The sequence below is a fragment of the Streptomyces sp. NPDC001714 genome, from assembly GCF_042892755.1.
In the GTDB taxonomy this organism is placed as follows: domain Bacteria; phylum Actinomycetota; class Actinomycetes; order Streptomycetales; family Streptomycetaceae; genus Streptomyces.
This window is the reverse complement of the sequence record NZ_JBIAUL010000003.1, coordinates 288,865-402,949: the sequence shown is the minus strand read 5'-3', so window position 1 is coordinate 402,949 and position 114,085 is coordinate 288,865. Positions and strand designations below refer to the sequence as shown.

Here is a 114,085-nt window from a genome sequence, read left to right as displayed (position 1 = left end):
GGCCGTCCGCTCTACGAGGAGCTGGGGTTCAAGGTCACGGGACGTTCGGAGATGCTCCACGGGCCCTTCACGCCGGGCGGGCCCGAGCCGCGGGTGGTGACCCGAGCGGCCACCGCGGAGGACCTCGGTTCCATCCTCCGGCTGGACGAGGAGGTGTTCGGCGCCGACCGCACCCTGCTCATCACTCGGCTGCCCGCGTTCTCGGACCTGCTGCGCGTCGCCGTGGACGACGGCCGGATCGTCGGGTACGCGGCAGCCTGGCCCAACATGGACACGCATGTCGTCGGACCGCTGATCGCCCGTGACACGGAGACGGCGAAGTCCCTGATCGTCTCGCTCGCCGCCCACACCGACCGCCCGCTCCGTACCGACATCGACGTCCGGCACGAGGAACTGCTGGCATGGGCGAAGGCGCGCGGGCTGGCCTCCGTCGCCATGAACTCCGTCATGGTCTACGGCCTCACGGAGTTGCCCGGGGACTGGACACGGCGGTTCGCGCCGCTGACGGTCGCGGCAGGCTGAGAAGCCTTCGGACACGGGGAACGCCGGCCCCCCCTCGGGAGCCGGCGTTCCCCGTCGAGCGAGGTGCCGTCAGGCGAGTGCCTCTACGGCGGCGGAGGCGAAGCCGTGGTCCTGGTCGGGCGCACCGCCGCCGACACCGATCGCCCCGATGAGCCGGCCGTCACGCCGGACGGGGACACCGCCCGCGATGAACAGCAGCGGCCTGTCGAGCGCCGTGGGCAGGGTGTGGAAGAGGCCACCGGGCTGGACTGCGTCGACGAGGTCGGCGGTGGGGGCGTTCAGCTGGAGCGCCGTGTAGGCCTTGCGGGTGCTGGTCTCGCCGGAGATCAGCACGGCGCGGTCGTCCCGCCGGAAGGCCAGCAGATGGCCCCCGGCGTCCAGGACGGTGACGCTGACGGTGACTCCGGCGGCCTCGGCGGCGCGGCCGGCCTCGGCGATCAGGAGCTCGGCGTCCTGGGTGGTGAGCGGGGCGACGGTGGTGGTGCTCATGGTTCTCCTTGGATGGTGCTGACGTGCGGTGAGAAATGCGGGCGGTCAGTGGTGGACCGACGCCCGCCGTCCGGCGGTTGTGCCGCCGGCGACCACCGCGCTCAGGGCGCTGTCGCGGCGCTCGAGCGCGGCCGACAGGAAGGCGAGGACGAGGGCGGCCGCGGCGAGGGCGGCGCCGACCCAGTTGGGGGAGGTGTAGCCGAGGCCGGCGGCGATCACCATGCCGCCGAGCCAGGCGGACAGGGCGTTGCCGAGGTTGAAGGCGCCGATGTTCACGGCCGAGGCCAGGGTGGGAGCGCCGTGTGCCTGGTCCAGCACGCGCTTCTGGAGCGGCGGGACGGTGGCGAAGCCCAGGGCGCCGATCAGGGCGACGGTCACGGCGGCCGCGATCTTGTTGTGCGCGGTGACCGTGAAGAGGGCGAGGACGACGGCCAGGGCACCCAGGGACACGTACAGCATGGGCATCAGGGCGCGGTCGGCGAACTTGCCGCCGACCAGGTTGCCGCCGACCATGCCGAGGCCGAAGAGGACCAGCAGCCAGGTGACGGAGCCGTCGGCGAAACCGGTGACGTGGGTCATCATCGGCGCGATGTAGGTGATGGCCGCGAAGACCCCGCCGAAGCCGAGGACCGTCATCGCCATGGCGAGCAGGACCTGGGTGTTCTTGAAGGCGGCCAGCTCGTGTCGCAGGTGCACGCCCTGCGGCTTGGGCAGCTCGGGGACCAGCTTGGCGATACCGGCCAGGCCGACGACGCCGAGGGCGGCGACGATGCCGAAGGTGACGCGCCAGCCGGCGTGCTGCCCCACGAAGGTGCCCAGCGGAACGCCGATGACATTGGCGACGGTGAGGCCGGTGAACATCATCGCGATGGCCCCTGCCTTCTTGCTCGGGGCGACCAGCTCGGCCGCCACGACCGAGCCGATGCCGAAGAAGGCGCCGTGGGCGAGGGAGGCGACCACCCGGCCGATCAGCATGACGGCGAAGACGGGGGCCACGGCGGTGAGCAGGTTGCCGGCGATGAAGAAGCCCATCAGCAGCATCAGCATCCGCTTGCGGGGAACCCTCGTGCCCAGCACGGTCATCAGCGGGGCGCCGATCACCACACCGAGCGCGTAACCGGTGACGAGCAGGCCGGCGGTCGGGATGGAGACCCCGAAGTCACCCGCGACCTCGGGCAGCAAGCCCATGATCCCGAACTCGGTCGTTCCGATTCCGAAGGCCCCGATCGCGAGGGCCAGAAGCGCGAGAGGCATGGAGGTACGACCTTCCCAGACGATTGCAGGTGCGCTTTGCGTGCGTCCACAATAATTGCAGACGCGGGCTATGTGCAAGCGGGGGATATTGCGGGCCTGCTCTATCCTGGATCCAGCCGCTCCGGGACGGAGGAAAACGCCAATGACAGCGACGGACCCCTCGCTCACCGCCCTCGCCCAGGGCTGGTGCGCCCTCTCCCTGCTCCACGGGAGGATCGAGGCGCACATCGAACGCGCCCTTCAGGCCAAGCACGACCTGAGCGTGCGCGAGTACTCCCTGCTCGACGTGCTCAGCCGGCAGCACGACGGCGAAGGGGGCCATCTGCAGATGAAGCAGGTCGCCGACGCGGTCGTACTCAGCCAGAGCGCCACCACACGGCTGGTCACGCGCCTGGAGGACCGCGGTCTCCTGGAGCGCTATCTCTGCCCGACCGACCGACGCGGCATCTACACCAACGTCACCGAAGCAGGGCTGCGGCTGCTGGAAGAGGCTCGTCCCACCAACGACACGGCACTGCGCGAGGCCCTCGACGAGGCGGCCAGGAATCCGGAACTGGCCCCCCTGGTCCGGGCCGTGGAGTCGCTGCACGTGCCCGCATAGGCTGCGGGTATGGGAGACCTTGACATACGTACCGCAGTCGCCGACGACGTCCCGGCCATCGTCGGCATGCTCGCCGACGACCCGCTGGGCGCCCGGCGGGAGACACCGGACGACCTGGCGCCCTATCTGACCGCCCTGGAACGGCTCAGTGCCGATCCCAACCAGCGGTTGGTCGTCGCCGTCCGCGAGGGTCGCGTCGTCGGCACGCTCCAGCTCACGATCATCCCCGGACTGTCGAGGCGAGGCGCCACCCGGTCGATCATCGAAGGCGTACGTATCCACGCCGACGAGCGCGGCAGCGGGCTGGGCACCCGGTTCATCGAGTGGGCGATCGACGAATCCCGCCGCCAGGACTGCCAGTTGGTCCAGCTGACCTCGGACGCCTCGCGGGTCGACGCCCATCGCTTCTACGAGCGGCTCGGTTTCACCGCCTCGCACACAGGCTTCAAGCTCGACATCTGAACCCCGGCTGCTGAGAGCCGAGCGGAGCATGCGAGCGGGGGTGGTGTTTCACGTGAAACACCACCTTCCTTCTCGTCCGCTAACCGATCCCCCGCCATCCCTCGGGGTCCACGCCACCCGGCACGGGAGCTGTCTCGTCGTACGGCTGACGGGTGAACACGAACGACCCGAGGTCCAGGTGACTCACGGTGCCGTCCGGGCGCCGTACGGGCCGTAGCAGCTCCCCTGCGTAGTAGCCCTCCAGACCGGTCCAGGTGCCGTCGCCGTTGGAGTGGAAACGGGCTCGGCGGCCGGCGCCGGTCAGCGGCCCCAGGGAGACAAGCCCGTCGGCCGCCACCCGCAGGACGAAGGCATGGGTGCCCCAGTACCACGGGCCTGCCAGCTCCAGCACGGACGGCTCGACCTGGGGCAGAGGGCGCCATGGCTCGGGGATGCGCGGCTCGGCCTCCGCGACGATACGGACGAGGTCGGCACCGGTGGCGGACAGCAGTGGGCCGGAGGTGCAGTTCGCCAGCACCACGGCCGCCACGTCGTCGTCCACGCTGATGGTGAGGTTGGCGAGGAAGCCGGGCAGCGAGCCGGAGTGTCCGACGAGCAGCCTCCCGTCACGGCGCTGGATCTGCAGACCGAGGCCGTAGGTGGCGCCGTCCAGTACGTCGGCGGGCTCGGCGGGGGCTGCCGGGGTGCGCATCTCCCGCACCGACTCGGCGCTCAGCACCCGGTCGTCCCCGGCCGCCAGGAACACGGCGAAGCGGGCCAGGTCGCCGGTGGTCGACCAGAGCTGCCCGGCCGGTGCCATCCGGCCGAGGTCCTCCAGCGGCTCCGGGAGCAGGGCGTCGGCCCAGGGGTGCACCGCCCAGCCACCCGCGTGCGGCGCCTGCGGCTGGGCGGTCGTGCGATCGAGGCCCAGAGGCTCGAGGACCTCGAGCCGCAGTACTTCCTGCCAGGGGGCATCTCGGAGTTCCTCGACCAGCGCACCGAGCAGGGTGTAACCGGGGTTGGAGTAGTGGTGGCGGCGGCCGACGGGATGCAGGAAGGGCTGCTCACCGAGGACGTCGTTGAGCTCCGGCCGTAGCGAGCCCGGGGTGCGCTCCCACCAGGGTGCCGGGGACTCGGCCGCCAACCCACCGGTGTGCGCGAGGAGTTCGGCGATGGTCGCCTCCCCCGCGCCGGTGCCCGGCAGATGCTTCTCCAACGGGTCGCCGAGGTCGAGCAGCCCCTCGTCACGCAGCCTGAGCACCAGAAGGGCCGTGAACGTCTTGGTGATCGAGCCGATCCGGTACTGCACGTTCTCGTCCGGCCCATGCCCGTCCACCGAGGTCCGCGCCCCGTGCCAGACGGCCCGCCCGCCTCGCACGACCGCCGCCACCAGTGACGGCGCCCGGCCTTCGGACTGAGCCACGGCGATCCGATGCAGCAGCGCCCGCCGGGTGGCGGGGAGCAGCTCTTCCTGGAATGTCGTCATGCGCCCAGTCCACCCGGTGGGCGGACCGGCGTCGAGTCCATTTCGCCGGCACGGATCAAGTCGGTGCCGTCCCGGCTCGGATCAGGTCTGCGCCATGTCCACGAAACGGGAGTAGTGACCCTGGAAGGCCACGGTGATCGTCGCCGTCGGGCCGTTTCGGTGCTTGCCGACGATGATGTCCGCCTCGCCCGCGCGCGGCGACTCCTTCTCGTAGGCGTCCTCGCGGTGGAGCAGGATGACCATGTCGGCATCCTGCTCGATGGAGCCGGACTCACGCAGGTCGGACACCATGGGCTTCTTGTCCGTACGCTGCTCGGGACCACGGTTGAGCTGCGACAGCGCGATCACCGGGACCTCCAGCTCCTTCGCCAGCAGCTTGAGGTTTCGCGACATGTCCGACACCTCCTGCTGGCGGCTCTCGGAGCGCTTGCCGCCGGACTGCATCAGCTGGAGATAGTCGATGATCACGAGCTTGATGTCGTTGCGCTGCTTGAGACGACGGCACTTGGCGCGGATCTCCATCATCGACAGGTTCGGGGAGTCGTCGATGTAGAGCGGCGCGGCCGAGACGTCCGGCATCCGGCGGGCCAGCCGGGTCCAGTCCTCGTCGGTCATCGTGCCGGACCGCATGTGGTGCAGGGCGACCCGGGCCTCGGCGGACAGCAGACGCATCGCGATCTCGTTGCGGCCCATTTCGAGGGAGAAGATGACGCTGGGCAGGTTGTTCTTGATCGACGCGGCCCGCGCGAAGTCCAGGGCGAGGGTCGACTTGCCCATGGCGGGACGGGCGGCGATGACGATCATCTGGCCGGGGTGCAGGCCGTTGGTGAGCGAGTCCAGGTCGGTGAAGCCGGTGGGGACGCCGGTCATCTCGCCGGTGCGGGAGCCGATCGCCTCGATCTCGTCGAGGGCGCCCTCCATGATGTCGCCGAGCGGCAGATAGTCCTCGCTGGTCCGCTGCTCGGTGACGGCGTAGATCTCGGCCTGGGCGCTGTTGACGATCTCGTCGATGTCGCCGTCGGCCGCGTATCCCATCTGCGTGATGCGGGTGCCGGCCTCGACCAGGCGGCGCAGTACCGCCCGCTCGTGGACGATCTCCGCGTAGTACTCGGCGTTCGCCGCCGTCGGCACCGTCTGGACGAGGGTGTGCAGATAGGAGGCGCCGCCGACCTTGTTGATCTCGCCGCGTCTGGTGAGCTCGGCGGCGATGGTGATGGGGTCGGCCGGCTCGCCCTTCGCATAGACGTCGAGGATCGCCTGGTAGATCGTTTCGTGTGCGGGCTTGTAGAAGTCGTGGCCCTTGAGGACTTCGACGACGTCGGCGATGGCGTCCTTGGAGAGCAGCATGCCGCCGAGCACGGACTGCTCGGCGTCCAGGTCCTGCGGGGGAACCCGCTCGAAGGTGGTGCCCCCGCCGTCCCAGTCCCCGCTCTCCCGGCCCCGGTCGTGCCGGTCGTCCCGGCCGCGACCGCCCTCGTCACGTCGACGGGAGGCGGGCAGACGATCACCCGGACCGGCGTCGGCCCACGGATCGTCCAAGGGCTCGGAAATGCTCACCGAGCCACCTCCTCCCGTCCGCACCGCGGACCTCACCGTGCCCTCTTTTCTACGGCACGGCACTGACAACTAGGACGCCCCATTCCGGTTCTGGACGCGTCGGTTTTGTGAGGTTTCCGAGGCCGTGACAAGGAGCGGGTGCCGGACCACGGTAGGCCCGCGGGCACCGTCAGCCAATCTGGTTATCCACAGGCCATGTGGACGACCGCCCGTATGCTGTGGAGAACCCGCCAAAACCTGTGCACGACACGGTGGACAGCCCTGTGAACAAGCCCTCGATCCCTGTCCACAACCGCCTCCGAGCTGCGGTTTCCCCATCCACCGGCTGTGCAGAAGAAAAACTTTCCCAGTCGGACCAAGATCGCTTCGAACAACGCGCGACGGCGCGGACCACGCAACCATCGGTAAGGGTCACTACTTATTTGCATCACTTACCTGTGGACGATTAGATTAGCGCCCATGTCACAGGCTCCCGCGATCCCCAAGGCCACCCGCCGGGGGCACGACCGAGAGATCGTCGCACTGGCCGTGCCGGCCTTCGGCGCACTCGTCGCCGAGCCCCTTTTCGTCATGGCCGACAGCGCGATCGTGGGCCATCTCGGCACCGCGCAACTCGCCGGTCTCGGCATCGCCTCGGCCCTCCTCACCACCGCCGTGAGCGTCTTCGTCTTCCTCGCCTACGCCACCACGTCGGCCGTCGCCCGCCGGGTCGGCGCAGGCGATCTCCAGGCGGCCGTCCGCCAGGGCATGGACGGCATCTGGCTGGCACTGCTGCTCGGTGCCGCGGTCATCGCGGTCGTCCTGCCCTTCGCCCCCGGCATCGTGGGCGTATTCGGCGCCTCGACCACCGCCGCTCCCTACGCGACCACCTACCTGAGGATCTCCTCCCTCGGCATCCCGGCCATGCTGGTCGTCCTCGCCGCCACGGGCGTCCTGCGCGGCCTCCAGGACACCCGAACGCCGCTGTACGTCGCTGTGGCGGGGTTCATCGCCAACGCCGGGCTCAACGCGGCGCTTGTGTACGGTGCCGGACTCGGCATCGCCGGCTCCGCCTGGGGCACGGTCATCGCTCAGTGCGGGATGGCGGCGGTCTACCTGGTCGTCGTCGTGCGCGGCGCTCGCAGGCACGGGGCGTCGCTGCGCCCCGACGCCGCCGGGATACGGGCCTCCGCGCAAGCCGGCGTACCCCTGCTGGTCCGAACGCTCTCACTGCGGGCCATCCTCATGATCGCCACCGCCGTGGCGGCCCGGCTGGGAGATGCCGACATCGCCGCCCACCAGATCGTGCTGTCCCTGTGGAGCCTGCTGGCCTTCGCCCTGGACGCGATCGCGATCGCCGGGCAGTCGGTCATCGGCCGCTATCTCGGGGCGGGTGACGCCGTCGGCGCCCGCGAAGCCTGCCGGCGCATGGTGCAGTGGGGCATCGCCACCGGAGTGATCCTGGGCCTGCTCGTGATCGCCGCCCGGCCGCTCTTCCTCCCATTGTTCACCGGCGACCCCACCGTGAAGAACACCGCACTGCCCGCGCTGCTCATCGTGGCGCTCTCGCAGCCCGTCTCCGGCGTGGTCTTCGTCCTCGACGGCGTGCTGATGGGTGCCGGAGACGGGCCGTATCTCGCCGGGGCCATGGTCCTCACCCTCGCGGTCTTCACGCCGGTGGCGCTGCTCATCCCTGCCCTCGGCGGCGGGCTCACGGCGCTCTGGGGAGCCATGACGCTGATGATGACCGTACGGATGCTGACCCTCTGGCTGCGCGCCCGCTCCGGCCGGTGGATCGTGACCGGCGCGACGCGCTGACCGGTGACCACTGTCGGCGGTTTCACGTGAAACATCGCGGGCTGCCACGTTTCACGTGAAACACCCGCGGTTCCACGCCATCGCCGACCGAGAGACCGACCAAGACCGCCGAGGCAGCGGCAAGACAAAGGGGCCGCACCCTTCACGGGTACGGCCCCTTTCAGCTACTGCTCAAGCCGAGCGCAGCGTCAGCCCGCGACAACCTCGATGTTGACCTTGGCGGCAACCTCGGGGTGCAGACGCACGGACGTCTCGTGGGCGCCCAGCGTCTTGATCGCCGAACCGACCTCGATGCGACGCTTGTCGACCTCGGGGCCACCGGCAGCCTTGATCGCCGAAGCGATGTCGGCCTGGGTGACGGAACCGAAGAGGCGGCCGGCGTCGCCGGCACGGACGGCCAGACGGACCTTGACGCCCTCGAGCTGGGCCTTCACCTGGTTGGCCTGCTCGATGGTCTGGATCTCGTGGATCTTGCGAGCACGACGGATCTGCTCGACGTCCTTCTCGCCACCCTTGGTCCAGCGGATCGCGAACTTCCGCGGGATCAGGTAGTTGCGTGCGTAGCCGTCCTTGACGTCGACGACGTCGCCGGCGGCGCCGAGGCCAGAGACCTCGTGGGTCAGGATGATCTTCATGAGTCGGTCACCCTTTCCTTAGCGCGCAGTGGAGGTGTAGGGCAGCAGCGCCATCTCACGGCTGTTCTTGACGGCCGTGGCGACGTCACGCTGGTGCTGCGTGCAGTTGCCGGTCACGCGGCGGGCACGGATCTTGCCGCGGTCGGAAATGAACTTCCGCAGCATGTTCGTGTCCTTGTAGTCCACGTACGTGACCTTGTCCTTGCAGAAAGCGCAGACCTTCTTCTTAGGCTTGCGCACAGGCGGCTTCGCCATGGTGTTTCTCCTGTGTGATCAAGAAGTGGGGATGCGAGCCCTTGTCCCTTAGAAGGGGGGCTCGTCCGAGTAGCCGCCACCGCCGCCGGAGCCGGAGCCGGAGCCGCCGCCCCAGCCGCCGCCACCGCTCTGGTTGCCGCCACTGGCGGGAGCGCTGGAAGCCCAGGGGTCGTCGTTGGGGGCACCGCCCTGGTTGCCGCCACCGGGGCCACCGCCCCAGCCGCCGCCACCCTGGCCGCCACCGCCGCCGTAACCGCCCTGTCCACCGCGGCCGCCACCACCTGCGGTCTTGGTGACCTTGGCCGTGGCGCTCCGCAGGCTGGCGCCGACTTCCTCGACGTCCAGCTCGTAGACCGTGCGCTTGACACCCTCACGGTCCTCGTAGGACCGCTGCTTCAGCCGGCCCTGCACGATGACGCGCATGCCTCGCTGGAGCGACTCCGCGACGTTCTCCGCCGCCTGACGCCAGACCGAGCAGGTCAGGAACAGGCTCTCGCCGTCCTTCCACTCGTTCGTCTGCCGGTCGAAGGTGCGGGGAGTGGACGCGACACGGAACTTCGCGACCGCCGCACCGGAGGGGGTGAAGCGCAGCTCGGGGTCGTCGACAAGATTGCCGACGACCGTGATGACGGTCTCGCCTGCCATGGGGGAACCTCTCGGCGGGTTTGCTGCTGGCTGCTTGTGCTGCTACTCGAAATCCCGAGATCGGCTGAGCGGAGAGCTCAGTGGGTCTCGGGGCGGAGGACCTTGGTCCGGAGGACCGACTCGTTCAGGTTCATCTGGCGGTCGAGCTCCTTGACGACCGCAGGCTCGGCCTGCAGGTCGATGACCGAGTAGATGCCCTCGGGCTTCTTCTTGATCTCGTACGAGAGACGACGACGGCCCCAGGTGTCGACCTTCTCGACCTTTCCGTTGCCCTCACGGACGACGGAGAGGAAGTTCTCGATCAGGGGGGAGACAGCGCGCTCCTCCAGATCGGGGTCGAGGATGACCATCACCTCGTAGTGACGCATGTGGAACCCACCTCCTTTGGACTCAGCGGCCACGGTCGTTCCGTGGCAGGAGGGTTGTGATGCGTGCGCAACGGTAGCGGCCGCCACTGACATTCGGGGGTTCCCGCTGGGATCCCGGTCAGGGCGTGGGCAGACACCGGTGCAGACGGTACAGAGTACCCGCACACCCGCTTCCGGTTGAAATCCGGCCGCCGGGACCCTCAATCTGTACACATCGGGTGTGTACGGCGCTACGATGCGCCGCCTTCCGCAGGAGGTGCCCTATGGCACAGGCATTGCGACCCAACACCGCCGGATCCCTGTTCGCCACCGACGGCAAGACCCATCCGCTCCAGGACTCGCTGATGGCAGCGACGCTGGCGCTCGGGCTGATCGCGTTCATCACGTCCTTCTTCCCCAGCCTGCACCTGCTCAGCTCCTGGACCGGCCTGATCGGTCTCTTCACCGGTCTGTACGGGCAGTGGATCTCGATCACCACGCGCGAGCGCTTCGGTCTGATCCTGGGTCTCGGTGCCTCGGGCATCGGCTTCTTCATCGGCATGGCGAACGGCGGCCTTTTCGGCTGAGTCCGGCACCCCCAGACCACCGCGGAACGCCCCGGCGGGACAGGAGCCGGGGCGTAGGTGGCGTACGCCCAGTCAGGCTGTGGGCAAGGCGCAGTAGGCTTCGGCGCGAGAGCCGGAGCCCCTGTACCCATGGGGACACACCAGCCCGAGGAGCGCCCCGACATGAGCCTGACCCTGAGGACCATCAGCCGCGAACAGCATCTGGCGTACATCCAGAGCCTGCCGGCGGCTAGCCACATGCAGGTCCCGGCCTGGGCCGATGTCAAGGCGGAGTGGCGTTCGGAGAACCTCGGCTGGTTCGACGAGCGCACCGGCGAGATGGTCGGTGCGGGCCTGGTGCTGTACCGCCAGCTGCCCAAGATCAAGCGCTACCTCGCGTATCTCCCCGAGGGCCCCGTCATCAACTGGTTCGCGCCGAACCTCGACGAGTGGCTCCAGCCGATGCTGGCCCACCTCAAGCAGCAGGGCGCGTTCTCGGTGAAGATGGGTCCGCCGGTGATCATCCGGCGCTGGGAGTCCAACTCCATCAAGCAGGGCATCCAGAACCCGGACGTGAAGCGGCTGCGCGACATCGAGGCCGACTTCATCGAGCCGCGTGCCTTCGAGGTGGCCGACAAGCTGCGCCGGATGGGCTGGCAGCAGGGCGAGGACGGCGGCGCCGGCTTCGGCGACGTGCAGCCCCGCTACGTCTTCCAGGTGCCGCTGGCGAACCGTTCGCTGGAAGAGGTCCACAGGAACTTCAACCAGCTGTGGCGGCGCAACATCAAGAAGGCCGAGAAGGCCGGCGTCGAGGTCGTCCAGGGCGGTTACCAGGACCTGGCGGAGTGGCAGCGGCTGTACGAGATCACGGCCGTGCGCGACCACTTCCGGCCGCGCCCGCTGTCGTACTTCCAGCGCATGTGGACGGCCCTCAACACCGAGGACCCCAACCGGATGCGGCTGTACTTCGCCCGGCACAACGGGGTCAACCTGTCCGCGGCGACCATGCTGATCGTCGGCGGGCACGTCTGGTACTCCTACGGCGCCTCCGACAACATCGGCCGCGAGGTGCGGCCCTCGAACGCCATGCAGTGGCGGATGCTGCGCGACGCCTACGCGCTCGGCGCCACCGTCTACGACCTGCGCGGCATCTCCGACTCGCTGGACGAGACGGACCACCTCTTCGGGCTGATCCAGTTCAAGGTGGGCACCGGGGGACAGGCCGCCGAATACCTCGGCGAATGGGACTTCCCGCTGAACAAGCTGCTCCACAAGGCGCTCGACATCTACATGTCGCGCCGCTGACGTCACGCTCCGTGCTTCTATAGCCCTGACACATCGCAGTCCTCTGGCACTCCCCAGCCACCCAGAAAGGTTCCAGGTCCGGCCATGGCGCTCACGCTCTACGTCGACACCGCGCGCTGGCGGGCGCACCACAAGCACGTGCAGGAGCAGTTCCCGGGTCTGGTCCCGGTCTGCAAGGGCAACGGCTACGGTTTCGGGCATGAGCGCCTGGCAGAAGAGGCCACGCGGCTCGGCTCGGACATCCTCGCCGTCGGCACGACGTACGAGGCCGCGCGGATCAAGGACTGGTTCGGCGGTGACCTGCTGGTCCTGACCCCGTACCGGCGCGGCGAGGAGCCGGTGCCGCTGCCCGACCGGGTCATCCGCTCGGTGTCGTCCATCGACGGCGTGTACGGCCTGGTGGGTGCCCGGGTGGTCATCGAGGTGATGTCCACGATGAAGCGCCACGGCATCAGCGAGCAGGACCTGCCGCAGTTGCACTCGGCCATAGAGAACGTCCGCCTGGAGGGCTTCGCCATCCACCTGCCGCTGGACCGCACCGACGGCTCTGACGCCGTCGAGGAGGTCATCGGCTGGATGGACCGGCTGCGCGCGGCACGGCTGCCGCTGCACACGATGTTCGTCAGCCACCTCAAGGCCGACGAACTCGCCCGGCTGCAGCAGCAGTTCCCGCAGACCCGGTTCCGGGCCCGGATCGGCACCCGGCTGTGGCTGGGGGACCATGACGCCACCGAGTACCGCGGGGCGGTTCTGGACGTCACCCGCGTCACCAAGGGCGACCGGTTCGGCTACCGGCAGCAGAAGGCGGCCTCGGACGGCTTCCTCGTGGTCGTGGCGGGCGGTACGTCGCACGGGGTGGGTCTGGAGGCCCCCAAGGCCCTGCACGGCGTCATGCCGCGCGCCAAGGGCGTCGCGCGGGCCGGCCTGGCCACGGTGAACCGGAACCTTTCTCCGTTCGTCTGGGGCGGCAAGCAGCGCTGGTTCGCGGAGCCGCCGCACATGCAGGTGTCGATTCTGTTCGTGCCCTCGGACGCCCCGGAGCCGAAGGTCGGCGAGGAACTGGTGGCCCATCTGCGGCACACCACCACCCAGTTCGACCGGATCGTCGACCGCTGACCGGCCAAAGGGTGGAGAAGCGCACCGCCTGACGTTCGCAGGACAGGGAAAAGGGCCGCACACGGACTCCGTGTGCGGCCCTTTTCCCGTTCAGGACCTGGGGTGTTCGCTCAGAGCGAACCATCCTCGGATGATCGGCTTCCCCATTCCACCTGAGGCCCCTCGAAGTGGACGGCATGGCGCGGGGGATGGGCCGCGGCGCCGAGCACGAAGACGTCCTCCGCGCCGTCCAGCACCCCGCCGGAGGGATCGTCGTCCCCGGTGCGGCGCACCACGTCCCGCTCGGGCATGAGGATGTCGCGGACGACCATGCCGCACAGGTAGAGCGTGCCCAGCAGGTGCACCGCGATGGCCCAGTGGTAGCCGTCGGTCGGCAGGCCCTTGTGGGCGTCTCCGCTGGTCGTGTACGCGAGGTACATCCAGATCCCCAGGAAGTACGCCACCTCGCACGCCTGCCAGATCAGGAAGTCCCGCCACTTGGGCCGGGCGAGGACGGCCAGCGGCACGAGCCACAGCACGTACTGCGGCGAGTAGACCTTGTTGGTGAGGATGAAGGCCGCCACCACCAGGAAGGCCAGCTGGGCGAAGCGCGGCCGGCGCGGGGCCGTGAGGGCCAGGGCGGCGATGCCCACGAAGCAGAGCAGCACCAGGACCGTGGCCGCGGTGTTCACGAAGCCGGTGCTGGGCGGGGTGGTCGTGTTCTGCGCCCAGATCAGCCAGAAGGAACCGAAGTCGACGCCCCGCTCCTGGCTGAACGTGTAGAACTTCGACCAGCCGTCGAAGGCGAAGATCATCACCGGCAGGTTCACGACGAGCCAGGCGGCCACCGCACCGCCCGTGGCGACGAAGAACTCCCGCCATTTGCCCGCGCGCCAGCACAGCAGGAACAGCGGCCCCAGCAGGAACACCGGATACAGCTTGGCGGCCGTGGCAAGCCCCAGGAGGACGCCGAAGGCGAGGGGACGGCTCCGGGACCACATCAGCATCGCCGCGGCCGTCAGAGCGACCGCCAGGAGGTCCCAGTTGATGGTGGCGGTCAGGGCGAAGGCGGGTGCCAGGGCGACCAGCAGGCCGTCCCAGGGGCGCCGGCGGTGCGTACGGACCACGCACACCGCGATGACCGCGGCGCACAGCATCAGCATCCCGGCGTTGACGAACCAGTACACCTGCTCCTGGAGCATGATGCTGCCGCTGCCGGGCGTGAGCCATGCGGCCACCTCCATGAACACACCGGTCAGCACCGGGTATTCGAGGTAGTCCATGTCGCCCGGGAGCTTGTCGAAGTACGGCACCAGACCGTCGGCGAAACCGCGCCCCTGGTAGAGGTGCGGAATGTCCGAGTAGCAGGCGTGGGTGTACTGGGAGCTCGCGCCGAAGAACCAGCCGCTGTCGTAGCAGGGCAGCTTCTGCACCATGCCGAGGGCGAACATCCCGACCGCCACGATGACGACCACCCGTAGCGGCGTCCACCACGACGTGCCGAGCAGGGCACGCCGCCCGATGGGACCGCCGATCAGCTCACTCCCGGCCGCGGCGACCTCGTCTTCCCTGGTCGGCCGCACCGGCTCCGGCTCACGCACGCCCGCGGGCGTCGTCTCTGCACTGGGCATGGGGCCCATCCTGCCGTACCTCTCTAGGAATACGCCGAGGGCCGCCGCACCTCGCCGGGTGCGGCGGCCCATGTTTCACGTGAAACAGACTTCGGCAGGCGAAATGGTCACCAGCCGGTCAGACCGGGCGGCTAGCCGGTTGATCCACCGAAGAGGTTTCCTCCGCCGTTGGCATTGCCTCTGGTGGTGCCTTCGCCGGTCGTCTCGGTAGCGGACGGCGAGGACGTCGTCCCCGACGTGCTGCCGCCGGTGTTGCCGCCGTCGGTCGAGCAGTTCCAGGAGAACTGGCAGGTCTCCGTCACCGTGGGCGACGGGGAGGTGGCCGTCTCGCTGGGCGTCGCGCTCGGCGTCTCGGTGGGCGTCTCGCTCGGCGTGATGCTGATGGTCGGTGTCGGGGAAGGAGCCCCCGCCTCGTCGGCGATGTCACCGATCTTGGTCGCCTCCGGGAAGCCCAGGTCGTTCTTGCCCTTCAGCGCGGCCGTCATGTACTCGGTCCACACCGAGGTCGGGATGTCACCACCGTGAATGGACTCCACGCCGGCGGTGCCGTTCATGGAGAGCAGTTCGGCGTCCTTCGGGTTCTCGCGGAACATCGCCACCGACGTGGCCAGCTGCTGGGTGTAGCCGACGAACCAGGCCGACTTGTTGCTGTCGGTGGTACCGGTCTTGCCCGCCGCCGTACGGCCCAGAGCCTTGGCGTTGGTACCCGTACCGTTCTGGATGACGTTCTCCAGCGTGTCCGTCACGTTGTTCGCGATGTCCTCGGGCATCGCCGTCGTGGCCTTCGGCTTGCCGAAGCCCTGCAGGTCCTGACCGTCCTGCTTGACCTCGGTCACCGAGTACGGGTCCGTGTGCTTGCCGGACGCGGCGAAGGTCGCGTAGGCGTCGGCCATGCGGATCGCGCTCGGGGTGGACGTACCGATGGCGAACGACGGGTTCAGGTCCTGCGACATGCTGTCGGGCAGGATTCCGGACGCCTTCGCCACATCCCGCACCTTCGTCATACCGACGTCCACGCCGAGTTGCACGAACGGCGTGTTGATCGACTGCTCCATCGCCTTGCGCAGGGTGATGTAGCCCCAGGCGTGGTCGCTCTCGTTCCTCTGGTGGAAGACCGAGCCGTCCTTGTTGAGGACAAAGGAGCCGTCGTTGTTCCTGACCTTGAGGTTGTCGTTGCCGTTGTACTTGCTCAGCGGCGACACCCCGACCCCGTCGGTCTTGTACGTCCCGTACTCCATGGCCGCGGCCAACACGAACGGCTTCCACGTCGAACCCACGGGGACACCCGAGGTGTCGGCGTTGTTGGTGAAGTGGTTGTTCTCGTAGCCGGCACCGCCGTACAGGGCGACGATCGCACCGTCGTTGGGCACCACCGACGCGGCACCGAACTGGACGTACTTGTCCTTCTCACGGTTCTTCGGGTCCAGACGTGCCTTCTGGACCTTCTGCACGGCCGCCGTCAGCGCGTTGACCTTGTCCTTCTGGAAGGTCGTGTAGATCTGGAAGCCGCCCTGGTCGAACTGTGCCTCCGTGATGTTGGAGTGCGCGAGGACGTACTTCTTGGCCGTATCGGCGAGATAGCTGATCTGCCCGGTCATGCCCTTGACCGCCTTGCGGCCCTGGGGCATCGGGTACTTCTTGATGGCCGTCTGGTACTGGACGTCGGTGAGGTGCTGGTCCTTGTGCATCTCTTCGAGGATCCAGGCCCAGCGGTCGTGCGAGCGCTTGTAGTTGGCATCCCTGGATGCCGCTGGGTCGATGTCCGTGTTGCCCGCGGGGTCGTAGTACGTCGCGCCCTTGAGGAGGGCCGCCAGGACCCCGCACTGGCTCGGGCTGAGGTCCTTCGCGTCCACCCCGTAGTAGGTCTGGGCGGCGGCCTGGATGCCGTACGCGCCACGACCGAAGTACGAGGTGTTCAGGTAGCCCTGGAGGATCTCCGGCTTGGTGAACTTGGTGCCCACCTTGATGGAGATGAACATCTCCTTGAACTTGCGGGTGAGCGTCTGGTCCTGGCTGAGGTAGGTGTTCTTGACGAACTGCTGGGTGATCGTCGAACCACCCTGCGTCTCACCGCCCTGCGCCATGTTGACGAGAGCGCGGGCGATGCCCTTGAAGTCGACGCCCGGGTCCGAGTAGAAGCTCTTGTTCTCCGCCGAGATCACCGCGTACTGCATCGCCTCGGGGATCTGGTCGATGGTGACGTTCTGCCGGTTGATGCCGGTGCCCGTCGCGACCATCTGCTTGCCGTCGGCCCAGTAATAGACGTTGTTCTGGGACTTGGCCGCCTGGTTCTCGTCCGGGACGCCGACCATGGCATATCCGACGCCGACCAGAGCGACCAGACTGCCGAAGAAGGTGATGCACAACCCGGAGACGAGCTTCCAGGAGGGGACCCAGCGGCGCCAGCCGAATCTGTTCGCCCGGGGGTAGTCGATCAGGCGCTTCTTGCCGGGCGCCGTCGACGCCCGGCCTCTGCCACGTCCGGGCCCGGCAGGACCACCGGGACCGCGACCTCCGTTGTCGGCCGCTCTGCGGCGACTGTTTCCCGTACTTCTCTGCGCCGCGCGGCGTGCCTCGGCACGGCCACTGTACGGACGCTCCTCGCCTCCCGAGCCCGAGTCCGACCCATAGGAACTGGACCCATAGGAGTCGGAAAGAGACCCGGTGGCGCCTCGCGGTGCCGCACGGCGGCCGGAGGACGGTCCGGACTGGCCGCGTCGGGCCGCGGCACGTCCGCCTCCCTGCGGCGGCGGCGGTTTGCGACGGTGCTCGCTCATCGAACGATTACTCCTCGGGCAGGCGCACCCGTGGGCGCCTGGAACGGCGGCTGATTTCCGGTCCCCCCGACATACGGATGTGGTCGGTCCTGCATTCACCCGTACGGCACCGAGGACATCGACGCCCCCCAGGCGTCACTTGGTTCCCGGTGGTGTGCATGCCGCACAGACTACGCACCACCAAAACCCACCGAGCCCCGAAGTTCACCCCAAATCAGGCAAGTTGCCTCCAACGAATCGGTGATGTGATCCCGTTCACCGTCGTTCCTCTTGTCGCACGGGGAAAGCCGATCTATCGTCGGGATGTATCGAGTCGATACATCAGAGCGAGATAAGCGAGCCGTGGACCAGAGGAGGCGACCATGAGCCGGCGCTCCGGCATCCTTGAGTTCGCCGTCCTCGGCCTGCTCCGCGAGTCCCCCATGCACGGCTATGAGCTGCGGAAACGGCTCAACACCTCACTCGGCGTCTTCCGTGCGTTCAGCTACGGAACCCTTTACCCCTGCCTCAAGACGCTGGTCGCCAACGGCTGGTTGATCGAGGAGCCGGGGAGCACCGCCGAGGACGCTCTCGCCGCGCCCCTCGCCGGCCGCCGCGCCAAGATCGTCTACCGGTTGACGGCCGAAGGTAAGGAGCATTTCGAGGAGCTCCTGTCCCAGACCGGCCCCGACGCGTACGAGGACGAGCACTTCGCGGCGCGGTTCGCCTTCTTCGGGCAGACCTCCCGTGATGTGCGGATGCGCGTACTGGAGGGCCGCCGCAGCCGGCTGGAGGAGCGCCTGGAGAAGATGCGCGCCTCGCTGGCACGCACCCGGGAGCGTCTCGACGACTACACGCTTGAGCTCCAGCGCCACGGGATGGAGTCCGTGGAGCGCGAAGTGCGCTGGCTGAACGAGCTCATCGAGAGCGAGCGGGCGGGGCGGGACCTGAAGGGTTCCGCCTCCGAGGGGTCCGCTCAGCAGAACACCACCAATGGAGCGCCGGGCGCCCTGCCCCGGTCCGGAGATTCCCTCCGGCCGGATGCGTCCGACGACACCGCCACGTGAGACCCGTTCAGGGCCTCACTCGTACACACAGGGAGCAACCGGAATGGGTTCGGTTCGCGTAGCCGTCGTCGGCGTGGGCAACTGCGCCGCATCGCTGGTGCAGGGCGTCGAGTACTACAAGGACGCCGACCCGGCGTCCAAGGTCCCCGGCCTGATGCACGTGCAGTTCGGTGACTACCACGTCAAGGACGTGGAGTTCGTCGCCGCGTTCGACGTGGACGCCAAGAAGGTCGGCCTCGACCTGGCGGACGCCATCGGCGCCTCCGAGAACAACACCATCAAGATCTGCGACGTGCCCCACACCGGTGTCACCGTCCAGCGCGGTCACACCCTCGACGGTCTCGGCAAGTACTACCGCCAGACCATCGAGGAGTCCGAGGCCGAGCCGGTCGACGTCGTCCAGATCCTCAAGGACAAGCAGGTCGACGTCCTCGTCTGCTACCTGCCCGTCGGTTCCGAGGACGCGGCGAAGTTCTACGCCCAGTGCGCCATCGACGCCAAGGTCGCCTTCGTCAACGCCCTCCCGGTCTTCATCGCCGGCACCAAGGAATGGGCGGACAAGTTCACCGAGGCCGGCGTGCCGATCGTCGGTGACGACATCAAGTCGCAGGTCGGCGCCACCATCACGCACCGCGTCATGGCGAAGCTGTTCGAGGACCGGGGCGTCATCCTGGACCGCACCATGCAGCTGAACGTCGGCGGCAACATGGACTTCAAGAACATGCTCGAGCGTGAGCGCCTGGAGTCCAAGAAGATCTCCAAGACGCAGGCCGTCACCTCCCAGATCCCCGACCGGGACCTCGGCGAGAAGAACGTGCACATCGGCCCCTCCGACTACGTCGCCTGGCTCGACGACCGCAAGTGGGCTTACGTCCGTCTGGAGGGCCGCGCCTTCGGTGACGTCCCGCTGAACCTGGAGTACAAGCTCGAGGTCTGGGACTCCCCGAACTCCGCCGGTGTCATCATCGACGCCCTGCGCGCCGCGAAGATCGCCAAGGACCGCGGTATCGGCGGCCCGATCCTCTCCGCGTCGAGCTACTTCATGAAGTCCCCGCCGGTCCAGTACTTCGACGACGAGGCCCGCGAGAACGTCGAGAAGTTCATCCGCGGCGACGTCGAGCGCTGATCCGGAACATCGCCGGGCGCTGAAGCTCCACGGCTCAAGCTCGCAAAAATCGCTCCTGCCAGGGCTCCGAGGGTCCCCGGGTCATCCGATCCGGGGACCCTTCTCCTGCGTACGGCCCCATATGTGAGGCTGTGCCCCATGCCCGTCCTCCGCGACCTGCGTGTCCTGCTGCGCCTGCGGAACTTCCGCCGTCTCCTCGTCATACGCCTGCTCTCCCAGGGGGCCGACGGCGTCTACCAGGTCGCCCTGGCCGCCTACGTCGTCTTCTCCCCGGAGAAGCAGACCTCACCGGCCGCGATCGCCTCGGCCATGGCCGTCCTGCTCCTCCCGTACTCCCTCGTGGGCCCCTTCGCCGGCGTCCTGCTGGACCGCTGGCGCCGCCGCCAGATCTTCCTCTACGGCAATCTGCTGCGCGCGCTGCTGGCCGCGGCCACCGGCGTCCTCATGGTGAGCCATGTGCCCGACTGGCTCTTCTACGCCTCCGCCCTGTGTGTCACGGCCGTCAACCGCTTCGTCCTCTCCGGTCTGTCCGCCGCACTGCCACGGGTCGTCGACACCGACCGGCTGGTGCTCGCCAACTCCCTCTCCCCGACCGCCGGCACCCTCGCCGCGACCGCCGGCGGCGGCCTCGCCTTCGCCATACGGCTGGTGGCCTCGGATTCCGATGCCGCGGTGGTGCTGCTGGGCGCCACGCTGTACCTGGGCGCGGCCCTCGCCTCTCTGACCATGGCTCCCGATCTCCTCGGCCCGGACCGGCATCCAGCCCAGCCGAGCCTGGGAACGGCCGTGATCACCACCGCCCGCGACCTGCTGGAGGCGGTGCGGCATCTCGCCGCACCGCGACGCCGTGAGGCGGCCTGGGCACTGGTCAGCATGACGGCGATGCGCTTCTGCTACGGCGCGCTGCTCGTCCTGGTGCTGATGCTGTGCCGGTACGCGCTCTCCTCCGACCCGGACGACGGACTCGGGTTGCTGGGACTGGCCCTGGGCATCTCCGGCGCCGGTTTCTTCGCAGCCGCCGTGGTGACGCCATGGACCGCGGCGCGGCTCGGCCCCGGCCGCTGGATCGCCGTGTGCGCCGTGGCCGCCGCCGTGCTGGAGCCCGCCCTCGGCCTCCCGTTCACGACCGCCCCCATGCTCGTCTCCGTCTTCGTCCTCGGACTCATCACCCAGGGCGCGAAGATCGCCACGGACACCCTCGTGCAGTCGTCCGTCGACGACGCCTTCCGCGGCCGGATCTTCTCCGTCTACGACGTGCTCTTCAACGTCGCCTTTGTCGGGGCCGCCGCTGTCGCCGCGCTGATGCTCCCGCCGGACGGCCGCTCCGCGACCCTCGTCATCACGGTCGCCCTCGTCTACGCAACGGTTGCTGCGGTCATGGTCCGCTTCGAGTCGACCGCCGACCACAGCAGGATCAGGCAACCCCGCAGCGGGCAGTGATGAGGGGCGATGTTTCACGTGAAACATCGCCCCTCATTGCGTCACAGCGAAGTCATGTTTCACGTGAAACATCGCCCCGCCATGCGTGTTCACTCTTGCTCGGCCCACCACTCCTTGAGCGCGGTCACCGCGGCGTCGTGCCCCATTGGCCCGTTCTCCAGGCGAAGCTCCAGCATGTGCTTGTAGGCCTTGCCGACCTCCGGGCCGGGGCGGATACCCAGGATCTCCATGATCTGGTTGCCGTCGAGGTCCGGGCGGATCGCGTCGAGCTCCTCCTTCTCCTGGAGTTCGGCGATGCGCTGCTCCAAGCCGTCGTAGGCGCGGGACAGCGCCGCAGCTCTCCGCTTGTTGCGGGTGGTGCAGTCGGACCGGGTGAGCTTGTGCAGACGGTCCAGGAGCGGGCCCGCGTCGCGGACGTAACGGCGGACCGCCGAGTCCGTCCACTCCCCGGTGCCGTAGCCGTGGAAGCGCAGATGAAGTTCGACCAGCTGCGAGACGTCCTTCACCAGTTCATTGGAGTACTTCAACGCCGTCATGCGCTTCTTGGTCATCTTCGCTCCGACCACCTCATGGTGGTGGAACGAGACCCGGCCGTCGTCCTCGAAGCGGCGGGTGCGCGGCTTGCCGATGTCGTGCAGCAGGGCGGCGAGCCGGAGGGTGAGGTCGGGACCGTTGTCCTCCAGCGCCATGGCCTGTTCCAGGACGATCAGCGTGTGGTCGTAGACGTCCTTGTGCCGGTGGTGCTCGTCGCTCTCCAGGCGCAGGGCGGGCAGCTCGGGCAGGACATGGTCGGCGAGTCCGGTGTCGACGAGCAGGGTCAGCCCCTTGCGGGGGTGGGCCGAGAGGATCAGCTTGTTCAGCTCGTCCCGGACCCGCTCGGCCGAGACGATCTCCAGACGGCCGGCCATGTCCTTCATCGCCGCGACGACCTCGGGGGCCACCTCGAAGTCGAGCTGCGCGGCGAAGCGGGCGGCCCGCATCATCCGCAGCGGGTCGTCCGAGAAAGAGTCCTCGGGCGCCCCCGGGGTCCGCAGCACACGCAGTGCGAGGTCTTCGAGACCGCCGCGAGGGTCGATGAACTCCTTCTCCGGCAGCGCCACCGCCATCGCGTTGACCGAGAAGTCGCGGCGGACGAGGTCCTCCTCGATGGAGTCCCCGTACGACACCTCGGGCTTGCGCGAGGTGCGGTCGTAGGCCTCGGAGCGGTAGGTGGTGACCTCGATCTGATAGCCCTGCTTCTGGGCGCCAACCGTGCCGAAGGCGATCCCGACCTCCCAGACGGCGTCCGCCCAGGGGCGGACGATCTTCAGTACGTCCTCGGGGCGGGCGTCGGTCGTGAAGTCCAGATCGTTGCCGAGCCGGCCCAGCAGCGCGTCCCGCACCGAGCCGCCGACCAGGGCAAGGGAGAACCCGGCCTCCTGGAATCGGCGGGCAAGGTCGTCGGCGACGGGCGCCACCCGCAGCAGTTCGCTCACCGCGCGCTGCTGCGCCTGGCTCAGGACAGTCGGAGTGTCTTCATTGGCGTTCGGCACAACAGAACAGGGTACGTGCCCCAGACGGTCCGAAGCGCCTCCATATTCCGGCAGCGCCCCATGTAAAGCGCTCCTGTGGAGGGGGTGGGACATCTCACTCCGTAACCGCACAAGCGCTGTGTTCGCCGCTTAACAGAGTCTCCCGACGATACTGGATATAGGGGACGGGCTGATCCTCTTTCCCGATCTTGTGAGGCAGACCGCGGCACTTCCGTTCAGCGCACCTCGTTACCATGCGTGGACGCACATTCCGACGACCACTGACGACGAGGGACGGACGAGCGCGTGGCCGAGGCGGCAGACTTCCAGGGGACGCCCTCACCTGCCCGCCGCTGGCTGCGGCGCACCGGGGCACTGCTCGCGGGTGCACCCCTGCTGGCCGGACTGATGCAGCTGCCCACGGCGGCGCCGGCGCAGGCGGCCGGCTCGGACACCGTGTCCGTCGCCCTGGACTCGCTGAGCCCCAGCGCCCCCAGCGACGGGGACACGCTGACGGTCTCCGGCACGGTGACCAACAACGGCAAGCAGGCCGTCACGGACGCGCACGTGGACCTGCGGATGGGTTCCCTGCTCAGCACGCGTTCCGAGATCGACACGGCCGCCCGGCACTCCGACGACCTCCAGTCGGGCCTGGGCACCGAGGTCGGCGGCAAGTACACCGAGGACTTCGACTCGCTCAGTCCGGGGATCGCCGAGCACTTCACCATCTCCGTGCCGGTCGACAAGCTGGACCTCGGCCAGGACGGCGTGTACCAGTTCGGCGTCTCGCTGTCCGGCAAGACCTCCGCGCAGCAGTGGGACCAGGTCCTCGGCATCCAGCGGACGTTCCTCCCGTGGCAGTCCTCCGAGGCCGACACGAAGACGAGGACGACGTATCTCTGGCCGCTGATCTCCACCGTCCACGTGACGGCGAAGACGGGCGCCGGAGAGTTGCAGACGCCCGTCTTCCAGAACGACGACCTCGCCAAGGAGATCTCGCCAGGCGGTCGGCTGGCCCAGATGCTGGCGCTCGGCAAGGATCTCGACGTCACCTGGGTGATCGACCCGGATCTGCTGGCCTCCGTGGACGCGATGACCCGCAACTACCGGATCCAGGGCGCCGGCGACACCACCACGGCCGGCACCCATCAGGCGGTGGCCAAGGAGTTCCTGGCCGGCCTGCAGGACGCGGTGGCGGACAAGGAGGTGGTGGCCCTCCCCTTCGCCGACCCGGACCTGGCGTCCCTCGCCCACAACGGCACCAGCGTGACCGGCTCGCTGAGCCACCTCAAGGACGCCACCGACGTCGCCACCATCACCGTGAAGACCGTGCTCCATGTCACACCGAGCACCGACTTCGCGTGGCCCGTGAACGGCGCCGTCGACCCCTCGATCATCAAGGTCGCCACCTCCGCGGGTGCCGACAAGGTGATCGCCCGCAGCGACAGCCTCCAGGAGACCGGCGGGCTCACCTACACCCCCTCGGCGGCACGTCCGATCGGCGGCGGCACGACGGCGGTGGTCGCCGACGCACGGCTGTCCACGGCGTTCGAGGGCGATCTGACGAACGCCGACTCGGCCACGCTCGCGGTGCAGAAGTTCCTCGCCCAGAGCCTCGCGCTGAACACCCAGACCGGCAAGCAGCGCAGTATCGTCGTCGCCCCGCAGCGGATGCCGACGGTAAGCCAGGCCCAGGCGATGGCGACGGCGATCACCGCACTGCAGGACAGCAACTGGTCGCAGTCCCAGGACCTCGAGGCCGCCGCCAAGGCCAAGCCCGACCCCGGCGCGACCACGAAGATCCCCTCGTCGTCCGCGTACCCGTCCTCGCTGCGCAAGCGGGAGCTGCCCCGGACGGCCTTCGAGCAGATCGCCCGCACCCAGGACAAGCTCGACAACTTCCAGGTGATCCTCACCGACGAGTCCCGGGTGGTGACCCCCTTCGGCCGGGCCATAAACCGCGAGATGTCGACGTCGTGGCGGGGCCGCGGGAGTGAGGCGGACAGCTTCCGCACGAGCGTGGAGTCCTGGCTCGACGACCTCATCGGTCAGGTCAAGCTGATCGACAAGTCCGAGACCAAGCTCTCCGGCCGCAGCGCCACCATCCCGGTGACCGTCCAGAACAACCTGGTCCAGGGTGTCGACCACCTCGTGCTGCGCCTCACCTCGACCATGCCGACCCGACTGGAGATCGGCGGCAAGCCCTACTACGAGCAGCCCGTCGAGGTCTCCGGCGGCCACAGCCAGTCCGTGAAGTTCTCCACCTCGGCCAATGCCAACGGCCGGGTCGAGGTCACCGCCCAGCTCTACACCGAGGACGGCCAGGAGTACGGCGCGCCCGTCAGGTTCGACGTGAAGGTCACCGAGGTCACGCCGACGGTGATGCTGGTCATCGGCGGCGGCGTGCTGCTGCTGGTGCTCGCCGGCTTCCGGATGTACACCCAGCGCAAGCGGGCGGCCGCTCGCCGGGCCGAGGAGGGCGACGGCCCCGACGAGGCGGACGAGGCCACCCCGGACGCTCCCGACGCCCCGGAGGCCCCAGGCACCCCGGACGCTCCCGACGCCCCGGAGGCCCCAGGCACCCCGGAGGCCCCCGGCACCTCGGAGGCCAGGAGCCCAGAGGAAACCGAGGGCACCGACGGGCCTGGGAACCCCGCTGCCCGTGCGGATCGTCTCCGGGAGGAGTCCGTCGCCCGGTCCCGGGAAGACGACCCGGAGCAGCCGAGTGACCCGACACCGGACACCGCACCGGAAAGCGCCGACCCGTCCGAGACGGGTGAGAGAGTGGACCGTTGAGCGATGTCGTGGCCGGTGGGCCCGGGACGATGAGGTAGGGGTAACCATGAACGCGCCGTACGACGGTGAAAGCGGCCAGGGCGCGGCCGGTTCGGGCTACCCCGAGCCGCCGCCGGAGCCCGGCCAGGTCCCGCCGCAGCACGCGGCTGACATGTACCTCCAGGACGCCTACGACCAGGACCCCTACCGGGCACGCGACCTCTCCGCGCAGGACCCGGTCGCGGAGGCGCTCTACGACCGTGCCGCGCACCCCCCGCCGGCTCCGGGCAGCTACCCGCAGCAGCCGCTGTACGGGCAGCCCGCCCAGTCGCCGTACGCCCCCGACCCGCACGTGTGGGCCCAGACCCCGGCACCGGAGCCGGACGGCCCGAGCCAGTACCTGCCGTACGGCGACAACCCGCGCACGACCCAGTTCGTGGGCGTGGACGACCTGGTCTCGCACTCCGGTGAGGAGCGCCACGAGCCGGACGCCTTCGCTCATCTCTTCCGCGACCAGCAGCAGAGCGGCTACCGGGACCAGCAGCAGAACGGCTACCAGGGTCCGCAGCAGGGCGGCGGTCAGCTGCCGTCGGAGCCCCCGTCGGTGCCGGGTCCGGCGGCCGCCCCGGGAGGGTCCGCGCAGGTGCCGCCGTACCAGGCACAGGTGGCGTCGACAGCTCCTACGGTTGCGGCCGACCAGACCCTGAACCTGGGCGCCGTACCCGCAGCGGTCCCGGCGCCCGCCCCCGCGAAGAAGGGCGGGAAGGCCGCGGGCCTGCTCAAGTCGAGCGCCGTGATGGCGGCGGGCACGATGGTCTCCCGCCTCACCGGCTTCGTCCGCTCCGCGCTGATCGTCTCCGCGCTGGGCGTGGGTCTGCTCGGCGACACCTTCCAGGTCGCCTACCAGCTGCCTACGATGATCTACATCCTGACGGTCGGCGGCGGCCTCAACTCCGTCTTCGTCCCGCAACTGGTGCGGGCCATGAAGGAGGACGAGGACGGCGGCGAGGCCTTCGCGAACCGTCTGCTGACCCTCGTCATGGTGGCGCTGGGCCTGCTCACCGCGGCCACCATCGCGGCCGCTCCGTTCCTGATCCGCCTGTTGTCCGACTCGGTGGCCAGCGACCCGGCGGCCAACCAGGTCGGCATCACCTTCGTCCGCTACTTCCTGCCCTCGATCTTCTTCATGGGCATTCACGTGGTGATGGGTCAGATCCTCAACGCCCGCGGCAAGTTCGGCGCGATGATGTGGACCCCGGTCCTCAACAACATCGTCATCATCGTCACCCTCGGCCTGTTCATCTGGGTGTACGGCACCGCCGCGCACTCCGGCATGAAGGTCACGACCATCCCGCCGGAGGGCCAGCGGCTGCTAGGCCTCGGCGTGCTGCTCGGCCTCGTGGTCCAGGCCCTGGCGATGATCCCCTACCTGCGCGAGACCGGGTTCCGGCTGCGGCTGCGCTTCGACTGGCGGGGCCACGGCCTCGGCAAGGCCGCGACCCTCGCCAAGTGGACCGTGCTGTTCGTCCTCGCCAACCAGGCGGGCGCACTGGTGGTCTCCCAGCTGTCGACGTCGGCCGGCAAGCGGTCCCCGGTCGACGGCACAGGCTTCACCGCCTACGCCAACGCCCAGCTGATCTGGGGCCTGCCGCAGGCCATCATCACGGTCTCCCTGATGGCGGCCCTCCTGCCGCGGATCGCCCGCTCCGCCGCCGAGAACGACACGGGCGCCGTCCGCGACGACATCTCCCAGGGCCTCAGGACGACCGCCGTCGCGATCGTCCCCATCTCCTTCGGCTTCCTGGCCCTCGGCATCCCGATGTGCACCCTGATCTTCGGCTCCGCTGGCACCAGCCAGTCCACCAACATGGGCTACATGCTGATGGCCTTCGCCCTCGGCCTGATCCCCTACTCGGTGCAGTACGTCGTCCTGCGTGCCTTCTACGCCTACGAAGACACCCGCACGCCGTTCTACAACACGGTCATCGTCGCCGCGGTCAACGCGGGTGCCTCGGTCACCTGTTACCTGCTGCTCCCGGCCCGCTGGGCGGTGGCCGGCATGGCCGCCTCCTACGGTCTGGCGTACGCGATCGGCGTCGGAGTCGCCTGGCGGCGGCTGCGCAAGCGGCTCGGCGGCGACCTGGACGGTTCCAGGGTCACCCGCACCTATGCCAGGCTCTGCATCGCCTCCGTACCGGCCGCGCTGCTCAGTGGTGCGGCCTGCTACGGCATCGGCCACACTCTGGGGCAGGGCGTGATCGGTTCCTTCGCCGCGCTGCTGGTCGGCGGGGCGGTCCTGCTCGGCGTCTTCTACGTCGCCGCGCGCCGCATGCGCATCGAGGAGCTCAACTCCCTCGTGGGTATGGTGCGCGGGCGTCTGGGTCGCTGAGGCGGGGGTAAGCGCACAACCATCGTTCGCCGCCGCGTGTCGTGCATAGCGGGGGACTGTGGGCACAATTGGTTTCGGCGTCGGACAGCGTGCAACGGATGGGGAGGCAGGAACGACGGTGGCGGAACGGAGCACGGCTGCCGTCGACGTGGCAGACAACAGCGGTGACGAGCCGCTGACCGCCAAGGCGGACCAGTCCACGGCCGACGGGGTGGCCAAGAACCCGGAGCGGGACACGGACAGCGACAAGGCACAGGGAAACGGCATGGCCGCGGGTGCTGAGAAGCAGGCCGCACCCCCCGAACTGCACAGCGGGCACAAGCTCGCCAGACGCTACCGTCTTGAGGAGTGCGTCACCCGTCTGGACGGATTCAGCAGTTGGCGTGCGGTCGACGAGAAACTTCGCCGGGCCGTCGGCGTCCACATCCTGCCCGCCGACCATCCGCGGACCCGTGCGGTGCTGGCCGCCGCCCGCTCCGCCGCGCTGCTCGGTGACCCTCGCTTCGTGCAGGTCCTGGACGCCGTCGAGGAGAACGACCTCGTCTACGTCGTCCACGAGTGGCTCCCGGACGCCACCGAACTGACCGCGCTGCTCGCGGCCGGACCGCTGGAGCCGCACGACGCCTACCAGATGGTCAGTCAGATCGCCTCCGCCATGGCGGCCGCGCACCGCGAGGGGCTGGCCCATCTCCGCCTGAACCCGAACGCCGTACTGCGGACCTCCACCGGACAGTGGCGCATCCGCGGCCTCGCGGTGAACGCGGCGCTGCGTGGTATCAGTTCCGACACCCCTCAGCGCACCGACACCGAGGCGATCGGCGCCCTGCTCTACGCGGCTCTGACCCAGCGCTGGCCGTACGAGAGCGACGCCTACGGTCTGGCCGGCCTGCCCAAGGATGTCGGTCTGATCGCACCCGACCAGGTACGTGCCGGTGTCCACCGCGGCCTGTCCGAGCTCGCCATGCGGGCTCTGGTCAACGACGGCGCCACCGCCTCCCGCCACGAGTCCGCGTGCACCACGCCGGAGGAGCTGGTGAAGGCGATCGGCGAGATGCCCCGCATCCGTCCGCCGGAGCCGGCGTTCACCGCACCACCCGAGTACCAGCGCACCACGTACCAGCAGGGCACCTATGGCCGTCCCACGCCGCCCGGCGTGACGCAGCCGCTCCAGGCCCCGCCGCCGCTCCAGAGCCGCACCGGCAAGGCGCTGAAGTGGGCCGTCTCGGCCCTCCTCATCGCCGCCCTGGGCCTGGGCAGCTGGCAGCTCGCGGACGCCCTGATGCACCAGGGCGACAAGTCCGGCGACGACACCACCAACACCCAGACGACGGACGGCGGCGACAAGAACGGCGCCAGCCCCGCGCCCGCCGCCGCGATAAAGATCCAGGACGCCCAGGAGTATGTCGCCGACGGCGGTGCCCAGCATCCGAGCGACGTGAAGCTGACCTACGACGGGAGCACCTCGACGTACTGGAAGACCAAGAGCTTCACGGACGGTCCCGAGCTGGCCCCCTACAAGGCCGGTGTGGGCATCGTCTACGACCTCGGCTCCGTCAAGGAACTCGCCACGGGGACCGTTTCCCTTCGCTACGCTGGCGATCACACAACGGTTGACCTGTACGCGGCCGACTCGCTGACCCCGGGGTCGATCAGCTCGATGACAAAGATCGGCAGCATCACCACCACCGGAAACACCGCCACGGTGAAGGTCAGCAAGAAGGTGAAGAGTCAGTACGTCCTCGTGTGGCTCACCGCCATGCCGTACTCGGGCAACGACTCGGCCGCGTATGCCGGCCCCGGCTACAAGCAGGCCATCACCGAAGTGAAGTTCACTGGCTGACGTCTCACCGGCGGCACCGAAGGCGGAGGGGGCAGATGGCGGAAGGCGCCGGATACGGCGAAGTGAGCGACCAGGATCTGCTCGCCCGCCATGTGGAAGGCGACCCCGATGCCTTCGGTGAGATCGTGCGGCGGCACCGGGACCGGCTCTGGGCGGTCGCCCTGCGAACCCTGGGGGACCGCGAGGAGGCCGCTGACGCCGTCCAGGACGCCCTGGTCTCCGCCTACAGGGCCGCCCACACCTTCCGAGGCCAGTCGGCCGTCACAACGTGGCTGCACCGGATCACGGTCAACGCCTGCCTCGACCGCGCCCGCAAGGCGGCCTCCCGCAAGACCGCCCCCGTCGACGACACCGAGCGGCTGGAGCAACTGCTGGAGCCGCATGAATCGGCCTCCGCTCCGGCCGAGCGGAACGATCTGCACCGCCAGCTCCTGGAAGCCCTCGGCACCCTGCCCCACGACCAGCGGGCCGCCCTCGTCCTGGTCGACATGCAGGGCTATCCGGTCGCCGAGGCGGCAAGGATCCTCGATGTGCCCACGGGGACGGTGAAGAGCCGCTGCGCTCGCGGCAGAGCCAGACTCCTGCCGTTGCTCACCCATCTACGGCCGGAAAACACCGGTGACGAGAACGACCCGGACCCGGCACGGAACCGGGCGGAGGGGACATCCGTCCCACCCGCAGCGGGGTCTCAGGACGGAGGCCCACAGGACACCGGGCCGAGTGATTCAGCCGCAGTGAAGGGCGGAGGTGGGCGAGCGTGACGTCGACGACAGACACGACCGGGCACCCGGACGTCGCGGAGATCTCCGACCTCACCGAGGGTCTGCTCCCGCCCACCCGAACAGACGAAGTACGACAGCACCTGGACGGCTGCGAGCTCTGCACCGACGTCCACGCCTCGCTGGAGGAGATCCGGGGTCTGCTGGGCGCACTGCCGGATCCGCCGCGCATGCCGGCCGACGTCGCGAACCGGATCGACGCCGCACTCGCCGCGGAGGCTCTACTCAACACGACGGCACCCGTGGCTCATGTTTCACGTGAAACATCGCCCCGCGAGATGTCGTCCCCGGGAGACCGCCCCGCCGGGCGGCCGAGTGCCTCCGTCGGTCCCGGCCGCAAGGACCGCGGGCGCAACCGCGCCCGACGCCGCCGGACCGTCGTCCTCGGCGCTGTGTTCACCGCCGCCGTTCTCGGCGCCGGCACGTTCCTCCTCCAGTCTCTCGGCGGCGACGGGACCACGACGGCTCAGAGCAAGCCGACGAACTCCGCCGGGACCTTCTCCGAGAGCACCCTTCCGGGCCAGGTGAAGGACCTCCTCGGTACGACGACGAACCCCCAGCGGGGCTCCCAGAAGCCCTTCAGTGTCGAGTCCCAGACCACCGGCCAGCCGAGCACGACGCAAAGCCCGAAGATCAAGCTCCAGCCCGCGACACAGGTGCCCGTATGCGTGCGCCAGGGCATCAACCAGACCGGCGTTGCCCTCGGCGCGAAAAAGGGGAAGTACGAGGGGAAGGACGCCTACCTCGTCGTACTCCCCGACTCCTCCGATGCCTCCCGGGTGACGGCATACGTCGTCGACGCCTCCTGCGACAGCAAGGGGTCCGCCTCCCCCGGCAAGGTCCTCCTGACGGAGTCCCTGGCCCGTCCCTGAGCCTCCCGCCTCCATGGCCTCAGAGGGGGAACGCATCGTCTCGCCCCACAGTGGAAATCCGTACGGTGTGGGATGCCCGTGTGCCCGGACACACCGGGAATGCGCGCCCCTTAGGATCCGTTGGGTGGGGTGAGAGCTTCTGACGGGAGCTCCCACCGGTCGAATGACGTAGACCAGAGACGAGGAATCAAGCCGTGAGCGACGTCCGTAACGTGATCATCATCGGCTCCGGGCCCGCCGGCTACACGGCGGCGCTCTACACCGCGCGCGCGTCGCTGAAGCCCCTGGTGTTCGAGGGGGCCGTCACCGCGGGCGGTGCCCTCATGAACACCACTGAGGTGGAGAACTTCCCGGGCTTCCGCGACGGCATCATGGGCCCCGAGCTCATGGACAACATGCGGGCGCAGGCCGAGCGCTTCGGCGCCGAGTTGATCCCGGACGATGTCGTCTCCGTCGACCTGACCGGTGAGATCAAGACCGTCACCGACACCGCCGGCACGGTCCACAAGGCGAAGGCCGTCATCGTCACCACGGGCTCCCAGCACCGCAAGCTCGGACTGCCGAACGAGGACGCCCTCTCCGGACGCGGCGTCTCCTGGTGCGCCACCTGTGACGGGTTCTTCTTCAAGGACCAGGACATCGCCGTCATCGGCGGTGGTGACACCGCGATGGAGGAGGCCACCTTCCTCTCCCGGTTCGCCAAGTCCGTGACCATCGTCCACCGCCGGGACACCCTGCGCGCCTCCAAGGCGATGCAGGAGCGCGCCTTCGCCGACCCTAAGATCAAGTTCGCTTGGGACAGCGAGATCGCCGAAGTCCAGGGCGAGCAGAAGCTGGCTGGTCTGAAGCTGCGCAACGTCAAGACCGGTGAGCTCTCCGACCTGCCGGTGACCGGCCTGTTCATCGCGATCGGCCACGACCCGCGCACCGAGCTCTTCAAGGGCCAGCTGGACCTCGACGAGGAGGGCTATCTCAAGGTCGCCTCGCCCTCGACGCACACCAACCTGACGGGGGTGTTCGCCGCCGGCGACGTGGTGGACCACACCTACCGCCAGGCGATCACCGCGGCCGGTACCGGCTGCTCCGCCGCTCTCGACGCCGAGCGTTTCCTCTCCGCCCTCGCGGACGAGGAGAAGGCCGAGCCCGAGAAGACCTCCGTCTGATCTTTCCCCTTCCGCCCCACCGCACGATCAAGTAAAGGAGCCCGCCGTGGCCGGCACCCTGAAGGCAGTAACCGACGAGACGTTCGACGAGGACGTCCTCAAGAGCGACAAGCCCGTCCTGGTGGACTTCTGGGCCGAGTGGTGCGGCCCGTGCCGCCAGATCGCCCCGTCGCTTGAGGCGATCGCCGCCGAGCACGGTGAGAAGATCGAGATCGTCAAGCTGAACATCGACGAGAACCCGAACACGGCGGCCAAGTACGGCGTCATGTCGATCCCGACCCTGAACGTGTACCAGGGTGGCGAGGTCGCCAAGACCATCGTCGGCGCCAAGCCGAAGGCAGCGCTTCTCCGCGACCTTGAGGACTTCATCGCCGAGTGACGTTTCACGTGAAACACGAATGGGCCAACCCCTGAGGGTTGGCCCATTCGCTTTGAGGCACTCACAGCGGCCGCAGCGCTGGTTCCTTCTGTACGGCCCCCAGAAGCCGGTCGAGCGCCAGCTCCACGTCTTCCTTCCAGGAGAGCGTCGTCCGCAGCTCCAGCCGCAGCCGGGGGTGCGAGGGGTGCTGCCGGACCGTCTTGAAGCCCACGGCCAGCAGATGCTCGGCAGGCAGCAGACAGGCCGGCTCCTTGTAGCGGGCGTCGCCGAACGCCTCGATCGCCTTGAAGCCCCGCCGCAGCAGATCCTTGGCGACCGTCTGCACCATCACACGTCCGAGCCCCTGCCCCTGATAGCCGGGCATGATGAAGCCGGTCATGAGCTGCACGGCGTCCGACGAGACCGGGCTCGTCGGGAACGCCGTGGAACGCGGGACGTAAGCGGGCGGGGCGTAGAGCACAAAGCCCACCGGCACGTCGTCGACATAGACCACTCGGCCGCACGATCCCCAGTCGAGCAGGACGGCGGAGATCCAGGATTCCTTCTCCAGCGCGGACGTACCCGCTCTCACCGCTGCTTCGCTGCTGACGGGGTCCAGTTCCCAGAAGACACACGAGCGACAGCGCTGGGGAAGGTCCTGAAGGTTGTCCAGCGTGAGCGGTACGAGCCGACGCCCCATGAAGGCTGTTCCTCGCTTCCTTCGCCCGCTGCCTCGCGAGCGGCTGTCAGAGCGCTACGTTCCCTGAGCAGACTGCCGAAGAATCCGACGGTCGCGCCCAGTCCCAGACCCGCGCTCACCAGTCCGGTGCGGCTCATCGATCGCATGGCCCCCGCCTCTCTCAGAGGTGCTGCCAGCTGTCAGGTGGATGCGCCATACCGAACGCATCGTATCCACACAGCGTTTCCATCGATACCGCCTGAAAGCAAAGAGCGGACCGTTTTCCGGTACACACCGGACACGATCCGCTCTCTGGGTGACTGGGCGACGACCGGACGGGGAACACCCGGGACGATCAGTCCTCCGGCTCCGAGGAGGCCGAGGAGTCACCATCGTGGAGGCCCTGGTGGAGGACCGGTCCCTCACCGGGGGCGAGCGAGCTGAGGATCCGCTCAAGGTCTTCCATCGAAGCGAACTCGACGGTGATCTTGCCCTTCTTCTGGCCCAGGTCGACCTTCACCCGCGTCTCGAAGCGGTCCGAGAGCCGTGTCGCAAGGTCGCTCAGCGCCGGGGAGACCCGGGCGCCGGCCCGCGGTCCCTTGGCACGTGTCGCCGTCTGGGGCCGTGAGCCCATGAGGGTCACGATCTCCTCGACGGCCCGTACCGACAGTCCCTCCGCGACGATCCGGTGGGCCAGCCGGTCCTGCTCCTCCGAGTCGTCGACGGAGAGCAGCGCCCGGGCGTGGCCGGCCGACAGGACTCCGGCGGCCACCCGGCGCTGGACTGCCGGGGAGAGCTTCAGCAGCCGCAGGGTGTTCGAGACCTGGGGGCGGGAGCGACCGATGCGGTCGGCCAGCTGGTCGTGCGTGCAGTTGAAGTCCTTCAGCAGCTGGTCGTAGGCGGCGGCCTCTTCCAGCGGGTTCAGCTGCGCGCGGTGCAGGTTCTCCAGCAACGCGTCCAGGAGCAGCTTCTCGTCGTCCGTCGCCCGGACGATCGCCGGGATCGCCTCCAGGCCGGCCTCGCGGCAGGCCCGCCAGCGCCGCTCGCCCATGATGAGCTCGTAGCGGGAGGGGCCCAGCTGCCGTACGACGACAGGCTGGAGGAGACCCACTTCCTGGATGGAGGTGACCAACTCCTGCAGAGCGTCCTCGTCGAAGACCTCACGCGGCTGGCGCGGGTTCGGCGTGATGTCGTCGAGAGGGATCTCCGCGAAGTGGGCTCCTATCGGAGGAGCGGGTGTCTCCGCACCTCCTCCGACCCCGAACACCGAGGGCTCCTCGGTGTCCTGTGAAACAGCCGGCAGCGTCGTCACCTTCGCCGCGGCGACCCCACGGTCGGTCGTCAGTACCGGAGCCGCGGCGGGGGACGGGACTACCGTTCCCCCCACGGCCGTCTGGGCCGGGGTCTTCTCGGTCGGGGCAGCTGGGATCAGTGCACCGAGACCACGACCCAGCCCCCTCCGTCGCTCGCTCACTGGATCCCCTCCACCATGTTCGGGTTGGTCTGAGCGCCGATATGGGCCTGCGTCGGGTCGTAGCTGACCCCAATGCCCTTCAGCGCGATTTCTCGGGCCGCCTCAAGGTAGGAGAGGGCACCGCTCGATCCAGGATCGTAGGTCAGTACCGTCTGCCCGTAGCTCGGCGCCTCGGAGATACGGACCGAGCGGGGAATGCTCGTCCGCAGCACCTCGTCACCGAAGTGGCTGCGCACCTCGTCCGCGACCTGGGAGGCGAGACGCGTCCGGCCGTCGTACATGGTGAGCAGGATGGTCGACACGTGCAGGTCGGGGTTGAGGTGCCCCCGCACCAGGTCGACGTTGCGCAGCAGCTGGCCCAGGCCCTCCAGCGCGTAGTACTCGCACTGGATCGGGATGAGCACCTCGGCGCCCGCGACGAGCGCGTTGACCGTCAGCAGGCCGAGTGAGGGCGGGCAGTCGATGAGGATGTAGTCCAACGGCTGCTCGTACGCCTGGATCGCCCGCTGAAGACGGCTCTCCCGCGCCACCAGGGACACCAGCTCGATCTCCGCACCGGCGAGATCGATCGTGGCGGGGGCGCAGAAGAGGCCTTCGACGTCCACTACCGGCTGGACAACCTCAGCCAGCGGCTTGCTCTCGACCAACACGTCGTAGATGGAAGGAACTTCGGCGTGATGGTCGATCCCCAGCGCTGTGGACGCATTGCCCTGTGGGTCGAGGTCGATCACCAGGACGCGGCTGCCGTGCAGGGCCAGGGACGCGGCAAGGTTGACGGTGGTCGTCGTCTTGCCCACGCCGCCCTTCTGGTTGGCGACCACCATGACTCTGGTCTGCTCCGGACGCGGCAGTCCTTCACCGGCGCGGCCCAGAGCCTCCACCGCGAGTTGGGCAGCACGACCGATGGGAGTGTCGTCCATCGGAGGCGGTGTTTCACGTGAAACATCCGCCCCCATCGACTCGGTACGGGGACCGGGGACCGGATCGGTCATCGGTCCCGCGATGTTGGCGTCGGACCGCAAGGATTCACTCTCCTCGACTTCAGGCTCGCAATGAACAGAGCCTCCCATGTCTTCGGGGTCGTGAACCAGTGAGGCCTGGTGTTCTGTGGAGAAATCCACCTCTGTGGACATCTCCGCGCCCCGCAGGGAGGACGGAGTGTCACCAGCGGCCCCCTCTCTGAGGGATCCGAGGGGCTTTCGGTCGCGCGGTTCGGCCGCAGCGCGGCCCCGGCCGATGATGCCGTGTAGCAGTGAGCGACGTTTCACGTGAAACACGATGCACAGCGAGCAGCACCGAAAAGCCGCGACACTCCGTCATGCGTAGGTTTGGCAGCTTGTGTGGAGTACGTCTGGTCGTCAGGACGGATCAGCGGCGCCTACGTGCCCTCCCCGTCCGAGCCGCCTTCGCCCGCTTGGCCGCAAAGCGCACGCCGCCCGGGCTCTCCCCGACCTCCACACGGACGACGGTCGACGGCGGATCCACCACGCCTTCACCCACATGCAGGATGGACGTGGACACCGCACCGAGCTTGGTCAGCGCGGTGGCCGCGGCCTTCAGCTCCTCCTCCGCCGTGTCCCCCTTGAGGGCGAGCATCTCGCCGTAGGGACGCAGCAGCGGAACGCCCCAGGTCGCCAGTCGGTCCAGCGGGGCCACGGCACGAGCCGTCACCACATGCACAGGAGGCAGCTTGCCCATGACCTCCTCGGCCCGGCCACGCACCACGGTCACATGGTCCAGGCCGAGCAGCTCGACGACCTCGGTCAGGAAGTTGGTCCGCCGCAGCAGCGGCTCCAGCAGGGTGATGTTGAGGTCCTCCCGGACCAGCGCCAGCGGAATGCCCGGAAGACCGGCTCCGGACCCCACGTCGCACACCGTCACCCCCTCGGGGACCGCCTCTGAGAGCACCGCGCAGTTCAGCAGATGCCGCTCCCACAGGCGGGGCACTTCCCGTGGGCCGATCAGACCACGCTGCACGCCTGCCTCGGCGAGCAGCTCCGCGTAGCGGACCGCATCGGCGAAGCGCTCGCCGAACACTTCCCGCGCCTGTTCGGGCGCCGGGGGGAGCTCCGCAGCCTCCGTCACGGGGACCGTCCTTCCGTACAGCGCCGGCGCTCCGCGCACCGGCCACCAGAACTACCAGGCTGACAAAGTTCGGCCCCGCCTGCTCAACAGACGGGGCCGGTAAAACGGGGGGACCGCTCAGGCAGGCAGCACGACGACGAACCGCTGCGGCTCCTCGCCCTCGGACTCGCTGCGCAGCCCGGCGGACTTGACCGCGTCGTGCACGACCTTGCGCTCGAACGGGGTCATCGGCTTGAGCTTCACCGGCTCACCGGTGCTCTTCACCTCGGCGGCGGCCTTGGCACCCAGCTCAGAGAGCTCGGCACGCTTCTTGGCGCGATAGCCCGCGATGTCGAGCATCAGCCGGCTGCGGTCACCGGTCTCCCGGTGCACGGCCAGGCGGGTCAGCTCCTGGAGCGCCTCCAGCACCTCCCCGTCGCGGCCGACCAGCTTCTGCAGGTCACGGCCGCCCGAGTCGCTGATGATCGACACGGAGGCGCGGTCGGCCTCGACATCCATGTCGATATCACCGTCGAGGTCGGCGATGTCCAGCAGACCTTCGAGATAGTCCGCCGCGATCTCGCCCTCCTGCTCCAGGCGGGTCAGGGTGTCTGCACCCTCGGCAGCGGCGGAGGTGGTGCCTTCCGTCACGGGATGGGCTCCTTCTTACTTCTTGGACGGGGACTTGGGGCGCTGCGGACCGCCCTTGCGCTGACCGGACTGGGCCCTGCTGCGGCCGTTGGAGCCGCCCTTCGGGGCCTGCTGGGCGGCCGGCTTGGCATCCTGCGGCTCGTCGGACTTCTCCAGCGAGGTCGTCTTGTCCTCCGAAGCCGACGGGTCCGAGGAAGCCGAGATGGAGTCACCGGCCGTCTTCGTCGCGCCGGACTGCCGCTGGGCCTTGGTCTGACGCTTGGGCTGCTGACGCCTGGGGGTGCCGGTGGCCGTGACACCGTCCTCGGTCTGCGCGACGGCCTGGGCCTCGCCCTTCACCACGGTGCCGTCGGCCTGGGCCGCGAGGCCGGCCTTGGTCAGCGCGTTGATGAACGAACGCTCGAACTCGTTGCGGTCCCGGCCCTTGGCGACGATCGCCTTGATGATGGTCTTCTCGCTGCGCCGACGGGTCTTGCCGTGGTGCGTGACGTGCTTGGTCAGGCGCTCCAGGTACGCGGCCTGGGCCTTGGAACCCGGGGTCGGGTTGTTGTGGATCACGTACATCTGCTGGCCCATGGTCCACACGTTGGTGGTCAGCCAGTAGACGAGGACACCGACCGGGAAGTTGATACCGAAGACGGCGAACATGACCGGGAAGACGTACATCAGCATCTTCTGCTGCTGCATGAACGGCGTCTTCACGGTGGTGTCGACGTTCTTCGTCATCAGCTGGCGCTGCGTGTAGAACTGCGACGCCGACATCAGGACGATCATGATCGCGGTGACGACCCGGACGTCCGTGAGGGAGGCACCGAGCGCCTCCACCTTCGAGGAGCTGTCCGTGAACTTCGCGGCGAGCGGTGCCCCGAAGATGTGGGCCTTACGGGCGCTGGCCAGCAGCGACTCGTTGATGACACCGATCGTCGAGCCCGTCGCGATGCCGTTGAGCACGTGGTACAGGGCGAAGAAGAACGGGGACTGCGCCAGGATGGGAAGGCACGAGGAGAGCGGGTTGGTACCCGACTCCTTGTACAGCTTCATCATCTCTTCGGACTGACGCTGCTTGTCGTTCTTGTAGCGCTCCTGGATCTTCTTCATCTCGGGCTGGAGCGTCTGCATGGCCCGGGTCGCCTTGATCTGCTTCACGAAGAGCGGGATCAGGCAGATGCGGATCAGGATCACCAGGGACACGATGGACAAGCCCCAGGCCCAGCCCGTGTCGGGACCGAAGATCTTCCCGTACACCGAGTGGAACTGGACGATGACCCATGAGACGGGTGTCGTGATGAAGCTGAACAGGCTGGCAATCGTGTCCACTAATCATGCTCCTTGGGCATGGGACGAAGTCTCTGCGGCCGGGCTCGAAGGAAGCTCGGAAGGAGGCTTCTCCTCGGTGGCCGGTTCGGCGGCGGAGGGCCCGCCCCTGCGTGCACGCCAGGCGTCACGCAGCATTTCGTGCCACCGCGGGCGCTTGCGCGGCGGAACATGGTCCACACCGCCGAGCGACCACGGATTGCACCGCAGGATGCGCCAGGCCGTGAGTGCCGTGCCCTTGATCGCACCGTGCCGGTCGATGGCCGTGTAGCCGTAGTGGGAGCACGACGGGTAGTACTTGCACACCGGCCCCAGCAGCGGACTGATCGTCCACTGGTACAGCTTGATCAGAGCCAGCAGCGGGTACTTCATCGCGCGCCCCCTCCCAGCAGCCGCTCGACGGCGGCATCCAGGTCTCGGGCCAGCTGTGCATGGTCGGCGTCGCCCGCTCCGGGCAGCGCTCGTACGACTACCAGGCTACCGGGGGGAAACAGGGCGACTCGCTCACGCATCAGATGACGCAGTCTGCGCTTCACTGTGTTGCGCACAACGGCACCACCCACGGCCTTGCTCACGACGAAACCCGCACGCGTCGGGGGAGCGCTCTCCCCAGGCGCGTGCGGGTCCGTGGCACCGCTACGAAGGTGGACGACGAGGGTCGGGCGACCTGCCCGGCGACCCCGTCGTACCGCGGTCGCGAAGTCCTCGCGCCGCCTCAGCCGATGCTCGGTAGGCAGCACGACGTCATGACCTGATCGGGATCAGGCGGACAGGCTGGCGCGACCCTTGGCACGACGGTTCGCGAGAATCGCGCGGCCGGCGCGGGTGCGCATCCGCAGGCGGAAGCCGTGGGTCTTCGCGCGACGACGGTTGTTCGGCTGGAAGGTGCGCTTGCTCACTCGGGGGCTCCAGAAATCAAATCGGTGTGGCGGGTGCCGTCCTGGCTGTCACCGTGCGCCCACGAGTAGCTCGCATCACGCCCGAGTGCACCGCTTCCCGATCACCTTCAGCGATCTGTGCCCATCGGAGGCAGGCGGCAGCAGCCATCGACAACTCGACCTGGTTACGGTACGCGGGGCTACGCCATTCGGTCAAACCAGCAGTGACGGAGAGACACTATCCACAGGCTGGGGACAACAACTTGAACCGCAGCCGCCACGCTGACTACCGTGGCTGAACTCCGATTCGTTCCTTTATCCCCGCCCGACCTGATTTTCATCCCGACCCGTCCTCGAACCACACGTTCGTGGGACCTGTGAGAGAGCGTGCCCTGTGGCTGACGTACCTGCCGATCTTGCCGCAGTGTGGCCACGAGTACTGGAGCAGCTCCTCGGTGAGGGCCGCGGTCAGGGTGTGGAGGCGAAGGACGAACACTGGATCCGGCGGTGCCAGCCGCTCGCGCTGGTCGCGGACACCGCCCTCCTCGCCGTACCGAACGAATTCGCGAAGAACGTACTGGAGGGCCGTCTCGCACCGATCGTCAGCGAGACCCTGAGCCGCGAGTGCGGGCGCCCGATCCGGATCGCGATCACCGTGGACGAATCCGCCGGCGAGCCCCCGGCCCCGCCGGCGCCCCCCGTACAGAAACAGCGTTACGACGAGCCCGAGCCTTCGTCGCCGCAGTACGACGGCGGATACGGCCGGCACCGCGCCGACCAGCTGCCGGACCAGGGCGGCCGGGACCAGCTGCCCACCGCCCGCCCCGCCTACCCCTCCGAGTACCAGCGCCCCGAGCCCGGCGCCTGGCCGCGCCCCGGACAGGACGAGTACGGCTGGCAGCAGCCGCGGCTGGGCTTCCCGGAGCGCGATCCCTATGCCTCGCCGTCCCAGGACGCGTACCGCTCGGACGGTTACGGGGACTCCTACGCCCAGGAGTACCGCCCGCAGCAGCCGCTGGACCGGCCGTCGTACGAGCAGCAGCGCGCGGAGTACGAACCGCCGCGCCCCGACTACGACCGGTCCGACTACGAGCGGCCCGGCCATGACCGCTCTGACTACGACCGGGACTCTGGGCGCCGTGAGCTGCCCGAGTCCCCGGGCGGGCCGGGCCAGGGGCACCGGGGCGGTCCCGGACGGCCGGACCTGCCGAACATGCCGAGCGCAGGCGGGCCCGGGCCGCTGGGGGCGAAGCCCGCGCCGGCCGGCGGCCCCGGTGAGCCGACCGCCCGCCTGAACCCGAAGTACCTCTTCGACACGTTCGTCATCGGCGCGTCCAACCGCTTCGCACACGCGGCCGCGGTCGCCGTCGCCGAGGCGCCCGCGAAGGCGTACAACCCCCTCTTCATCTACGGGGAGTCGGGACTCGGCAAGACGCACCTGCTGCACGCGATCGGGCACTACGCGCGGAGCCTCTACCCGGGCACGCGCGTGCGGTACGTGAGCTCGGAGGAGTTCACCAACGAGTTCATCAACTCCATCCGCGACGGCAAGGGCGACAGCTTCCGCAAGCGCTACCGCGAGATGGACATCCTGCTCGTCGACGACATCCAGTTCCTCGCGGACAAGGAGTCCACGCAGGAGGAGTTCTTCCACACCTTCAACACGCTCCACAACGCGAACAAGCAGATCGTGCTCTCCAGCGACCGGCCGCCCAAGCAGCTGGTCACGCTGGAGGACCGGCTGCGGAACCGGTTCGAGTGGGGTCTGATCACCGACGTCCAGCCGCCGGAGCTGGAGACGCGGATCGCGATCCTCCGCAAGAAGGCGGTACAGGAGCAGCTGAACGCCCCGCCGGAGGTGCTGGAGTTCATCGCCTCCCGCATCTCGCGCAACATCCGTGAGCTGGAGGGCGCGCTGATCCGGGTGACGGCGTTCGCGTCGCTCAACCGGCAGCCGGTCGATCTCGGGCTGACCGAGATCGTGCTGAAGGATCTGATCCCCGGGGGGCAGGACTCCACGCCGGAGATCAGCGCCACGGCGATCATGGCGGCGACCGCGGACTACTTCGGGCTCACGGTCGAGGACCTGTGCGGGAGCTCGCGCGGGCGGCAGCTGGTCACGGCGCGGCAGATCGCCATGTACCTGTGCCGGGAGCTGACGGATCTGTCGCTGCCGAAGATCGGTGCGCAGTTCGGGAACCGGGACCACACCACTGTCATGCACGCCGACCGGAAGATCCGGGCGTTGATGGCGGAGCGGCGGTCGATCTACAACCAGGTGACCGAGCTGACGAACCGCATCAAGAACGGGTAGCGGCCGGGGTTCGGCCGACGGTTCACGCGGCGTCCAGGGCGCCCTCGGGAGAGATCCCAGGGCGCCCTTTTGGCGTCCTGGGGTGGTTCGGAGGGGTCCCGTGCCGGTCGGTGGGGGCTGGTCGCGCGGTTCCGAGCGCCCCCAAGGGGGCGCTCGAGCAAGGTCCGCTGTTCGATTACCGGCCGGGTTACGGCCGTCCTCCACAGATTTGCCGACTTTCTTGCGTCCACACCCTGGGGACTGTGAAGTTGTCCCGAACGTCGTCCACAGGCTGGGGGTTGAAACGGCATCGGGGCAGCTCAGGTGGCTGTGGAATCGTGGACGACGGATCTCCACAGACTGTGGACGGAGAACGGATCCACAGACTGTGGATGAAGTTGTCCACCGGTAGCCCACAGGATGAGGGGCGGTTGTCCCCAGCGATCCCCACCTTCTCCACACGGCTGTCCACTGTTCGGCAACGTGACGCGCCCGCTCACCGTGTCGAGTGAAAGCCGTCACACCAAGGTGCCGGGTTGGGCTGTGGGAAAGGTGGGTAAAGCTGGGGACGGCGTTGGGGAGAACTCCCCTCAGGCTGTGCACGGTGTGTGCAGAACTTTCTGTTCTCCACAGCGACACCCAGTTGTCCACCGGCTCCACCCACAGGGGCAGTGGACAAAATCTTGGCCCTGAGCTGGGCAAACGAGGTTATCCACGGTATCCACAGGCCCTACTACTACTCCCAACTAGAGAGAGCTGGGAATCCGTTTCGAAGAGGGCCCTGTGCACAACTCGCTCTCCGGCCTCTGACCGCGCCTCGTCACGACTTGACCCCGAGAGGCACCAGCTGTCAGTGCGGTGCGTCAGACTGGTCCCCGGTGTTCTTCCCCTCCCCGGGGCCGACGACACCGGGACAGACGACGAAGACGCAGCAGGGCGAGAAGCCCCGGCAACAGCAGGAGGCGGGCTTACGGTGAAGATCCGGGTGGAACGCGACGTACTCGCGGAGGCAGTGGCCTGGGCGGCACGCAGCCTCCCGGCCCGTCCGCCGGCGCCGGTCCTCGCCGGCCTGCTCCTGAAGGCGGAGGACGGCCAGCTGAGCCTGTCCAGCTTCGACTACGAGGTCTCCGCGCGGGTCAGCGTCGAGACCGAGGTCGAGGAGGAGGGCACGGTCCTGGTCTCCGGCCGCCTGCTCGCCGACATCTGCCGGGCGCTCCCCAACCGGCCGGTGGAGATTTCCACAGACGGTGTACGAGCCACGGTGGTCTGTGGATCGTCCCGGTTCACGCTGCACACCCTGCCGGTGGAGGAGTACCCGTCCCTGCCGCAGATGCCGAATGCGACGGGCACCGTCCCCGGTGAGGTCTTCGCCTCCGCGGTCTCCCAGGTGGCCATCGCCGCCGGGCGTGACGACACGCTGCCGGTGCTCACCGGTGTACGGATCGAGATCGAGGGCGACACGGTCACCCTGGCCTCCACCGACCGCTACCGCTTCGCGGTCCGCGAGTTCCTGTGGAAGCCGGAGAACCCGGAGGCGTCCGCGGTCGCCCTGGTGCCCGCCAAGACGCTCCTGGACACCGCCAAGGCCCTCACGAGCGGCGACAGCGTCATCCTGGCGCTCTCCGGCTCGGGCGCGGGCGAGGGGCTCATCGGTTTCGAGGGCGCCGGCCGCCGTACGACCACGCGGCTGCTCGAGGGCGACCTGCCGAAGTACCGCACGCTGTTCCCGACCGAGTTCAACTCCGTCGCCGTGATCGAGACCGCCCCCTTCGTGGAGGCCGTCAAGCGCGTCGCCCTGGTCGCCGAGCGGAACACCCCGGTGCGGCTCAGCTTCGAGCAGGGCGTGCTCATCCTGGAGGCCGGTTCCAGCGACGACGCACAGGCTGTGGAAAGGGTCGACGCGCAGCTGGAGGGCGACGACATCTCGATCGCGTTCAACCCGACGTTCCTGCTGGACGGCCTGAGCGCGATCGACTCGCCGGTGGCCCAGCTGTCGTTCACGACGTCCACGAAGCCGGCGCTGCTGAGCGGCAAGCCGGCGGTGGATGCCGAGGCGGACGAGGCGTACAAGTACCTGATCATGCCGGTGCGGCTGAGCGGCTGAGTCTGTCCACAGCTGTGCACGGTGCCGGGTCTCCCCTGTGGGTACCCGGCGCCGAGGTCCGGTGGGTTTCCCCAGGTGAGCGGCTGGGCCCACAACTGTGCGCAAAGGGTCGCGATTAGGCTCGGACACGGGTACGAACGTGCCTCTCCTGCCACACCGCAACCTAAGGAACCAACTGATGGAGCTCGGTCTCGTCGGCCTCGGCAAGATGGGCGGCAACATGCGCGAGCGGATCCGCCGCGCGGGCCACACCGTCGTCGGATACGACCGCAACCCGGACCTCGCCGATGTCCACAGCCTGGAAGAGCTTGTGGGCAAGCTCAGCGGGCCGCGCGTGGTGTGGGTGATGGTCCCGGCCGGGGCGCCGACCCAGTCCACGATCGACGAGCTGGCCGAGCTGCTCGAGCCCGGTGACGTGGTCGTCGACGGCGGCAACTCCCGCTGGACGGACGACGAGAGGCACGCCGGGGAGCTGGCCGCCAAGGGCATCGGCTTCGTCGACTGCGGGGTCTCCGGCGGCGTCTGGGGCCTGGAGAACGGCTACGCGCTGATGTACGGGGGCGCCGCCGAGCACGTCGAGAAGGTCCGGCCGGTCTTCGACGCGCTCAAGCCCGAGGGCGACTTCGGTTCGGTGCACGCCGGCAAGGTCGGCGCGGGCCACTTCGCGAAGATGGTCCACAACGGCATCGAGTACGCGATGATGCAGGCCTACGCTGAGGGCTGGGAGCTGCTCGAGAAGGTCGACTCCGTCACGGACGTGCGCGAGGTCTTCCGCTCCTGGCAGGAAGGGACGGTCATCCGTTCCTGGCTGCTCGACCTCGCGGTGAACGCCCTCGACGAGGACGAGCACCTGGACAGGCTGAAGGGTTTTGCACAGGACTCCGGTGAGGGCCGGTGGACTGTGGAGGCCGCCATAGACAACGCGGTGCCGCTGCCCGCGATCACCGCCTCGCTGTTCGCGCGGTTCGCGTCCCGGCAGGACGACTCGCCGCAGATGAAGATGATCGCCGCGCTGCGCAACCAGTTCGGCGGCCACGCCGTAGAGGCGAAGTAGCACCGAGAAGCAGTACCGAGCAGAGACGAAGCAGCAGGTCACGGGGAGGTCGGCGAAAAACCTATGCACGTCACGCATCTGTCGCTGGCCGACTTCCGCTCCTACGCCCGGGTCGAGGTCCCGCTCGACCCGGGCGTCACCGCCTTCGTCGGCCCCAACGGCCAGGGCAAGACCAACCTCGTCGAGGCGGTCGGCTATCTCGCCACCCTCGGCAGCCACCGGGTCGCCTCCGACGCCCCTCTGGTCCGCATGGGCGCCGACCGGGCGATCATCCGGGCGCAGGTCCGGCAGGGCGACCGGCAGCAGCTGGTCGAGCTGGAGCTGAACCCCGGCAAGGCGAACCGCGCCCGTATCAACAGGTCCTCGCAGGTCAGGCCACGTGACGTGCTGGGGATCGTACGGACCGTGCTGTTCGCGCCCGAGGACCTCGCGCTGGTGAAGGGCGATCCCGGCGAGCGGCGGCGTTTCCTGGACGAGCTGATCACGGCTCGCGCACCGCGCATGGCCGGTGTGCGGTCCGACTACGAGCGGGTCCTCAAGCAGCGGAACACCCTGTTGAAGACCGCCGCCCTCGCCCGGCGGCACGGCGGCCGCTCCATGGATCTCTCCACGCTCGACGTGTGGGACCAGCATCTCGCGCGGGTCGGCGCCGAGTTGCTCGCCCAGCGACTCGACCTGGTCGCCGCGATCCAGCCCCTCGCGGACAAGGCGTACGAGCAGCTGGCGCCGGGCGGCGGTCCGATCTCGCTGGAGTACAAGCCGTCGGCGCCCGGTGAGGCGCACAGCCGGGAGGACCTGTACGGCCAGTTGATGGCGGCTCTGGCGGACGCCCGCAAACAGGAGATCGAGCGGGGCGTGACGCTGGTCGGCCCGCACCGCGACGACCTGGTCCTCAAGCTGGGGCAGCTGCCCGCCAAGGGCTACGCCTCGCACGGCGAGTCCTGGTCGTACGCGCTGGCGCTGCGCCTCGCGTCGTACGACCTGCTGCGTGCCGAGGGGAACGAACCGGTGCTGGTGCTCGACGACGTGTTCGCCGAGCTGGACGCCCGGCGCCGGGAGCGGCTGGCGGAGCTGGTCGCGCCCGGCGAGCAGGTGCTGGTCACCGCCGCCGTGGACGACGACGTGCCGCACGTCCTCGCCGGTACGCGGTACGCGGTGGCCGACGGGACGGTGGAGCGCGCATGACGACCGACGGACCCGCGCCCAAGGACGAACCCTCCGGTGTCGACCTCGCGCGCGTGGCGCTCAGGGCGGCCAAGGAGGCGGCACGCGCGCGTGGCGACGCGGCGCAGCAGAAGAAGCAGGCGCGGCGCGGCGGCCTGCGCTCCGGCGCGCGCGCCGACGGCCGCGACCCCATGGCGCTGGGTTCCGCGATCAACCGGCTGATCACCGAGCGCGGCTGGGAGACACCGGCCGCGGTGGGCGGGGTGATGGGCCGCTGGCCGGAGATCGTCGGTGAGGATCTGGCCAAGCACTGCGTGCCGCAGCGGTACGACGAGGACGAGCGGGTGCTGGTCGTCCAGTGCGACTCCACGGCCTGGGCGACCCAGCTGCGCCACCTCGCCCCCGCGCTGGTCGCCCGCCTGAACGAGGACCTGGGGCACGGCACCGTGCGCCTGATCAAGGTGCTCAATCCGGGCGGTCCGGTCCGGCGCTACGGCCCGTTGCGCGCCCCTGGGAGCACGGGTCCCGGGGACACCTACGGGTGACTTACATCACGATCTCAGCCGGGTGCGGGGCCGTTCCACGGCCGGCCCGGCCGATTGTCGTACGACCGCACGCGGTTGCGAATCGCGACCTGACGCCGGAGTAGCCAAGGGTTGACAGCCGGAAGCGCTGAGTGCCTCCTTGAGCCTCTTGGAGCCCCCATCCGCATATCGGGAGTCGGCGGAGGCGGGTTCAGGGCGGCACATGCGGACTCAGGTACCGGCAAACCCCCATCACTGTCGGCGCTACCGGTAGACTGGGAGACAATCCCGCCCCGAACGTGGGGACCGTCCGGGAAAAGCTGAGCAACGCTGATCAAGGCTTACCAACGCAACATGCCGCAGCCGCTCCGGCAACCCGCCGACGAGCCCGGCTCGTGCTGTGCCAGAAAGGGCGCTTCGTGGCCGATTCCGGCAACCCCAACGAGAACATCCCGTCCACCGACGCCGGCGCGCACGGTGAGGCCACCGCCTCCGGTTCGTACGACGCCAGCGCCATCACCGTGCTCGAAGGGCTGGACGCGGTCCGCAAGCGACCCGGTATGTACATCGGCTCGACCGGCGAGCGCGGCCTGCACCACCTGGTGTACGAGGTGGTGGACAACTCCGTCGACGAGGCACTGGCCGGCTACGCGGACACCATCGACGTGACGGTCCTGGCCGACGGCGGCGTGCGCGTCGTGGACAACGGCCGTGGCATCCCGGTCGGCATCGTGGCGTCCGAGGGCAAGCCGGCCGTCGAGGTCGTGCTGACGGTGCTGCACGCGGGCGGCAAGTTCGGCGGCGGCGGTTACGCCGTCTCCGGCGGTCTGCACGGTGTGGGTGTGTCCGTCGTGAACGCGCTGTCGAGCAGGGTGTCCGTCGAGATCAAGACCGACGGTCACCGCTGGACGCAGGACTACAAGCTGGGCGTTCCCACGGCTCCGCTGGCCAAGCACGAGGAGACCGGCGAGACCGGCACCTCGGTCACGTTCTGGGCCGACCCGGACATCTTCGAGACCACCGAGTACTCCTTCGAGACGCTGTCGCGGCGCTTCCAGGAGATGGCGTTCCTCAACAAGGGCCTGACGATCCGGCTCACCGACGAGCGCGAGTCGGCGAAGGCCGTCGCGGGCGCGGACGAGGCGGGCGCGGACGAGAAGGCCGAGGTCAAGACCGTCACGTACCACTACGAGGGCGGCATCGTCGACTTCGTGAAGTACCTCAACTCCCGCAAGGGGGACGTGGTGCACCCGACGATCATCGACCTGGAGGCCGAAGACAAGGACAAGAGCCTGTCCCTCGAGGTCGCCATGCAGTGGAACAGCGGCTACAGCGAGGGCGTGTACTCGTTCGCCAACATCATCCACACCCACGAGGGCGGCACCCACGAGGAGGGCTTCCGTGCGGCGCTGACCTCGCTGATCAACAAGTACGCGCGCGACAAGAAGCTGCTCCGCGAGAAGGACGACAACCTCACCGGTGACGACATCCGCGAGGGTCTGACCGCGATCATCTCGGTCAAGCTGAGCGAGCCGCAGTTCGAGGGCCAGACGAAGACCAAGCTGGGCAACACGGAGGCCAAGACCTTCGTGCAGAAGGCGGTCTACGAGCACCTGAACGACTGGCTGGACCGCAACCCGGTGGAGGCCGCGGACATCGTCCGCAAGGGCATCCAGGCGGCCACCGCGCGCGTGGCGGCCCGCAAGGCGCGTGACCTGACCCGGCGCAAGGGCCTGCTCGAGTCCGCGTCCCTGCCGGGCAAGCTCTCCGACTGCCAGTCGAACGACCCCACCAAGTGCGAGATCTTCATCGTCGAGGGTGACTCCGCCGGCGGCTCGGCCAAGTCGGGCCGCAACCCGCAGTACCAGGCGATCCTCCCGATCCGCGGCAAGATCCTCAACGTCGAGAAGGCGCGGATCGACAAGATCCTGCAGAACCAGGAGATCCAGGCGCTGATCTCGGCGTTCGGCACGGGTGTGCACGAGGACTTCGACATCGAGAAGCTCCGCTATCACAAGATCATCCTGATGGCGGACGCCGACGTCGACGGCCAGCACATCTCCACCCTGCTGCTGACCTTCCTGTTCCGCTTCATGCGGCCGCTGGTCGAGGCCGGGCACGTGTACCTCTCCCGCCCGCCGCTCTACAAGATCAAGTGGGGCCGGGACGACACGGAGTACGCGTACTCGGACCGCGAGCGCGACGCGCTCCTCGAGATGGGGCGGCAGCGCGGCAAGCGGGTCCGCGAGGACTCCATCCAGCGCTTCAAGGGTCTCGGTGAGATGAATGCCGAGGAGCTGCGCGTGACCACCATGGACCAGGAGCACCGGGTCCTCGGCCAGGTCACTCTGGACGACGCCGCCCAGGCCGACGACCTGTTCTCGGTCCTGATGGGCGAGGACGTCGAGGCCCGCCGCGCGTTCATCCAGCGCAATGCCAAGGACGTCCGCTTCCTCGACATCTGAGTCGGTCTCAGCTGACCGCACCAGGAAGGATCTTGACCAGCCATGACCGACGAGAACACCCCCGTCACCCCTGAAGAGGGCGGCGAGCTCGCGATGCGCGTCGAGCCCGTCGGGCTCGAGACGGAGATGCAGCGCTCGTACCTGGACTACGCGATGTCCGTCATCGTGTCCCGTGCGCTGCCCGACGTCCGCGACGGCCTCAAGCCCGTGCACCGCCGCGTCCTGTACGCGATGTACGACGGCGGTTACCGCCCCGAGCGCGGCTTCTACAAGTGCGCCCGTGTCGTCGGCGACGTCATGGGCAACTACCACCCGCACGGCGACTCCTCCATCTACGACGCCCTGGTGCGCCTGGCCCAGCCGTGGTCGATGCGGATGCCGCTCGTGGACTCCAACGGCAACTTCGGCTCCCCGGGCAACGACCCGGCGGCCGCCATGCGGTACACCGAGTGCAAGTTGGCGCCGCTGTCGATGGAGATGGTCCGCGACATCGACGAGGAGACCGTCGACTTCACGGACAACTACGACGGCCGCTCCCAGGAGCCGACCGTCCTGCCGGCCCGCTTCCCGAACCTGCTGATCAACGGCTCCGCCGGTATCGCGGTCGGCATGGCGACCAACATCCCGCCGCACAACCTGCGCGAGGTCGCGGCCGGTGCCCAGTGGTACCTGGAGAACCCGGACGCCTCGCACGAGGAGCTCCTGGATGCGCTGATCGAGCGCATCAAGGGCCCCGACTTCCCGACCGGTGCGCTGGTCGTGGGCCGCAAGGGCATCGAGGAGGCGTACCGCACGGGCCGCGGCTCGATCACCATGCGGGCGGTCGTCGAGGTCGAGGAGATCCAGAATCGCCAGTGCCTGGTGGTCACGGAGCTGCCGTACCAGACCAACCCCGACAACCTGGCGCAGAAGATCGCCGACCTGGTAAAGGACGGTAAGGTCGGCGGGATCGCGGACGTCCGCGACGAGACGTCGTCCCGGACCGGTCAGCGGCTCGTGATCGTCCTCAAGCGGGACGCGGTCGCCAAGGTCGTGCTGAACAACCTCTACAAGCACACGGACCTGCAGTCGAACTTCGGCGCCAACATGCTGGCCCTGGTCGACGGCGTGCCGCGCACCCTCTCCCTGGACGCGTTCATCCGGCACTGGGTGACGCACCAGATCGAGGTCATCGTCCGCCGGACGCGCTTCCGGCTGCGCAAGGCCGAGGAGCGGGCGCACATCCTGCGCGGTCTGCTGAAGGCGCTGGACGCGATCGACGAGGTCATCGCGCTGATCCGGGCCAGCGACACGGTCGAGATCGCGCGTACGGGCCTGATGGAGCTCTTGGAGATCGACGAGATCCAGGCCAACGCCATCCTCGAGATGCAGCTGCGCCGACTGGCCGCCCTGGAGCGCCAGAAGATCATCCAGGAGCACGACGAGCTCCAGGCGAAGATCACCGAGTACAACGCGATCCTGGCCTCGCCGGTCCGCCAGCGCGGCATCGTCAGCGAGGAGCTGGCCGCGATCGTCGAGAAGTACGGCGACGACCGCAAGACCATGCTGGTGCCCTACGACGGTGACATGTCCATCGAGGACCTGATCGCCGAGGAGGACATCGTGGTCACCGTCTCGCGCGGTGGCTATGTGAAGCGGACCAAGACGGACGACTACCGGGCGCAGAAGCGCGGCGGCAAGGGCGTGCGCGGTACGAAGCTGAAGGAAGACGACATCGTCGACCACTTCTTCGTCTCCACCACGCACCACTGGCTGCTGTTCTTCACCAACAAGGGCCGGGTGTACCGGGCGAAGGCGTACGAGCTGCCGGACGCCGGCCGGGACGCGCGCGGTCAGCACGTGGCGAACCTGCTGGCCTTCCAGCCGGACGAGGCGATCGCCGAGATCCTCGCGATCCGGGACTACGACGCGGCGGACTACCTGGTGCTCGCCACCAAGGCCGGTCTGGTCAAGAAGACGCCTCTGAAGGATTACGATTCGCCCCGCTCCGGCGGTGTCATCGCGATCAACCTGCGGGAGCGCGAGGACGGTTCCGACGACGAACTGATCGGTGCCGAGCTGGTTTCGGCGGACGACGATCTGCTTCTGATCAGCAAGAAGGCACAGTCGATCAGGTTCACGGCCTCCGACGACACTCTGCGACCCATGGGCCGGGCCACCTCCGGTGTCAAGGGCATGAGTTTCCGTGAGGGGGATGAACTTCTGTCGATGAATGTTGTTCGACCCGGTACGTTCGTGTTCACTGCCACTGACGGGGGGTACGCGAAGCGGACCCGTGTCGACGAGTATCGCGTCCAGGGCCGCGGCGGCCTCGGTATCAAGGCCGCCAAGATCGTGGAGGACCGCGGTTCGCTGGTCGGCGCGCTGATCGTCGAGGAGAACGACGAGATCCTCGCCATCACCCTGTCCGGCGGTGTGATTCGCACGCGAGTCAGCGGGGTCAGGGAGACGGGCCGTGACACCATGGGCGTCCAACTGATCAACCTGGGCAAGCGCGATGCCGTCGTCGGCATCGCACGTAACGCCGAGGCCGGCAGCGAGGCGGAGGAAGTCGACGGCGATGATGCCGTGGACGAGACCGCCGAGGGTGTCGTGACCAGCGGCACGGACGAGGGTGAGGCGCCCTCGGCCGAGTAGGCACGAGGAGTGAGTCATCGTGAGCGGAGCCACGGGCGCCGGATCGGCCGGTACCTCGACGGGTACGGATGCGGACGGCGGCGGCCGTGGCTCCGCCGCGTCCGACGGGGGCGGTGCGCCGCAGCAGGCGGACACGCACACGACCCAGCTGAAGGCGATCAAGGCGCCCGCGAAGGCGCCCGCGCCGGATGCACAGGGATCGCAGGGGGGAACCGTGACCGACACCCGAGGGCCGGCCGCGCCGGGCGACCGGCCGGCGCCCGCGCAGCAGGGCGTTTCCCCGCTGCCCGGGGAACGGCGTGCCGAGCAGCCCGCCGGGCCCTACCACCCGCCGCAGGCCTACCCGGCGGCGCAGGCCGCCCAGGCGCCCGCGGGGGGCGTACGACGGCCGCGCACGGGCGCCGCCGGGGCGCGTACCGCGCCGCGCACCCGCAAGGCCCGGCTGCGGGTCGCCAAGGCCGACCCCTGGTCGGTGATGAAGGTCAGCTTCCTGCTCTCCATCGCGCTGGGCATCTGCTCGATCGTGGCGGCGGCGGTGCTGTGGATGGTCCTGGACGCGATGGGCGTGTTCTCGACGGTCGGCGGCACGATCTCGGAGGCGACCGGTTCGAACGAGTCGAACGGCTTCGACCTCCAGGCGTTCCTCTCCCTCCCGCACGTCCTGATGTTCACGACGATCATCGCGGTCATCGACGTCGTCCTCGCGACGGCGCTGGCGACCCTCGGCGCGTTCATCTACAACCTCTCCGCGGGCTTCGTCGGCGGTATCGAGCTGACCTTGGCCGAGGACGAGTAACCGGAGTTCAAACCTCTCCCGACGGTCCCCCGACAACCGATTTTGGGACTGCCCCGGTCGTGCGCTAATCTTCAGGAGTCAGCGCGCGGGACATACACCGCAGAGCGCGGCGGGGCTATAGCTCAGTTGGTTAGAGCGCATCCCTGATAAGGATGAGGCCACAGGTTCAAATCCTGTTAGCCCCACCAGTGCTGAGACCCCCGGTCCGGATGGATCGGGGGTCTTTTGCATCTACGGCCGACATCGGCCGCCGGCCGGTACGGCGTGGGGCGGAGCTCCCGTGGCGGGTCAGGGCGCCGACCGGTCATGCTGCCGGTCAGGCCGTGGAGGGGGCACAGAGCGCCCGGGGCGAGACCGGCGGTTGCAAGGGGACGACCGCCGGGACTCCCAGGAGCACGCGGGGAGGCCGGGCCCTACAAGGCTCTGGAGTTCGGCCCGGCCGAGAGAAGGCATGAAAAGGCCCGGTCGCTGGCGACGGGGGATGCACCAGCGACCGGGTTGCGGCCAGCCTAACAAGGTGGCCTGTGCGGCGGGAGTCAACTTCTCGGCCGTCGTGAGCAGTTGTGATCGGGATCACTCAAAGACGGTCAGGGTCGGAGCGGATCAGGTGTCGCAGGGCGGGTCGTAGGCGAGGCGGGGGAGGTACTCGCGCCACCTGGCGGGGGTCAGAACGTTGCGGGTGACCGCGCAGATGCGGTTGACGGCCTGGTCGACGTCCAGGCTCCACAGCCGGACCGTGTCGGCCCCGCTGGAGACGCCCAGCATGTTGCTCCGGGGACTGAAGGAGAGGAAGTTGCCCGTCTTGGCGTTGGGGCTCATGGACTGGCCGATGGGGTGGGCCGAGGACGGGGACGACACGTTCCAGAGGCGGACCGTGTTGTCGTTGCCGCCGCTGGCCAGGGTCCTGCCGTCGCGGCTGAAGGTCAGGGAGACCACCGCCTCGGTGTGGCCGGTGAGAGCTGAGCCGAGGCGGGTCGCGTGGCCGGGATCGGAGACGTTCCAGAGGCGGACCGTGTCGTCGTCGCTGCCGCTGGCCAGGGTGCGCCCGTCGGGGCTGTAGGCGAGGGTGTTGATGGGCCCCAGGTGGCCCTTCAGGGGGCCGCCGAGGGGCCTGGCGCGGTTCCGGTCGGAGACGTTCCACAGGCGTACGGTGCCGTCCGCGCTGCCGCTGGCCAGGGTCCTGCCGTCCGGGCTGAAGACGAGCGCGTTGACGTAGCCGGTGTGGCCCTTGAGGGGCTCGCCGAGGCGCTTGGGGTGGGCCGGGTCGCTGATGTCCAGGAGCTGGACCGTGCGGTCGTCGTAGTCGGCGGCCACGGTCCGCCCGTCGGGACTCAGCGTCAGCGCCTCGGACCCCGCATACCGGGTGTTCAGCCGGACGGGCGCCCCGTACTGGGCGGGGTGCGCGGGGTCGGAGACGTTCCACAGCTGCACCCAGCTGAGGTTGTTCTCGCTGGTCAGGATGATCAGGGTGCGGCCGTCCCGGGTGAACACCATCGCGCGCAGGTCCCGTGACCCGGTCGTGAACGGCTCGCCCAGCGCGGTGGGCCGGTCGGGATCCGTGATGTCCCACAGTCGCATCCGGCTGTCGCCGCCACCGGTGGCGAGGATCCGGCCGTCCGGGCTGAACGCCCCGGCCGCACCGATCATGTCCGAGCCCGGGATCGACCAGAGCCGCACCTTGCCGTCGCCGCTGCCGGTGGCGAGGGTGTGCCCGTCGGGGCTCCAGCCGACGGCGTACATCTCGCCGCTGCTGCCCGCGAGCGGCTCGCCCAGCTGGGAGGGGAAGGCCGGGTTGCCGACGTTCCACAGGCTGGCCGTGGAGTCCGCGCTGCCCGCGGCGAGCATGGAGCCGTCGGGGCTGAAGGCCACGGACCAGACGGGCCCGGTGTGACCGGTGAGCGGCCCGCCGAGGGCCTTGGCGTGCGCCCGGTCGCTGACGTCCCACAGCCGTACGGTGTCGTCCTTGCTGCCGCTGGCGAGGGTACGGCCGTCGGGGCTGAAGGCCACCGAGTGCACGGTCGCGGTGTGCCCGGTCAGCGGAGTGCCGACGCGCTCGGGGCGGCGGGGGTCGGAGACGTCGTACAGGAGGATCGAGTTGTCGTCGCTGCCGGCCGCGAGGGTGCGGCCGTCGGGGCTGAACGCGATGGAGCGCACGGCCTCGGTGTGGCCGGTGAGGGTGCCCAGCGAGGCGGGCCGACGCGGGTCGTGGACGTCCCACAGGCGGACGGTGTGGTCCTCGTCGGCGGCGGCCAGGGTCTTGCCGTCCGGGCTGAAGGCGACCAGGTAGACGGTGCCGTCGTGGCCGGCCAGCGGGGAGCCCAGGGAGGTCGGGTGCTTCGGGTCGTGGACGTCCCACAGGCGTACCGTGCCGTCGTCGCCGGCGCTGGCCAGGGTCCTGCCGTCCGGGCTGAAGACCGCGCTGGAGACCCAGCTCGTGTGGCCGAGCAGGGGCTTGCCCAGGGCCTTGGGCCGGGTCGGGTCGCTCACGTCCCACAGCCGGACCGTGCGGTCGTAGGCGGCGGTGGCCAGGACCTTGCCGTCGGGGCTGAAGGTGGTGAGGTAGACGGCGCCGGTGTGGCCGAGCAGCGGGGTGGCCAGCGGGGCGTTGACGATGGAGATCAGGCGGTTGTTGGCGCCTTCGTCGTCCTGGCGCAGGCCGTGGGCCACGAGGTCGAGCTGAGCGGCGAGCGACGGGTCCGAGTACTGGAAACGGTCGGCCTCCGCCACCACCTGCTCGAACACCGCGTCGTCCCGCTGCTGCCGGGCGACCACGGCGGAGCCGCCCGCCAGCAGCGCGAGCACGACCAGCGCCGACACGGCGGCCCGGCTGAGCCACACCGTGCGCCGGCGCAGCCGTACCGAGGCCGCCAGGAACTCCACCGCGCTGCGGGTCAGGAAGGTGTCACCGGCCGATCTGGCCCAGGTGTGGGCCTGTTCCAGACGTGAGCCCCGGTAGAGCAGCGCGGAGTCCTGGGACGACTCGTCCCAGGCCCGGCCGTCCTCCTCCAGGCGCTGGCGCAGCAGATTCCCGTTGCGGTCCTCGTCGAGCCACTCGCGCAGCCGGGGCCAGGCGTGCAGCAGCGCCTCGTGGGTGATCTCCACGGTGTCGGCGTCGAGGGTCACCAGCCGGGCCCGGACCAAGGCCTCGAGTGACTCCTCCGTCTTGTTCGGGTCGGTGGATTCCGCGGCCAGCTGGCGCCGGGTGCCGCGTCTGCGGGTCGCCTGGGTGTCCTCGCCGAGCCGCACCAGCCGGAGCAGGAGCAGCCGGGCGGCGGTACGGGCGGCCGGGTCCAGGCTCGACCAGGCGCGTTCGGCGGTCGCGGCGACGGCGCCCTGGATGCCGCCGGCCGCCCGGTAACCGGCCAGCGTCAGCCGGCCCGCCTTGCGGCGCTGCCAGGTGGCGAGCAGGGCGTGGGAGAGGAGCGGAAGGACGCCTGCGTCATGGGCGCCCCGCGGGCCGTCCGCGCTCACCTCCCGGACGATCAGCTCGGCGAGGCCGGGCTCCAGCTCCAGGCCTACAGCCTTGGCGGGAGCGGTCACCGCCTCGCGCAGTTCGGCGGTGGTCAGCGGGCCGAGCACCATGTGCCGGTGCTGGAGCGCGTCGGCCAGCTCCGGATAGCCGAGGCACTGCTCGTAGAAGTCGGCACGGATCCCCAGGACGACCAGGGCGGGGGCCGGTTCACCGGGGGTGGCGGGGGTGCTGGCCGTGTGCAGGAGCTGGACGAAGGTGCGCCGGTCCGCCTCGTCGGTGCAGAGGGTGAAGGTCTCCTCGAACTGGTCGACGATGATGACTGGACGGGCAGGATGAGCTGGCTGGGGCCGCGAGGGCTGCCGTGTTTCACGTGAAACATCGACGGTCGACCCGGTCGCAGGCGGCCCGGTTGTGGCGTGCCCGGTTGCGGTTTCCCGGCGGGCCCAGGCCGTGACCGCTTTTCGTACGGCGTCCGGGTCGTCCAGGTCTGCCGGCTCGGCCAGCTCGGGTATCCGGCGGGTCAGCTCCTTCACGGGGTCCGCACCCGGGATGAGTTGAAGGATGAGACGCGGGCGGTCGCGGTCCTCCTCATCGCCCAGGGCACCGCTCTGCAACGCGGTGACCAGGCCGGCGTTCAGCAGCGAGGATTTACCCGCGCCCGAGGCACCGACCAGCATCACGAGGCCGCCGCCCGGCTCGGCGGAACGGAGCTGGGCGACCAGCGCGTCGGTACTGCGCTCCCGGCCGAAGAACCAGCGGGCGTCCTCACGGCGGTAGGAGGCCAGACCCCGGTACGGGCAGACGCTGTCGACCGGCGGCGGCTGTTCCGTCTCCTCGGCCGCTTCCGGTCCGGGCAGTTCGCCGACCGGGTCGGCCACGGCCCGCTCCCACAGCCTCTGCCACTGGACCATGTCGTAGAGCCCACCGGACACGGGTGTCGGCTGGGCGCGACGGGCCTGCGGGATCAGGACCTGCAGGACGGCGGAGAGGGCGACGAACTGTGCGGGCACGTTCTTCGCCCGCCGCCAGTCGCTGATCCGCTGGGCGGAGACCCGGACGGGCCGGCCCCGCTCGTCGACGCGATGCAGTCGGTCGACCGCCTCGGCGACGCGCTTGAGCGGAGGATTACCGGCCTCCCTGTACAGCAACGCGAGACGTTCCGCGAAGGCTGCGCGTGCCCCTGCGTCGGGACCCAAGGATCTCCACCCCTTACTTCCCCCGCTGCTGGCCATCCGGACCGGAAAACCCACTTTATACGGCTGACCTGCGGCGAAGCTCCGGAGCGGACGTCCCGCCCTCCTCATACGGGCTCCTCGGCTGGCAGGATTTCGCCTCAGCAACGCGGTGATCGGGGGTCGCCCCGACCGGCCGACCAGCTCAGCATTCGCAGAGACAGCTCACGGCACCGCACGTTCTCGGTCACCTTCGGCCGGTGGTCTTCCGCCGGAGTGGCCGTCGGACGCGAGCTGCTCCCGCCCCACTGAGCCGGCCTCCGGTCTCGGTGGGCGGTCCTCCACCTCCCGCGCCGTTCGGCACCGGTCCCCACGTGGGGAGGGACCGGTGCCGAACGGCACGGGATCACATCCAGCCCGCCCTACGTGCCGCCTCGACCGCGCGTTCCTCCGTGTCGTCGGCCTGCGCGGTCAGAGCCGCGTCCTGTCCCGCCGCCGTGCCGCCGGCCGCCATTGCCGCCGCCTGGGAGGCGGTGAGGGCCGCGCGCAGGGCCGAAGCCGTCTCGGTGCGGTCGTCCAGGGCGGCGGCCACCTGCGCGGCCAGCGCCGCGGTGGCGGCGGCGTTGCGGGCGCAGCGGGCGTCCGCCGCCGGGTCGGGCGCGGTACCGGCCAGCGCGGTGAGCGACTGGGCCGACAGCCGCAGAGCGTTCGCGGCCCGGCCCACCGGACTCGTCGGGACGGTCTGCGCCGCGTCGGGGGCGATCCCCGCGTGGCGGCAGGCGGCCACCGCACGCTCGTACGCGCTGCGGGCGCGCGCCGAGTGCAGCGTTCTGAGGGTGTCTGCGGAGGGGGAATCCGAGAGGGAATCGGAAGGGGACTCCGAGGGGTCGGTCGTCATCTGTGCCTCCTCGCCGCGTGCCGTGATGCCGTGAGGCCGTGATGGGTTGATGGGTTGATGGGTTGATGGGTTGATGGGTTGATGGGGGCGGAGGGTCGCCGCGGGCCCGTCGTGGCTGGTCGCGCGGTTCCCCGCGCTCCCAGAGCGGCGGCTGTGCTGCCGATCAGAGTGCGCTTCGTCGCGGGTGTTCCCCGTGGGTCCCGGCCCTGAGGGGCGTCGTGGCCGGTCGCGCGGTTCCCCGCGCCCCCAGAGCGGCGGCTGTGCCGCCGATCGGAGGGTGCCTCGTGCGCCGTGGGCCCCGGCCCCGAGGGGCGTCTCGGCTAGCCGAACAGCCCCAGTGCCGAGTCCACCGACCAGCTCTGCCAGCTCATCGCGAACAGGCCGACCAGGGAGATCAGGGCCATCATCAGGTTCTGCCCCTGTTCCGCCCAGTCGTGGATCATGAGGACCAGGTAGATCAGGTTGAGCAGGAACCCGGCCGCCAGCGCGATCGGGGTGAGGAAGCCGGAGACCAGTCCGAGGCCCAGGGCGAGCTCCGCGTAGGCCACGACGTAGGCCATCAGCCGGGGGCGCGGCGCGACGACGGTGTCGAAGCCCCGCCGGACCACCGGCCAGCGGTGCTTCTCCGCGACACCGGCCGCCCACCGGATGCCTCCGCCGCCGAACCACTGCTTCTTGTCCTTGTGCCGCCAGCTCTCCAGCCACCACAGGCCGAGCCCGATGCGGAGCACCGCGAACCATTCGGCACCGCTCAGCAAGGCTGATCGCATCCCGCACCCTCCCCGGACTCCCACCGGCACCTATCTGACGGTTCGTCAGTTCAGCGGAAGGCGGCGCGTGCCGCAAGAGGGAGGGCGCGACGAACTCCGGGAGGTTGCGGCACGAGGGGGTGCGGGGTGTGGTGGCCCTTGCTGGTGCAGGCTCCTGGGCCTAGCCTGAATGCCGACGGTTTATCTGATGGACCGTCAGATAAATTCGGAACTTCGCAGGCAGCAGGGGGTAGGCATGGCAGAGAACGCGACCGGCACCCAGGATCTGCCCAGGGTGATCAGCGTGGACGACCACGTGATCGAGCCCGCGCACCTCTTCGAGAAGTGGCTGCCGGGCAAGTACCGTGACAAGGGCCCCAAGCCCTTCACCGCCGGCATCGGCGAACTCGCCTACGTCGGCGGCAAGTACCGCTTCACCACCGATCCCGCGGGCCAGACCACCGACTGGTGGGAGTACGAGGGCCTGCTCTTCCCGTACAAGCGCATCATCGCGGCCGTCGGTTTCTCCCGGGACGAGATGACGCTCGACGGCATCACCCGGGAGCAGATGCGGCGCGGCTGCTGGGACCCCAAGGCCCGCCTGGAGGACATGGACATGAACCATGTCGAGGCCTCCCTCTGCTTCCCCACCTTCCCCCGCTTCTGCGGGCAGACCTTCGCCGAGGCCGACGACAAGGAGGTGGCGCTGGCCTGTGTCCGCGCCTACAACGACTGGATGGTCGAGGAGTGGTGCGGGGACAGCGGCGGACGGCTGATCCCGCTGTGCCTGATCCCGCTGTGGGACGTCGACCTGGCCGTCGCCGAGATCCGGCGCAACGCCGAGCGGGGCGTCCGGGCGGTCACCTTCAGCGAAATCCCCACTTACCTGGGCCTGCCGTCCATCCACTCCGGCTACTGGGACCCGTTCTTCGCGGCCTGCGAGGAGACCGGGACGGTCGTCAACATGCACATCGGCTCCAGCTCCCAGATGCCGGCCGCCTCCCCGGACGCCCCGCCCGCCGTCCAGGCCTCGCTCAGCTTCAACAACGCCATGGCCTCGATGATGGACTTCCTCTTCTCCGGGGTCCTGGTGAAGTTCCCGCGGCTGAAACTCGCGTACAGCGAGGGCCAGATGGGCTGGATCCCGTACGCACTGGAGCGCGCCGACGACGTCTGGGAGGAGCACCGCGCCTGGGGCGGGGTCAAGGACCTGATCCCCGAGCCGCCCTCGACGTACTACTACCGGCAGATCTTCTGCTGCTTCTTCCGGGACCGGCACGGCATCGAGGCGATCGAGACGATCGGCGTGGACAACGCGACGTTCGAGACGGACTACCCGCACGTCGACTCGACCTGGCCGGAGACCAAGCGGGTGGCTCAGGAACACGTGGGGGGACTGGACCCGGAGGTCGCCTACAAACTGCTGCGCGGCAACGCGATCCGGATGCTGGAGCTGCCGTTCACGTAGCTCCGTCGCGCAGCCTCGTCCAGGCCCGGCCGGTTCAGCGGGGCCCGTGCTGGGCAGGGGACCTTCCATGAAGGTCTCCGTCGACGCCGACGTCTGTTACGGGTCGGGTGAGTGTGCCTTCCGGGCACCCGCCATGTTCGGCTTCGAGGACGGGTACGGTTTCGTCCTGCCCGGACGGGAGGAGTCCGGGGACGACGACGAACTGATCCGGGACATCGCCGAGCGCTGCCCGTCGCAGGCGATCCGGATCGACGGCCGAAGGGTCACCGACTAGCGGATGAGCACCGCCCGCACCGAACTCACCCGACTCACCGAACTCCTGGCCACCCTCGGCCGCCGCTACGTCCGCGACTTCCCGGGCCCCTGGGGCAAGGGTCTCGCGGCCCGCGCGCTCAACCCCTACCTGCGCGACCACCCCCGGCAACGCGTCGTCGAGACGCTCTCCGGCGCCCGGTTCGCGGTCGACACCCAGGACCTCATCCAGCGCTACCTCTACCTCTTCGGGGTGTGGGAACCGCACATGACCCGCTGGCTGCGCGGCCGGCTGGCACCGGGGGACTGCTTCGTCGACGTCGGCGCCAACATCGGCGTCTTCAGCGTCCTCGCCTCCCGGCTGGTCGGAGAGCAGGGCCGGGTGGTGGCCGTCGAGGCCTCCCCCGCCTTCCACCGCCGCCTCGAACAGCAGAGCGCGCTCAACGGCTGCCGGAACATCCGCGCGGTCAACGCCGCCGTCTCCGACGCGCACCGCACCCTGACCTTCGTGCTCGCCAGCTCCCGCAACATGGGCGCCAACAGCATCGTCCCGTGGGACGGCCCGGCCGAGTCCAGCTTCGACATCGAGGCCGTACCCCTGCCCGAGCTGCTCCGTCCGGAGGAGATCGAGACCGCGCGGGTCATCAAGATCGACGTGGAGGGCGCCGAGGGTGCGGTGGTGCGCGGGCTCGCCCCCCTGCTGGACAAGCTCCGCCCGGACGCCGAGATCACGGTCGAGGTCACCCCCGACCGGATGGCCCAGCTGGGCGACTCCGCCGACGAACTGCTGCGCACCATGACCGACGCCGGCTACCACGTCTACCGGCTCGCCAACAGCTACGCGGCCGACAGCTACCCCCGTGCCCTGCACGGCGCACCGGTGGTCCCGGTCCGCTGGGACCGCCCGGTGACCGAGGAGAGCGATCTGGTGTTCTCGCGCGTGGACGCGGCGACGCTGTAACCCACCCGTACCGAGTCACCCGTATCGAGTCGTCCGTACCCAGTCACCTGCACCGAGTTACCCCGTACGTCAGGGTCAGCCATAGCGCCAGCCGAGCTCCGCCAGGGCCCGTGCCCGGGCCGCCACGACCGCCATGCGGGCCTCCCGTTCCACCGGGTCGGTGTGGGCGGGACGGCCGGTGACCTGGCCCTCCCACTTGCGGTAGAGCAGCCCTACCTCCGCCGAGAACCAGCCCCGGCTGACGGCGTCGAGGGCGAGCAGCAGCCCGGTGTCCTCGGAGGCGGGCAGCGCCATCCAGCCGCCGAGGGCCAGCAGCAGCTCGCGGCGGACGAAGAGGGTGGCAGGGTGGACCTGGGCACGGAAGCCGTTCGCCGACCAGTGGCCGAGCACCGTCCCGCGCTCGATCGGGCCCTCCTCCGGATCGCCGGGGAAACCGGCCGTGGAGCCGTCCGGCAGCAGGTCCAGGGCCCGTGAGGTGGCCCAGCCGAGGTCCGGGCGGGCCTCCAGCGCGGCCAGGTCACGGCCCAGCGCACCCGGCGGGAGCTGGTCGTCGGCGTCGAGGACCTTGACGTACGGCCCCTCCGCCCGGGCCAGCGCCATGGTGCGCGCGACCCCCGGACCACCGGCGCGGCCCTGCCGGAACGACACCCGGGCGTCGTCGGGGACGTAGGGGCGGACCTCTTCGCCGTGTCCGTCCTCCTGGATCAGCCACTCCCACTCCCACCCGTCCGGCAGCCTCTGCTCGCACAGCGACTTGTGGGCCTCGGGCAGGAAGCGGGCCGACGGCGCGTGGACCGCGGTGACGACGGTGATGCGCCGGGTCACGGCAGCGCTCACCACCTTTCCAGGTGTGTGGTGAAGAGCAGCTCGGTGCGGTCGCCGGGGAGCGCGACGGCGGTGATGTCCACGATGCGGTCGTGGATGTCGTACGACGTCTTGCGCAGCAGGATCACCGACGTGCCGGCCGGCAGGTCCAGCTCCCGGGCCTCCTCGGGCGTCGGAGGGCGGGCGGTGAAGCGCTCCACGACGCGGTCGACCTCGATGCCGACGGTGTGCAGCTGGTTCTGGGTGCCGCCCGGCCAGGGTTCGTTGGCCGCGTCCAGAAGGGCCGGATTGGCCGCGATCAGGTCGCGGACGAGATAGGAGGTCACCAGGCTGAAGGGTGCGGTCTCGGCGGAGTGCCTGGTCCGGTAGGTGCGCTCCAGGAGCACGGTGCCCTCCGGCACCCCGAACGCGTCGGCGAGGTCGCCGGGCGCGGTCAGCTCGCGGTAGCGGGCGAAGAAGACCAGGTCGTCGACGACCAGGCCGGTCTCGCGTTCGGTGGCGCCGGTCTGGGCACGGGCCGCCTCCGGCATCAGGGCGCGGTCCTTCTCCCACTGGTGCCGTTCGTTGTCGCGGACCGCGCGGGTGCGCGGGCGGCGCACGAAGGTGCCGCTGCCGTGCCGCTTGTCGATCAGGCCTTCCGCGCTCAGCAGCCGCAACGCGTTCTGGATCGTCGGCACGCTCCGCCCGTAGTGCCGGGCCAGCTCCGCCTCGGAGGGCAGCCGGGCGCCGGGCTCGCGCTCGCCCTTCCTGATGGAGCGGCGGAGGTCGTCGGCGATCTCCTCGTATGCCTTGGGCACATGATCAGCCTACGACTCCTCAAGAGGAGTTGATGAGTCGAGCCGTTTCGTCGGTGGACGCAGGGGGCCGGACGTGCGGAGACCCGCGGCCGGATCGATCCCGGTCGCGGGTCTGTGTCGCAGCAGGCGCTGGTACGTACGCAAGTCGCCCTTGCGCCGTTGCGTCCGAGCCGTCTGTTGCCTGTGGGGGTCAGCAGTCGAGCGGTGCCGCGGGGGGTTCGGCCGGGGTCTCCGACTCGGTGCTGTCCAGGGGGCGGTGGCGGCAGCTGGGGGTCTTGCCGTGGGCCTCGGCCCGGATCCGCTGCTTCATCGTGGGCGGGAGGGACCTTGCCTGGGACCAGAGCCAGTGGGTCTGTGCCGGGATCGTCACCCGGTCCGTGCTGTGGTCGTCGCCGGTGCTGTTGCGCGGGGTCTCGGTCTGCGGTACCGCGGCGGCGGTGGTGGCGGAGACGAATCCGAGCGCCGTGCACAGCGCGAGGAAGGCGGTGACGATGGCGGTCCACAGCTTCATGACCTTGGAGTTCCGGGCCATGGCCCCTCACTTTCGGGTTGGGCGATTTGCGTACTTTCCTCATGATGTGTATGGGGCTCGCGAAGTGGGGGACGTCGGCCTGTGGCGCGTCGATGTTCTGATGAACACCACACGGATGGGTGCATGGCGTGGGAAAAATCCCAAGAAAGGCCCATGAAGGCAGTCGAGAGGGAGCAAAGTAACCGTCCGTGGAGGTGTGATCACCCTCCGATCGGAGCGGTCCGACCTCGTGCAACGCCTTGCGGCGGACCGGAGTTGGGGGTCGGATGCCAGGTCACCGATCGATATCGGTCGGTGTGTATAGTCGGGCGCCAGAGGTCCCCTACGTCAAGGAAGAGACGAGGTCGCGCGGTGAAGAAGCTTCTCCTGGTCGCACTGGCCGCCATCGGCGGGCTCCTTGTGTACCGCCAGATCCAGGCGGATCGCGCCGAGCAGGATCTGTGGACGGAGGCGACTGACTCCGTGCCCACGGGTTCGTGAGTACCGACAACAGACGACACTGAGACCCCGACCGCCCGCGCGGTCGGGGTTTTGCGTTGCCGGGACGGCCGCACGGCGCGATGCGGGTGGCTCGCAGCGTGTTCGGGGCGGCGTGGTCGGTGCGGCGCGTTTCGGTGCGGCGCGTTTCGGGGCGGGGTGTTTCGGGGCGGGGTGTTTCGGACGGTCGTGCGGATCGCCGGGTGGCGCGGAGGCGCGCGGGGCAGTATGGGGCCGGCCGGTCCGGGACTCCGGCGGCAGGCGAACGACGGCTGGGGGGCGCGCGTGACACGGCGGTGGGGTACGGCGGTATGGCGGGACATCTGCGTGACGGCCGCCCTCGCACTGACGGCACTGCTCCCGGCCTCCACCGCCGCTGCCGACGGTGGCAGCGGATACGCCTTCGCCCCCGACGCCCGTACCGTCCCCGGAGCGACGAGCACCACGGACGCCGTACCGCTGGAGCCGGGCACGACCTACCGCAGCACCCTCCCCGACAAGGGCGAGCTGTACTTCCGCCTCGAACTCGCCGCCGACAGCACGGCCTACGTCCCCGTCACCGCCGTTCCGCGCTCCTCCGCCACCGTCTCCGCCAGCGACGGCATCGAGGTCTCGATCGAGGACGCCAACGGCACCGCCTGCGACTACGACAGCGCCCGCTTCGGCGCCGGGCTCAGCCCCCGGCCGGTCACGGCGGTGGGGCGGCGGGACGCGGGCAAGGCGCTGTGCCAGGGCCCCGGCACCTACTACGTGGTCGTCGAGCGGCTCGTGTCCGGCTCGCGGACCACCTCCCCGGGCAGCTGGGACCTGGAGATCACCCCGGTCACCGAACCCGCCCTGGCCGAGGCCGGCCCCACCACCGCCCCCAGCACCTGGAACTCGGCGTCGCCCGAGCCGCTCACCTCAGACCCCCACAGCCGCTCCGCGGGTGCCGGCTTCACCACGGCCCGCACCCTGGACCCGGGCGTCTGGCGGACCGACATCACACCCGGCCAGACCCTCTACTACGCCGTCCCGGTCGACTGGGGCCAGCAGTTGCACGCCACCGTCGACCTCGGCAGCACCGGCGGCGACGCCCACGGCTATGTCAGCGCCGCGCTCAACCTCTCCCTCTACAACCCCGTCCGCGGCTACGTCGATGACGTCTCCCTCGGCTACGACGGCACGCAGAAGTCGTCCTCCCTCGACGCCCTGCCGCCCGTGGCGTACGCCAACCGGTACGCCGTCTCCGGCACCGAGAACGCCGTCCGCTTCGCCGGCAGCTACTACCTCGTCGTCCACCTCACCGGGCAGACCGCGGACACCTTCGGGAAGGGGCCGTACGGCGTCACGCTCCGGGTCCGCGTCGACGGCACCCCGAACTCCGGCCCCCGGTACGCCGGTTCGCCGGTCCCGAAGGGCATCTTCGACGGGTCCTGGGACCGGGGAGGACTCTCGACCCCGGCCGGCGACGACGACGCGGCGATGCGGGCGCTCGCGGCCGGCGGCATCGGCACGGGCACGGCCCTGCTGCTCGTCCTCGGCGTGTGGACCCTGGCGGCCCGGCGTGCTCAGAGCCGGGCCAGTGCCCAGAAGCCGACCGCGTAACAGGCCAGCGCGAGGAGAAGGATGGGCACGGCCGCCCTGGCCGGTGGACCGGGCCGAGGCGCCCGCCGCCGACGCCGGCCGTGGGTGCGGACCGACGGCGGCGCGGTCTGCGGGTCCCGCGCGGTGTAGGTGGCGGTCGGCGTGGGGGTGGGGGTGGGCGTCTCGGTGTCCGGCTGGGCCGGCGGGAGCGGTTGCGCGGAGGGCCAGGGACTGTCGGGCTGCGCGACCGGGGCGGCCTGCTGCTGGGCGTACGGCGGATACGGCGGTGTCGGCCCGGGCCGCACGGCAGCGGGGGCCGGGGTGACCGGCGTCCGGGGCGGGGGGAGCCGGAAGCTGCCGGTGTCGGACATGGAGGCGGGGGCCGAGTGGGTTTCGCCGCTGCCGGTGCCTGTCGCCGGGGGAGATCCGACGGCGCTCCCCGTCCCGGCCCCGGGCGCCGCCGCGGCCGCGCCCGCCCCCGGCGCCGTACCCTGTCCCGCCCCGGCTGCCGAGACCGGCCTCGCACCCGAGCCAGCACCCGGCCTCGCACCCGGCCTCGCACCCGAGCCAGCACCCGGCCCTGCCGCCGCGGCCGGTTCCCCGGCCGTCTCCAGGCCCGGCGCGACCCCGGCTGCCCGCGCCTCCGTCGCAGTGGCCGCGTCCGCGTTCGGCGCCACCGCTTCCTGTGCCGTCCCCGTCCCCGGCGCACGAGGCTCTGCCGAAGTCCCCGACACACCGCCGCCCTGCGCCGTGCCGACTCCCGAAGCGGCCCGCACCGGGCCCGTCGGCCCGAACCCCGTGGGCAGCGGGCCCAGTTGGTCGAAGATCTCGATCGACTCGTCGTCGCCGTCCGTCTCCGGGAGGAGTTCTCGGGCCTCGGCGAGGGCCCTGCGGGCTCCCGTGGCCGTGCGGAAACGGGCGCGGGGGTCCGGCTGGAGAAGACTGGCGACGACCTGCCAGAGCGGGTCCGGGATGCCCTTGGGCGCTCCCGGGGTGCCGTGTTCCGCGAAGTACTGGACGAGCGCCTTGGCGTCGGGCTTGGCGCCTTCCAGGAGATACAGGGCGACCAGGCCGACGGCGAACAGGTCGGCCGTGAAGTCGGGCTCGGCGCCCAGGAGTTGCTCGGGGGCGATATAACCCGGCGTACCGACCACGAGGTTGGTCTCGGTCAGCCGGGCCTCGCCGAACCGCATGGCGATACCGAAGTCGGACAGGCGCAGCCGGGGACGGGCGGTGCCGGTCGCTTCCAGCAGGATGTTCGCGGGCTTGATGTCCCGGTGGACCACGCCCTCGGCGTGCACCGCGGCGAGGCCGGCGAGGAGCTGGTCGAGGAGGGTGCAGACGAACAGCGGAGGCAGGGGACCGTAGTCCCCGACGAGGTGGACCAGCGAGCCGCCGGCGACCAGGTCCATCGTGAACAGGACCTTGTCGTCGTCGGCGGCCCAGCTGGCCGGAGCCAGGACATGGGGGTGGTCGATGCGCAGCGCCTGCTCCCGCACGAAGCGCAGGAGCGCGTGGGCGTCGCTCTGCTGGAGCACCTTGGCCGCCACATAGCGCTTTCGCCGGTGGTCCCAGGCGCGCCACACGGCGCCCACTCCGCCATGACCGATCGGGTCGGCCAGTTCGTACCGGCCCGCGAAGACCTCACCCATGACTGCCCGTACCCCTCCCCCTCCGGTTCCCCTGCCACCCCCCTTGCCTGTTACCCCCCTTGCTTCCCCCGGATGAGCGATACGACCCCTCTCGCGTGCCCCGTCTGCCAGGGCCTGGCCCCGCCCGGTTCACCGGACCCCCTCCGGTGCGCCGGGCCGTGGCTCAGCTCTGGTGCGACTGGTAGTGCGTGACCGCGTCCGAAGTGCGGCCGGCACCGTAGACGCGGAGGAACTCCGCCAGCTCCGGGTGGGTCGGAGCGAGGGTGTCGGCCGCGTCGATGATGTCACCGGCGGCGGCCACCGAGCGCAGCAACGACTGGATTTCCCGAACCACCCGCTTGACCGTCGGCGCCCCCGAACCGCTCGTCGTCTGCGTGGTGTTGTTGAGCACCGAGCCCCCCTGGGACTTCTTGATCTCGTCCATGCGCTCGGTCGCCTCGGCCGCACTCACGCTGCCGTCCGCGACCTGAGCCGAGAGGTCCTGGAGCAGCTGCACCCGCTGGACCACGGCCGGGTTGCCGATCTTCGCCCGCTGCCCGCTCATCAGCTGCGACAGCATGGGCGCGGACAGTCCGAGGACTGCCGCGAGACGTGCCTGGTTGAGCCCCAGGTCGTCGATGAGCTTACGGAAGAGCGCCCCCAGCGGCTCTCCGTACCAGTTCCGCTGCAGCTCCCGCGCTCTGGCGGTGGCTTCCTGCTGTGCGGCGTCCATTGCGTCTCCCCATCGCTTCCCCAAAAAAACCACGGTTCGCTACAGCGAACCCCGTCGAGCATCTTACGGAGAGTGGTCATCTGCGGGGACCCCCAATCTTTTTGCGAGGTACGGGGGGTGACCCGGTACTCTGGTCTGCGGCACCGACCCTGCGGACCTTTCGCTTGGCCGGTCGCTTCCCGTACGGGGCCTTAGCTCAGTTGGTAGAGCGCCGTCTTTGCATGGCGGATGTCAGGGGTTCGACTCCCCTAGGCTCCACAACAAACCCCCCTGACCTGCGTAAACGCGGTCAGGGGGGTCATTTTGTTCGCCCTCGCGGTCAGGCGTTTGGTTTCACGTGAAACGGCGCCCGGCCCGCCGGGCTCAGCGGTTCTTGTCGTCCCGGGGACGGGATCCGTGCTCCTCCGCCTCCTTCGCCTGGACCTCGGGGTCGAGGGGAGAACTGCCGTCCACCGAGCTCAGACGGCCCGCATCCGGGACCTCCGTGGCGGCGGGGGGCTCGACCAGCCAGTCGGGGTTGGCCTGCTTGTCCCACCACTTCCAGGCGGCGAAGGCCGCACCGGCCAGCGCGCCGAAGACGGCGAACGCCTTGAACGCACGGCCGCACGCCGAGCGCCGCTGGTTACGGCGGGCCAGTTTCTCGATGTCCTCGGCCGACACGTTGCCGCGCAGCGCGGCCAGCGCGGCGGCACCCCGCGCGGTCGCCTCCTCACGGACCGGACCGGCCGCCGCCACCGCCTGCTCGATCCTCGGCCGCGAGTACTCGGCGGCCTGCCGGGCAGCCTTACGTGTCAGGTCGGCGGCGTCGTGCGCGGCCTGGTCCACCTTCGGCGGCACATGGGTGCGGGCCTGCTCCAGACGCGGCACGAGACGGGCGTCGTACTGGACGCGGGCCTGCTCGGCGGCCTGCGACACCACGGGCGCGAGCCGTACACGTGCCTCCTGTGCGTAGTACGCGGCACGCTCCTTGGCCGTGTCGGCGTAGGGCGCCACCGCTTCCGCGGCGTGCCGCACGCTGTCCTTCGCCGAACTGGTCGCGGCGCGCACGCTCTCTTTGCGGGTCACGGGTTTCCTCCTCCTCGGTGGCGTACGGTATTTCGACTTTCCACCCTTTTACGGATCATGCCTGCCCACGGGCCGAGCGGCGCGCGAGGACGGGCATACGGGTGCAACCAGAGCTAAGAGGGGCTTGTCGACGACAATGCCACGGATCGACGCCGCGCGCCCCCGCATGACAGGAGGGGTTCCGCAAGTGATTCGTGAGGATCCGGGCCCGGAAGCTCCGGGCGGGCATCGGACCTGCCGTACCGTGCGAGGATCGTGGGCACTGAATCCGAGCACAACGGAAGGCAGACCGTGGCCGAGCACCTCTACGCCACCCTGAAGACCAGCCTCGGCGACATCGAGGTCCGGCTCTTTCCGAACCACGCGCCCAAGACGGTCAGGAACTTCGTCGAACTGGCGCAGGGTGAGCGTGAGTGGACCCACCCTGCCACCGGCGCCGTCTCCACCGACCCGCTCTACGACGGCACCGTCTTCCACCGGGTGATCAGCGGCTTCATGATCCAGGGCGGCGACCCCCTCGGCACCGGCATCGGCGGCCCCGGCTACAAGTTCGAGGACGAGTTCCACCCCGACCTGCGCTTCGACCGCCCCTACCTGCTCGCCATGGCCAACGCCGGCCCCCGCACCAACGGCTCCCAGTTCTTCATCACGGTCAACCCCGCTCCCCACCTGAACCGCAAGCACACCATCTTCGGTGAGGTCGTCGACCCGGCCGGCCAGAAGGTCGTGGACAGCATCGCCGCCGTCCCCGTCAGCGGACCCAACAAGCGGCCGGTGAACGACGTCGTCATCGAGACGGTCGTCGTCACGAAGCGCGCCGGCTGACCGGTTCGAAAGGGAAGCACCCGAAGGGAACCAAACGCCCCGCTCGTCCGTAAGGATGGGCGGGGCGGAACACTGCCCACGACGAGCAAGGGGACCCCATGGAGGACCAGGCGACAGGCAGCGCGCGCGACGCCCACAGCCTGCCCAAGTGCTACCGGCACCCGGACCGGGAGACCGGCGTGCGCTGCACCCGCTGCGAGCGCCCCATCTGCCCCGAGTGCATGGTCAGCGCCTCCGTGGGCTTCCAGTGCCCCGACTGCGTCCGCGGCACCACCGAAGGCCACAGCGGCCCGCCCCCCGCCGCCTCCCGGCCCCGCACCCTCGCCGGCGGCACGATGACCGCCGACCCGCGACTGCTCACCAAGATCCTGATCGGCATCAACATCGCCGTCTTCCTGGTCGAGCTCTCCGTCGGCGACAGCTTCACCAACCGGTTCGACCTGATCGGCCAGGCCTGGTTCCCGCAGTACGGCGATGTCGAGGGCATCGCCCAGGGCCAGTACTACCGGATGCTGACCTCGATGTTCCTGCATGACAGCTCGAGCCCCATGCACATCGTGTTCAACATGCTCAGCCTCTGGTGGATCGGCGGCCCCCTGGAAGCCGCCCTCGGCCGCGCCCGCTACATCACGCTCTACGTCGTCTCCGGCCTGGCCGGCAGCGCCCTCACCTATCTGCTCGCCGCCCAGAACCAGCCCTCGCTCGGCGCCTCCGGCGCGATCTTCGGCCTCTTCGGCGCGACCGCGGTGCTGATCCGCCGGCTCAACTACGACATGCGGCCGATCATCGCCCTGCTGGTGATCAACCTCATCTTCACGTTCAGCGGCGGCATCGCCTGGCAGGCCCACATCGGCGGCCTGGTCGCCGGTGTCATCACCGGCTACGCGATGGTGCACGCCCCCCGCGAGCGGCGGAACCTGATCCAGTACGGCACGTGTGCGCTGGTGCTGGTCGTCGCCGTGGTGATCACGGTCATCCGGACCGCGCAGCTCACCTGAGCCTGCGCCTGCGCCTGATCACGGCGGCGCACCGCACCGATACCGAACCGTTGTCCACAGTCGGTCGCCGATCTTGTGCACAACGTGCGCGCACAACTGTGCCCCCTCTTACTCACCTGTGTTGTCGCAGGTCAGGGAGGGGGCGAGTGGTTTTACGGCGGGTGTTGTGGTAGTCGTACCGCCGTCAACGCCCAACGGGTTATCCACAGATCGTCTTCTTTTCCCCAGGTCCATGCACAGGCCTGTGGATAACTCAGCGGATAACCCTGGGCAGAGCTACTTCCACTGCGTGGAGACGCCGAAGCCGGCCGCGATGAAGCCGAAGCCCACGACGATGTTCCAGTTGTCGAGGCTGTCGATCGGCAGCGAACCGTCGGTCACGTAGAAGACGACGATCCAGGCCAGCCCGATGAGGAACATGGCCAGCATCACCGGCGCGACCCAGGCGCGACTGTTGAGCTTGATGGCGGTCGCCTGCTTCGCCGGGGGCGGCGTGTAGTCGGCCTTCTTGCGGATACGTGACTTCGGCACGAGGGTCTCTCCTGTCGATGCGCTGCGTGGCCGCGCAGGTAACTGGGTCGGGCTCGGGGCAGCGTACAAGGGGACAGTAAGGGCAGACTGAGCGCTCCCCCGGGCGTCCGTTAGCGTAGTGCTTCCGTGGCGCTGAAGGAGATAAGGGTACGTTGAGCAATTCTGCCGACTCCAACGCGACCGGATCAACGGGTTCCGGCCCGGCCGGTCAGGGCGGCTTCCGGCCCGGCCTCCGCTCCCGCTTCCGGCCCGGCTTCCGGCCGGTGCGGATTCTCACCGTGGGCGTCTTCGCCCTCGCGGGTCTGCTCTTCTTCACCAGCTTCAACACGGCCAAGGGCACCGACATCCGCTCGGACGACAACCTGCTCAAGCTCTCCGACCTGATCCAGGAGCGCAGCCGCAAGAACAAGGAGCTGGACGAGTCCAACGCGAGCACGCGCGGCCAGAACGAGAAGCTCGCCGAGCGCGACGACGGCTCCAGCAAGGCCGAGGACGACAAGCTCGCGGGCCTGGAGAAGGACGCGGGCACCCAGAAGCTCACCGGCAAGGCCATCACCGTCACGCTGAACGACGCCCCGCCGAACGCCACCGCCAAGCTTCCCGGCTACCCCGAGCCGCAGCCCGACTACCTGGTCATCCACCAGCAGGACCTGCAGGCCGTGGTGAACGCCCTGTGGCAGGGCGGCGCCCAGGGCATCAAGGTCATGGACCAGCGGCTGATCTCCACCAGCGCCGTGCGCTGCGTCGGCAACACCCTGATCCTCCAGGGCCGGGTCTACTCGCCGCCGTACAAGATCCAGGCGATCGGCGACCCGGCGAAGATGCAGAAGTCGCTCGCGGACTCCGAGGCCATCCAGAACTACATGGTCTACGTGAACGTGTACGGCCTCGGCTGGAAAGTGACCGAGGACGGGACGGTGACTCTGCCGGGCTACTCGGGCACAGTGGATCTGCACTACGCGAAGCCCGTGGAGTAAGCAGCTCGTCACTGTCTGGAGCCGCCGGTGCGCGTGATCGTCAGGACCGTCAGCGAGCTCTGCATCACCGTCGGCACGCTCATCGTGCTCTTCGTCGCGTACGTGCTGTTCTGGACCGGGGTGAAGGCCGACAGCGTGATGCACGACCAGATCGACCAGTTACAGCGGCAGTGGTCGGCGAAGGCCACGGTGCACCCCACGGCGAAGGCGACCGCCGCCCCCGCGAAGCCCGCCGCGTACCACTACGGCAAGCCCTTCGCGATCATGTACATCCCGCGGTTCGGTTTCACGTGGAACAAGCCGGTGCTGGAGGGCACCGGCACCGATGTGCTGGAGAAGGGCCTCGCCCACTACGCCCGGACCGCCCGGCTCGGGCAGGTGGGCAACTTCGCGGTGGCCGGCCACCGGCGCACGTACGGGGACCCGTTCCTCGACTTCCCGAGGCTGCGCGAGGGCGATGCGATCGTGCTGACGGACGGGACGACCTGGTTCACGTATCGGATCGACAAAGGCCCTTACAAAACAGTTCCGACGGACGTTGAAGTGATCGACCCTGTGCCACGTAAGTCGGGGTATACGCGCCCGGGCCGCTATCTCACGCTGACCACGTGCGATCCGGAATGGGGGCACAGCCATCGGCTGATCGTCTGGGCGCACTTGGACTCCACACAGCCCGTGGAGTCAGGCAGACCGAAGGCGCTGCGCCGTTAGTCTGGTGCAGTACGGCGGGGTTCTGGTGCCGTGGTGGAACGGAAGGGACGGCATGTACGGCTGGATCTGGCGGCATCTGCCGGGGAACGCGTGGGTGAGGGCGCTGATCTCACTCGTGCTGGTCCTGGCTGTGGTCTACGTCCTCTTCCAGTACGTGTTCCCCTGGGCCGAACCACTGCTGCCCTTCAACGATGTGACGGTGGACAACCAGTGAGCGCGCGGATTCTCGTCGTCGACAACTACGACAGCTTCGTCTTCAACCTGGTCCAGTACCTGTACCAGCTGGGCGCCGAGTGCGAGGTGCTGCGCAACGACGAGGTGTCGACGGCGCACGCCCAGGACGGTTTCGACGGGGTGCTGCTCTCGCCCGGTCCGGGGACGCCGGAGGAGGCGGGCGTCTGCGTGGACATGGTCCGGCACTGCGCCGCGACCGGGGTCCCGGTCTTCGGCGTCTGCCTCGGTATGCAGTCGATGCAGGTGGCGTACGGCGGTGTGGTGGACCGGGCGCCGGAGCTGCTGCACGGCAAGACCTCGCTGGTCGAGCACGGCGGCAGGGGCGTCTTCGCGGGCCTGCCCTCGCCCTTCACCGCGACCCGCTACCACTCGCTCGCCGCCGAGCCGGCGACGGTCCCGGCCGAGCTGGAGGTGACCGCCCGCACCCACGACGGGATCATCATGGGCCTCAGGCATCGTGAACTCCCTGTGGAGGGCGTGCAGTTCCACCCCGAGTCGGTGCTGACCGAGCACGGGCACCGGATGCTGGCCAACTGGCTGGTGGAGTGCGGTGACCAGGGAGCCGTGGCGAGGTCGGCGGGGCTCGCCCCGGTGGTGGGCAGGGCCACGGCGTGACCGCGCTGCGCCCCGAGCGCGAGACCGGTGCCTCGTACGGGGATCAGCCGTACGAGGGGTCTGGCACGCTCGGGGAGACGGCGTTTCTCCCGCCCCTCCCGCCGATCGACGAGGAGACGGTCGCGCTGCGGATCCCCGATCCGCCGCCCATATCGGCTTCTGCGGGCACAGCAGTCCCTTCGGGCACCGGAACCCCGGGAGGCGGCCGAGCGGCCCGCAGAAAGGCAGCCAAGCGGCGTGGCGGGCGGCACGGCGGCGCACCGGAGACCGCGCTGCCGGAGAACACCGCACCGGGCATCGGCCCGGGCACCGCACCGGGCCGGCCGCTCTCCCGGGTCGAGGCCCGTCGGCAGCAGCGGTTGCGCAAGCCCAGCCCGGCCGTCGTGGCGAGCCGGGCGATAGGCGAGGTGTTCATCACCACCGGTGTGCTGATGCTGCTGTTCGTCACGTACCAGCTGTGGTGGACGAACGTCCGCGCCCACGCGCAGGCGGGCAAGGAGACCAGCAGCCTCCAGCAGGACTGGGCGAGCGGCAAGCGCGCGCCGGGTGTCTTCGCGCCGGGCCAGGGCTTCGCCATCCTGCACATCCCCAAGCTGGACGTGGTGGCGCCGATCGCCGAGGGCGTCAGCAACAAGAAGGTCCTCGACAAGGGGATGGTCGGGCACTACGGCGAGGGCGCGCTGAAGACCGCGATGCCGCAGGACAAGACCGGCAACTTCGGGCTGGCCGCGCACCGCAACACGCACGGCGAGCCGTTCCGGTACATCAACAAGCTGGCGGCCGGTGACGCGGTCGTCGTCGAGACGCAGGACGAGTACTACGTGTACAAGGTGACGTCGATGCTGCCGGTGACGGCGCCGAGCAACGTGAGCGTGCTGGACCCGATCCCGAAGGGTTCGGGTTTCACCAAACCGGGCCGCTACATCACACTCACCACCTGCACACCGGAGTTCACCAGCAAGTACCGGTTGATCGTGTGGGGCAAGATGGTCGAGGAACGCCCGCGCAGCAAGGGCAAGCCAGACGCGCTCGTCGAGTAGGGGCAGAGGAACAGTGGCAGCGACCGCCGACGACACCGAAGAGCAGACCGACGCGCCGGAGGCGGCGCCCGCCGCGGGCCGTCGGCCGACCGGCCGGATCGCCATGGCGGTCAGCGTCTTCGGCGAACTCCTCATCACGGCGGGCCTGGTGCTCGGCCTGTTCGTCGTCTACTCGCTGTGGTGGACGAACGTGATAGCGGACCGCAAGGCCGACCGGGCGGGCGACAAGGTCCGGCAGAGCTGGGCCCAGCCGGACACCGGTCCCGGCGCGCTGAACACGAAGAACGGCATCGGCTTCCTGCACGTGCCGTCGATGAAGAACGGCGAGGTCCTCGTCGAGAAGGGCACGTCGACGGACGTCCTGAACAACGGCGTGGCCGGCTACTACACCGACCCGGCCAAGGCCACGCTCCCCACCACCGGCAAGACCGGCAACTTCACCCTCGCCGCCCACCGCGACGGCCACGGCGCCAAGTTCCACAACATCGACAAGGTGAAGGTCGGCGACCCGGTCGTCTTCGAGACCCGTGACGACTGGTACGTCTACAAGGTCTACGACATCCTCCCCGAGACCTCGAAGTACAACGTCAAGGTCCTCTCCCAGGTCCCCAAGGAATCCGGCAAGTCCAAGCCGGGCCACTACATCACCCTGACGACCTGCACTCCGGTGTACACGAGCCGGTACCGGTACGTGGTGTGGGGGGAGCTGGTGCGGGTGCAGAAGGTGGACAGCGAGCGGACGCCGCCGAAGGAACTGCGCTGACTGAGTTCCTGCAAGGAACTCAGTCGCCTAGCATGGCGAAGGCCCGAAGCCGCAACCATCCTTTGCGACTTCGGGCCTCCGCACGTCGCATCCTGCCTACTCCAGAACCTTCAGCGGTTCTCCGGTGCTCCAGTCCTCCAGGGCTCCCCGGTGTACGGCGGTGATCCCGGCTTCGGCGGCGATGTCCAGGGCCTCTGGTGTGAAGGGGCACGTCGCTACGTAGAGCGCCACGTCCGCGCTGTACAGCACCTTCGCCGCCCCGATGAACTTCTGGACCTCGGGGCTGGTGATGTTGAGGTAGGGCGCGAACCTCTTGCACTGGACGACGAGGCGCCGTCCGTCGGCCGTGAGTCCGATGATGTCGACGCCCCGGTCACCATGACCGCCCTGTACGACGACGTTGGTGCAACCGTCGCGGATCAGCAGTTTGGCGATGTGTCGCTCGAAGGTGCGGCCGTTCATGGCGTCCATGGCGGCCATGACTCCGACGGCGGGGCGGTCGTCCCGGATCCCTTCGAGCCTCTTCAGGCGTGTGTGGTGCTGGTGGAGCCGCCGCTCGATGCGCTGGACTCCTGCCCGCAGGGCGATCAGCTCCTTGCGATGCTCTCCCGATGTTTCGATCAGGGCGTTGAACATCGGGACGACGGTCTTTCCGAGGATGTGCGTGATGCGCTGGTCGATCCGGTCGTCGAGAACCCGGAGGTCTGTTGAGGTGGAGTTTTCCACAGGCTGTGTACGGGCCAGGTTCTCCATGTCGAGGAGGTAGACGCGCACCTGACGTGCGACTTCGCTCTCGCGGAGCAGCATGGCGACGTTGAGGACGGCGCGACGGGACCAGAGGGCCAGGCTGGAGCGGGGTTGTGGGCCGTCATAGGAACTCAAGTGGAGTTCCTTAAATTCTCGCAGTTCAGGACCGCGGAGTACACGCAAGCCGTTGGATTCCAGCTCCTGCCTGTGACGACTGAGAAGGTTGTTGATGACTGTCTCAGCGACCTCGAAGTACGCCGCCACCATCGCTGTAGTCACATGCATTCCGTCCGGCAGCAGCGACAGCGCCTTCACCCTGTCGAGGACGTCGGTGCGGTCCAGCACGCTGTCGCGCAGGCTCTGCGATTCCAGTAGTGCCGATTCGTTGATCACGCTCTGCCCTTTCGATCGTGGTGTGGCCGTACGGCCAGGGCAGAGCTGCGAGTCCCCACCCGATCTGATCAACGACCTGTCGAGTGGGAAGGCACGATCGATACCAGAGCAGATGTTCCCAGGGAGGGCGACCGGCGCGAACCGCCCAGACTCGTGTCGAAGTGCTCGGCCCCGCCGAGCCGAAGCTCGGCGGGGCCGAGGAGTGCCTGCCAGGGCTGACCAGGAGCGTCCGCCCTGACAGGCTCTTTCGTCGCTGCGTGTCGAACGTCAGCCGAAGGTACCGCCGAAGAAGTTGGTACCGCCGTTGTTGTTCCCGCCGTTGTTTCCGGTGCTCACCGTGGTCAGGGTGATCTGGGTGTTGCCGGGGTCGTTTTCGCCGGTGTTGGGCTGCGGGTCCTGGTTGGTGACGATCGCGTTGTCGCTGGAGTCGCCGTTGAACTGGATGTTGGTGAAGCCGTTCGCCTGCAGGGTCTGCTTGGCCTGCTTCACGGTCTGGCCGATCACGCTCGGCACGGCCGTCTGCTGCTGGGCCTTGCCGATCTGGATGTTCACCGAGGAGTTCTTCTTGACCTGGGTGCCGGCCACCGGGTCGGTCGAGACGACCTTGCCGACCTGGTTGGGGTCCGTGGTGTCCACCTCGGTGCAGTTGCCGGTCAGGTTGTTGGCCGTCATCTGCGCCTTGGCGTCGTCACAGCTCCTGCCGGTGACATCGGGGACCGTCGCCTTCTCCTCGGCCTTGGCGACGGTGAGGGTGATCGTGGTGCCCTTCTCCACTTCCGCGCCGAGGACCGGATCCTGCTCCAGGACGGTGCCCGGGTCCTCACCGGAGACCTGCTGCTTCGTCTTGACGACGAACTTGTACTTGTCGCCCTCAAGCGTCGTCTTGGCGTCGTCGATGTTCTGGCCGACGACACTCGGTACGACCACCTTTGGCGCGCCGGTCGACACCACCAGGTTGACCGTGTCGCCCTTGTTCACGTCCGTGCCGGGCTTCGGGTCCTGGTCGCAGACGCTGCCCTTCGGCGCGTTCTCGCAGGCCTTCTTGGTCGGTGTCCCCAGCTTCAGGCCGGAGTTGACGGCCATCTTCTGTGCGTCCGTGTAGGTCTGGCCGATGAAGTTCGGGGCGGCGAAGGGCTTGTCCGTTCCGCCCCCGCCGAACGCCCACTTGCCGATCAGGATCGCGCCGACCAGCACCAGGATCCCCGCGACCACGAGCAGGATCGTGGAGGTGTTGTTCTTCTTCTGCTGGCGGCGGCGGTCCGGGCGGTCGTCGTAGCCGTAGCCGCCGTCGTCCGGGTTCATCGGGGGGAGCATGGTGGTGGCGCCGGCGTCGGCGCGCATGGCCGTGGTGGGCATGTCGTCCGGGTAGCCGCCGTAGCCGACGGAGCCCATGGCCGCGGTGGCCGCGACCGGCTGGCCGTCCAGGCAGGCCTCGATGTCGGCGCGCATCTCGTCGGCCGACTGGTACCGGTAGTTCGGGTCCTTGACCAGGGCCCGCAGGACGATGGCGTCCATCTCCGGGGTGATCTCGGGGTCGAAGACCGATGGCGGCTGTGGTTCCTCGCGGACGTGCTGGTAGGCGACCGCGACCGGGCTGTCGCCCACGAACGGCGGTCGTACCGTCAACAGCTCGTAGAGGAGGCAACCCGTCGAGTAGAGGTCCGAGCGGGCGTCGACCTGCTCGCCCTTCGCCTGCTCCGGGGAGAGGTACTGGGCGGTGCCGATGACGGCCGCCGTCTGGGTCATGGTCATGCCGGCGTCGCCCATGGCGCGGGCGATGCCGAAGTCCATGACCTTGACCTGGCCGTTGCGCGTCAGCATGACGTTCGCCGGCTTGATGTCACGGTGGACGATGCCGCTGCGGTGCGCGTACTCCAGGCCCTGGAGGATGCCGATGGTCATCTCCATCGCGCGCTCGGGCAGCAGCTTGCGCCCGGAGTGCAGCAGCTCGCGCAGCGTCGAGCCGTCCACGTACTCCATGACGATGTACGGGATCGAGACCCCGTCGATGTAGTCCTCGCCCGTGTCGTAGACCGCGACGATCGCGGGATGGTTGAGCGAGGCGGCCGACTGGGCCTCCCGGCGGAACCGGGCCTGGAAGGACGGATCGCGCGCGAGGTCCGCGCGCAGCGTCTTCACCGCCACCGTGCGGCCGAGCCGCGTGTCATGGGCGAGGTAGACCTCCGCCATGCCACCACGGCCGAGCACGTGGCCCAGCTCGTACCGGCCGCCGAGGCGACGCGGCTCTTCCATAGTTCCCTACCAGCCCTCTCCGTCGGTCCCGACCGGCACGGGTGTGCGGTCGGAGGCTGCCGTCCGGGCCTACCGTACCCGGCTGTGTTTGTGTGACCTGGCCAAGCCCGTAACCCGATACAGGACCGGTATGTCAACGTGCACCGATGTGAAGGGGACGTGAGCGGGGTCACTTCTTGCTGTTGATGACCGCCTCCATCACGCTCTTCGCGATCGGGGCCGCGAGGCCGCCGCCGGAGATGTCGTCACGGTTGGCCTGGTCGTCCTCGATCACCACGGCGACGGCGACCGGCTTGCTGCCGTCGGGGAGCTTGGCGTACGAGATGAACCAGGCGTACGGGTTCTCGCTGTTCTCCACACCGTGCTGGGCGGTACCGGTCTTGCCGCCCACCGTGACGCCGTTGATCTGCGCGTTCGTACCGGTGCCCTCCTTGACGACCGTCTCCATCATGGACTGGAGGACCTGGGCGTTGGAGGAGGACAGCGGCTGGCTCATCTCCTCGGGCTCGGTCTGGGAGATGGTGTCGAGGTTCGACGACTGCAGCTTGTCGATCATGTACGGCTTCATCAGCTTGCCGTCGTTGGCGACCGCGGAGGCGACCATGGCCATCTGCAGCGGGGTCGCGGCGGTGTTGTACTGGCCGATCGAGGAGAGCGCGGTCTGCGACTGGTTCATGTTGTCGGAGAAGACCGAGGCGCTGGAGCGGACCGGGGTGAACTGCTCCGAGTCGAAGCCGAACTTCTTGGCCTCGGCGAGCATCTTGTCGTTGCCGAGGTCGGCGCCGATCTTGCCGAAGACGGTGTTGCAGGAGTAGCGCAGCGCGACTCGCATGGTCGCGTTCTTGCAGGGGATGCTGCCCTCGTTCTTCAGCTCGGTCGTGGTGCCGGGCATGACGTAGGGCAGCGGGGACTTCGTGGCCTCGTCGGCGGAGCTGTACAGGCCGTTCTGGAGCGCGGCCGCGGCCGTGACGACCTTGAAGGTGGAGCCCGGCGGGTAGGTCTCGCGCAGCGCCCGGTTCAGCATCGGGTCGTTCGGGTTGTATTTCTTCTGCAGCTTCTTCCAGGCCTCGGCGTCGGTGTCCGAGGTGCCGGCGAAGGCGGAGGGGTCGTACGACGGGTAGGAGGCGAGGGCCAGGATCTTGCCCGTGGCGGGGTCGAGGGCGACGACCGCGCCCTTGCCGCCCTGCTTCTTCAGCCCGTTGTAGGCGGCGCTCTGGGCGGCCGCGTTGAGGGTGGTGACGACGTTGCCGCCCGACTTCTGCTTGCCCGTGATCATGTCGAGGGTGTTGCGGAAGAAGAGCCGGTCGTCGTTGCCGGTGAGGATGCCGTCCTCGAGGCTCTCCAGCTGGTTGGCGCCGAAGGCCTGGGAGGCGTAGCCGGTGACCGGCGACCACATGGGGCCGTTCTTGTAGGTGCGCTTGTACTTCAGGTCGTTGAGGCCGGAGGAGCCGGACGCCGTGGAGCCGGTGATCGGGTTGCCGTCGACGATGATGTCGCCGCGCGGGGTGGAGTAGCGGGCGATCGTGACGCGGCGGTTGGCGGGGTCCTCGCGGAGGGTGTCGGCCTTGACGTACTGGAGCCAGTTGTCGCGCAGCAGCAGGGTCAGGACCAGGAAGCCGCAGAAGATCGCGATCCGGCGCAGGGGCTTGTTCATGAGGGGCGGACCACCTGGGTCATCTCGGCGTCGGGGTTGGCGGCGGGGGCCGGGGCCGGTCGGCGGGCGGTGTCGCTGATGCGGATGAGCACGCCGATGAGCGCCCAGTTGGCGATCACGGAGGAACCGCCGTACGCGAGGAACGGCATCGTCATACCGGTGAGCGGGATGAGCCCCATCACACCGCCGGCGACGACGAAGACCTGGAGGGCGAAGGCGCCGGAGAGGCCGACGGCGAGCAGCTTGCCGAAGGGGTCGCGGGCGGCGAGGGAGGTGCGCACACCGCGTTCGACGATCAGGCCGTAGATGAGCAGGATCGCCATGATGCCGGCGAGGCCCAGTTCCTCGCCGAAGGTGGCGAGGATGAAGTCGGAGTTGGCGGCGAACCGGATCAGGTCGGAGTGGCCCTGGCCGAGGCCGGTGCCGAGGGTGCCGCCGGAGCCGAACGCCCACAGCGCCTGCATGGCCTGCTCGGAGTGGCCGGCGACGCCCTGCCGGGAGAGCGTGTACTCCTTCATCGGGTCGAGCCAGGCCTGGACACGCTGCTGCACGTGCGGTTCGAAGCTGGCCACGCCGACCGCGCCGGCCGCCGACATCAGCAGACCGAAGACGATCCAGCTGGTCCGCTCGGTGGCGACGTACAGCATGATGATGAACATTCCGAAGAACAGCAGCGAGGTACCGAGGTCGGTCTCGAACACCAGGATGAGGATCGAGATGAACCAGACGACCAGGATCGGGCCCAGGTCGCGGCCGCGCGGCAGGTACAGCCCCATGAAGCGGCGGCTGGCGAGCGCGAGGGCGTCCCGCTTGACCATCAGGTAGCCGGCGAAGAACACCGCGAGGACGATCTTCGCGAACTCACCTGGCTGGATGGTGAAGCCGCCGATGGAGATCCAGATCTTGGCGCCGTAGACGTTCAGGCCGAGGCCCGGGACCAGCGGGAGCAGCAGCAGGAAGAGCGCGGCCACCATGGAGATGTAGGTGTAGCGCTGGAGTGCTCTGTGGTCCTTCAGGAAGATCAGGACGACGATGAACAGCGCGATGCCCATCGCGGTGTACAGCAGCTGGTTGGTGGCCTTGCCGCCCGAGACGTGGATCGACTGGAGCAGCTTGGACTGGTCGAGTCTCCAGATGACGACCAGACCGAGGCCGTTGAGCAGGGTGGCCAGCGGCAGCAGCAGCGGGTCCGCGTAGGGGGCGAACTTGCGGACGACGAGGTGGGCGACGGCGGCAAGGAGGCCGAGGCCGAGTCCGTAGCTCAGCAGTCCGGCGGGGACCTTGTCGTTGATGGCCAGGCCCACGTTGGCGTAGGCGAACACCGGGATGACGACGGCGAACACCAGGAGCGCGAGCTCGGTGTTGCGCCGGCTCGGGGTGCCGATGGAGCCGATCGTGGACGTGTGGTTCGTCGACGTGTTGGTAGTACTGCTCATCGTGTGACGGGGCCTCTCACGGCTTGCCTGCTACTGCTTACCGCACAGCGAGACGACCTTCTGCTCATCCTCCGAGAGGGTGGGGCCGGGGCTGGGGGTCGCTGAGGGGGACGGGGACGGTGACGCCGTGGAGGACGCCGAGTTCGACGGTGTGGGCGAGGCCTTGGACGTGAGAGAGGTCTTGGTGGTTCCCGTGGTGCCTCCGGCCTCGCCCTGGCCGGTCTTGGAGTTGGTCTTGGACTCGGCGGTGGTGCGCTCCGACTCCTTCTTGCAGGCGGAGGCCTGCACGGCCAGCTCCTGGACCTTCGACCGGGCGTCCTTGAGCCCGCCCTCGGCGATGGTCGCCTTGACCTGCTTCTGCTGGTAGGGCGGCAGGTACTTGAGTTCGATCTCGGGGTGGTCCGTCTCCACCTTCGACAGCGACACCCAGGCCAGGTCCTGGCTGATGCCCTGGTAGAGCGCGACGTGCTCGCCGTTGGCGCCGACGTAGTACTGCGTCTGCGTCCAGCGGTAGCCGCCGTACAGGCCCCCGCCGAGCACGGCGAGGGCGAGCACACTGTAGAAGGATCTCTTCAGCCACTTGCGGCCCTTGCGGGGCTTGACGAAGTCGTCGTCGGTGTAGTCGCCGAAGCTGTCGGTGGGGACGTAGCCGGTGGTGTCGCCGGAGCCGGGCGGGCCGAACTCGCCGCCGCCGTGGCCCTGCCGGCCGAGGTTGGCGGCGCGGCCCGCCGGGGTCTGCATGTAGCCGTTGTCGTGCAGGTGGTGCTGGTTCTCGGCGACCGCGCCGACCACGACCGGGGTGTCGGAGAGCTGGCCTGCGAGGGTGTCGCCGGTGTCCAGGTCGAGGACGTCCGCGATGATGACCGTGATGTTGTCGGGGCCGCCGCCGCGCAGCGCGAGCTGGATCAGCTCCTGCACGGTCTCCTGCGGGCCCTGGTAGCTGGCGAGGGTCTCCTCCAGGGTCTGGTGGGAGACGACCCCGGAGAGCCCGTCGGAGCAGATGAGATAACGGTCACCCGCGCGCACCTCGCGGATGGAGAGGTCCGGCTCGACGTGGTCGCCGCTGCCGAGCGCGCGCATGAGCAGTGAGCGCTGCGGGTGGGTGGTGGCCTCTTCCTCGGTGATCCGGCCCTCGTCGACGAGCCGCTGCACCCAGGTGTGGTCCTGGGTGATCTGCGTGAGCACCCCGTCACGGAGCAGGTACGCGCGAGAGTCGCCGACGTGCACGAGACCGAGCCGCTGCCCGGTCCACAGCAGGGCGGTGAGGGTGGTCCCCATGCCCTCCAGCTGCGGGTCCTCCTCCACCATGGCGCGCAGCTGGTCGTTGGCGCGCTGCACGGCGTGGCCGAGGGAGGTGAGGATGTCGGAGCCGGGCACGTCGTCGTCGAGCGTGACCAGGGTGGAGATCACCTCGGACGAGGCGACCTCGCCCGCGGCCTGGCCGCCCATGCCGTCGGCGATGGCGAGCAGGCGGGGACCGGCGTAACCGGAGTCCTCGTTGCCCTCCCGGATCATGCCTTTGTGCGATCCGGCGGCGAAGCGCAGTGACAGACTCATGCGCACCTCGCCCGTCGGCTCCGGGTACATCCGCACGGTGCCCACCCTCCGGTCGGGAGCGCGCCGGGGACCGGCGTCCGGTCCGCCGCTGCGTGCTCGCTCCGCTCGCGCCTATCCATGATGTAGCACTACTTCCGCAGCTCGATGACGGTTTTGCCGATGCGGATCGGCGCGCCCAGCGGGATCGGCGTGGGAGTCGTCAGCCGGGACCGGTCCAGGTAGGTGCCGTTGGTCGAGCCGAGGTCCTCGACGATCCACTGGCCGTCGCGGTCCGGGTAGATCCTGGCATGCCGGCTGGAGGCGTAGTCGTCGTCCAGCACGATCGTCGAGTCGTGGGCGCGGCCGAGGGTGATGGTCTGGCCCTGGAGCGCGACCGTCGTACCGGTGAGGGTGCCCTCGGAGACGACCAGCTTGGTGGGGGCGTTACGGCGCTGGCGGCCGCCGGCCGCGGGCTGCTGGCCGCGCTGCTGCGGGGGCGCGGCCTGCTGCCGGGCGGCGGGCTGCTGCCGGCGCCCTTCTTCCCTACGCGATCCGCGCTGGGTGACGCGCGTACCGAACAGGTCGCTGCGGATGACCTGCACGGCCACGATCACGAACAGCCACAGTACGGCCAGGAAACCCAGCCGCATGACCGTGAGGGTCAGCTCTGACATTGCCCCCGCTTCACCCTTCGGCTTGCCGGTAAATGATGGTGGTGCTGCCCACGACGATCCGCGAGCCGTCGCGGAGCGTAGCGCGGGTGGTGTGCTGCCCGTCCACCACGATGCCGTTGGTGGACCCGAGATCCTGGATCGTCGAGGGCGTTCCGGTCCGGATCTCGCAGTGCCGGCGGGAGACGCCGGGGTCGTCGATCCGCACGTCGGCCTCGGTGCTGCGGCCCAGCACGAGCGTCGCGCGGGAGATCTGATGGCGGGCGCCGTTGATCTCGATCCAGTAGCGGGTGCGGGAGCCGGGCGCCGGGGCGCCGACGGGACCCGAGGGCGGCCGCTGGGCGGCCGGCTGGGTCGGCTGCGGGTACCCGTAGCCGCCGGGGCGGGCGCCGGGCGGCGGGGCGCTCGGCATCGGCGGGGCGGCGGCGCTCTGCTGCGGGTAGCCGTAGCCGCCGGGGCGCTGCGGGGCACCGCCCGCCGGGGCGCGCTCGGGGGCCTGCTGGTTGCTGGACGAGGCGAGCGTGCGGCTGCGCACCCGGTACAGACCGGTGTCGAGGTCGTCGGCCTTCTCCAGGTTGACCTTGATCGGCCCCATGAAGGTGTAGCGCTGCTGCTTGGCGTAGTCGCGGACCATCCCGGCGAGCTCGTCGCCGAGCTGCCCGGAGTAGGGGCTGAGCCGCTCGAAGTCGGGCGCGCTCAGCTCCACGATGAAGTCATTGGGTACGACGGTCCGGTCCCGGTTCCAGATGGTCGCGTTGTTGTCGCACTCGCGCTGCAGCGCGCCGGCGATCTCCACGGGCTGGACCTCGGACTTGAACACCTTGGCGAAGGTGCCGTTGACCAGACCTTCGAGACGCTGCTCGAACTTCTTCAGGACTCCCACAGGGCACCTCCTCTGTCGCCTTGCCCGTACTGCCTGCCGTTGCCGTTACCGCTCACTGATCGTATCTACGCGCCCGGCAATCAGCCGGTTCCCCCAGCGGCCCCCCTTCGAACTCCTCGGCGTGCTTCTCCCGCCGGGATCGGCGCTCGTTCTGCCATGGATCGTAGAGGTGGCCCACGACCAGTGTCCCGCACCTGACTGTGGACCCGATCCGTCTCCTGGACAGATGGGCTCGACCGGTACGAGGTTGATACGCGAACGCCGACTGCTCGGTACGTGATCACCAGGTGAGCGCTGCCCCGGGACAAGGGATGTGAACCCACCCTGCCCCACGTGCTAGTGTTCTCGATGTCGGAAGGGGCCAGCCCGAAGGAAACAACGGGGCTGAAGCCGGAAGACACACCCAATGCGCGGGTGGCGGAATAGGCAGACGCGCTGGATTCAGGTTCCAGTGCCCGCAAGGGCGTGGGGGTTCAACTCCCCCCTCGCGCACAGAGAGATACCGATGAGACGGGTCTCCACCGGTGACGGAAGTCACGGTGGGGGCCCGTTTCTCGTTGTGCTGTGATCGTCCGTGGCTGTCCGTCGGCTGTGAGGCATCGCACAGCCTTGTCAAGGCGTGCCGGAGCTCCCCTGCTCGTGAGCTATCTCACGGGTGTGCCTGTCCTGAGTGTGCTGCGGTGCCGCGGATGCGGCGGGAGCCTGCGGATTCGACGCCCTCGGCGAGAGGGATCTCGGCGTGGCCGTCGCAGTCGACTGGCACGGGAGGCGGCGGCGGGCCACGATGGGCGGCAGCCGGAGGTCGCCGTCGGCGTCATCGGGCGTCCGGGCTCAGAGCAAGAAGGGGTTCGTCACAGTGATCGACACGGACGAGCTGGCCGAGCGGAACGCCGGGTTCGCCGACGGCGGGTCCTTCGCCGGCCTCAGGCTCATGCCCAGCGGCAGTCTGACGGTCATCGGATGCGTCGACCCCCGTGTCGACCCGTCCGACGTGCTCGGGCTCAAGCTCGGCGAGGCGGCGGTGATCCGCAACGTCGGAGGGCGGGTCGCGCCCGCGACGCTCCGGACGCTGGAGATGCTCTCGAAGGTCGTCCAGGCCCGCACGGCCGGCCCTCGCCCGGGCGCCGTCCACTATGCGGTCCTGCACCACACCGACTGCGGGATCACCGACCTGGCCGCGTTCCCCGAGCTGCTGGCCGACTACTTCGAAGTTCCGGCCGGGGACCTGGACGCCAAGGCGGTCACCGACCCGGTCGCCGCCGTGCGCGTCGACGTCGAAGTCCTCAAGCGGAGGCTTCCGGCCGGAGTCTTCGTCTCAGGGCTCGTGTACGACGTGGCGACCGGGCTCATCGACGTCGTCGTCCCGCCCGCGCGAGTGGACGCATGAAGCATGTGTGACGATCACGGGCACTCGGCGGCCGAGGCGGCGTGGTCGGCGCCTCGCCTCGCGGAGGGACCGGCTGTCGACCCGGTGACGCTGCCCGAGGTCGACGAGGTCAGGGTCACGACGCTGGTCGACAACACCTACGACGCCCTGCTGGCCTCTGCCGAAGGCGTCACCCGGGCGCCGCTGGGCGCCGGGTGGACCGCGGCGCGGCAGTTCGCCGGCGGCGAGGCCCTTGCCGGGCTGCGTGCCGAGCACGGCTTCTCCGCCCTGGTCACCGTCCGGAGCGGGAACGCGAGCAGCACGCTGCTGTTCGACACCGGCGCGTCGCCGGACGGGCTGGCGGTGAACGCCGAGCGTCTCGGTGTCGATGTCGGCGGCCTGCAGGGCGTCGTGCTCAGCCACGGACACTTCGACCACGCGGGCGGCTTCGACGGCCTGGCCCGGCTGCGCGGGCGCTCCGGCCTGCCGCTGACCGTCCACCCCGCGGTCTGGACCCGCCGCCGCCTGGCACTGCCCGCCGGTCAGGGGCTGGAGATGCCCACGCTGTCACGGGGCGCCCTGGAACGCGAAGGGTTCGAGGTGATCGAGCGGCGGCAGCCGTCGCTGCTGGCCGGCGGCATCCTGATCACCGGCGAGGTGGACCGCGTCACCGAGTTCGAGCACGGCATGCCGCCGGCGCACCAGGCCTGGGACGGGAACGGCTGGCGGCACGACCCCGCCGTCATCGACGACCAGGCACTCGTCGTCAACGTGCGCGGCCGGGGACTCGTCGTCATCACGGGGTGCGGTCACGCCGGAGTGGTCAACATCGTCCGCCACGCCATGAGACTGACCGGCGTCGGTGAACTGCTGGCCCTCCTCGGCGGCTTCCACCTGAGCGGCCCCGCCTTCGAGCCGGTCATCGGCCCGACGGTGGATGCGCTCACCGAACTCGCACCCGAACTGATCGTCCCCGGTCACTGCACCGGCTGGCGCGCCCAGCACGCCCTCGCCGCGGCGCTCCCGGACGCATGGGTGCAGACCAGCGTCGGAACCACCTGCACACTCGGCGCCCCACAGGGGGCTGATGGCTGATCCCGGCACAACCGGCGGTCAGTGCGGGTGGTCGTGGTGGTCGTGGTGGTCGTGGTGGTCGGAGTCGTCGGAGTCGTCGGAGTGGTCACGGTGGTCGTGGCCCGGGGCGCGTCGGGCCAGGGAGCGGGCGCGTGCGGTGACCTCGTCCGTGGTCACGGCGCACAAGCCCGTGAGCACATCCTCCAGGGCGGCCAGCCAGAGCCCGTAGTAGTCGTACGGTTCGTCCCGCTCCGCCGAGCCTTCCCAGGCGGCGATCCGGGCGATCAGCGCGGCCTGGAAGTCCGGCCAGGTGAACGCTCCCGCGTCGTACAGGGTGACGGCCATCCCGAAGGCGCGGCTCTCCCACGGCTCGGCGAACACCAGCTCGCCGTTGGAGCGGGGCGGTGCGGCGGGGCCCTCGATGTCCAGCGGTGCGCTCATGGTGCCGCCACCTTGGCCACGCCGACCATCGCGTCCCTCGTCACCAGAGGCGCGAGTTCCTCCTCGGTCAGGTGCTCGGTGCCGGACGGCCGCTCGGGCAGCACCAGCCAGCGCACCTCGCTGGTGGAGTCGCGGACGGTGATCCGAACGTCGTCGCCCAGCTCGAGTCCCATCTCGGCCAGCACCGCGCGCGGTTCCCTCACCACCCGGGCGCGGTAGGCGGGATCCTTGTACCAGCTCGGTGGCAGGCCGAGCACCGGCCAGGGGTAGCACGAGCACAGCGTGCAGACCACCACGTTGTGCGTGGTCGGGGTGTTCTCCACCACGACGATGTGCTCGCCCTGGAACCCTCCGAAGCCCAGCTCCTTGATGGCGGCCGTGCCGTCCTCGAGCAGCCGGCGACGGTACTCGGGGTCCGTCCAGGCCCTGGCGACGACCTTCGCGCCGTTGAGCGGGCCGATGGTGGTCTCATAGGTGGTGATGAGCCCGTCCATCGCCTTCGGGTCGATCAGGCCCCGCTCGGTGAGCAACTGCTCGAGCGCCTCGGTGCGCAGGGCCGGGGGAAGGCGCTCGGCCGATCCGACGGTGGTCGTCATGAGGGGGTCTCCAGATAACTCTCGAACAGTTCCACGGTGACTTCGAACGGCTCGGCGTCGGTGCCCCACAGGTCATGTGAGTCGAAGCGCACCGAGTAGACGTACTGCGGGTTCTCGCCCAGGAAGTGCGCGTTGGTGTCCGGCAGCACGCCGGCGGGCTGGATGATGTCGACGACGCCGGCATGCCCTCGCACATAGCGCGGGAGTCTGGTGTGGCCGGGCGGCGACATGTCCTTGGCGCGGACGCGCTCGCCGACGGCGAAGGCGGGCGCGGTGTCGACGGAGCGCAGCGTGCCCTCGGCGGCCGGCGCGTAGTCGGGCCTGGCCGGCTCCGGGACCGGGGGCTCCGCCACGTGCTCGCCGCGGAGGTTGCGGGCGCGGGCGTCGACCGCACCGGGTGCCAGGACGGCGCTGTCGAGGAGTCTCAGCTCCCCGGCGTTGAGCCAGCGCCCGTAGTAGCCGTCGTCGATGTAGTGCGCTCGGTCCAGGCGCTCCAGCGCGTGCCGGAAGGAGTCCAGGTTTCCCCCGGACACCCGGTTCGAGAGGATCGCGAGCGCGAATGCCCGGCCCTCCCAGGGCTCTGCGAAAACAGGCTCGTCCCGTCTCGGCGGATGCACGGAACCCCAGCCCGGGGCTCCTCCCATGTCGGCAATACCATCCATGGCCGGACCTCTCTTTTGCCGACAATAACGGGCATAGCTAGACGAATTTTATTCGGGTGACGTCTCCGGCGTCACGGTGCGAGCTCCGCCCCGGCCCGCTGGCCGCGGCGCCTGCCGCGGATGCGTCGGGCCCATCGCCGTCACCCCGGTTGCGGCCTGCTCGCGCGGGTCGCAGGCTGCCCCCATGGACTACAGCCCGGAAACAGGCGTGCGGCCCGTCCTGGTGACCGGTGCTGCGGGCAGCGTCGGGGCCGTCGGCAGGACCGTGGTCCACGGTCTTCGGCGCCGGGGCTTCCAGGTCCGCGCTCTGGTGCACCGGGACGACGACCGCGCCCAGGCGCTGCGCGCGACGGGCGCCGAAGTCGGGGTCGGGGATCTGACGCGTGCCCGTGATGTCGCCGACGCCCTCGACGGCTGCGGACGGATGTATTTCGGCATGGCCGTGTCGGCGCAGTACCTGCTGGCCGCGGTGACCACGGCGTCGGTCGCCCGCGCGTACGGGGGGCTGGAGGCGTTCGTGAACATGTCGCAGCTGACCGTCTCCGAGATGGACGCCACCAGCGGCTCCGAGTCGCATCAGCATCGTCAGCAGTGGCTGGTCGAGCAGGTTCTCGACTGGTCGGGCCTGCCCGTGGTCGAGGTCAGGCCCACCGTCTTCATGGAGAACCCGCTCTTCCGGGCCGTGTTCTCCTCGATCGCCGAGGACGGCACCATCAGGTGGCCCTTCGGGAAGGCGAAGACCTCCCCGATCGCGGCCGGTGACGTGGCCGCCGTCGTCGAGGAGATCCTGGCCGATCCGGCCCGGCACATCGGCCGGATCTACGAGCTGACCGGTCCCCGATCACAGGACGTCACCGCTCTGGCCGCGGAGATCTCCGATGCTCTGCGCCGGCCGGTCGGCTGCACCGACGTCCCGTTGCAGGAATGGCTCGACAACGATCTCAAGGCGCTGGGACTGCCGGACCATGTCTTCCAGCACATCTCCACCATGGCTCGCCTGCACGTGGCCGGCCGCTATGACCGCCAGGCGGACGGCGTGGCGGAGGTCACCGGGCGGCCCGCCGCAGGAGTGGCCGATTTCGTCCGCGAGAACCCCGAACTGTTCACTCGCTGAAGCCGCCTGCGGTCCGGGCCGCCGGGATCAGCCCGGTGGTCCACCAGGTCGTCGGGGCGCGGCGGGCGTGGTGCCGGGCCCGGCTCACTCCCGTACGCCCGCGAGTTCCGCCGCCCCTCGCCGCAGGGCGGGCCACGCGGTGGCGACGGCGGCGGCCGCGGCGAGGATCGCGCAGGCTCCGGCAGCCGCGCCCATGGCCGGCCACGGCAGCCGGACCGGGGCCGGCGCCGACAGCAGGCGCAAGGCCCGCCACATTCCCGCCAGTTCGAGGGCCGCGACCAGCAGCCCCAGCAGCGTCCCGACCGCGACCACCGCCAGCGCCTCGGTGCCGACCAGCCGCAGCACCTGCCCCCGGGTGGCCCCGGCCAGCCGCAGCGCGGCCAGCTCGCGCACCCGGTCGGCGGTGGCCATCACCATGGTGTTGACCAGGGAGATCCCGGTGTAGAGCAGCGCGATGCCGAGGACCAGGAGGAGGCCGAGCCGGGTGGTCCGGTCGGTCTGCGGGTGGGCCGCCGCGACCCACTGGTCCGCGGTGAGCACCCGTCCGCCGCTCGCCCGGACCGCCGCCCGCAGCCCGGCCGCCACCGCGCCCGCGTCCGCGCCGTCCCGCAGAGCCACGTCGACCCGGTCGACGGCCGCGCCCGAGGCGTTGGCCGGGGTCACGTACACGCCGTTGTCGCCGGTGCCCGTCCGCAGCACGGCGGCGACGCGCAACGTCCTGCTGGTGCCGTCGCCCAGCCACACCCGGACCCGCTGCCCCACGGTGTGCCGCTCCCACTCCTCGTTCACGATGATCGAGCCGTCGTCCAGACCGGTGACCCGGCCGGAGGCGAGCGGGAGGCGGGCGGTGGCCGCCAGCGCGGCCGGATCGGCGGCCCGGGCCTCGGATCTGATCAGGGCGACCCCGTCCTCCAGCACGTACACCGCGCTCGCCGAGGTCGCCGACACCTCGGCGCCCGGCACCGCGCGCACGGCCCGGAGCGTCGTCCCGTCGAACCCGGCGGCATCCGGGGGCGTGACGACGAAGGCCGCGGTGGTCCGGGCGCGGGTCTCGGCGGCCCGGGCCGCGTTCAGGTTCGCGACGGCACCGAGCAGCGAGCCCGTGAGGGCGACGGTCACCAGCACGGGCGCCGCGACGGCCGCCGTACGACGCACCCCGGCGGCCGCGTGCTCGCGCACCAGCAGCCCCGTGGCACCGGGGAGCCGGGCCGGGGCCCGGGTGAGCAGCCGGATCAGCGGACGGACCAGGACGGGCGCGAGCAGGGCGACCGCCGTGATCAGCACCATCGGCCGGCTCACATAGGTCTTGCGGTGCAGCAGGTCGCCGGGGTCGTCGAGGAGCAGCAGCACGGCCGCGGTCAGCGACAGGCCCGCACCGCACAGCAGGCGCCCCCGGGCCATCGGCCTGTCGTCCACGTCCGCCTCGCGCAACGCCTCCGTCGGCGCGGTCCGGCCCGCCCGCCAGGACGCGGCGGCCGCGCCCAGCAGGGCGACGAGCAGACCGGCCGAGAAGGCCGCGCCGTACGGCCAGGCGTGGCCGCGGATCCGGAACCAGCCCGGGGCGAGTCCGCCGTCGACGGTCCAGCGGGCGAGGCCGGGTGCGCCGTACCTGCCGAGCACGCAGCCCGCCGCCGAGGCGAGCACCCCGACCAGCAGGGCCTCGGCGAGCACCGTCCTGCGGAGCTGCCCGGGTGTCGCCCCGGCGGTACGCAGCAGGCCGAACTCGCGGCGGCGCTGGGCGACCGCGAAGGCGAAGGTGGACGCCACCACGAAGACCGACACGAAGGCCGTGACCCCGCCGGCGGTGCCGAACAGGGCGTTCAGCGCGGTCAGCGCCTCGCGGTCGCGGTCCGGGTCCGGGTCGGCGAGACGCCGGCCGTCGCCGGTGAGGACCTGTACGCCCGGGACGTCCCGCAGCGCGCTCCGTACCGCCGCCGGTCGCGCGGCGACGACCAACAGGGTGCTGCGGGGCGCCAGTCGCGCCGCCCGCGCGTCGGTGTAGAAGACGGCGTGCTCGAAGCCGCGGTCGGCGACCGTGCCGACGACGGTGACGCTGCCGTGATCCGTGCGGAGGGTGCGGCCGGGCTCCGCCCAGGTCCCGGTGACGACGACCTCGCGGGCGGTGCGGGGCGCACGGCCCGAGGTGATCTCGTACGACGCGAAGGCGGCGACCGGCCAGGGGTGCCCGACGAGATCGTCGGGCGCGTTCTCCGCGCGCACGGCGAAGGTGCGGTCGAGGGTGACCTTGCCGAGCCTCCTCAACTCGGCGACGGCGGTGGCGGGTACGGCCCGCGGCCGGGCGAGCTTCTGGGTGCGGGTGCCGATGGGGGTGGCGACCCGCAGGGTGTCGGCGCCCTTGACGACGACCCGGGCGGCGGCGAACCGCTCCGGGGCCCGGTGCGGGGCGTCCAGCGAGGAGGCGAGCGCCAGGCCCGTCACGGTGAGCAGGGCCACGCCCAGCGCGAGGGCGACGAAGCTGCCGACGAAGGTGACCCGGCGGGCGCGCAGGGTGCCCAGGGCGACGCTCAGCACGGCAGGGCCTCTGGCTTGGACGGCAGGGCCTCCGGCTTGGACGGCTGGGTCTGGGGGTTGGACGGTGGGGTCTGCGGGTTGGACGACGGGGTCTGCGGCTTGGACGGTGGGGTCTGCAGGTTGGACGACGGGGCCTCTGGCTTGGACGGCTGGGTCTGCGGGTTGGACGGTGGGGTTTGCGGCTTGGACGGTGGGGTCTGCGGGTTGGACGGTGGGGTCTGCGGCTTGGACGGCTGGGTCTGCGGGTTGGACGGTGGGGCCTCCGGCCTGAACGGCTGGGGCTCCTGCTCGGACGGCTTGGTTTCCGGCTCGGACGGCTTGGCCTCCAGCCTGGTCAGGTGGGTGGCGATGTCAGTGGCGGGCGCGCCGGTCAGTTCGCCGCCGACCCGGCCGTCGACGAGGAAGACGACGCGGTCGGCGTAGGAGGCGGCGACCGGGTCGTGGGTGACCATGACGGTCGTCCGGCCCTCGTCGTCCACCATGGCGCGCAGCAGCCTCAGCACCGTGCGGCCGGTCTGTGAATCCAGAGCGCCGGTCGGCTCGTCGCCGAACAGGACGTCGGGGCGGGTGATCAGGGCGCGGGCGAGCGCGACGCGCTGCTGCTGCCCGCCGGACAGCTCGCTCGGCCGGTGCCGGGCGCGGTCGGCGAGGCCGACCCGGTCGAGGACCTCGCGGACCCGGGCCCTAGGGGGGCGGCGGCCCGCCAGCCGCAGCGGCAACGCCACGTTCTGCTCGGCGGTGAGCGAGGGCAGCAGGTTGAACGCCTGGAAGACGAATCCGACGCGCTCCCGGCGCAGCAGGGTCAGCTTTCTCTCGCTCAGCCCGGTCAGCTCGGTCCCGCCCAGCAGGACGGACCCGGAGGTCGGCCGGTCGAGGCCCGCCGCGCACTGCAGCAGGGTCGACTTTCCGGAGCCGGACGGCCCCATGACGGCGGTGAACGTTCCCTTCGGAAAGTCCAGGGAGACTTCGTCGAGCGCGGTGACGGCGCGGTCGCCGGAGCCGTGACGTCTGCTGACGGAACGCAGGTTGATGGCGTCCATGGGTCCTCACTTGTCGGTTCGTCGGCGGCGGTACGGCCACGAAACCCTTCGGGGGCGGGGCGGCGCAGTGCGGCAGGACCGAGATCCGGGGTAGGGCCAGGCATACCCCTGCTCCGGCGGCTGGACGGATGGCCGCGTCCCCCGCCCGCCGCCTACGGTGACCGCATGCAGCCCCGTCCGCGCACCGTCTGGCAGGCCATGGCCGGTCCCGGCTTCCTGATCTCCTCCTGGCCCTGGCGGGCCGCCTGTTACCTGCTGACCGGCGCGGCGACCGGAGCCGTACTCCTCGTGGGTCTGGTGGCCGCGGTCACGGTCGGCGGGGTGCTCGTCGTCGCACTCGTCGGACTGCCACTGCTGCTCCTCACCGCGCTCGCGGGCCTTCCGGTGGCCTGGCTCGAACGGCACCGGCTGCTCCTGATCGACCGGGAGCGGGTGTACGACCCCCATGTCCGGCCGTCCGCCCCGGGACTGCGGGCGTGGCTCGCGACCCGGCTGCGGGAGCGGGCGACCTGGCGCGAACTCGGCCATGCGGTGCTGTTCGCGGGCCTGTTGTGGCCGGTGGACGCGCTCGCCGTGACGCTCGCGCTGCTCTGCCCGCTGTCGATGGCCGCCGCCCCGCTGCTGCTGGCCACGGCCGGCGGCGGCCGGGAGACGAAGGTGCTGAAGGCGTGGACGGTCACCGGCTGGCCGGCCGCTTTCGGCGTCGCGCTGGCCGGGGTGTTGCTGCTGGCCCTCGGCGGCTATGCGCTGGGCGTGGCGGCCGGTGCGCGGGCCGGTCTGGTCCGGCTGCTGATCGCGCCGCGCGAGGCCGAGTTGGGGGACAGGGTCGTCGAACTGGCGCAATCACGGGCGCGGTTGGTGGACGCCTTCGAGGCGGAACGGCGGCGCATCGAGCGCGATCTGCACGACGGGGCCCAACAGCGCCTGGTCGCCCTGTCCATGACCCTGGGCCTGGCCCGCCTGGACGCTCCGCCGGGACCGCTCGCCGACCAGCTCGCCAAGGCCCAGCGGGAGGCGGGCGAGGCGCTCGCCGAGCTGCGGGAGATCGTGCACGGGATCCATCCGAAGGTGCTGGCCGACCACGGCCTGGAGGCGGCGGTGGCGGATGCGGCGGATCGGACGGCCGTTCCTGTGGACGTCGGTCTCCGGTTGCCCGGGCGGCTGCCGGAGCCGGTCGAGGCGGCCGCGTACTTCGTGGTGCGGGAGGCGCTCGCCAACGTCGACCGGCACAGTGGTGCGCGCCGCGCCGAGGTGACCGGCGGGCACCGGGACGGCCGGCTGCACCTGGAGGTGCGCGACGACGGCCGCGGCGGCGCGGACGCCGGGGCGGGCAGCGGCCTCACCGGACTGGCGGACCGGGTGTCCGTCCTCGATGGCAGACTCTCCCTGTCCAGCCCGCCGGGCGGACCGACCCTGCTGCGTGTGGAGTTGCCGTGCGAGCCGATCGACCTCTGCGCGTAGTCCTGGCCGAGGACGGCGTGCTGCTGCGGGAGGGGATCGCGGGACTGCTGGGCCGGTTCGGTCATGAGGTGGTCGCCGCGGTGGGGGACGCGGAGGCGCTGGTGGCGGCGGTCGAGGAGCACGCGCCCGACGTCGTGGTGACGGACGTGCGGATGCCGCCGGGCTTCCAGGACGAGGGCCTGCAGGCGGCGGTGCGGCTGCGCGCGGCCCGGCCGGCGTTGCCGATCCTGGTCCTCAGCCAGTACGTGCAGCGCAGTTACGTCGCCGAACTCCTCGACTCCGGGGACGGGTCGGGCGTCGGGTACCTGCTCAAGGACCGGGTGGGGCAGGTGGCCGAGTTCGTCGCGGCGTTGGGGGAGGTGGCCGACGGGGGGACGGTGGTCGACCCCGAGGTGGTACGGCAACTGCTGCGCCGGCGCCGGGATCCGCTGGAGCGGCTGTCCCCGCGCGAGCGGGAGGTGCTCGCGCTGGTCGCCGAGGGGAAGTCGAACGGGGCGATCGCGAGAGAGCTGGTGGTTTCCGAGGCCGCGGTGGGCAAGCACATCGGGGGGATCCTGACGAAGCTGGACCTGCCGCCGGCGGAGGATTCGCATCGGCGGGTGCTGGCTGTGCTGGCTTATTTGAGGGCGTGACCTCTTCCTTCGGGGCGTTCAGTGGTGTTCTCGGCCGCGGGTGCGTCGTGGTTGCTCGCGCAGTTCCCCGCGCCCCAATTGAGATGGGCCCACCTGCTTGGGGGCGCGGGGAACTGCGCGAACAACCCCCACCGAGCGGTGGATACCCGACGGCACCGCCCCACCCTCCCCAAACCGTCCCGAAGTTATCCACAGGGTCTGACGTGTTTCGGCCCCCACCTGTACCGTCTCCACGAGTTGATGTTCGTGCGTGTGCGTGCGTGGAGTACGGGGGAGGCGGTCGACGTGACCGGACTGGAAGAGCTGACGGCGGTCGGCGGGCGCAAGCTGCCCGCGCCGAAGGGCTTTGCGCAGTGGCCTTCGCAGGGCTCCCCCAAGGAGGAGGGCAAGGCGCTGCGTGCGGCGGTGCCGCGCCGCGGCCATGACGCCCTGGACCTGGGCGGCTCCCGTCCCGACGCGGTCCGCGCGGTCGAGGAGTCCAACCGGGACCGCATACCCGAGCTGATCCCGATAAGGGTCGGCAGGATGGCGGCGAGCCCCTTCGCGTTCCTGCGCGGCTCGGCCGGCCTGATGGCGCACGACCTGGCCCGCACCCCGATGACCAGGATCGCCACCCAGATCTGCGGCGACGCCCACGCGGCCAACTTCGGCCTGTACGGCGACCCGCGCGGCGACCTCGTCATCGACCTGAACGACTTCGACGAGACGGTGCTCGGCCCCTGGGAGTGGGACCTCAAGCGGCTCGCCGCCTCCCTGGTGCTGGCCGGCCGGGAGGCGGGCGCCGACGAGGACATGTGCCGCAAGGCGGCCGGCGACGCGGCCGGCGCCTACCGCCGCACCATGCGCCTGCTGGCCAAGCTCCCGGTCCTGGACGCGTGGAACGCGATCGCGGACGAGGAACTGGTCTCCCACTCCGACGCCCACGACATGATCGGCACCCTGCGCCGGGTCTCGGAGAAGGCCCGCGCCAACACCAGCGGCCGGTTCGCGGCCCGGTCCACCGAGCCCACCGAGGACGGCGGCCGCCGCTTCGTGGACGCCGTGCCGGTGCTGCGCCGGGTCCCGGACGCGGAGGCGGAGGCGGTCACCGCCGCCCTGGAGCACTACGTGACCACGCTCTCCGAGGACCGCCACCCGCTGCTCGCCCGGCACACCCCGCACGACGTCGCCTTCCGCATCGTCGGCACCGGCAGCGTGGGCACCCGCTCCTACGTCGTCCTCCTCCTCGACCACCGCGGCGAGCCGCTGATCCTGCAGGTCAAGGAGGCCCGCCCGTCCGCGCTCGTCCCCCATCTCGCCACGGCCGGCTTCGAGACGCCGGCCGTCGACCACGAGGGCCGCCGGGTGGTCCTCGGCCAGAAGCGGATGCAGGTGGTGAGCGACATCCTGCTCGGCTGGACCACGGTGGACGGCCGCCCGTTCCAGGTCCGCCAGTTCCGCAACCGCAAGGGCAGCGTCGACCCGGCCGCCCTGTCCCCCGACCAGATCGACGACTACGGCCGGATGACCGGCGCCCTGCTGGCCCGCGCCCACTCGCACAGCGCCGACCCCCGCCTGATCGCCGGTTACTGCGGCAAGAACGAGGAGCTGGACGAGGCGATCGCCGCGTTCGCGGTGACCTACGCCGACCGTACGGAGGCGGACCACGAGGAACTGGTGACCGCGGTGCGGGCGGGGCGGATAGCCGCGGAGCTCGGGGTGTGATGCGCGTGCTCTCCGGCTTCCCGTCCCCGGCTTCCGGCCTCCGGTCTCCCGAGAGGTGCTGATGTGAAGTACGTCGAAATCGACGAGGGCGCGACCGCGGTCACCATCGACCCCGGCCCCTACCTGGCACGGCTGCCGGAGCTCGCCGGCGGCCTGCCGCCCGGCGCCCGCGCCTTCGCCACCGACCCGCGCCACTACGAGCTCGGCGGCCGCCGCTGCGTGAAGGACCTGCACCCGCTGGACATGCGCCGCACGGCCCCCGCCGACGTGGAGATCCGCTTCCGGCACAACTGCTACCAGCACGACGAGGACCTGATCGTCCGCTACACGGGGGTCTCCCGCTTCCAGACTGACATCCTGGGCGCCTGCGACCTCACCTCGCTCGGCGAGGTGATCCTCGACGAGATCCTCCCGCACCCCGGCGGCTGCACCCACGAGCTGGCTTGCCGCCCCGGCACCCTCGTCGTGGCCTGCACCGACCTGGTCGCCGAGTGGGTCCCGGCCACCGCCGACGGCGACAGGCCCTAGGCTGGTCGGGTGACGACCCCGGAAGCTGAGCAGTCCCAGGCACCGCGGCCCGAGGAACGGCTGGAGCAGGCCGTGCGGGCCGCCGAGCAGGCGTTGATCGAATACGAGATCGCGGTCGAGACCTTCCGTGTCGAGGTCGAGAACTTCTCCCGCCTGCACGAACAGAAGCTCGGCCCGCTCTATCTCCGCATCGAGGAGCTGGACGCGCGGATCGCCGAGGCCAAGGCCGCCCGCACCGGCGACCCCGAGGACATCCGCGCCGCCGAGGAGGCCCGGGCCCGGGTCCTGCCCATCCCCGGTGTCGAGGAGCTGCTGCACGGCTGGATGGACGGCGACGGCCTGTTCCCGGAGGCCGTCGCGATGCTCACCGAGCAGGAGGTCAGGCCTCCGCAGCGGGTCCGCCCCAGCGAGGAGGCCCGCCGGCTCTACCGCGAGCTGGCCCGCAAGGCCCACCCCGACCTGGTGCAGGAGGAGGCCGAGCAGGCGCGGCGCGAGGAGTTCCTCAGCCGGGTCAACGCGGCCTACGCCCGCGGCGACGAGGCCCTGCTGCGCGAGCTGGCCGAGGAGTGGGCGGCCGGCCCGGTCCCGCCGGAGCGCCGGCCCAGCCGGGCCGAGGAGCTGTACGCCCGCCTGGAATGGCTCTCCGAGCGCAAGGAACTGCTCGCCCTGGTCGCCAAGGAACTGGAGAACGGCCCCATCGCCGGCCTGCTCCGGCTGGCCCCCGACGACCCCGACGGCCTCCTCGACGAGATCGCCGAGCGGCTCCGCAAGGACGTGACCGAACGCGAGGCGGAACTGGCTGCCCTGCTGACCCAGGAGTAGCTCTCCGCTCCGGTCGGGTAGCGTCGGGGACATGAACTTCGCAGCGCGTGTGCCCACGGTCGAGGTCGCGGACCTCAAGGACGGCGACTTCCTGCTGGACGTCCGCGAGGACGACGAGTGGCAGGCGGGCCACGCGGCCGGCGCCCTGCACATCCCGATCAGCGAGTTCGTGGCCCGCTACGGCGAGCTCGCCGAGGCGGCCCCCCAGGACGCCCGCGTCCACGTCATCTGCCGCTCCGGCGGCCGCTCGGCCCAGGTCACGATGTACCTGGTCCAGCAGGGCATCGACGCCGTGAACGTCGACGGCGGCATGCAGGTGTGGCAGGCAGCGGGCCGCGAGGTCGTCACGGACGGCGGAGAACCGGGCTTCGTCGTCTGACCGGACTTTTCGGCGCCCGTACTGAAGCGCCCCCTCAGGGGCGCGGGGCACTGCGCGCCCAGCCCCCACCGGCCCGCAGATCTCCTACGACCGGACGCCCCTGTCTCCTTCTCCCCCTACCCCAGTGGATGCGCAGCCAGCAGATCCCCCAACGCCTCCTCGTGAACCCCGGCCCCTCCGAGCGCCAGCTCGATCTGCTTCGCCCACGCGTGGTACCGGTGCAGCACATACTCGGTGTCGGCCCCGAACCCCCCGTGCAGATGCTGCGCGGTCTGCACCACCCGCCGCACCCCCTCGGCCGCCCAGATCTTCGCCACCGCCACATCCCCGGCCGCAGGCAGCGCCCCGGCCGCCCCCGACGCGATCCGCCACGCCGCCTGCCACAGCGTCGCCTCCATGGCCCGAAGGTCGATGTACCGGTCGGCGGCCTGCACGGCCACCGCCTGGAACGTGGCGATCGGATACCCGAACTGCTCCCGCTTCCCGGCGTACTCACCGGTCATCCGCAGCACCCGCTCACCCACCCCGAGCGCCAGTGCACACGTACCGGTCACCAGCAGCTCCCGCAGCCACTGCCAGGCCCCCTCCGCCGCCACCAGGTCCCGCTCCGCGACCCGTGCCGACTCCAGCCGCAGCTCCCCGAGCCGTTCCCCGCTGGTGGACACCTGCTCGGCGACCGTGACCCCGGCCGTGACCCCGGACGCGCCCCCCTCGCCGCCCGGCGCGACCAGCGCCAGCACGCTCCGGTCCGCCTCCGTGCGCGCCGGTACGACGACGAGATCGGCGTCGTACACCCACGGCACCGCCGTCTGCACCCCGTCCAGGACCCAGTCGTCACCGTCCCGCCGCGCGATCACCGCCAGCTCCGCCGGGTCGTGCCCGGTGCGCCCGCTCCCGGCGACGGTCAGCACCAGCTCGCCCCGCCCCGCCCGCGCCGCCAGCCGGTCCCGCAACTCCGCTGTCCCGTACCTCTGTACGGTCGCCAGGGCCGCGCTGTGCTCCAGAAGCGGCACCCTGGCCAGCACCTTCGCCGACTCCCGCAGCACCAGGCACAGCGCGATGGCGTCCAGACCGGCCCCGCCGTGCTCCTCGCCCAGCAGCAGACTCAGCAGATCCGCGCCCGCCAGCGTGTTCCACAGCTCCCGGTCGAACCCCTCGGCCACGGCACCGGGGGTCAGCGCCGGGCTCGGCACCGCGTCCGGCGCCACCCCGGCGAACACCCCGCGCGCCGCCTCGGCCGCCGCCAACTGCTCCTCGGTGAAGGTGAAGTCCACGGTCCTGTCCTCCCGGCGGGTCTCCGCTGATCTGACGGTCCGTCAAGATAGAACAGGTTCTAGAAGAAGGGAACCCAAAACCCCTGCGATCACCAGCTCCTCCCGTCGTAGGCTGTCGGCCGCTGTCCGCCGACGGGGACGGACACACGAGGGAGGACACATGGGGATCCGAAGCCTGACCCGTACCGAGGCCGAGCGCCGTGCCGCGCTGATCACGGTCGAGCGGTACGACATCGACATCGACCTCACCGCACTTCCCGACGGGCCGGAGGTCCGCTGCGTCTCCACGGTCACCTTCACCTCCTCCGAGCCGGGCGCGGAGACCTTCGTCGACTGCGCGGCCGAGGTCCGCGCCGCCACCCTGAACGGCACACCCCTCACCCCCTCCGGCGACGGCCGGATCCCGCTGCCCGGCCTGGCCGCGCACAACGTGCTGCGCGTCGAGAGCGTCCAGGCCGACACCATCACCGGCGAGGGCGTCCACAAGGCCACCGACCCCGCCGACGGCGAGGTGTACGTGTGGACGAGCTTCGAACCCGACGAGGCCCGTTTCGTCTGGGCCTGCTTCGACCAGCCCGACCTCAAGGCCCCGCACGCCTTCACCGTCACGGCCCCGGCCGCCTGGACCGTCCTCAGCAACTCCGGTGACCCGCGGATCGAGGAGCAGGGGGCGGCCCGCCGCTGGAGCTTCCCGGACACCCCGGCGCTGTCCGTGTACAACACCGTCGTCAACGCCGGCCCCTTCCACGAGATCCGCCGCGAGGCCGACGGCCACGACCTCGGCATCTACGCCCGCCGCTCGCTCGCCGAGGTCCTGGAGCGTGACGCCGACGAGATCTTCACCCTCACCCGCCAGGGCCTCGCCTTCTACGCCGAGGCCTTCGCGATGCCGTTCCCGCAGCGCAAGTACGACCAGGTCTTCATGCCCGAGTTCGGCGGCGCGATGGAGAACTACGGTTGCGTGACCTGGTCGGACGCCTTCCTGCGGCGGGCCGTGCCGACACCCGCCGAGCGCGAGCTGCTCGCGGTGGTGCTGCTGCACGAGATGGCGCACATGTGGTTCGGCAACATCGTCACCATGCGCTGGTGGGACGACCTCTGGCTGAACGAGGCCTTCGCCGAGTTCGCCTGCCACTGGGCCGCCGAGGGTGCCACGCGCTACACCGACGCCTGGGCGGGCCACCTGCTCGGCGGCAAGGTCAGGGCGTACCTCTCCGACCAGGGTCCGGTCTCGCACCCGATCCACCAGCCCATCCACGACGTCGCCCAGGCCGCGTCGATCTTCGACAGCATCACCTATCCCAAGGGCGCCTCCGTCCTCCTCCAGCTGATGACCTACGTCGGCGAGGACCGCTTCCGCGCCGGCATGGCCGCCTACTTCGCCCGTCACGCCTGGGGCACCACCACCCTCCAGGACCTGATCGACGCCCTCGCCGAGGCCAGTGGCCGCGACCTGGCCGGCTGGCGCAAGGCCTGGCTGGAGACCGCCGGCACCGACCGCTTCACCCTGGAGCACGACGGCGACACCGTCACCCTGTTCGCCGACGGCAACCCGCGCCCCCAGGTCCTCGCGGTCGGCGCGTACGACCGCGTCGGCGACGCCCTGGAGCGCACCGGGCTGGTCCGTGTCGAGGTCACCGAGGCCCGCACCCCGGTCACCGGCCTTCCCGCCACGTCCGACCTCCTCCTGGTCAACGACGACGACCTCACGTTCGCCACCACCCGCCCGGATCCCACCACCCGGGACAGCCTCTTCCGTGCGGCGGCCCAGCTGCCCACGGCCATCTCGCGGGGCGTGGCGGCCGCCACGGCCTGGGACATGCTCACGGCCGGCGAGACCACGGCGGCCGAGGCCGGGCGCTGCCTCACCGCGGTCCTCGCGGCCGAGACGTCCGACGCGGTGATCGAGCCCTACCTCACGCTCGTCACCAACATCGCCGAGCTCTGGGCCCCCGCCGCCGATCGCGCCGCGCTGACGGAGGCCGTGGCCGCGGTCTGCCGGCGGCTCGCCGACGACCCGGGCCGTCGCCAGGTCGCCCTGCGCGGCCTCGCCCGCACCGCGACCGGCGCCGAGGACCTGGCCTGGCTCCGCGAGCAGGCCGGCGACGACGTCGACCTGCGCTGGCGCGCCCTCGTCCGCGAGGCCGAACTCGGCGGCGACGTCACCGCCGAGTCCGCCGCCCTGCTCGAACGCGACGCCGACCCCGACGCCTGGGTCCGCGCCCTGACCGTCCGGGCCGCCCTGCCCGACCCGGCCGCGAAGGCCGAGGTCTGGCGGCGGCTGGTCGTGGACCGCGAGGTGCCCGTCGCGGCGGTCTCCGCGGTGGCGGCCGCCTTCTGGCGCCCCGGCCAGGACGACCTGCTCGCCCCCTTCGCCGAGCACTACCTGACCGCGGTCCCCGAGCTGCACCAGGGCGGCATGATCCCGGCGATGACCTACACCTCCCACCTCTTCCCGCCGTACGCCATCGATTCCGCGTACCTCGACAAGGCCTGTCAGGCGGCCGGGGACGCCGCCCCCGTGGTCCGCAAGACCCTTCTGGAGCGCTCGGACGCCGTCCGCCGCATGCTGCACGCCCGGGTCATGAACGCCTGACCTCGGGCGGGAAGCCCGCCGGGGTCCCGTCCGATCGTTCGGTTCCGGCCAATCCCATGGTCGCGCTGCCCGCGCCGGGCGATCAACCCTTGTGGAAAACCTCCGCCACGGCCTGTGGAAAACTTGCGGAAGCGGGGTCGGCGGGTGCGCTCGGACGCCGTCTGACCTGGGGTGATCTCGGGCGGCGAGCTCCGGTGCCCCGGAACGGAAAGGCCGACGGTCGCGCCCGGAGTGGTGATGGCCACGCCGTCGGCCTCGTCCCCGGGGCTGCGCCCGGTGGCCGGTGCTGAGTACCGTTCCGTGCGAGTGCCGGGCAGCGGCACACCGGGCGGCGCCGGATCGGCGGCCGCCCGGACGGCGCGGCGGAATCGGGGAACGGGGCGCATGGACGACGCGTACGACGAGGGCGTGGACGCCCGGCACGGGCCGGACGCCCCGAGCGGGACGCGTGCGGAGCCGGATCCCGTCCCACCGGCTCCTCCCGAGCAGCCGCCCCCCGGCCCACCGGCCCCGCCGGCGGATTCCCCCGCCCTCCCCCGTACCGGCGTCGCCGCCCTCTCCCCCCGCTACCAGGTCGGTGCGGCCCTCGCCCTCGCCCTGGTCGCGGTCGCCGCCTGCGTGCACCTGGGGATGGTGTTCCTGAGCGTGGCACCGGCGAACACGGTGACCAAGCAGCACGGCAAGGCGATAGAGGACTGGGTGTACCCGGAGTTCGAACAGAACTGGAAGCTCTTCGCACCGAACCCGCTGCAGCAGAACATCTCCGTGCAGGTGCGTGCCGACGTGCTGATGCAGGACGGCACCACGACCACCACCGGCTGGAACGACCTGTCCGCACAGGACGGCAGGGCCATCGACGGCAGCCTGGTGCCCAGCCACACCGTGCAGAACGAGCTGCGCCGGGCCTGGGACTTCTTCAGCTCCACGCACGGCACCGACAACCGCCCGATCGGCCTGCGCGGCTCGCTGTCCGAGCAGTACCTGCGGCGGATCGTCGTGATGCGCATGTACAAGGGGGACGCCACGAGCCAGAAGGGCACCATCGAGCGCGTGCAGGTCCGCTCCAGCACCACCAACGTGACCCCGCCGGACTGGAGTGGCGAGAAGGTCTCCGACACACCCGTCTACCGGGTGCTGCCCTGGTGGACGGTCACGGCGGACGAAGCGAACGGCGGTGTCCGGTGAACCGTCTCGCCCTGTGCCTGTCCCGCGCCATCGCCCGGGTCACCGAGGCTGCGCTCGGCCCGTACCAGACGGCCGTGGTCCGCATCGGCTTCGCCGCCACCTGGCTGCTGTTCCTGCTGCGCGAGTACCCGCACCGCCAGGAGCTGTACGGCCCCCACGCCACCTGGAGCTTCGACCTCGCCCAGCAGCTGACCGCCGACAACCACGCCTTCACGGCGCTGCTGGCCTCCGACAGCAACGCCTTCTTCGAGGTCTTCTACCTCCTGGCCGTCGTCGCCAGTGCCCTGCTGCTGGTGGGCTGGCGGACCCGGGCCACGTCCCTGCTGTTCATGATCGGCGTGCTGTCCCTGCAGAACCGCAGCGTCTTCGTGGGCGACGGCGGCGACAACGTGCTGCACCTGATGTCCTTCTACCTGGTGTTCACGCGCTGCGGCCAGGTGTGGTCCCTGGACGCGCGCCGGGCGGCCCGCGCGAGCGCCGCACGCGCGCGTGGCGAGCGCGTGGCCCCCGATCCGGCGGGCCCCGCCCTGTGGGCGGTGTCGGGTCTCGTCCTGCTCGCGGCCGCGATCACTGGCCGTACCGGCGGCGGCTGGCTGGTCCCGGCCGTGATGTGGGCGACCTGGGCGGGCACCGCCCTGTGGTGGGCGGCCGGCCGCCGGGCACGCACGTCCGAGCCCCGGATCCTGCTCGACGTCATCGCCAACATCCTGCACAACGGCGCCCTGTTCATGATCATGGCCGAGGCCTGCCTGATCTACTCCACCGCGGGCTGGTACAAGATCCAGGGGTCCCGCTGGCAGGACGGCACCGCCGTCTACTACCCGCTCCACCTGGACTACTTCTCGCCCTGGCCGGCCCTCGCCGACCTGCTGTCCGCCAACGGCACGCTGGTGATGCTGGTGACCTACGGGACGGTCATCGTGCAGGTCGCCTTCCCGTTCACGCTGTTCAACCGGCGGGTCAAGAACGTGCTGCTGGCCGCGATGATGACCGAGCACGCGGTGATCGCGGTCGTGCTCGGCCTGCCCTTCTTCTCGCTGGCCATGATCGCGGCGGACTCCGTCTTCCTGCCGACGTCCTTCCTGCACCGGGTCGGCGGCTGGGCGGCACGCGCGCGTGACCGCGTTTTCCGCCGGACCGACCCCGAGCTGCCCGGGCAGCGCCTGCCGGAGGCCGACGAACAGCCCCGCGTAGGCTTCGGGGCATGACCGACCCCCTGGACCAGTGGGCGCGGCTGGCCGGCTCCGCCGTCCTCCTCGACGGCTTCCACGCCCTCAAGCACGCCCTGCGCTTCGGCGCGCAGGTGCCGGTGGCGGTCACGACGGACCGGGCGGCGGCGCTGGCCCTGGCGCAGGAGCTGGCGCCGGACGTCCGGGAGGCGCTGGCCGCGCTGCTGACGGAGGTGCCCGCACAGACGTACGCGTCCCTCGTCCCACGCCCGCATCCCACGGCGGTGGCCGCCCTGGCCGTACGGCCGTCCCGCGAGGCCAACCTGGCCGAGCTGGCCCGCGTCCCGCGCACGGCCCCGGTCGTGGTCCTCGACGAGCCGCGCAACCTGGGCAACGCGGGCGCGGTGATCCGCCTCGCGGCGGGCTTCGGGGCGACCGGGGTCATCACGACCGGCACCCTCGACCCCTGGCACCCGACGGTCGTCCGCGGCGGCGCGGGTCTGCACTTCGCCACGGCGGTGGAACGCCTGACGGTGGCCGAGCTGCCGAAGGGCCCGCTGTACGCGCTCGACCCGGAGGGCGAGGACATCAGGGCGGTCAAACTCCCCGACGACGCGATCCTCGCCTTCGGCTCGGAACGGACCGGGTTGTCGGGGGAGCTACGCGCACGTGCCGACCATCTCCTACGCCTGCCGATGCGCCCCCAGGTGAGCAGTTACAACCTGGCGACGAGCGTGGCGATGACGCTGTACCACTGGAGCGCCCCGTAAGGGGCGCGGGGAACTGCGCCACCAGCCCCCACGGCGCCGCACCCGCCCGACGACCGTCCGTGCAACGGCGGTGCCGCCCGGCTCGGCACCGCCGATCACCACCGTCGTGGCGGAGCGCCGTGCGGCGGCCAAAGAGATGGCGGCGGTCGACGAAATGGTGACGGCGTGGACAGGAACGGAACCGCAGCCCGCCGGAAACGTCGGCCCCTTGCGTGCCCGGTGCCTGCCGCTTGCGTCGGCCGACCGCGTGCCCCGCGCCTGCCGCTTGCGTCGGCCGGTCGCGCGCCCCGCGCGCTACGCCTCCCTGCGCACCTCGATCACCCGGAACCGGTTCGCCACGAACGCCCCGTCGCACAGCGCGGCGTTCGCCGCCGGGTTGCCGCCCGAGCCGTGGAAGTCGGAGAAGGCGGCCGTCTGGTTCACGTACACCCCGCCCACCAGGTTCAGCGACAGCTGGGCCGCCTCCTCCAGGCAGACCTCCTCCACCGCGCGCTCCACGTCGGCGTCGACCGTGTACGCGCCGACCGTCATCGCACCCTTGTCGCGGACCGTCCGCCGCAGCAGCTCCACCGCGTCGGCGGCGGAGTCGACGGCGACGGCGAAGGAGACCGGGCCGAAGCACTCGCTCATGTAGGCGGCCTCGTCGTCCGGCTTGGCACCGTCCAGCTTCACGATCACCGGTGTGCGCACGACCGCGCCCGGGAACTCCGGGTTGGCGATCTCACGGGAGGCGAGGGCGACCTCGCCGAGCCCGGCGGCGGCCTCCAGGCGGGCCTTGACGTCGGGGTTGACGATGGCGCCGAGCAGCGCGTTGGCCCGGGCGTCGTCGCCGAGCAGGCCGTCGACCGCGCGGGCGATGTCGGCGACCACCTCGTCGTACGTCCGCGGGCCCTCCTCGGTGCGGATGCCGTCGCGGGGGATCAGCAGGTTCTGCGGGGTGGTGCACATCTGGCCGCTGTAGAGGGAGAGCGAGAAGGCCAGGTTGGAGAGCATCCCTTTGTAGTTGTCGGTCGACTCGACCAGGACCGTGTTGACGCCGGCCTTCTCGGTGTACACCTGCGCCTGCCGGGCGTTGGCCTCCAGCCAGTCGCCGAAGGCGGTCGAGCCGGTGTAGTCGATGATCCTGATCTCGGGGCGGGTCGCGAGCGTCTTGGCGATGCCCTCGCCGGGGTGCTCCGTCGTCAGTGCCACCAGGTTCGCATCGAAGCCGGCCTCGGTGAGGACCTGGCGGGCGACCTGCACGGTGAGGGCCAGCGGCAGCACCGCGCGCGGGTGCGGCTTCACCAGGACCGCGTTTCCGGTGGCGAGAGAGGCGAACAGGCCCGGGTAGCCGTTCCACGTCGGGAACGTGTTGCAGCCGATGACCAGCGCGATGCCGCGCGGGACCGGCTTGAAGGTCTTCGTCAGCGCGAGCGGGTCGCGCTTGCCCTGCGGCTTGGTCCACTCGGCGGTGTCGGGGGTGCGGACCTGCTCCGCGTAGGCGTAGGCCACCGCCTCCAGGCCGCGGTCCTGGGCGTGCGGGCCGCCCGCCTGGAACGCCATCATGAAGGCCTGGCCGCTGGTGTGCATGACCGCGTGCGCGAACTCGTGCGTCCGGTCGCTGATCCGCTTGAGGATTTCCAGACACACCACCGCGCGCGCCTCCGCGCCCGCGTCGCGCCACGCGCGCTGCCCGGCCCGCATCGCCGGCAGCAGTGTGTCCACGTCGGCATGCGGGTAGGTCACGCCCAGCTCGATGCCGTACGGGGAGACCTCGCCGCCGGTCCAGTCGTCGGTGCCGGGCTGGCCCAGGTCGATGCGGGTGCCGAGGAGGGCGTCGAAGGCGGCCTTCCCCGCCGCCGCGTCCAGGCTGCCGTGCTCGCCGTAGGCCTTGGGGTGCTCGGGGTGGGGGGACCAGTACGCGCGCGTGCGGATCGCCTCCAGCGCCTGGTCAAGCGTGGGCCGGTGCTTGGCGATCAGCTCGTGCGCGGTGAGTTCGGCGGTCATGCGGGACCAACTCCTCGTCTGATGAGCTTCCCCTTGAAGCTCATGACCTGGGCGGAAACGACCGGACAGAGTTAGAGTAACCGAACGATCGGTCGGGACAAGGGGGCCTGCCGCATCTGTGGAAAACCCCGTGCGGGAGGATCGCGCACATGACAGCACTCGACCTCAGCAGCACCGTGGGAGTCGTCGGCACCGGCACCATGGGCCAGGGCATCGCCCAGGTCGCACTCGTCGCGGGCCATCCCGTCCGGCTGTACGACACCGTCCCCGGGCGGGCCGGGGAGGCGGCCGCGGCGATCGTCGCCCGCCTCGACCGGCTCGTCGAGAAGGACCGGATGACGGCCGCCGCCCGGGACGCCGCCCGCGCCCGGCTGCTGCCCGCCGGCGAGCTCACCGAGTTCGCCGACTGCACGCTGGTCCTGGAGGCCGTCCTGGAGCGGCTGGAGGCCAAACAGGAGCTGTTCAGGGCCCTGGAGGACATCGTCGGCGAGGACTGTCTGCTCGCCACCAACACCTCCTCCCTCTCGGTGACGGCCATCGGCGGCGCCCTGCGCAACGCCTCCCGCCTGGTCGGCCTGCACTTCTTCAACCCGGCCCCGCTGCTGCCGCTGGTGGAGGTCGTCTCCGGGTTCGCCACCGACGTCACGTCGGCCACGCGCGCGTACGAGACCGCCCGCTCCTGGGGCAAGACGCCGGTCGCCTGCGCGGACACCCCCGGCTTCATCGTCAACCGCATCGCCCGGCCCTTCTACGCCGAGGCGTTCGCGGTCTACGAGGCGCAGGCCGCCGACCCGGCCACCATCGACGCGGTGCTGCGCGAGAGCGGCGGCTTCCGGATGGGCGCCTTCGAGCTGACCGACCTGATCGGCCAGGACGTCAACGAGTCCGTCACGCACTCCGTGTGGCAGGCGTTCTTCCAGGACGTCCGCTTCGCGCCCTCCCTGGCCCAGCGCCGGCTGGTCGAGTCCGGCAGGCTCGGCCGTAAGACCGGGCACGGCTGGTACGACTACGCGGACGGCGCCGAGCCCGCCGAACCGCACACCGCCGAACCCGCCGACCCGCCCGCCTACGTCGTCGCCGAAGGCAGCCTGGGCCCCGCCGCCGAGGTGCTCGCGATGATCCGCGAGGCCGGCATCCAGGTCCGCGAGGAGGACGAGGACCACGGCACCCGCCTGGTCCTGCCCAGCGGCGGCCAGCTGGTCCTCGCCGACGGCCAGACCTCGGTGGAGTTCCGGGACGTCGTCTACTTCGACCTCGCCCTCGACTACCGCCGCGCCACCCGCATCGCCCTGTCCGCCGGCCACGACACCCTGCCGCAGACGCTCGGCGAGGCGATCGGCCTCTTCCAGGCGCTCGGCAAGAAGGTCAGCGTCATCGGCGACGTGCCCGGGATGATCGTCGCCCGCACGGTCGCCCGGATCGTCGACCTCGCGCACGACGCCGTCGCCAAGGGCGTCGCCACCGAGGAGGACATCGACACCGCGATGCGCCTGGGCGTCAACTACCCGCTCGGCCCCTTCGAGTGGAGCCGCCGCCTGGGCCGGGACTTCGCCTACGACCTCCTCGACGACCTGCACCTGCGCGATCCGAGCGGCCGCTACGCGCCCTCCCTCGCGCTCTACCGGCACGCCTATGCCACCGAGAAGCGGGAGGGCGCCTCATGACCACCGCCAAGCGCGACACCTACACCCCCGAGACCCTGCTCTCGGTGGCCGTCCAGGTCTTCAACGAGCGCGGCTACGACGGCACCTCCATGGAGCACCTCTCCAAGGCGGCCGGCATCTCCAAGTCGTCGATCTACCACCACGTCTCCGGCAAGGAGGAACTGCTGCGCCGCGCGGTCAGCCGGGCCCTGGACGGCCTGTTCGGGATCCTCGACGAGGAGCACGCGCGCGTGGGGCCCGCCGCCGACCGGCTGGAGCACGTCGTACGGCGCATGGTCGAGGTGCTGATCACCGAACTCCCGTACGTGACGCTGCTGCTGCGGGTGCGCGGCAACACCGGCACCGAGCGGTGGGCGCTGGAACGGCGCCGGGACTTCGACCACCGGGTGGCCGACCTGCTGAAGGCGGCCGCCGCCGAGGGCGACATACGCGGCGACGTCGAGGTGCGCCTCGCGACCCGGCTGGTCTTCGGCATGGTCAACTCGATCGTGGAGTGGTACCGCCCGGACTCCCGCGGCGCGAGCGAGCGAGAGGTCTCCGACGCGGTCGTCCGGCTGGTCTTCTCCGGCCTGCGCGCGCACTGACGCCACCTGTCCTCAGCCGTCCTCCGGCTCCAGGTCCTCCTCCTCGAACACCAGCAGGGTGCGGGTGCTGAGCACCTCGGGGATGGCCTGGAGGCGGGTCAGCACCAGCTCGCGCAGCGCCCGGTTGTCGGGCGTGTGCACCAGGAGCAGGACGTCGAAGTCCCCGCCCACCAGGGCGATGTGGGAGGCGCCGGGCAGCTGCCGCAACTGCTCGCGCACGGTACGCCAGCTGTTCTGGACGATCTTCAGCGTGATGTACGCCGAGGTGCCCTGACCGGCCCGCTCATGGTCCACACGGGCGCCGAAACCGCGGATCACCCCGTCCTCGACGAGCCGGTTGATACGGGCGTAGGCGTTGGCGCGCGAGACATGGACGCGTTCGGCGACCGACCGTATCGACGCCCGGCCGTCCGCCTGGAGGATCTGCAGGATGTCCTGATCAATGGCGTCCAGCGGGCGTGCGGGAGGCAGTGCGGCGCGGTCCTGCGGGCTCTCGGCCATTTGTTCAGGTGCCATGTCCCCCCACCTCCCTGCCATGGACGTACTGCGTTCATTCCAGGTTGTGGAGAACCGTTTGTCCACAGCCTGGAGCCGCCTGTAGCCAAAATGTGCCAACGACCGAACAATCGGTAGGTGGGACGGGTCACATTGATCCGTCTCCCGTAGCCACCCCCACAAGGAGGTGCCGTCATGACGGTCATGGAGCAGCGCGGCGCATACCGCCCGGCGCCGCCGCCCGCCTGGCAGCCCCGGACGGACCCCGCGCCGCTGCTGCCCGACGAGCGCCCGTACCGCGTCCTCGGGACGGAGGCGGCCGCCAAGGCCGATCCGGAGCTGCTGCGCCGGCTGTACACCCAGCTCGTGCGCGGCCGCAGGTACAACGCCCAGGCGACCGCCCTCACCAAGCAGGGCCGTCTCGCCGTCTACCCCTCCAGCACCGGTCAGGAGGCCTGCGAGGTCGCCGCCGCGCTCGCCCTCGAGGAGCGCGACTGGCTCTTCCCCAGCTACCGGGACACCCTCGCGGTGATCGCCCGGGGCGTGGACCCCGTCGAGGCGCTCACCCTGCTGCGCGGCGACTGGCACACCGGTTACGACCCCTACGCCCACCGCGTGGCCCCCCTCTCCACCCCCCTCGCCACCCAGCTCCCGCACGCCGTCGGCCTCGCCCACGCGGCCCGCCTCAAGGGCGACGACGTGGTCGCCCTCGCCATGGTCGGCGACGGCGGCACCAGCGAGGGCGACTTCCACGAGGCCCTGAACTTCGCCGCCGTCTGGCAGGCCCCGGTCGTCTTCCTGGTCCAGAACAACGGCTTCGCCATCTCCGTCCCGCTCGCCAAGCAGACCGCCGCGCCCTCCCTGGCCCACAAGGCCGTCGGGTACGGCATGCCGGGCCGCCTGGTCGACGGCAACGACGCGGCCGCCGTGCACGAGGTCCTCGCCGCCGCCGTGCGGCACGCGCGCGAGGGCGGCGGCCCGACCCTGGTCGAGGCGGTGACCTACCGCATCGAAGCGCACACCAACGCCGACGACGCCACCCGCTACCGCGGCGACACCGAGGTCGACGCCTGGCGTGACCACGACCCGATCCTGCTTCTCGAGCGTGAGTTGACCGACCGCGGCCTGCTCGACGAGGACACCGTACGGCGGGCCCGCGAGGACGCCGAGACCATGGCAGCCGACCTGCGCGAGCGCATGAACCGCGACCCCGAACTCGACCCCATGCACCTCTTCGACCAGGTGTACGCCGAGACCACCACCCAGCTGCGCGAACAGCGCGCCCTGCTCCGCGCCGAGCTGGAGGCCGAGCAGCAGGACCAGGAAGGCGGGCCGCGATGACGACCGTCGCCGTCAAGCCCGCCACCATGGCGCAGGCCCTCACGCGCGCCCTGCGGGACGCCATGGCCGCCGACCCCGCCGTGCACGTCATGGGCGAGGACGTCGGCACCCTCGGCGGGGTCTTCCGGGTCACCGACGGCCTCGCCAAGGAGTTCGGCGAGACCCGCTGCACCGACACCCCACTCGCCGAGGCCGGCATCCTCGGCACCGCCGTGGGCATGGCCATGTACGGACTGCGCCCGGTCGTGGAGATGCAGTTCGACGCCTTCGCCTACCCCGCCTTCGAGCAGCTCATCAGCCACGTCTCCCGAATGCGCAACCGCACCCGCGGCCGGATGCCCCTCCCGATCACCGTCCGCGTCCCCTACGGCGGCGGCATCGGCGGAGTCGAGCACCACAGCGACTCCTCCGAGGCCTACTACATGGCCACCCCCGGCCTGCACGTCGTCACCCCCGCCACCGTCGCCGACGCCTACGGCCTGCTGCGCCGGGCCATCGCCTCCGACGACCCGGTCGTCTTCCTCGAACCCAAGCGCCTGTACTGGTCCAAGGACGCCTGGAACCCCGAGCACCCGACGGACGTTGAACCCATCGGCCGCGCGGCGGTGCGCCGAACCGGGCGCAGCGCCACGCTCATCACCTACGGCCCGTCCGTACCGGTCTGCCTCGAAGCCGCCGAGGCCGCCCAGGCGGAGGGCTGGGACCTGGAAGTCGTCGACCTGCGCTCCCTGGTGCCGTTCGACGACGAGACGGTCTGCGCCTCCGTACGGCGCACCGGGCGCGCGGTCGTCGTACACGAGTCGGGCGGGTTCGGCGGACCGGGAGGGGAGATCGCGGCACGCGTGACCGAGCGCTGCTTCCACCACCTGGAGGCGCCGGTGCTGCGCGTGGCCGGGTTCGACATCCCCTACCCGCCGCCGATGCTGGAGCGCCACCACCTGCCCGGCGTGGACCGCATCCTGGACGCGGTGGCGCGTCTGCAATGGGAGGCCGAGGGCTGATGGCA

At 70.1% G+C, this 114,085-nt stretch carries 100 protein-coding genes, 3 tRNA genes and 1 pseudogene (2 of these 104 running past the window's edge); 59 read left to right on the top strand and 45 right to left on the bottom strand.

Annotated elements, in window-relative coordinates:
* Nucleotides 1-522, top strand: the 3' portion of a protein-coding gene (locus tag ACFY0P_RS10575; RefSeq protein ID WP_388909529.1) for a GNAT family N-acetyltransferase. It extends 345 nt beyond the left edge of the window; only the last 522 of its 867 coding nucleotides appear in the window; its start codon lies beyond the left edge, outside the window; the stop codon is at nt 520-522.
* Between the two features lie 69 nt (nt 523-591).
* Here ACFY0P_RS10575 and ACFY0P_RS10570 read toward each other — a convergent pair whose 3' ends face one another.
* Both ACFY0P_RS10570 and ACFY0P_RS10565 read right to left on the bottom strand, forming a co-directional pair.
* The gene (locus ACFY0P_RS10570; protein ID WP_388909526.1) at nt 592-1,011 is read right to left on the bottom strand and encodes a heme-binding protein; all 420 of its coding nucleotides are present in this window, start codon (nt 1,009-1,011) and stop codon (nt 592-594) included.
* Between the two features lie 45 nt (nt 1,012-1,056).
* Complete coding sequence (locus tag ACFY0P_RS10565; RefSeq protein ID WP_388909523.1) at nt 1,057-2,265, bottom strand: MFS transporter; 1,209 nt, start codon at nt 2,263-2,265, stop codon at nt 1,057-1,059.
* Nucleotides 2,266-2,407: 142 nt separating this feature from the next.
* On the opposite strand from ACFY0P_RS10565, the gene ACFY0P_RS10560 reads away from it, so the two are divergent.
* Together ACFY0P_RS10560 and ACFY0P_RS10555 are read left to right on the top strand one after the other, a co-directional pair.
* On the top strand, nt 2,408-2,866 hold the full coding sequence (locus ACFY0P_RS10560; protein WP_388909520.1) for a MarR family winged helix-turn-helix transcriptional regulator: 459 nt from the start codon (nt 2,408-2,410) through the stop codon (nt 2,864-2,866).
* Between the two features lie 9 nt (nt 2,867-2,875).
* Nucleotides 2,876-3,328 (top strand): GNAT family N-acetyltransferase, encoded by a 453-nt coding sequence (locus tag ACFY0P_RS10555; protein WP_388909517.1) that lies wholly within the window; start codon nt 2,876-2,878, stop codon nt 3,326-3,328.
* Between the two features lie 79 nt (nt 3,329-3,407).
* Here the strand turns inward: ACFY0P_RS10555 and ACFY0P_RS10550 are convergent, their stop codons facing one another.
* Nucleotides 3,408-4,793: a serine hydrolase domain-containing protein gene (locus ACFY0P_RS10550; protein ID WP_388909514.1), complete on the bottom strand. Its 1,386-nt coding sequence runs from the start codon at nt 4,791-4,793 to the stop codon at nt 3,408-3,410.
* 81 nt (nt 4,794-4,874) lie between these two features.
* Complete coding sequence (gene dnaB / locus ACFY0P_RS10545; RefSeq protein ID WP_388909511.1) at nt 4,875-6,350, bottom strand: replicative DNA helicase; 1,476 nt, start codon at nt 6,348-6,350, stop codon at nt 4,875-4,877.
* 459 nt (nt 6,351-6,809) lie between these two features.
* Here dnaB and ACFY0P_RS10540 point away from each other — a divergent pair, with 459 nt between their 5' ends.
* Entirely contained in the window at nt 6,810-8,147 is a 1,338-nt protein-coding gene (locus ACFY0P_RS10540; protein ID WP_388909508.1) for an MATE family efflux transporter, read from the top strand.
* A gap of 188 nt (nt 8,148-8,335) precedes the next feature.
* Here ACFY0P_RS10540 and rplI read toward each other — a convergent pair whose 3' ends face one another.
* The 4 genes from rplI to rpsF all read right to left on the bottom strand — a co-directional run bounded on the left by rplI (nt 8,336) and on the right by rpsF (nt 10,050).
* Nucleotides 8,336-8,782 (bottom strand): 50S ribosomal protein L9, encoded by a 447-nt coding sequence (rplI, locus tag ACFY0P_RS10535; RefSeq protein ID WP_093500876.1) that lies wholly within the window; start codon nt 8,780-8,782, stop codon nt 8,336-8,338.
* Between the two features lie 18 nt (nt 8,783-8,800).
* Nucleotides 8,801-9,037: a 30S ribosomal protein S18 gene (rpsR, locus tag ACFY0P_RS10530; RefSeq protein ID WP_003949403.1), complete on the bottom strand. Its 237-nt coding sequence runs from the start codon at nt 9,035-9,037 to the stop codon at nt 8,801-8,803.
* Nucleotides 9,038-9,085: 48 nt separating this feature from the next.
* Entirely contained in the window at nt 9,086-9,682 is a 597-nt protein-coding gene (locus tag ACFY0P_RS10525; protein WP_388909505.1) for a single-stranded DNA-binding protein, read from the bottom strand.
* 77 nt (nt 9,683-9,759) lie between these two features.
* Nucleotides 9,760-10,050: a 30S ribosomal protein S6 gene (gene rpsF, locus ACFY0P_RS10520; RefSeq protein ID WP_006604399.1), complete on the bottom strand. Its 291-nt coding sequence runs from the start codon at nt 10,048-10,050 to the stop codon at nt 9,760-9,762.
* A 263-nt stretch (nt 10,051-10,313) separates the two neighbouring features.
* On the opposite strand from rpsF, the gene ACFY0P_RS10515 reads away from it, so the two are divergent.
* The 3 genes from ACFY0P_RS10515 (at nt 10,314) to ACFY0P_RS10505 (ending at nt 13,016) form a co-directional block, all read left to right on the top strand.
* On the top strand, nt 10,314-10,616 hold the full coding sequence (locus ACFY0P_RS10515; protein WP_388909502.1) for a hypothetical protein: 303 nt from the start codon (nt 10,314-10,316) through the stop codon (nt 10,614-10,616).
* A gap of 162 nt (nt 10,617-10,778) precedes the next feature.
* Nucleotides 10,779-11,900: a peptidoglycan bridge formation glycyltransferase FemX gene (gene femX, locus ACFY0P_RS10510; protein WP_351491794.1), complete on the top strand. Its 1,122-nt coding sequence runs from the start codon at nt 10,779-10,781 to the stop codon at nt 11,898-11,900.
* Between the two features lie 84 nt (nt 11,901-11,984).
* Nucleotides 11,985-13,016, top strand: coding sequence for an alanine racemase (locus tag ACFY0P_RS10505; protein WP_388909499.1), 1,032 nt, complete (start codon nt 11,985-11,987; stop codon nt 13,014-13,016).
* Between the two features lie 110 nt (nt 13,017-13,126).
* Here ACFY0P_RS10505 and ACFY0P_RS10500 read toward each other — a convergent pair whose 3' ends face one another.
* A complete protein-coding gene (locus ACFY0P_RS10500) occupies nt 13,127-14,626 on the bottom strand; it encodes a glycosyltransferase family 87 protein (RefSeq protein WP_388909496.1) in 1,500 nt (499 codons plus the stop codon).
* A gap of 131 nt (nt 14,627-14,757) precedes the next feature.
* Nucleotides 14,758-17,403: a transglycosylase domain-containing protein gene (locus ACFY0P_RS10495; protein ID WP_388909493.1), complete on the bottom strand. Its 2,646-nt coding sequence runs from the start codon at nt 17,401-17,403 to the stop codon at nt 14,758-14,760.
* 362 nt (nt 17,404-17,765) lie between these two features.
* Here ACFY0P_RS10495 and ACFY0P_RS10490 point away from each other — a divergent pair, with 362 nt between their 5' ends.
* The 3 genes from ACFY0P_RS10490 (at nt 17,766) to ACFY0P_RS10480 (ending at nt 21,015) form a co-directional block, all read left to right on the top strand.
* Nucleotides 17,766-18,449: a PadR family transcriptional regulator gene (locus ACFY0P_RS10490; RefSeq protein ID WP_388909490.1), complete on the top strand. Its 684-nt coding sequence runs from the start codon at nt 17,766-17,768 to the stop codon at nt 18,447-18,449.
* A 43-nt stretch (nt 18,450-18,492) separates the two neighbouring features.
* Complete coding sequence (locus ACFY0P_RS10485; RefSeq protein ID WP_388909487.1) at nt 18,493-19,575, top strand: inositol-3-phosphate synthase; 1,083 nt, start codon at nt 18,493-18,495, stop codon at nt 19,573-19,575.
* 138 nt (nt 19,576-19,713) lie between these two features.
* Nucleotides 19,714-21,015 carry an MFS transporter gene (locus ACFY0P_RS10480; RefSeq protein ID WP_388909484.1) on the top strand — a complete coding sequence of 434 codons (1,302 nt, stop codon included), beginning with the start codon at nt 19,714-19,716 and terminating at the stop codon, nt 21,013-21,015.
* 89 nt (nt 21,016-21,104) lie between these two features.
* On the opposite strand, the gene ACFY0P_RS10475 is transcribed toward ACFY0P_RS10480, so the two are convergent.
* Nucleotides 21,105-22,547 (bottom strand): CCA tRNA nucleotidyltransferase, encoded by a 1,443-nt coding sequence (locus ACFY0P_RS10475; RefSeq protein WP_388909481.1) that lies wholly within the window; start codon nt 22,545-22,547, stop codon nt 21,105-21,107.
* 285 nt (nt 22,548-22,832) lie between these two features.
* Here ACFY0P_RS10475 and ACFY0P_RS10470 point away from each other — a divergent pair, with 285 nt between their 5' ends.
* From ACFY0P_RS10470 to trxA, 7 genes are all read left to right on the top strand, one after another.
* The gene (locus tag ACFY0P_RS10470) at nt 22,833-25,322 is read left to right on the top strand and encodes a DUF6049 family protein (protein ID WP_388909478.1); all 2,490 of its coding nucleotides are present in this window, start codon (nt 22,833-22,835) and stop codon (nt 25,320-25,322) included.
* 46 nt (nt 25,323-25,368) lie between these two features.
* Nucleotides 25,369-27,690 carry a murein biosynthesis integral membrane protein MurJ gene (gene murJ, locus ACFY0P_RS10465; protein WP_388909475.1) on the top strand — a complete coding sequence of 774 codons (2,322 nt, stop codon included), beginning with the start codon at nt 25,369-25,371 and terminating at the stop codon, nt 27,688-27,690.
* Between the two features lie 118 nt (nt 27,691-27,808).
* Nucleotides 27,809-29,530, top strand: a complete 1,722-nt coding sequence (locus ACFY0P_RS10460; protein WP_388909472.1) for a protein kinase family protein — start codon at nt 27,809-27,811, stop codon at nt 29,528-29,530.
* Between the two features lie 35 nt (nt 29,531-29,565).
* Nucleotides 29,566-30,291, top strand: coding sequence for an RNA polymerase sigma factor SigM (gene sigM / locus ACFY0P_RS10455; protein WP_388909469.1), 726 nt, complete (start codon nt 29,566-29,568; stop codon nt 30,289-30,291).
* On the top strand, nt 30,288-31,181 hold the full coding sequence (locus ACFY0P_RS10450) for an anti-sigma factor family protein (RefSeq protein WP_388909466.1): 894 nt from the start codon (nt 30,288-30,290) through the stop codon (nt 31,179-31,181). The genes sigM and ACFY0P_RS10450 overlap by 4 nt, the downstream gene beginning before the upstream one ends.
* Nucleotides 31,182-31,375: 194 nt before the next feature.
* Complete coding sequence (trxB, locus tag ACFY0P_RS10445; RefSeq protein ID WP_388909463.1) at nt 31,376-32,344, top strand: thioredoxin-disulfide reductase; 969 nt, start codon at nt 31,376-31,378, stop codon at nt 32,342-32,344.
* Between the two features lie 46 nt (nt 32,345-32,390).
* Entirely contained in the window at nt 32,391-32,723 is a 333-nt protein-coding gene (gene trxA, locus ACFY0P_RS10440) for a thioredoxin (protein WP_388909460.1), read from the top strand.
* Nucleotides 32,724-32,784: 61 nt separating this feature from the next.
* On the opposite strand, the gene ACFY0P_RS10435 is transcribed toward trxA, so the two are convergent.
* The 9 genes from ACFY0P_RS10435 to rpmH all read right to left on the bottom strand — a co-directional run bounded on the left by ACFY0P_RS10435 (nt 32,785) and on the right by rpmH (nt 39,783).
* Nucleotides 32,785-33,402 carry a GNAT family N-acetyltransferase gene (locus ACFY0P_RS10435; protein WP_388909457.1) on the bottom strand — a complete coding sequence of 206 codons (618 nt, stop codon included), beginning with the start codon at nt 33,400-33,402 and terminating at the stop codon, nt 32,785-32,787.
* Between the two features lie 334 nt (nt 33,403-33,736).
* Nucleotides 33,737-34,855: a ParB/RepB/Spo0J family partition protein gene (locus ACFY0P_RS10430; RefSeq protein ID WP_388909454.1), complete on the bottom strand. Its 1,119-nt coding sequence runs from the start codon at nt 34,853-34,855 to the stop codon at nt 33,737-33,739.
* Entirely contained in the window at nt 34,852-35,925 is a 1,074-nt protein-coding gene (locus ACFY0P_RS10425; protein ID WP_388910102.1) for a ParA family protein, read from the bottom strand. Before ACFY0P_RS10425 ends, ACFY0P_RS10430 begins: the two co-directional genes overlap by 4 nt.
* 298 nt (nt 35,926-36,223) lie before the next feature.
* On the bottom strand, nt 36,224-36,940 hold the full coding sequence (gene rsmG / locus ACFY0P_RS10420; protein ID WP_352355778.1) for a 16S rRNA (guanine(527)-N(7))-methyltransferase RsmG: 717 nt from the start codon (nt 36,938-36,940) through the stop codon (nt 36,224-36,226).
* 117 nt (nt 36,941-37,057) lie between these two features.
* Nucleotides 37,058-37,570 (bottom strand): R3H domain-containing nucleic acid-binding protein, encoded by a 513-nt coding sequence (locus tag ACFY0P_RS10415; RefSeq protein WP_294009301.1) that lies wholly within the window; start codon nt 37,568-37,570, stop codon nt 37,058-37,060.
* A 15-nt stretch (nt 37,571-37,585) separates the two neighbouring features.
* The gene (gene yidC, locus ACFY0P_RS10410) at nt 37,586-38,887 is read right to left on the bottom strand and encodes a membrane protein insertase YidC (protein ID WP_388909450.1); all 1,302 of its coding nucleotides are present in this window, start codon (nt 38,885-38,887) and stop codon (nt 37,586-37,588) included.
* A 3-nt stretch (nt 38,888-38,890) separates the two neighbouring features.
* A complete protein-coding gene (gene yidD / locus ACFY0P_RS10405) occupies nt 38,891-39,256 on the bottom strand; it encodes a membrane protein insertion efficiency factor YidD (RefSeq protein ID WP_093500828.1) in 366 nt (121 codons plus the stop codon).
* On the bottom strand, nt 39,253-39,624 hold the full coding sequence (rnpA, locus tag ACFY0P_RS10400) for a ribonuclease P protein component (RefSeq protein ID WP_388909447.1): 372 nt from the start codon (nt 39,622-39,624) through the stop codon (nt 39,253-39,255). The genes yidD and rnpA overlap by 4 nt, the downstream gene beginning before the upstream one ends.
* Nucleotides 39,625-39,645: 21 nt before the next feature.
* On the bottom strand, nt 39,646-39,783 hold the full coding sequence (gene rpmH, locus ACFY0P_RS10395) for a 50S ribosomal protein L34 (protein WP_015659252.1): 138 nt from the start codon (nt 39,781-39,783) through the stop codon (nt 39,646-39,648).
* 373 nt (nt 39,784-40,156) lie between these two features.
* Between rpmH and dnaA the strand changes: the two genes are divergently transcribed.
* From dnaA to ACFY0P_RS10350, 9 genes are all read left to right on the top strand, one after another.
* Nucleotides 40,157-42,076, top strand: a complete 1,920-nt coding sequence (gene dnaA / locus ACFY0P_RS10390; RefSeq protein ID WP_388909444.1) for a chromosomal replication initiator protein DnaA — start codon at nt 40,157-40,159, stop codon at nt 42,074-42,076.
* 952 nt (nt 42,077-43,028) lie between these two features.
* Nucleotides 43,029-44,159, top strand: coding sequence for a DNA polymerase III subunit beta (gene dnaN, locus ACFY0P_RS10385; protein WP_189262851.1), 1,131 nt, complete (start codon nt 43,029-43,031; stop codon nt 44,157-44,159).
* Nucleotides 44,160-44,337: 178 nt separating this feature from the next.
* Entirely contained in the window at nt 44,338-45,213 is an 876-nt protein-coding gene (gene gnd / locus ACFY0P_RS10380) for a phosphogluconate dehydrogenase (NAD(+)-dependent, decarboxylating) (protein ID WP_388909441.1), read from the top strand.
* A gap of 63 nt (nt 45,214-45,276) precedes the next feature.
* Entirely contained in the window at nt 45,277-46,398 is a 1,122-nt protein-coding gene (gene recF / locus ACFY0P_RS10375; protein WP_388909438.1) for a DNA replication/repair protein RecF, read from the top strand.
* Entirely contained in the window at nt 46,395-46,922 is a 528-nt protein-coding gene (locus ACFY0P_RS10370) for a DUF721 domain-containing protein (protein ID WP_388909435.1), read from the top strand. Before recF ends, ACFY0P_RS10370 begins: the two co-directional genes overlap by 4 nt.
* Before the next feature lie 374 nt (nt 46,923-47,296).
* Nucleotides 47,297-49,366, top strand: a complete 2,070-nt coding sequence (gene gyrB / locus ACFY0P_RS10365) for a DNA topoisomerase (ATP-hydrolyzing) subunit B (RefSeq protein WP_388909432.1) — start codon at nt 47,297-47,299, stop codon at nt 49,364-49,366.
* Nucleotides 49,367-49,408: 42 nt separating this feature from the next.
* A complete protein-coding gene (gyrA, locus tag ACFY0P_RS10360) occupies nt 49,409-52,003 on the top strand; it encodes a DNA gyrase subunit A (RefSeq protein WP_388909429.1) in 2,595 nt (864 codons plus the stop codon).
* A gap of 19 nt (nt 52,004-52,022) precedes the next feature.
* Nucleotides 52,023-52,799 carry a DUF3566 domain-containing protein gene (locus tag ACFY0P_RS10355; RefSeq protein WP_388909426.1) on the top strand — a complete coding sequence of 259 codons (777 nt, stop codon included), beginning with the start codon at nt 52,023-52,025 and terminating at the stop codon, nt 52,797-52,799.
* A gap of 111 nt (nt 52,800-52,910) precedes the next feature.
* Nucleotides 52,911-52,987 (top strand) — tRNA-Ile (locus ACFY0P_RS10350).
* 415 nt (nt 52,988-53,402) lie between these two features.
* Here ACFY0P_RS10350 and ACFY0P_RS10345 read toward each other — a convergent pair.
* The 3 genes from ACFY0P_RS10345 to ACFY0P_RS10335 form a co-directional block, all read right to left on the bottom strand.
* On the bottom strand, nt 53,403-57,503 hold the full coding sequence (locus ACFY0P_RS10345; protein ID WP_388909423.1) for a hypothetical protein: 4,101 nt from the start codon (nt 57,501-57,503) through the stop codon (nt 53,403-53,405).
* A gap of 346 nt (nt 57,504-57,849) precedes the next feature.
* On the bottom strand, nt 57,850-58,341 hold the full coding sequence (locus ACFY0P_RS10340; protein ID WP_388909420.1) for a hypothetical protein: 492 nt from the start codon (nt 58,339-58,341) through the stop codon (nt 57,850-57,852).
* A 320-nt stretch (nt 58,342-58,661) separates the two neighbouring features.
* A complete protein-coding gene (locus ACFY0P_RS10335; protein WP_388909417.1) occupies nt 58,662-59,111 on the bottom strand; it encodes a DoxX family protein in 450 nt (149 codons plus the stop codon).
* A gap of 235 nt (nt 59,112-59,346) precedes the next feature.
* On the opposite strand from ACFY0P_RS10335, the gene ACFY0P_RS10330 reads away from it, so the two are divergent.
* From ACFY0P_RS10330 to ACFY0P_RS10320, 3 genes are all read left to right on the top strand, one after another.
* Complete coding sequence (locus tag ACFY0P_RS10330; RefSeq protein WP_388909414.1) at nt 59,347-60,558, top strand: amidohydrolase family protein; 1,212 nt, start codon at nt 59,347-59,349, stop codon at nt 60,556-60,558.
* A 67-nt stretch (nt 60,559-60,625) separates the two neighbouring features.
* Nucleotides 60,626-60,832 (top strand): ferredoxin, encoded by a 207-nt coding sequence (locus ACFY0P_RS10325; RefSeq protein ID WP_388909411.1) that lies wholly within the window; start codon nt 60,626-60,628, stop codon nt 60,830-60,832.
* A gap of 3 nt (nt 60,833-60,835) precedes the next feature.
* A complete protein-coding gene (locus tag ACFY0P_RS10320; RefSeq protein ID WP_388909408.1) occupies nt 60,836-61,771 on the top strand; it encodes an FkbM family methyltransferase in 936 nt (311 codons plus the stop codon).
* Between the two features lie 75 nt (nt 61,772-61,846).
* Here ACFY0P_RS10320 and ACFY0P_RS10315 read toward each other — a convergent pair whose 3' ends face one another.
* From ACFY0P_RS10315 to ACFY0P_RS10305, 3 genes are all read right to left on the bottom strand, one after another.
* Nucleotides 61,847-62,608 carry a glycosyltransferase family 2 protein gene (locus ACFY0P_RS10315; protein WP_388909406.1) on the bottom strand — a complete coding sequence of 254 codons (762 nt, stop codon included), beginning with the start codon at nt 62,606-62,608 and terminating at the stop codon, nt 61,847-61,849.
* Nucleotides 62,605-63,393 carry a GntR family transcriptional regulator gene (locus ACFY0P_RS10310; RefSeq protein WP_388909403.1) on the bottom strand — a complete coding sequence of 263 codons (789 nt, stop codon included), beginning with the start codon at nt 63,391-63,393 and terminating at the stop codon, nt 62,605-62,607. The genes ACFY0P_RS10315 and ACFY0P_RS10310 overlap by 4 nt, the downstream gene beginning before the upstream one ends.
* Before the next feature lie 190 nt (nt 63,394-63,583).
* Entirely contained in the window at nt 63,584-63,925 is a 342-nt protein-coding gene (locus tag ACFY0P_RS10305; RefSeq protein ID WP_388909400.1) for a DUF6344 domain-containing protein, read from the bottom strand.
* A gap of 351 nt (nt 63,926-64,276) precedes the next feature.
* On the opposite strand from ACFY0P_RS10305, the gene ACFY0P_RS10300 reads away from it, so the two are divergent.
* Together ACFY0P_RS10300 and ACFY0P_RS10295 are read left to right on the top strand one after the other, a co-directional pair.
* Nucleotides 64,277-64,405: a DLW-39 family protein gene (locus tag ACFY0P_RS10300; protein WP_003999697.1), complete on the top strand. Its 129-nt coding sequence runs from the start codon at nt 64,277-64,279 to the stop codon at nt 64,403-64,405.
* Nucleotides 64,406-64,687: 282 nt separating this feature from the next.
* Nucleotides 64,688-65,989, top strand: a complete 1,302-nt coding sequence (locus ACFY0P_RS10295; RefSeq protein ID WP_388909397.1) for a hypothetical protein — start codon at nt 64,688-64,690, stop codon at nt 65,987-65,989.
* Here ACFY0P_RS10295 and ACFY0P_RS10290 read toward each other — a convergent pair.
* Together ACFY0P_RS10290 and ACFY0P_RS10285 are read right to left on the bottom strand one after the other, a co-directional pair.
* Entirely contained in the window at nt 65,953-67,620 is a 1,668-nt protein-coding gene (locus ACFY0P_RS10290) for a serine/threonine-protein kinase (RefSeq protein ID WP_388909394.1), read from the bottom strand. The genes ACFY0P_RS10295 and ACFY0P_RS10290 overlap by 37 nt on opposite strands.
* 163 nt (nt 67,621-67,783) lie before the next feature.
* Nucleotides 67,784-68,332, bottom strand: a complete 549-nt coding sequence (locus ACFY0P_RS10285; protein ID WP_388909391.1) for a helix-turn-helix domain-containing protein — start codon at nt 68,330-68,332, stop codon at nt 67,784-67,786.
* A 185-nt stretch (nt 68,333-68,517) separates the two neighbouring features.
* Here ACFY0P_RS10285 and ACFY0P_RS10280 point away from each other — a divergent pair.
* Nucleotides 68,518-68,590, top strand: a tRNA-Ala gene (locus ACFY0P_RS10280).
* Nucleotides 68,591-68,695: 105 nt separating this feature from the next.
* Here the strand turns inward: ACFY0P_RS10280 and ACFY0P_RS10275 are convergent.
* On the bottom strand, nt 68,696-69,397 hold the full coding sequence (locus ACFY0P_RS10275) for a DUF5324 family protein (protein WP_388909388.1): 702 nt from the start codon (nt 69,395-69,397) through the stop codon (nt 68,696-68,698).
* 291 nt (nt 69,398-69,688) lie between these two features.
* Between ACFY0P_RS10275 and ACFY0P_RS10270 the strand changes: the two genes are divergently transcribed.
* Both ACFY0P_RS10270 and ACFY0P_RS10265 read left to right on the top strand, forming a co-directional pair.
* Nucleotides 69,689-70,222 (top strand): peptidylprolyl isomerase, encoded by a 534-nt coding sequence (locus tag ACFY0P_RS10270; RefSeq protein WP_388910099.1) that lies wholly within the window; start codon nt 69,689-69,691, stop codon nt 70,220-70,222.
* Nucleotides 70,223-70,320: 98 nt separating this feature from the next.
* Entirely contained in the window at nt 70,321-71,220 is a 900-nt protein-coding gene (locus ACFY0P_RS10265; protein WP_388909385.1) for a rhomboid family intramembrane serine protease, read from the top strand.
* A gap of 276 nt (nt 71,221-71,496) precedes the next feature.
* Here ACFY0P_RS10265 and crgA read toward each other — a convergent pair whose 3' ends face one another.
* On the bottom strand, nt 71,497-71,751 hold the full coding sequence (crgA, locus tag ACFY0P_RS10260) for a cell division protein CrgA (protein WP_046727637.1): 255 nt from the start codon (nt 71,749-71,751) through the stop codon (nt 71,497-71,499).
* 152 nt (nt 71,752-71,903) lie between these two features.
* On the opposite strand from crgA, the gene ACFY0P_RS10255 reads away from it, so the two are divergent.
* Genes ACFY0P_RS10255 through ACFY0P_RS10230 form a run of 6 tightly spaced genes read left to right on the top strand, consistent with a single transcriptional unit; the run spans nt 71,904 to nt 76,091 of the window.
* Nucleotides 71,904-72,728: a DUF881 domain-containing protein gene (locus tag ACFY0P_RS10255; protein WP_388909381.1), complete on the top strand. Its 825-nt coding sequence runs from the start codon at nt 71,904-71,906 to the stop codon at nt 72,726-72,728.
* A 27-nt stretch (nt 72,729-72,755) separates the two neighbouring features.
* Nucleotides 72,756-73,439 (top strand): class E sortase, encoded by a 684-nt coding sequence (locus ACFY0P_RS10250; RefSeq protein WP_388909378.1) that lies wholly within the window; start codon nt 72,756-72,758, stop codon nt 73,437-73,439.
* Nucleotides 73,440-73,491: 52 nt separating this feature from the next.
* Entirely contained in the window at nt 73,492-73,653 is a 162-nt protein-coding gene (locus ACFY0P_RS10245) for a hypothetical protein (RefSeq protein ID WP_171060312.1), read from the top strand.
* Nucleotides 73,650-74,288 carry an aminodeoxychorismate/anthranilate synthase component II gene (locus tag ACFY0P_RS10240; RefSeq protein ID WP_388909374.1) on the top strand — a complete coding sequence of 213 codons (639 nt, stop codon included), beginning with the start codon at nt 73,650-73,652 and terminating at the stop codon, nt 74,286-74,288. The genes ACFY0P_RS10245 and ACFY0P_RS10240 overlap by 4 nt, the downstream gene beginning before the upstream one ends.
* Nucleotides 74,285-75,328: a class E sortase gene (locus ACFY0P_RS10235; RefSeq protein ID WP_388909371.1), complete on the top strand. Its 1,044-nt coding sequence runs from the start codon at nt 74,285-74,287 to the stop codon at nt 75,326-75,328. Before ACFY0P_RS10240 ends, ACFY0P_RS10235 begins: the two co-directional genes overlap by 4 nt.
* A gap of 13 nt (nt 75,329-75,341) precedes the next feature.
* The gene (locus tag ACFY0P_RS10230; RefSeq protein ID WP_388909368.1) at nt 75,342-76,091 is read left to right on the top strand and encodes a class E sortase; all 750 of its coding nucleotides are present in this window, start codon (nt 75,342-75,344) and stop codon (nt 76,089-76,091) included.
* A gap of 96 nt (nt 76,092-76,187) precedes the next feature.
* On the opposite strand, the gene ACFY0P_RS10225 is transcribed toward ACFY0P_RS10230, so the two are convergent.
* The 7 genes from ACFY0P_RS10225 to ACFY0P_RS10195 form a co-directional block, all read right to left on the bottom strand.
* Nucleotides 76,188-77,231, bottom strand: a complete 1,044-nt coding sequence (locus tag ACFY0P_RS10225; protein ID WP_388909365.1) for a restriction endonuclease — start codon at nt 77,229-77,231, stop codon at nt 76,188-76,190.
* 267 nt (nt 77,232-77,498) lie between these two features.
* Nucleotides 77,499-79,484, bottom strand: coding sequence for a Stk1 family PASTA domain-containing Ser/Thr kinase (pknB, locus tag ACFY0P_RS10220; protein ID WP_388909362.1), 1,986 nt, complete (start codon nt 79,482-79,484; stop codon nt 77,499-77,501).
* 169 nt (nt 79,485-79,653) lie between these two features.
* The gene (locus ACFY0P_RS10215; RefSeq protein ID WP_388909359.1) at nt 79,654-81,138 is read right to left on the bottom strand and encodes a peptidoglycan D,D-transpeptidase FtsI family protein; all 1,485 of its coding nucleotides are present in this window, start codon (nt 81,136-81,138) and stop codon (nt 79,654-79,656) included.
* Nucleotides 81,135-82,574 (bottom strand): FtsW/RodA/SpoVE family cell cycle protein, encoded by a 1,440-nt coding sequence (locus ACFY0P_RS10210; RefSeq protein WP_388909356.1) that lies wholly within the window; start codon nt 82,572-82,574, stop codon nt 81,135-81,137. Before ACFY0P_RS10210 ends, ACFY0P_RS10215 begins: the two co-directional genes overlap by 4 nt.
* A gap of 30 nt (nt 82,575-82,604) precedes the next feature.
* The gene (locus tag ACFY0P_RS10205) at nt 82,605-84,161 is read right to left on the bottom strand and encodes a Stp1/IreP family PP2C-type Ser/Thr phosphatase (protein ID WP_388910096.1); all 1,557 of its coding nucleotides are present in this window, start codon (nt 84,159-84,161) and stop codon (nt 82,605-82,607) included.
* A gap of 98 nt (nt 84,162-84,259) precedes the next feature.
* Entirely contained in the window at nt 84,260-84,784 is a 525-nt protein-coding gene (locus ACFY0P_RS10200; RefSeq protein ID WP_093500760.1) for an FHA domain-containing protein, read from the bottom strand.
* Between the two features lie 10 nt (nt 84,785-84,794).
* A complete protein-coding gene (locus tag ACFY0P_RS10195) occupies nt 84,795-85,664 on the bottom strand; it encodes an FhaA domain-containing protein (RefSeq protein WP_388909353.1) in 870 nt (289 codons plus the stop codon).
* 408 nt (nt 85,665-86,072) lie between these two features.
* Here ACFY0P_RS10195 and ACFY0P_RS10190 point away from each other — a divergent pair.
* From ACFY0P_RS10190 to ACFY0P_RS10180, 3 genes are all read left to right on the top strand, one after another.
* Nucleotides 86,073-86,156: transfer RNA gene (locus ACFY0P_RS10190), tRNA-Leu, on the top strand.
* Between the two features lie 247 nt (nt 86,157-86,403).
* Nucleotides 86,404-87,051 carry a carbonic anhydrase gene (locus ACFY0P_RS10185; RefSeq protein ID WP_388909350.1) on the top strand — a complete coding sequence of 216 codons (648 nt, stop codon included), beginning with the start codon at nt 86,404-86,406 and terminating at the stop codon, nt 87,049-87,051.
* Between the two features lie 3 nt (nt 87,052-87,054).
* Nucleotides 87,055-88,125, top strand: coding sequence for an MBL fold metallo-hydrolase (locus tag ACFY0P_RS10180; RefSeq protein WP_388909347.1), 1,071 nt, complete (start codon nt 87,055-87,057; stop codon nt 88,123-88,125).
* An 18-nt stretch (nt 88,126-88,143) separates the two neighbouring features.
* Here ACFY0P_RS10180 and ACFY0P_RS10175 read toward each other — a convergent pair whose 3' ends face one another.
* The 3 genes from ACFY0P_RS10175 to nthB are packed head-to-tail and all read right to left on the bottom strand — an operon-like array spanning nt 88,144 to nt 89,803.
* Nucleotides 88,144-88,545, bottom strand: coding sequence for a nitrile hydratase accessory protein (locus ACFY0P_RS10175; RefSeq protein ID WP_388909344.1), 402 nt, complete (start codon nt 88,543-88,545; stop codon nt 88,144-88,146).
* Entirely contained in the window at nt 88,542-89,141 is a 600-nt protein-coding gene (nthA, locus tag ACFY0P_RS10170) for a nitrile hydratase subunit alpha (RefSeq protein ID WP_388909341.1), read from the bottom strand. The genes ACFY0P_RS10175 and nthA overlap by 4 nt, the downstream gene beginning before the upstream one ends.
* Nucleotides 89,138-89,803, bottom strand: coding sequence for a nitrile hydratase subunit beta (gene nthB, locus ACFY0P_RS10165; protein WP_388909338.1), 666 nt, complete (start codon nt 89,801-89,803; stop codon nt 89,138-89,140). Before nthB ends, nthA begins: the two co-directional genes overlap by 4 nt.
* A gap of 184 nt (nt 89,804-89,987) precedes the next feature.
* On the opposite strand from nthB, the gene ACFY0P_RS10160 reads away from it, so the two are divergent.
* Entirely contained in the window at nt 89,988-90,917 is a 930-nt protein-coding gene (locus ACFY0P_RS10160) for an NAD(P)H-binding protein (protein WP_388909335.1), read from the top strand.
* An 84-nt stretch (nt 90,918-91,001) separates the two neighbouring features.
* On the opposite strand, the gene ACFY0P_RS10155 is transcribed toward ACFY0P_RS10160, so the two are convergent.
* Together ACFY0P_RS10155 and ACFY0P_RS10150 are read right to left on the bottom strand one after the other, a co-directional pair.
* Nucleotides 91,002-93,449 carry an FtsX-like permease family protein gene (locus ACFY0P_RS10155; RefSeq protein WP_388909333.1) on the bottom strand — a complete coding sequence of 816 codons (2,448 nt, stop codon included), beginning with the start codon at nt 93,447-93,449 and terminating at the stop codon, nt 91,002-91,004.
* Between the two features lie 314 nt (nt 93,450-93,763).
* Nucleotides 93,764-94,489, bottom strand: a pseudogene (locus ACFY0P_RS10150) (ABC transporter ATP-binding protein); the annotation flags it as partial.
* Nucleotides 94,490-94,687: 198 nt separating this feature from the next.
* Between ACFY0P_RS10150 and ACFY0P_RS10145 the strand changes: the two are divergent.
* The 6 genes from ACFY0P_RS10145 (at nt 94,688) to ACFY0P_RS10120 (ending at nt 100,015) form a co-directional block, all read left to right on the top strand.
* Nucleotides 94,688-95,950 carry a sensor histidine kinase gene (locus ACFY0P_RS10145; protein WP_388910093.1) on the top strand — a complete coding sequence of 421 codons (1,263 nt, stop codon included), beginning with the start codon at nt 94,688-94,690 and terminating at the stop codon, nt 95,948-95,950.
* On the top strand, nt 95,923-96,582 hold the full coding sequence (locus ACFY0P_RS10140; protein ID WP_388909330.1) for a response regulator: 660 nt from the start codon (nt 95,923-95,925) through the stop codon (nt 96,580-96,582). The genes ACFY0P_RS10145 and ACFY0P_RS10140 overlap by 28 nt, the downstream gene beginning before the upstream one ends.
* 240 nt (nt 96,583-96,822) lie before the next feature.
* Nucleotides 96,823-98,286 (top strand): DUF2252 domain-containing protein, encoded by a 1,464-nt coding sequence (locus ACFY0P_RS10135; protein ID WP_388909327.1) that lies wholly within the window; start codon nt 96,823-96,825, stop codon nt 98,284-98,286.
* A gap of 63 nt (nt 98,287-98,349) precedes the next feature.
* Nucleotides 98,350-98,814: a hypothetical protein gene (locus ACFY0P_RS10130; RefSeq protein ID WP_388909324.1), complete on the top strand. Its 465-nt coding sequence runs from the start codon at nt 98,350-98,352 to the stop codon at nt 98,812-98,814.
* Between the two features lie 9 nt (nt 98,815-98,823).
* A complete protein-coding gene (locus tag ACFY0P_RS10125) occupies nt 98,824-99,636 on the top strand; it encodes a hypothetical protein (RefSeq protein WP_388909321.1) in 813 nt (270 codons plus the stop codon).
* Nucleotides 99,637-99,685: 49 nt separating this feature from the next.
* A complete protein-coding gene (locus tag ACFY0P_RS10120) occupies nt 99,686-100,015 on the top strand; it encodes a rhodanese-like domain-containing protein (RefSeq protein WP_388910090.1) in 330 nt (109 codons plus the stop codon).
* A 116-nt stretch (nt 100,016-100,131) separates the two neighbouring features.
* Here ACFY0P_RS10120 and ACFY0P_RS10115 read toward each other — a convergent pair whose 3' ends face one another.
* Nucleotides 100,132-101,289 (bottom strand): acyl-CoA dehydrogenase family protein, encoded by a 1,158-nt coding sequence (locus ACFY0P_RS10115; protein ID WP_388909318.1) that lies wholly within the window; start codon nt 101,287-101,289, stop codon nt 100,132-100,134.
* A gap of 160 nt (nt 101,290-101,449) precedes the next feature.
* Between ACFY0P_RS10115 and pepN the strand changes: the two genes are divergently transcribed.
* From pepN to ACFY0P_RS10095, 4 genes are all read left to right on the top strand, one after another.
* A complete protein-coding gene (gene pepN / locus ACFY0P_RS10110) occupies nt 101,450-103,885 on the top strand; it encodes an aminopeptidase N (RefSeq protein WP_388909315.1) in 2,436 nt (811 codons plus the stop codon).
* Between the two features lie 384 nt (nt 103,886-104,269).
* Complete coding sequence (locus ACFY0P_RS10105; RefSeq protein ID WP_388909312.1) at nt 104,270-105,070, top strand: DUF5819 family protein; 801 nt, start codon at nt 104,270-104,272, stop codon at nt 105,068-105,070.
* Complete coding sequence (locus tag ACFY0P_RS10100) at nt 105,067-106,278, top strand: HTTM domain-containing protein (RefSeq protein ID WP_388909309.1); 1,212 nt, start codon at nt 105,067-105,069, stop codon at nt 106,276-106,278. The genes ACFY0P_RS10105 and ACFY0P_RS10100 overlap by 4 nt, the downstream gene beginning before the upstream one ends.
* Nucleotides 106,275-107,009: a TrmH family RNA methyltransferase gene (locus ACFY0P_RS10095; protein ID WP_388909306.1), complete on the top strand. Its 735-nt coding sequence runs from the start codon at nt 106,275-106,277 to the stop codon at nt 107,007-107,009. Before ACFY0P_RS10100 ends, ACFY0P_RS10095 begins: the two co-directional genes overlap by 4 nt.
* A 294-nt stretch (nt 107,010-107,303) precedes the next feature.
* Here the strand turns inward: ACFY0P_RS10095 and paaN are convergent, their stop codons facing one another.
* Nucleotides 107,304-108,995: a phenylacetic acid degradation protein PaaN gene (gene paaN, locus ACFY0P_RS10090; RefSeq protein WP_388909303.1), complete on the bottom strand. Its 1,692-nt coding sequence runs from the start codon at nt 108,993-108,995 to the stop codon at nt 107,304-107,306.
* A 149-nt stretch (nt 108,996-109,144) separates the two neighbouring features.
* On the opposite strand from paaN, the gene ACFY0P_RS10085 reads away from it, so the two are divergent.
* Complete coding sequence (locus tag ACFY0P_RS10085) at nt 109,145-110,659, top strand: 3-hydroxyacyl-CoA dehydrogenase (RefSeq protein WP_388909300.1); 1,515 nt, start codon at nt 109,145-109,147, stop codon at nt 110,657-110,659.
* Entirely contained in the window at nt 110,656-111,243 is a 588-nt protein-coding gene (locus ACFY0P_RS10080) for a TetR/AcrR family transcriptional regulator (protein WP_388909297.1), read from the top strand. The genes ACFY0P_RS10085 and ACFY0P_RS10080 overlap by 4 nt, the downstream gene beginning before the upstream one ends.
* A 12-nt stretch (nt 111,244-111,255) precedes the next feature.
* Here the strand turns inward: ACFY0P_RS10080 and ACFY0P_RS10075 are convergent, their stop codons facing one another.
* Nucleotides 111,256-111,744 carry an Lrp/AsnC family transcriptional regulator gene (locus tag ACFY0P_RS10075; RefSeq protein ID WP_388910087.1) on the bottom strand — a complete coding sequence of 163 codons (489 nt, stop codon included), beginning with the start codon at nt 111,742-111,744 and terminating at the stop codon, nt 111,256-111,258.
* Between the two features lie 189 nt (nt 111,745-111,933).
* On the opposite strand from ACFY0P_RS10075, the gene pdhA reads away from it, so the two are divergent.
* The 3 genes in view from pdhA to ACFY0P_RS10060 are tightly spaced (each overlapping or abutting the next) and all read left to right on the top strand, a layout consistent with a single transcriptional unit that may run on beyond the window.
* Nucleotides 111,934-113,079, top strand: a complete 1,146-nt coding sequence (gene pdhA, locus ACFY0P_RS10070; RefSeq protein ID WP_388909294.1) for a pyruvate dehydrogenase (acetyl-transferring) E1 component subunit alpha — start codon at nt 111,934-111,936, stop codon at nt 113,077-113,079.
* Nucleotides 113,076-114,080, top strand: coding sequence for an alpha-ketoacid dehydrogenase subunit beta (locus ACFY0P_RS10065; RefSeq protein WP_388909291.1), 1,005 nt, complete (start codon nt 113,076-113,078; stop codon nt 114,078-114,080). Before pdhA ends, ACFY0P_RS10065 begins: the two co-directional genes overlap by 4 nt.
* Nucleotides 114,080-114,085: the 5' end (the start) of a dihydrolipoamide acetyltransferase family protein gene (locus tag ACFY0P_RS10060; protein WP_388909288.1), read on the top strand. The gene runs 1,341 nt beyond the window's last position; the window shows 6 of its 1,347 coding nt (coding positions 1-6); its start codon is at nt 114,080-114,082; the stop codon falls past the right edge of the window. Before ACFY0P_RS10065 ends, ACFY0P_RS10060 begins: the two co-directional genes overlap by 1 nt.

What these genes read in the sequence shown, in the direction of transcription:
- ACFY0P_RS10570 (WP_388909526.1), bottom strand. Translation starts at nt 1,011, where the DNA reads ATGAGCACCACCACCGTCGCCCCGCTCACCACCCAGGACGCCGAGCTC.
- ACFY0P_RS10565 (WP_388909523.1), bottom strand. Translation starts at nt 2,265, where the DNA reads ATGCCTCTCGCGCTTCTGGCCCTCGCGATCGGGGCCTTCGGAATCGGA.
- ACFY0P_RS10560 (WP_388909520.1), top strand. Translation starts at nt 2,408, where the DNA reads ATGACAGCGACGGACCCCTCGCTCACCGCCCTCGCCCAGGGCTGGTGC.
- ACFY0P_RS10555 (WP_388909517.1), top strand. Translation starts at nt 2,876, where the DNA reads ATGGGAGACCTTGACATACGTACCGCAGTCGCCGACGACGTCCCGGCC.
- ACFY0P_RS10550 (WP_388909514.1), bottom strand. Translation starts at nt 4,793, where the DNA reads ATGACGACATTCCAGGAAGAGCTGCTCCCCGCCACCCGGCGGGCGCTG.
- ACFY0P_RS10540 (WP_388909508.1), top strand. Translation starts at nt 6,810, where the DNA reads ATGTCACAGGCTCCCGCGATCCCCAAGGCCACCCGCCGGGGGCACGAC.
- rplI (WP_093500876.1), bottom strand. Translation starts at nt 8,782, where the DNA reads ATGAAGATCATCCTGACCCACGAGGTCTCTGGCCTCGGCGCCGCCGGC.
- rpsR (WP_003949403.1), bottom strand. Translation starts at nt 9,037, where the DNA reads ATGGCGAAGCCGCCTGTGCGCAAGCCTAAGAAGAAGGTCTGCGCTTTC.
- ACFY0P_RS10525 (WP_388909505.1), bottom strand. Translation starts at nt 9,682, where the DNA reads ATGGCAGGCGAGACCGTCATCACGGTCGTCGGCAATCTTGTCGACGAC.
- rpsF (WP_006604399.1), bottom strand. Translation starts at nt 10,050, where the DNA reads ATGCGTCACTACGAGGTGATGGTCATCCTCGACCCCGATCTGGAGGAG.
- ACFY0P_RS10515 (WP_388909502.1), top strand. Translation starts at nt 10,314, where the DNA reads ATGGCACAGGCATTGCGACCCAACACCGCCGGATCCCTGTTCGCCACC.
- femX (WP_351491794.1), top strand. Translation starts at nt 10,779, where the DNA reads ATGAGCCTGACCCTGAGGACCATCAGCCGCGAACAGCATCTGGCGTAC.
- ACFY0P_RS10505 (WP_388909499.1), top strand. Translation starts at nt 11,985, where the DNA reads ATGGCGCTCACGCTCTACGTCGACACCGCGCGCTGGCGGGCGCACCAC.
- ACFY0P_RS10500 (WP_388909496.1), bottom strand. Translation starts at nt 14,626, where the DNA reads ATGCCCAGTGCAGAGACGACGCCCGCGGGCGTGCGTGAGCCGGAGCCG.
- ACFY0P_RS10495 (WP_388909493.1), bottom strand. Translation starts at nt 17,403, where the DNA reads ATGAGCGAGCACCGTCGCAAACCGCCGCCGCCGCAGGGAGGCGGACGT.
- ACFY0P_RS10490 (WP_388909490.1), top strand. Translation starts at nt 17,766, where the DNA reads ATGAGCCGGCGCTCCGGCATCCTTGAGTTCGCCGTCCTCGGCCTGCTC.
- ACFY0P_RS10485 (WP_388909487.1), top strand. Translation starts at nt 18,493, where the DNA reads ATGGGTTCGGTTCGCGTAGCCGTCGTCGGCGTGGGCAACTGCGCCGCA.
- ACFY0P_RS10480 (WP_388909484.1), top strand. Translation starts at nt 19,714, where the DNA reads ATGCCCGTCCTCCGCGACCTGCGTGTCCTGCTGCGCCTGCGGAACTTC.
- murJ (WP_388909475.1), top strand. Translation starts at nt 25,369, where the DNA reads ATGAACGCGCCGTACGACGGTGAAAGCGGCCAGGGCGCGGCCGGTTCG.
- sigM (WP_388909469.1), top strand. Translation starts at nt 29,566, where the DNA reads ATGGCGGAAGGCGCCGGATACGGCGAAGTGAGCGACCAGGATCTGCTC.
- ACFY0P_RS10435 (WP_388909457.1), bottom strand. Translation starts at nt 33,402, where the DNA reads ATGGGGCGTCGGCTCGTACCGCTCACGCTGGACAACCTTCAGGACCTT.
- ACFY0P_RS10425 (WP_388910102.1), bottom strand. Translation starts at nt 35,925, where the DNA reads ATGGGAGGCTCTGTTCATTGCGAGCCTGAAGTCGAGGAGAGTGAATCC.
- yidD (WP_093500828.1), bottom strand. Translation starts at nt 39,256, where the DNA reads ATGAAGTACCCGCTGCTGGCTCTGATCAAGCTGTACCAGTGGACGATC.
- gnd (WP_388909441.1), top strand. Translation starts at nt 44,338, where the DNA reads ATGGAGCTCGGTCTCGTCGGCCTCGGCAAGATGGGCGGCAACATGCGC.
- recF (WP_388909438.1), top strand. Translation starts at nt 45,277, where the DNA reads ATGCACGTCACGCATCTGTCGCTGGCCGACTTCCGCTCCTACGCCCGG.
- ACFY0P_RS10370 (WP_388909435.1), top strand. Translation starts at nt 46,395, where the DNA reads ATGACGACCGACGGACCCGCGCCCAAGGACGAACCCTCCGGTGTCGAC.
- gyrA (WP_388909429.1), top strand. Translation starts at nt 49,409, where the DNA reads ATGACCGACGAGAACACCCCCGTCACCCCTGAAGAGGGCGGCGAGCTC.
- ACFY0P_RS10345 (WP_388909423.1), bottom strand. Translation starts at nt 57,503, where the DNA reads ATGGCCAGCAGCGGGGGAAGTAAGGGGTGGAGATCCTTGGGTCCCGAC.
- ACFY0P_RS10340 (WP_388909420.1), bottom strand. Translation starts at nt 58,341, where the DNA reads ATGACGACCGACCCCTCGGAGTCCCCTTCCGATTCCCTCTCGGATTCC.
- ACFY0P_RS10335 (WP_388909417.1), bottom strand. Translation starts at nt 59,111, where the DNA reads ATGCGATCAGCCTTGCTGAGCGGTGCCGAATGGTTCGCGGTGCTCCGC.
- ACFY0P_RS10330 (WP_388909414.1), top strand. Translation starts at nt 59,347, where the DNA reads ATGGCAGAGAACGCGACCGGCACCCAGGATCTGCCCAGGGTGATCAGC.
- ACFY0P_RS10325 (WP_388909411.1), top strand. Translation starts at nt 60,626, where the DNA reads ATGAAGGTCTCCGTCGACGCCGACGTCTGTTACGGGTCGGGTGAGTGT.
- ACFY0P_RS10320 (WP_388909408.1), top strand. Translation starts at nt 60,836, where the DNA reads ATGAGCACCGCCCGCACCGAACTCACCCGACTCACCGAACTCCTGGCC.
- ACFY0P_RS10305 (WP_388909400.1), bottom strand. Translation starts at nt 63,925, where the DNA reads ATGGCCCGGAACTCCAAGGTCATGAAGCTGTGGACCGCCATCGTCACC.
- ACFY0P_RS10290 (WP_388909394.1), bottom strand. Translation starts at nt 67,620, where the DNA reads ATGGGTGAGGTCTTCGCGGGCCGGTACGAACTGGCCGACCCGATCGGT.
- ACFY0P_RS10285 (WP_388909391.1), bottom strand. Translation starts at nt 68,332, where the DNA reads ATGGACGCCGCACAGCAGGAAGCCACCGCCAGAGCGCGGGAGCTGCAG.
- ACFY0P_RS10265 (WP_388909385.1), top strand. Translation starts at nt 70,321, where the DNA reads ATGGAGGACCAGGCGACAGGCAGCGCGCGCGACGCCCACAGCCTGCCC.
- ACFY0P_RS10245 (WP_171060312.1), top strand. Translation starts at nt 73,492, where the DNA reads ATGTACGGCTGGATCTGGCGGCATCTGCCGGGGAACGCGTGGGTGAGG.
- pknB (WP_388909362.1), bottom strand. Translation starts at nt 79,484, where the DNA reads ATGGAAGAGCCGCGTCGCCTCGGCGGCCGGTACGAGCTGGGCCACGTG.
- ACFY0P_RS10215 (WP_388909359.1), bottom strand. Translation starts at nt 81,138, where the DNA reads ATGAACAAGCCCCTGCGCCGGATCGCGATCTTCTGCGGCTTCCTGGTC.
- ACFY0P_RS10210 (WP_388909356.1), bottom strand. Translation starts at nt 82,574, where the DNA reads ATGAGCAGTACTACCAACACGTCGACGAACCACACGTCCACGATCGGC.
- ACFY0P_RS10205 (WP_388910096.1), bottom strand. Translation starts at nt 84,161, where the DNA reads ATGTACCCGGAGCCGACGGGCGAGGTGCGCATGAGTCTGTCACTGCGC.
- ACFY0P_RS10200 (WP_093500760.1), bottom strand. Translation starts at nt 84,784, where the DNA reads ATGTCAGAGCTGACCCTCACGGTCATGCGGCTGGGTTTCCTGGCCGTA.
- ACFY0P_RS10180 (WP_388909347.1), top strand. Translation starts at nt 87,055, where the DNA reads ATGTGTGACGATCACGGGCACTCGGCGGCCGAGGCGGCGTGGTCGGCG.
- ACFY0P_RS10175 (WP_388909344.1), bottom strand. Translation starts at nt 88,545, where the DNA reads ATGAGCGCACCGCTGGACATCGAGGGCCCCGCCGCACCGCCCCGCTCC.
- nthA (WP_388909341.1), bottom strand. Translation starts at nt 89,141, where the DNA reads ATGACGACCACCGTCGGATCGGCCGAGCGCCTTCCCCCGGCCCTGCGC.
- nthB (WP_388909338.1), bottom strand. Translation starts at nt 89,803, where the DNA reads ATGGATGGTATTGCCGACATGGGAGGAGCCCCGGGCTGGGGTTCCGTG.
- ACFY0P_RS10160 (WP_388909335.1), top strand. Translation starts at nt 89,988, where the DNA reads ATGGACTACAGCCCGGAAACAGGCGTGCGGCCCGTCCTGGTGACCGGT.
- ACFY0P_RS10145 (WP_388910093.1), top strand. Translation starts at nt 94,688, where the DNA reads ATGGCCGGTCCCGGCTTCCTGATCTCCTCCTGGCCCTGGCGGGCCGCC.
- ACFY0P_RS10135 (WP_388909327.1), top strand. Translation starts at nt 96,823, where the DNA reads ATGTTCGTGCGTGTGCGTGCGTGGAGTACGGGGGAGGCGGTCGACGTG.
- pepN (WP_388909315.1), top strand. Translation starts at nt 101,450, where the DNA reads ATGGGGATCCGAAGCCTGACCCGTACCGAGGCCGAGCGCCGTGCCGCG.
- ACFY0P_RS10105 (WP_388909312.1), top strand. Translation starts at nt 104,270, where the DNA reads ATGGACGACGCGTACGACGAGGGCGTGGACGCCCGGCACGGGCCGGAC.
- ACFY0P_RS10095 (WP_388909306.1), top strand. Translation starts at nt 106,275, where the DNA reads ATGACCGACCCCCTGGACCAGTGGGCGCGGCTGGCCGGCTCCGCCGTC.
- paaN (WP_388909303.1), bottom strand. Translation starts at nt 108,995, where the DNA reads ATGACCGCCGAACTCACCGCGCACGAGCTGATCGCCAAGCACCGGCCC.
- ACFY0P_RS10085 (WP_388909300.1), top strand. Translation starts at nt 109,145, where the DNA reads ATGACAGCACTCGACCTCAGCAGCACCGTGGGAGTCGTCGGCACCGGC.
- ACFY0P_RS10080 (WP_388909297.1), top strand. Translation starts at nt 110,656, where the DNA reads ATGACCACCGCCAAGCGCGACACCTACACCCCCGAGACCCTGCTCTCG.
- ACFY0P_RS10075 (WP_388910087.1), bottom strand. Translation starts at nt 111,744, where the DNA reads ATGGCCGAGAGCCCGCAGGACCGCGCCGCACTGCCTCCCGCACGCCCG.
- pdhA (WP_388909294.1), top strand. Translation starts at nt 111,934, where the DNA reads ATGACGGTCATGGAGCAGCGCGGCGCATACCGCCCGGCGCCGCCGCCC.
- ACFY0P_RS10065 (WP_388909291.1), top strand. Translation starts at nt 113,076, where the DNA reads ATGACGACCGTCGCCGTCAAGCCCGCCACCATGGCGCAGGCCCTCACG.